Source organism: Agarivorans sp. DSG3-1 (genome assembly GCF_046774965.1).
GTDB lineage: Bacteria > Pseudomonadota > Gammaproteobacteria > Enterobacterales > Celerinatantimonadaceae > Agarivorans.
Genome location: NZ_CP177241.1, coordinates 1 through 115,343 on the forward strand (window position 1 = coordinate 1; position 115,343 = coordinate 115,343).

Annotated in this window: 103 protein-coding genes, 4 tRNA genes and 3 rRNA genes; 42 read left to right on the forward strand and 68 right to left on the reverse strand. The window is 45.4% G+C overall.

Translation table 11 applies throughout. The features are described 5' to 3' along the window. Positions 1 to 302: 302 nt before the first annotated feature. Complete coding sequence (locus ACLD71_RS00005) at positions 303 to 1,457, reverse strand: IS110 family transposase (RefSeq protein ID WP_411991144.1); 1,155 nt, start codon at positions 1,455 to 1,457, stop codon at positions 303 to 305. 125 nt (positions 1,458 to 1,582) lie between these two features. Between ACLD71_RS00005 and ACLD71_RS00010 the strand changes: the two genes are divergently transcribed. Next, on the forward strand, positions 1,583 to 2,011 hold the full coding sequence (locus tag ACLD71_RS00010; RefSeq protein ID WP_411992253.1) for a hypothetical protein: 429 nt from the start codon (positions 1,583 to 1,585) through the stop codon (positions 2,009 to 2,011). 411 nt (positions 2,012 to 2,422) lie between these two features. On the opposite strand, the gene ACLD71_RS00015 is transcribed toward ACLD71_RS00010, so the two are convergent. Together ACLD71_RS00015 and hutX are read right to left on the reverse strand one after the other, a co-directional pair. Next, complete coding sequence (locus tag ACLD71_RS00015) at positions 2,423 to 2,935, reverse strand: pyridoxamine 5'-phosphate oxidase family protein (RefSeq protein ID WP_137671883.1); 513 nt, start codon at positions 2,933 to 2,935, stop codon at positions 2,423 to 2,425. Beyond that, the gene (gene hutX / locus ACLD71_RS00020; RefSeq protein ID WP_411992255.1) at positions 2,935 to 3,450 is read right to left on the reverse strand and encodes a heme utilization cystosolic carrier protein HutX; all 516 of its coding nucleotides are present in this window, start codon (positions 3,448 to 3,450) and stop codon (positions 2,935 to 2,937) included. Before hutX ends, ACLD71_RS00015 begins: the two co-directional genes overlap by 1 nt. Positions 3,451 to 3,633: 183 nt before the next feature. Here hutX and ACLD71_RS00025 point away from each other — a divergent pair, with 183 nt between their 5' ends. From ACLD71_RS00025 to ACLD71_RS00050, 6 genes are all read left to right on the forward strand, one after another. Then, a complete protein-coding gene (locus tag ACLD71_RS00025) occupies positions 3,634 to 4,458 on the forward strand; it encodes a TonB family protein (RefSeq protein ID WP_411992257.1) in 825 nt (274 codons plus the stop codon). A gap of 4 nt (positions 4,459 to 4,462) precedes the next feature. Continuing rightward, positions 4,463 to 5,203 carry a MotA/TolQ/ExbB proton channel family protein gene (locus tag ACLD71_RS00030; protein WP_137671885.1) on the forward strand — a complete coding sequence of 247 codons (741 nt, stop codon included), beginning with the start codon at positions 4,463 to 4,465 and terminating at the stop codon, positions 5,201 to 5,203. Continuing rightward, positions 5,200 to 5,619 (forward strand): ExbD/TolR family protein, encoded by a 420-nt coding sequence (locus ACLD71_RS00035; RefSeq protein ID WP_411992259.1) that lies wholly within the window; start codon positions 5,200 to 5,202, stop codon positions 5,617 to 5,619. The genes ACLD71_RS00030 and ACLD71_RS00035 overlap by 4 nt, the downstream gene beginning before the upstream one ends. Then, positions 5,616 to 6,470, forward strand: coding sequence for a heme/hemin ABC transporter substrate-binding protein (locus ACLD71_RS00040; RefSeq protein ID WP_411992261.1), 855 nt, complete (start codon positions 5,616 to 5,618; stop codon positions 6,468 to 6,470). Before ACLD71_RS00035 ends, ACLD71_RS00040 begins: the two co-directional genes overlap by 4 nt. A gap of 88 nt (positions 6,471 to 6,558) precedes the next feature. Then, positions 6,559 to 7,623 (forward strand): FecCD family ABC transporter permease, encoded by a 1,065-nt coding sequence (locus ACLD71_RS00045; RefSeq protein ID WP_411992263.1) that lies wholly within the window; start codon positions 6,559 to 6,561, stop codon positions 7,621 to 7,623. Positions 7,624 to 7,631: 8 nt separating this feature from the next. Then, entirely contained in the window at positions 7,632 to 8,411 is a 780-nt protein-coding gene (locus ACLD71_RS00050) for a heme ABC transporter ATP-binding protein (protein WP_137671889.1), read from the forward strand. A 6-nt stretch (positions 8,412 to 8,417) separates the two neighbouring features. Here ACLD71_RS00050 and ACLD71_RS00055 read toward each other — a convergent pair whose 3' ends face one another. Next, positions 8,418 to 9,326, reverse strand: coding sequence for a helix-turn-helix transcriptional regulator (locus ACLD71_RS00055; protein ID WP_411992265.1), 909 nt, complete (start codon positions 9,324 to 9,326; stop codon positions 8,418 to 8,420). A gap of 292 nt (positions 9,327 to 9,618) precedes the next feature. On the opposite strand from ACLD71_RS00055, the gene ACLD71_RS00060 reads away from it, so the two are divergent. The 7 genes from ACLD71_RS00060 (at position 9,619) to ACLD71_RS00090 (ending at position 17,871) form a co-directional block, all read left to right on the forward strand. After that, complete coding sequence (locus ACLD71_RS00060; protein ID WP_235836142.1) at positions 9,619 to 10,494, forward strand: virulence protein; 876 nt, start codon at positions 9,619 to 9,621, stop codon at positions 10,492 to 10,494. Then, entirely contained in the window at positions 10,494 to 11,423 is a 930-nt protein-coding gene (locus tag ACLD71_RS00065) for an alpha/beta fold hydrolase (RefSeq protein ID WP_411992267.1), read from the forward strand. The genes ACLD71_RS00060 and ACLD71_RS00065 overlap by 1 nt, the downstream gene beginning before the upstream one ends. Beyond that, a complete protein-coding gene (locus ACLD71_RS00070; protein ID WP_411992268.1) occupies positions 11,423 to 12,724 on the forward strand; it encodes a DUF4056 domain-containing protein in 1,302 nt (433 codons plus the stop codon). The genes ACLD71_RS00065 and ACLD71_RS00070 overlap by 1 nt, the downstream gene beginning before the upstream one ends. After that, positions 12,725 to 13,888 (forward strand): BamA/TamA family outer membrane protein, encoded by a 1,164-nt coding sequence (locus ACLD71_RS00075; RefSeq protein ID WP_411992269.1) that lies wholly within the window; start codon positions 12,725 to 12,727, stop codon positions 13,886 to 13,888. Between the two features lie 109 nt (positions 13,889 to 13,997). After that, a complete protein-coding gene (locus tag ACLD71_RS00080) occupies positions 13,998 to 14,633 on the forward strand; it encodes a GTP cyclohydrolase II (RefSeq protein WP_303510369.1) in 636 nt (211 codons plus the stop codon). Positions 14,634 to 14,765: 132 nt separating this feature from the next. Beyond that, positions 14,766 to 15,674: a DMT family transporter gene (locus ACLD71_RS00085; RefSeq protein ID WP_137671895.1), complete on the forward strand. Its 909-nt coding sequence runs from the start codon at positions 14,766 to 14,768 to the stop codon at positions 15,672 to 15,674. A 148-nt stretch (positions 15,675 to 15,822) separates the two neighbouring features. Beyond that, complete coding sequence (locus ACLD71_RS00090; protein ID WP_411992272.1) at positions 15,823 to 17,871, forward strand: methyl-accepting chemotaxis protein; 2,049 nt, start codon at positions 15,823 to 15,825, stop codon at positions 17,869 to 17,871. A gap of 76 nt (positions 17,872 to 17,947) precedes the next feature. On the opposite strand, the gene ACLD71_RS00095 is transcribed toward ACLD71_RS00090, so the two are convergent. The 5 genes from ACLD71_RS00095 to ACLD71_RS00115 form a co-directional block, all read right to left on the reverse strand. Then, positions 17,948 to 18,220 carry a hypothetical protein gene (locus ACLD71_RS00095; RefSeq protein ID WP_411992273.1) on the reverse strand — a complete coding sequence of 91 codons (273 nt, stop codon included), beginning with the start codon at positions 18,218 to 18,220 and terminating at the stop codon, positions 17,948 to 17,950. Between the two features lie 97 nt (positions 18,221 to 18,317). Beyond that, positions 18,318 to 19,427: a DUF1513 domain-containing protein gene (locus ACLD71_RS00100; RefSeq protein WP_411992275.1), complete on the reverse strand. Its 1,110-nt coding sequence runs from the start codon at positions 19,425 to 19,427 to the stop codon at positions 18,318 to 18,320. After that, positions 19,417 to 20,394, reverse strand: coding sequence for an imelysin family protein (locus ACLD71_RS00105; protein WP_411992276.1), 978 nt, complete (start codon positions 20,392 to 20,394; stop codon positions 19,417 to 19,419). Before ACLD71_RS00105 ends, ACLD71_RS00100 begins: the two co-directional genes overlap by 11 nt. A 9-nt stretch (positions 20,395 to 20,403) precedes the next feature. After that, the gene (locus tag ACLD71_RS00110) at positions 20,404 to 21,801 is read right to left on the reverse strand and encodes a di-heme oxidoredictase family protein (RefSeq protein ID WP_411992278.1); all 1,398 of its coding nucleotides are present in this window, start codon (positions 21,799 to 21,801) and stop codon (positions 20,404 to 20,406) included. 79 nt (positions 21,802 to 21,880) lie between these two features. Beyond that, a complete protein-coding gene (locus ACLD71_RS00115) occupies positions 21,881 to 23,122 on the reverse strand; it encodes an imelysin family protein (protein ID WP_411992280.1) in 1,242 nt (413 codons plus the stop codon). A gap of 295 nt (positions 23,123 to 23,417) precedes the next feature. Here ACLD71_RS00115 and ACLD71_RS00120 point away from each other — a divergent pair, with 295 nt between their 5' ends. Further along, the gene (locus tag ACLD71_RS00120; RefSeq protein ID WP_154675868.1) at positions 23,418 to 23,585 is read left to right on the forward strand and encodes a hypothetical protein; all 168 of its coding nucleotides are present in this window, start codon (positions 23,418 to 23,420) and stop codon (positions 23,583 to 23,585) included. 164 nt (positions 23,586 to 23,749) lie between these two features. Here ACLD71_RS00120 and ACLD71_RS00125 read toward each other — a convergent pair whose 3' ends face one another. The 4 genes from ACLD71_RS00125 to ACLD71_RS00140 form a co-directional block, all read right to left on the reverse strand. Continuing rightward, positions 23,750 to 24,235, reverse strand: coding sequence for a GNAT family N-acetyltransferase (locus ACLD71_RS00125; RefSeq protein ID WP_411992282.1), 486 nt, complete (start codon positions 24,233 to 24,235; stop codon positions 23,750 to 23,752). Between the two features lie 77 nt (positions 24,236 to 24,312). Continuing rightward, positions 24,313 to 24,660, reverse strand: a complete 348-nt coding sequence (locus ACLD71_RS00130; protein ID WP_411992284.1) for a RidA family protein — start codon at positions 24,658 to 24,660, stop codon at positions 24,313 to 24,315. A gap of 59 nt (positions 24,661 to 24,719) precedes the next feature. Beyond that, positions 24,720 to 26,177: an FAD-dependent oxidoreductase gene (locus ACLD71_RS00135; RefSeq protein ID WP_411992286.1), complete on the reverse strand. Its 1,458-nt coding sequence runs from the start codon at positions 26,175 to 26,177 to the stop codon at positions 24,720 to 24,722. Between the two features lie 161 nt (positions 26,178 to 26,338). Next, positions 26,339 to 26,414 (reverse strand) — tRNA-Trp (locus tag ACLD71_RS00140). 271 nt (positions 26,415 to 26,685) lie between these two features. Between ACLD71_RS00140 and ACLD71_RS00145 the strand changes: the two genes are divergently transcribed. Continuing rightward, entirely contained in the window at positions 26,686 to 28,143 is a 1,458-nt protein-coding gene (locus ACLD71_RS00145; RefSeq protein WP_411992288.1) for a methyl-accepting chemotaxis protein, read from the forward strand. A 1-nt stretch (position 28,144) separates the two neighbouring features. Here the strand turns inward: ACLD71_RS00145 and ACLD71_RS00150 are convergent, their stop codons facing one another. The 3 genes from ACLD71_RS00150 to ACLD71_RS00160 form a co-directional block, all read right to left on the reverse strand. Beyond that, entirely contained in the window at positions 28,145 to 28,585 is a 441-nt protein-coding gene (locus ACLD71_RS00150; RefSeq protein WP_303510287.1) for a TerB family tellurite resistance protein, read from the reverse strand. A 135-nt stretch (positions 28,586 to 28,720) separates the two neighbouring features. Continuing rightward, a tRNA-Thr gene (locus ACLD71_RS00155) sits at positions 28,721 to 28,796 on the reverse strand. 124 nt (positions 28,797 to 28,920) lie between these two features. Then, positions 28,921 to 29,742: a UDP-2,3-diacylglucosamine diphosphatase gene (locus ACLD71_RS00160; RefSeq protein WP_137671905.1), complete on the reverse strand. Its 822-nt coding sequence runs from the start codon at positions 29,740 to 29,742 to the stop codon at positions 28,921 to 28,923. 185 nt (positions 29,743 to 29,927) lie between these two features. Here ACLD71_RS00160 and ACLD71_RS00165 point away from each other — a divergent pair, with 185 nt between their 5' ends. Next, positions 29,928 to 30,965: a gluconeogenesis factor YvcK family protein gene (locus ACLD71_RS00165; RefSeq protein ID WP_161985075.1), complete on the forward strand. Its 1,038-nt coding sequence runs from the start codon at positions 29,928 to 29,930 to the stop codon at positions 30,963 to 30,965. Here the strand turns inward: ACLD71_RS00165 and ACLD71_RS00170 are convergent. After that, positions 30,946 to 31,440: a hypothetical protein gene (locus tag ACLD71_RS00170; protein WP_137671907.1), complete on the reverse strand. Its 495-nt coding sequence runs from the start codon at positions 31,438 to 31,440 to the stop codon at positions 30,946 to 30,948. The genes ACLD71_RS00165 and ACLD71_RS00170 overlap by 20 nt on opposite strands. 337 nt (positions 31,441 to 31,777) lie before the next feature. Between ACLD71_RS00170 and ACLD71_RS00175 the strand changes: the two genes are divergently transcribed. Further along, complete coding sequence (locus ACLD71_RS00175; RefSeq protein ID WP_411992291.1) at positions 31,778 to 32,494, forward strand: DUF3581 family protein; 717 nt, start codon at positions 31,778 to 31,780, stop codon at positions 32,492 to 32,494. A gap of 38 nt (positions 32,495 to 32,532) precedes the next feature. Here ACLD71_RS00175 and ACLD71_RS00180 read toward each other — a convergent pair whose 3' ends face one another. Next, positions 32,533 to 33,006, reverse strand: coding sequence for an Lrp/AsnC family transcriptional regulator (locus tag ACLD71_RS00180; protein WP_303510280.1), 474 nt, complete (start codon positions 33,004 to 33,006; stop codon positions 32,533 to 32,535). 430 nt (positions 33,007 to 33,436) lie between these two features. Here ACLD71_RS00180 and ACLD71_RS00185 point away from each other — a divergent pair. The 5 genes from ACLD71_RS00185 (at position 33,437) to ACLD71_RS00205 (ending at position 37,687) form a co-directional block, all read left to right on the forward strand. Next, positions 33,437 to 33,512: transfer RNA gene (locus ACLD71_RS00185), tRNA-Phe, on the forward strand. Positions 33,513 to 33,659: 147 nt separating this feature from the next. Continuing rightward, positions 33,660 to 34,820 (forward strand): glyceraldehyde-3-phosphate dehydrogenase, encoded by a 1,161-nt coding sequence (locus ACLD71_RS00190; RefSeq protein ID WP_411992292.1) that lies wholly within the window; start codon positions 33,660 to 33,662, stop codon positions 34,818 to 34,820. Positions 34,821 to 34,895: 75 nt separating this feature from the next. Further along, complete coding sequence (locus tag ACLD71_RS00195; RefSeq protein WP_137671911.1) at positions 34,896 to 35,372, forward strand: PaaI family thioesterase; 477 nt, start codon at positions 34,896 to 34,898, stop codon at positions 35,370 to 35,372. A gap of 283 nt (positions 35,373 to 35,655) precedes the next feature. Beyond that, positions 35,656 to 36,396, forward strand: coding sequence for a PEP-CTERM sorting domain-containing protein (locus ACLD71_RS00200; protein ID WP_137671912.1), 741 nt, complete (start codon positions 35,656 to 35,658; stop codon positions 36,394 to 36,396). Positions 36,397 to 36,664: 268 nt separating this feature from the next. Continuing rightward, on the forward strand, positions 36,665 to 37,687 hold the full coding sequence (locus ACLD71_RS00205; RefSeq protein WP_411992294.1) for an SMP-30/gluconolactonase/LRE family protein: 1,023 nt from the start codon (positions 36,665 to 36,667) through the stop codon (positions 37,685 to 37,687). A 74-nt stretch (positions 37,688 to 37,761) separates the two neighbouring features. Here the strand turns inward: ACLD71_RS00205 and ACLD71_RS00210 are convergent, their stop codons facing one another. Continuing rightward, complete coding sequence (locus ACLD71_RS00210; RefSeq protein ID WP_137671914.1) at positions 37,762 to 38,238, reverse strand: hypothetical protein; 477 nt, start codon at positions 38,236 to 38,238, stop codon at positions 37,762 to 37,764. A gap of 340 nt (positions 38,239 to 38,578) precedes the next feature. Here ACLD71_RS00210 and ACLD71_RS00215 point away from each other — a divergent pair, with 340 nt between their 5' ends. After that, positions 38,579 to 40,732 carry a TonB-dependent hemoglobin/transferrin/lactoferrin family receptor gene (locus ACLD71_RS00215; protein ID WP_411992296.1) on the forward strand — a complete coding sequence of 718 codons (2,154 nt, stop codon included), beginning with the start codon at positions 38,579 to 38,581 and terminating at the stop codon, positions 40,730 to 40,732. 66 nt (positions 40,733 to 40,798) lie between these two features. On the opposite strand, the gene ACLD71_RS00220 is transcribed toward ACLD71_RS00215, so the two are convergent. Both ACLD71_RS00220 and ACLD71_RS00225 read right to left on the reverse strand, forming a co-directional pair. Continuing rightward, positions 40,799 to 41,641 carry an HDOD domain-containing protein gene (locus tag ACLD71_RS00220; RefSeq protein WP_411992298.1) on the reverse strand — a complete coding sequence of 281 codons (843 nt, stop codon included), beginning with the start codon at positions 41,639 to 41,641 and terminating at the stop codon, positions 40,799 to 40,801. 84 nt (positions 41,642 to 41,725) lie between these two features. Next, on the reverse strand, positions 41,726 to 42,292 hold the full coding sequence (locus tag ACLD71_RS00225) for a DUF1415 domain-containing protein (protein ID WP_137671917.1): 567 nt from the start codon (positions 42,290 to 42,292) through the stop codon (positions 41,726 to 41,728). Between the two features lie 254 nt (positions 42,293 to 42,546). On the opposite strand from ACLD71_RS00225, the gene ACLD71_RS00230 reads away from it, so the two are divergent. Further along, positions 42,547 to 43,329, forward strand: coding sequence for a hypothetical protein (locus tag ACLD71_RS00230; RefSeq protein WP_411992300.1), 783 nt, complete (start codon positions 42,547 to 42,549; stop codon positions 43,327 to 43,329). Positions 43,330 to 43,368: 39 nt separating this feature from the next. Here ACLD71_RS00230 and ACLD71_RS00235 read toward each other — a convergent pair whose 3' ends face one another. Continuing rightward, positions 43,369 to 44,247, reverse strand: coding sequence for a LysR family transcriptional regulator (locus ACLD71_RS00235; RefSeq protein ID WP_137671919.1), 879 nt, complete (start codon positions 44,245 to 44,247; stop codon positions 43,369 to 43,371). 104 nt (positions 44,248 to 44,351) lie between these two features. Between ACLD71_RS00235 and ACLD71_RS00240 the strand changes: the two genes are divergently transcribed. The 3 genes from ACLD71_RS00240 (at position 44,352) to ACLD71_RS00250 (ending at position 48,165) form a co-directional block, all read left to right on the forward strand. Then, positions 44,352 to 45,329 carry an aldo/keto reductase gene (locus ACLD71_RS00240; RefSeq protein ID WP_411992302.1) on the forward strand — a complete coding sequence of 326 codons (978 nt, stop codon included), beginning with the start codon at positions 44,352 to 44,354 and terminating at the stop codon, positions 45,327 to 45,329. A 30-nt stretch (positions 45,330 to 45,359) separates the two neighbouring features. Continuing rightward, positions 45,360 to 46,331, forward strand: a complete 972-nt coding sequence (locus tag ACLD71_RS00245) for an aldo/keto reductase (protein WP_411992304.1) — start codon at positions 45,360 to 45,362, stop codon at positions 46,329 to 46,331. A gap of 103 nt (positions 46,332 to 46,434) precedes the next feature. Further along, positions 46,435 to 48,165, forward strand: a complete 1,731-nt coding sequence (locus ACLD71_RS00250; protein ID WP_411992306.1) for a GGDEF domain-containing protein — start codon at positions 46,435 to 46,437, stop codon at positions 48,163 to 48,165. 247 nt (positions 48,166 to 48,412) lie between these two features. On the opposite strand, the gene rrf is transcribed toward ACLD71_RS00250, so the two are convergent. The 5 genes from rrf to pssA all read right to left on the reverse strand — a co-directional run bounded on the left by rrf (position 48,413) and on the right by pssA (position 54,806). Next, positions 48,413 to 48,528 (reverse strand): 5S ribosomal RNA (rrf, locus tag ACLD71_RS00255). A 117-nt stretch (positions 48,529 to 48,645) separates the two neighbouring features. Next, a 23S ribosomal RNA gene (locus ACLD71_RS00260) occupies positions 48,646 to 51,536 on the reverse strand. Positions 51,537 to 51,778: 242 nt separating this feature from the next. Next, a tRNA-Glu gene (locus tag ACLD71_RS00265) sits at positions 51,779 to 51,854 on the reverse strand. A 107-nt stretch (positions 51,855 to 51,961) separates the two neighbouring features. Continuing rightward, a 16S ribosomal RNA gene (locus ACLD71_RS00270) occupies positions 51,962 to 53,504 on the reverse strand. Together the 16S, 23S and 5S rRNA genes with 1 tRNA gene alongside form the textbook arrangement of a ribosomal RNA operon. 453 nt (positions 53,505 to 53,957) lie before the next feature. Continuing rightward, a complete protein-coding gene (pssA, locus tag ACLD71_RS00275; protein WP_411992308.1) occupies positions 53,958 to 54,806 on the reverse strand; it encodes a CDP-diacylglycerol--serine O-phosphatidyltransferase in 849 nt (282 codons plus the stop codon). A 179-nt stretch (positions 54,807 to 54,985) separates the two neighbouring features. On the opposite strand from pssA, the gene ACLD71_RS00280 reads away from it, so the two are divergent. Beyond that, on the forward strand, positions 54,986 to 55,243 hold the full coding sequence (locus ACLD71_RS00280; protein ID WP_137674925.1) for a hypothetical protein: 258 nt from the start codon (positions 54,986 to 54,988) through the stop codon (positions 55,241 to 55,243). A 38-nt stretch (positions 55,244 to 55,281) separates the two neighbouring features. Here the strand turns inward: ACLD71_RS00280 and clpB are convergent, their stop codons facing one another. The 3 genes from clpB to rluD form a co-directional block, all read right to left on the reverse strand. Beyond that, positions 55,282 to 57,852, reverse strand: coding sequence for an ATP-dependent chaperone ClpB (gene clpB / locus ACLD71_RS00285; RefSeq protein ID WP_411992310.1), 2,571 nt, complete (start codon positions 57,850 to 57,852; stop codon positions 55,282 to 55,284). Positions 57,853 to 57,967: 115 nt separating this feature from the next. Continuing rightward, a complete protein-coding gene (gene pgeF, locus ACLD71_RS00290) occupies positions 57,968 to 58,699 on the reverse strand; it encodes a peptidoglycan editing factor PgeF (RefSeq protein ID WP_411992312.1) in 732 nt (243 codons plus the stop codon). Positions 58,700 to 58,702: 3 nt separating this feature from the next. Further along, positions 58,703 to 59,671, reverse strand: coding sequence for a 23S rRNA pseudouridine(1911/1915/1917) synthase RluD (gene rluD / locus ACLD71_RS00295; protein WP_411992314.1), 969 nt, complete (start codon positions 59,669 to 59,671; stop codon positions 58,703 to 58,705). Positions 59,672 to 59,915: 244 nt separating this feature from the next. On the opposite strand from rluD, the gene ACLD71_RS00300 reads away from it, so the two are divergent. Together ACLD71_RS00300 and ACLD71_RS00305 are read left to right on the forward strand one after the other, a co-directional pair. Next, the gene (locus tag ACLD71_RS00300; RefSeq protein WP_137674921.1) at positions 59,916 to 60,650 is read left to right on the forward strand and encodes an outer membrane protein assembly factor BamD; all 735 of its coding nucleotides are present in this window, start codon (positions 59,916 to 59,918) and stop codon (positions 60,648 to 60,650) included. A 105-nt stretch (positions 60,651 to 60,755) separates the two neighbouring features. Then, positions 60,756 to 61,960 (forward strand): IS3 family transposase gene (locus tag ACLD71_RS00305; RefSeq protein ID WP_411992316.1). Its coding sequence is split into 2 segments (ribosomal slippage): positions 60,756 to 61,143 and positions 61,143 to 61,960, totalling 1,206 coding nucleotides; the frame shifts between segments, so codons are not numbered across the junction. A 41-nt stretch (positions 61,961 to 62,001) separates the two neighbouring features. Here ACLD71_RS00305 and ACLD71_RS00310 read toward each other — a convergent pair. The 3 genes from ACLD71_RS00310 to ACLD71_RS00320 all read right to left on the reverse strand — a co-directional run bounded on the left by ACLD71_RS00310 (position 62,002) and on the right by ACLD71_RS00320 (position 64,656). Continuing rightward, entirely contained in the window at positions 62,002 to 62,340 is a 339-nt protein-coding gene (locus ACLD71_RS00310) for a P-II family nitrogen regulator (RefSeq protein ID WP_137674920.1), read from the reverse strand. Between the two features lie 291 nt (positions 62,341 to 62,631). Next, positions 62,632 to 64,245, reverse strand: a complete 1,614-nt coding sequence (locus ACLD71_RS00315; protein WP_411992318.1) for a methyl-accepting chemotaxis protein — start codon at positions 64,243 to 64,245, stop codon at positions 62,632 to 62,634. A 207-nt stretch (positions 64,246 to 64,452) separates the two neighbouring features. Continuing rightward, positions 64,453 to 64,656, reverse strand: a complete 204-nt coding sequence (locus ACLD71_RS00320; protein WP_411992320.1) for a hypothetical protein — start codon at positions 64,654 to 64,656, stop codon at positions 64,453 to 64,455. Positions 64,657 to 64,891: 235 nt separating this feature from the next. On the opposite strand from ACLD71_RS00320, the gene ACLD71_RS00325 reads away from it, so the two are divergent. Beyond that, positions 64,892 to 65,410 carry a GspH/FimT family pseudopilin gene (locus ACLD71_RS00325; protein WP_137674918.1) on the forward strand — a complete coding sequence of 173 codons (519 nt, stop codon included), beginning with the start codon at positions 64,892 to 64,894 and terminating at the stop codon, positions 65,408 to 65,410. Between the two features lie 13 nt (positions 65,411 to 65,423). Here the strand turns inward: ACLD71_RS00325 and ACLD71_RS00330 are convergent, their stop codons facing one another. The 12 genes from ACLD71_RS00330 to murJ form a co-directional block, all read right to left on the reverse strand. Continuing rightward, positions 65,424 to 65,735 carry a hypothetical protein gene (locus ACLD71_RS00330; protein ID WP_303551980.1) on the reverse strand — a complete coding sequence of 104 codons (312 nt, stop codon included), beginning with the start codon at positions 65,733 to 65,735 and terminating at the stop codon, positions 65,424 to 65,426. Beyond that, positions 65,719 to 66,150 (reverse strand): type IV pilin protein, encoded by a 432-nt coding sequence (locus tag ACLD71_RS00335; RefSeq protein ID WP_411992322.1) that lies wholly within the window; start codon positions 66,148 to 66,150, stop codon positions 65,719 to 65,721. The genes ACLD71_RS00330 and ACLD71_RS00335 overlap by 17 nt, the downstream gene beginning before the upstream one ends. Continuing rightward, positions 66,151 to 69,894, reverse strand: coding sequence for a pilus assembly protein (locus ACLD71_RS00340; protein WP_411992324.1), 3,744 nt, complete (start codon positions 69,892 to 69,894; stop codon positions 66,151 to 66,153). Between the two features lie 51 nt (positions 69,895 to 69,945). Next, the gene (locus ACLD71_RS00345) at positions 69,946 to 70,392 is read right to left on the reverse strand and encodes a hypothetical protein (RefSeq protein ID WP_411992326.1); all 447 of its coding nucleotides are present in this window, start codon (positions 70,390 to 70,392) and stop codon (positions 69,946 to 69,948) included. After that, the gene (locus tag ACLD71_RS00350; RefSeq protein WP_411992328.1) at positions 70,392 to 71,402 is read right to left on the reverse strand and encodes a PilW family protein; all 1,011 of its coding nucleotides are present in this window, start codon (positions 71,400 to 71,402) and stop codon (positions 70,392 to 70,394) included. The genes ACLD71_RS00345 and ACLD71_RS00350 overlap by 1 nt, the downstream gene beginning before the upstream one ends. Continuing rightward, positions 71,399 to 71,962, reverse strand: coding sequence for a type IV pilus modification protein PilV (pilV, locus tag ACLD71_RS00355; RefSeq protein WP_411992330.1), 564 nt, complete (start codon positions 71,960 to 71,962; stop codon positions 71,399 to 71,401). Before pilV ends, ACLD71_RS00350 begins: the two co-directional genes overlap by 4 nt. 132 nt (positions 71,963 to 72,094) lie before the next feature. Then, entirely contained in the window at positions 72,095 to 73,039 is a 945-nt protein-coding gene (ispH, locus tag ACLD71_RS00360) for a 4-hydroxy-3-methylbut-2-enyl diphosphate reductase (protein WP_137674913.1), read from the reverse strand. A 9-nt stretch (positions 73,040 to 73,048) separates the two neighbouring features. Beyond that, the gene (gene fkpB, locus ACLD71_RS00365) at positions 73,049 to 73,474 is read right to left on the reverse strand and encodes an FKBP-type peptidyl-prolyl cis-trans isomerase (protein WP_411992331.1); all 426 of its coding nucleotides are present in this window, start codon (positions 73,472 to 73,474) and stop codon (positions 73,049 to 73,051) included. After that, positions 73,471 to 73,983: a signal peptidase II gene (gene lspA / locus ACLD71_RS00370; protein WP_411992332.1), complete on the reverse strand. Its 513-nt coding sequence runs from the start codon at positions 73,981 to 73,983 to the stop codon at positions 73,471 to 73,473. The genes fkpB and lspA overlap by 4 nt, the downstream gene beginning before the upstream one ends. Continuing rightward, entirely contained in the window at positions 73,976 to 76,807 is a 2,832-nt protein-coding gene (gene ileS / locus ACLD71_RS00375) for an isoleucine--tRNA ligase (RefSeq protein WP_411992334.1), read from the reverse strand. The genes lspA and ileS overlap by 8 nt, the downstream gene beginning before the upstream one ends. A 20-nt stretch (positions 76,808 to 76,827) precedes the next feature. Next, complete coding sequence (ribF, locus tag ACLD71_RS00380) at positions 76,828 to 77,766, reverse strand: bifunctional riboflavin kinase/FAD synthetase (RefSeq protein ID WP_137674909.1); 939 nt, start codon at positions 77,764 to 77,766, stop codon at positions 76,828 to 76,830. Between the two features lie 42 nt (positions 77,767 to 77,808). Continuing rightward, a complete protein-coding gene (gene murJ / locus ACLD71_RS00385; RefSeq protein WP_411992337.1) occupies positions 77,809 to 79,386 on the reverse strand; it encodes a murein biosynthesis integral membrane protein MurJ in 1,578 nt (525 codons plus the stop codon). Positions 79,387 to 79,624: 238 nt separating this feature from the next. Between murJ and rpsT the strand changes: the two genes are divergently transcribed. Further along, positions 79,625 to 79,885 carry a 30S ribosomal protein S20 gene (rpsT, locus tag ACLD71_RS00390; RefSeq protein WP_137674907.1) on the forward strand — a complete coding sequence of 87 codons (261 nt, stop codon included), beginning with the start codon at positions 79,625 to 79,627 and terminating at the stop codon, positions 79,883 to 79,885. Positions 79,886 to 79,944: 59 nt separating this feature from the next. Here the strand turns inward: rpsT and ACLD71_RS00395 are convergent, their stop codons facing one another. The 8 genes from ACLD71_RS00395 to rppH all read right to left on the reverse strand — a co-directional run bounded on the left by ACLD71_RS00395 (position 79,945) and on the right by rppH (position 92,160). Beyond that, positions 79,945 to 80,241, reverse strand: a complete 297-nt coding sequence (locus tag ACLD71_RS00395; RefSeq protein ID WP_137674906.1) for an ArsR/SmtB family transcription factor — start codon at positions 80,239 to 80,241, stop codon at positions 79,945 to 79,947. A gap of 134 nt (positions 80,242 to 80,375) precedes the next feature. After that, positions 80,376 to 84,632: a PKD domain-containing protein gene (locus ACLD71_RS00400; RefSeq protein WP_137674905.1), complete on the reverse strand. Its 4,257-nt coding sequence runs from the start codon at positions 84,630 to 84,632 to the stop codon at positions 80,376 to 80,378. Positions 84,633 to 85,185: 553 nt separating this feature from the next. After that, a complete protein-coding gene (gene nhaR / locus ACLD71_RS00405) occupies positions 85,186 to 86,124 on the reverse strand; it encodes a transcriptional activator NhaR (RefSeq protein ID WP_137674904.1) in 939 nt (312 codons plus the stop codon). 67 nt (positions 86,125 to 86,191) lie between these two features. Next, positions 86,192 to 87,418 (reverse strand): Na+/H+ antiporter NhaA, encoded by a 1,227-nt coding sequence (nhaA, locus tag ACLD71_RS00410; protein ID WP_411992340.1) that lies wholly within the window; start codon positions 87,416 to 87,418, stop codon positions 86,192 to 86,194. A gap of 191 nt (positions 87,419 to 87,609) precedes the next feature. Beyond that, positions 87,610 to 88,461: a thymidylate synthase gene (locus ACLD71_RS00415; protein WP_303512445.1), complete on the reverse strand. Its 852-nt coding sequence runs from the start codon at positions 88,459 to 88,461 to the stop codon at positions 87,610 to 87,612. Next, a complete protein-coding gene (gene lgt, locus ACLD71_RS00420) occupies positions 88,458 to 89,264 on the reverse strand; it encodes a prolipoprotein diacylglyceryl transferase (protein WP_201798775.1) in 807 nt (268 codons plus the stop codon). The genes ACLD71_RS00415 and lgt overlap by 4 nt, the downstream gene beginning before the upstream one ends. Before the next feature lie 85 nt (positions 89,265 to 89,349). Then, a complete protein-coding gene (gene ptsP, locus ACLD71_RS00425) occupies positions 89,350 to 91,617 on the reverse strand; it encodes a phosphoenolpyruvate--protein phosphotransferase (protein WP_137674900.1) in 2,268 nt (755 codons plus the stop codon). A 3-nt stretch (positions 91,618 to 91,620) separates the two neighbouring features. After that, positions 91,621 to 92,160, reverse strand: a complete 540-nt coding sequence (gene rppH, locus ACLD71_RS00430) for an RNA pyrophosphohydrolase (RefSeq protein WP_137674899.1) — start codon at positions 92,158 to 92,160, stop codon at positions 91,621 to 91,623. Positions 92,161 to 92,800: 640 nt separating this feature from the next. Between rppH and mutH the strand changes: the two genes are divergently transcribed. Both mutH and ACLD71_RS00440 read left to right on the forward strand, forming a co-directional pair. Beyond that, positions 92,801 to 93,469 carry a DNA mismatch repair endonuclease MutH gene (gene mutH / locus ACLD71_RS00435; RefSeq protein WP_303512491.1) on the forward strand — a complete coding sequence of 223 codons (669 nt, stop codon included), beginning with the start codon at positions 92,801 to 92,803 and terminating at the stop codon, positions 93,467 to 93,469. Between the two features lie 99 nt (positions 93,470 to 93,568). Further along, positions 93,569 to 93,892: an isoamylase early set domain-containing protein gene (locus ACLD71_RS00440; protein ID WP_137674897.1), complete on the forward strand. Its 324-nt coding sequence runs from the start codon at positions 93,569 to 93,571 to the stop codon at positions 93,890 to 93,892. 61 nt (positions 93,893 to 93,953) lie between these two features. Here the strand turns inward: ACLD71_RS00440 and rplS are convergent, their stop codons facing one another. Genes rplS through rpsP form a run of 4 tightly spaced genes read right to left on the reverse strand, consistent with a single transcriptional unit; the run spans position 93,954 to position 95,918 of the window. Further along, positions 93,954 to 94,307, reverse strand: coding sequence for a 50S ribosomal protein L19 (gene rplS / locus ACLD71_RS00445; protein WP_137674896.1), 354 nt, complete (start codon positions 94,305 to 94,307; stop codon positions 93,954 to 93,956). 28 nt (positions 94,308 to 94,335) lie between these two features. Continuing rightward, positions 94,336 to 95,109, reverse strand: coding sequence for a tRNA (guanosine(37)-N1)-methyltransferase TrmD (gene trmD, locus ACLD71_RS00450; RefSeq protein ID WP_373681418.1), 774 nt, complete (start codon positions 95,107 to 95,109; stop codon positions 94,336 to 94,338). An 8-nt stretch (positions 95,110 to 95,117) separates the two neighbouring features. Next, the gene (gene rimM, locus ACLD71_RS00455; protein ID WP_411992344.1) at positions 95,118 to 95,648 is read right to left on the reverse strand and encodes a ribosome maturation factor RimM; all 531 of its coding nucleotides are present in this window, start codon (positions 95,646 to 95,648) and stop codon (positions 95,118 to 95,120) included. 24 nt (positions 95,649 to 95,672) lie between these two features. After that, the gene (gene rpsP / locus ACLD71_RS00460; protein ID WP_016401327.1) at positions 95,673 to 95,918 is read right to left on the reverse strand and encodes a 30S ribosomal protein S16; all 246 of its coding nucleotides are present in this window, start codon (positions 95,916 to 95,918) and stop codon (positions 95,673 to 95,675) included. Positions 95,919 to 96,219: 301 nt separating this feature from the next. On the opposite strand from rpsP, the gene yjjG reads away from it, so the two are divergent. Continuing rightward, positions 96,220 to 96,897: a pyrimidine 5'-nucleotidase gene (yjjG, locus tag ACLD71_RS00465; RefSeq protein ID WP_411992346.1), complete on the forward strand. Its 678-nt coding sequence runs from the start codon at positions 96,220 to 96,222 to the stop codon at positions 96,895 to 96,897. Here the strand turns inward: yjjG and ACLD71_RS00470 are convergent. The 8 genes from ACLD71_RS00470 to urtA form a co-directional block, all read right to left on the reverse strand. Continuing rightward, a complete protein-coding gene (locus ACLD71_RS00470) occupies positions 96,863 to 97,102 on the reverse strand; it encodes a ribosome alternative rescue factor ArfA (protein WP_411992348.1) in 240 nt (79 codons plus the stop codon). The genes yjjG and ACLD71_RS00470 overlap by 35 nt on opposite strands. Positions 97,103 to 97,291: 189 nt before the next feature. After that, the gene (locus ACLD71_RS00475; protein ID WP_411992349.1) at positions 97,292 to 97,648 is read right to left on the reverse strand and encodes a zinc ribbon domain-containing protein; all 357 of its coding nucleotides are present in this window, start codon (positions 97,646 to 97,648) and stop codon (positions 97,292 to 97,294) included. A gap of 12 nt (positions 97,649 to 97,660) precedes the next feature. Then, a complete protein-coding gene (fmdA, locus tag ACLD71_RS00480) occupies positions 97,661 to 98,896 on the reverse strand; it encodes a formamidase (RefSeq protein ID WP_137674891.1) in 1,236 nt (411 codons plus the stop codon). Between the two features lie 39 nt (positions 98,897 to 98,935). Further along, positions 98,936 to 99,625 carry an urea ABC transporter ATP-binding subunit UrtE gene (gene urtE / locus ACLD71_RS00485; RefSeq protein WP_411992351.1) on the reverse strand — a complete coding sequence of 230 codons (690 nt, stop codon included), beginning with the start codon at positions 99,623 to 99,625 and terminating at the stop codon, positions 98,936 to 98,938. A 10-nt stretch (positions 99,626 to 99,635) separates the two neighbouring features. Then, entirely contained in the window at positions 99,636 to 100,400 is a 765-nt protein-coding gene (gene urtD, locus ACLD71_RS00490) for an urea ABC transporter ATP-binding protein UrtD (RefSeq protein WP_411992353.1), read from the reverse strand. After that, entirely contained in the window at positions 100,387 to 101,610 is a 1,224-nt protein-coding gene (gene urtC, locus ACLD71_RS00495; RefSeq protein ID WP_411992355.1) for an urea ABC transporter permease subunit UrtC, read from the reverse strand. The genes urtD and urtC overlap by 14 nt, the downstream gene beginning before the upstream one ends. 5 nt (positions 101,611 to 101,615) lie before the next feature. Continuing rightward, the gene (gene urtB, locus ACLD71_RS00500; RefSeq protein ID WP_303512410.1) at positions 101,616 to 102,542 is read right to left on the reverse strand and encodes an urea ABC transporter permease subunit UrtB; all 927 of its coding nucleotides are present in this window, start codon (positions 102,540 to 102,542) and stop codon (positions 101,616 to 101,618) included. A gap of 66 nt (positions 102,543 to 102,608) precedes the next feature. Beyond that, positions 102,609 to 103,871 (reverse strand): urea ABC transporter substrate-binding protein, encoded by a 1,263-nt coding sequence (gene urtA / locus ACLD71_RS00505; RefSeq protein WP_137674887.1) that lies wholly within the window; start codon positions 103,869 to 103,871, stop codon positions 102,609 to 102,611. A gap of 309 nt (positions 103,872 to 104,180) precedes the next feature. On the opposite strand from urtA, the gene ACLD71_RS00510 reads away from it, so the two are divergent. The 6 genes from ACLD71_RS00510 to ACLD71_RS00535 all read left to right on the forward strand — a co-directional run bounded on the left by ACLD71_RS00510 (position 104,181) and on the right by ACLD71_RS00535 (position 112,279). After that, the gene (locus tag ACLD71_RS00510; RefSeq protein ID WP_411992358.1) at positions 104,181 to 107,582 is read left to right on the forward strand and encodes an ATP-binding protein; all 3,402 of its coding nucleotides are present in this window, start codon (positions 104,181 to 104,183) and stop codon (positions 107,580 to 107,582) included. Continuing rightward, on the forward strand, positions 107,579 to 108,487 hold the full coding sequence (locus ACLD71_RS00515; protein ID WP_411992359.1) for a response regulator: 909 nt from the start codon (positions 107,579 to 107,581) through the stop codon (positions 108,485 to 108,487). The genes ACLD71_RS00510 and ACLD71_RS00515 overlap by 4 nt, the downstream gene beginning before the upstream one ends. Positions 108,488 to 108,670: 183 nt before the next feature. Continuing rightward, positions 108,671 to 109,810, forward strand: a complete 1,140-nt coding sequence (locus ACLD71_RS00520) for a hypothetical protein (RefSeq protein WP_411992361.1) — start codon at positions 108,671 to 108,673, stop codon at positions 109,808 to 109,810. Between the two features lie 8 nt (positions 109,811 to 109,818). Further along, positions 109,819 to 111,066, forward strand: a complete 1,248-nt coding sequence (locus ACLD71_RS00525) for a hypothetical protein (RefSeq protein ID WP_411992363.1) — start codon at positions 109,819 to 109,821, stop codon at positions 111,064 to 111,066. A gap of 239 nt (positions 111,067 to 111,305) precedes the next feature. After that, entirely contained in the window at positions 111,306 to 111,815 is a 510-nt protein-coding gene (locus ACLD71_RS00530) for a hypothetical protein (protein WP_411992365.1), read from the forward strand. Positions 111,816 to 111,991: 176 nt separating this feature from the next. Beyond that, positions 111,992 to 112,279 (forward strand): hypothetical protein, encoded by a 288-nt coding sequence (locus ACLD71_RS00535; protein ID WP_411992367.1) that lies wholly within the window; start codon positions 111,992 to 111,994, stop codon positions 112,277 to 112,279. Positions 112,280 to 112,421: 142 nt separating this feature from the next. Here the strand turns inward: ACLD71_RS00535 and ACLD71_RS00540 are convergent, their stop codons facing one another. The 3 genes from ACLD71_RS00540 to ACLD71_RS00550 form a co-directional block, all read right to left on the reverse strand. Continuing rightward, positions 112,422 to 114,146: an extracellular solute-binding protein gene (locus ACLD71_RS00540; protein WP_303512389.1), complete on the reverse strand. Its 1,725-nt coding sequence runs from the start codon at positions 114,144 to 114,146 to the stop codon at positions 112,422 to 112,424. Between the two features lie 96 nt (positions 114,147 to 114,242). Continuing rightward, positions 114,243 to 114,515 carry a DUF2160 domain-containing protein gene (locus ACLD71_RS00545; RefSeq protein ID WP_411992369.1) on the reverse strand — a complete coding sequence of 91 codons (273 nt, stop codon included), beginning with the start codon at positions 114,513 to 114,515 and terminating at the stop codon, positions 114,243 to 114,245. 10 nt (positions 114,516 to 114,525) lie between these two features. Further along, a complete protein-coding gene (locus ACLD71_RS00550; RefSeq protein ID WP_303512387.1) occupies positions 114,526 to 115,326 on the reverse strand; it encodes a carbohydrate ABC transporter permease in 801 nt (266 codons plus the stop codon). Positions 115,327 to 115,343 lie beyond the last annotated feature (17 nt).

The following is a 115,343-nucleotide window of genomic DNA, read 5'->3' on the forward strand; positions in this document are numbered from 1 at the left end:
GCGTTGGTATGACTCCCCATGTCAAGTTGAGCGCCTAAACCCCTAGCTCGTGTGAACCATTGCTCTTTGCCTAAAGGGCGAGTTAATGCATGAGCTTGAAGCAAGTAAGTTCGTCGGTTCTCATGCTGATATCCGTAGATTACCCAAACAGCGGGCAGCGCTAACCTTACTTATTCCGTCGTGGCACCTGTCTTCAGTCTATGCTCGTGGGTCAATTACTTTTCGATAACTGCCATCCTAACGCCGTCGGTGGTTGTGCCACAGCCGATGCTTAAGCTCATACATCAACTCTATTTTTGTCATTATGCGGGGACCCTAGCTAAACGATGTTTGGGGTTAACATTAATTAATACCACTTGTTTTGCTATGGCCCAGATATAGGCAATCATTTCACGTGCAATGGCGGTGACCACCACATTGTAATGTTTGCCTTTGTGCATTAAACGCTGATAACGACGGCATAAACGTAGTTGTGCTTGCCACGCCTTATCAACAACTGTTTTGGGTAAGCCCTCCTGCCTTAGCTGTAAATCTGTAGAGATGTTTGCGGGATAACGGTAGCTATGGGCCCCTTCAATAAGTAAACGCCTTGCTCTGCCATTACCACATTTGGTGATGGCGCCTATATGCCGTTTCCCTCCGCTAGAGTGCTCACTGGGCACTAAGCCTAAATAACTCATGAGCTTACGTGGGTGGTCAAAGCGGCGTATATCACCGAGCTCTGCTATCAAGCCAGTAGCCACCAATAATCGAACACCACGCATGGCTTGTACGGCTTTCACTACTGGGTAATAACGCCATGCTTGTACCTGATGCGCTAATTCATTATCAAGACGCTTTAGGCGAGCAATACGTTCATTAATGGTGTGTAAGTATTCTTGTAGCGCAATTTGTTGTGCTGGGTGGGGGAGCACTAACTCGGTGAGCCAGCGTAGGTGCTTAGCCGACCAATTGGCAGTGCCCGCATAGTTAATGTTATTACGTAGTAGCAAGGCTTTTAACTGATACTTGGCATCCTTTAAGTCTTTCATAGCGGTCTCACGCGCACGCGATAAATCCCGTACGGCTTCATCCTCAGGCTCTGGGACGTAAATAGGTGTTAGGTCTTCGGTTTTTAGCAGCTTGGCAAGTTTGAGTGCATCACGCTTATCGGTTTTTATCTTATCGCCTGGCTTTTTAGGGATAAGTGACGGGGCGACCACATAGCAACAATGGCCAAGGCTGGTGAGCAGGCGGTATATCCAGTAACCGCAAGGCCCCGCTTCATAGACAAAGTGTAAGGTGGCTCTTGGGTATTTAGAGTGAAGCTGTTTGGCCAGTTTAACAATGGCGGCTTTAGCGCTAGATATTCTGCCGAAGTGAACCGCTTGCGCCCCGCGTTGGTCTTCAATATAGGCGACTTCAACAAACTCTTTGTGAGTATCTAGGCCAATAAAAAGTATGTTATGTTTATTCATGCTGATCTCCAATCTAGTTTATTATCATTAACTATTATGGCTCTGGCTTTCAGCTAACCCACGAAGTTGGAGATCAGCACCTTCTTGGGGAGTCATTATGTCTATGCATCTAGGTAGATTGTGCAATGGAAGCGAGACCTAATAAATCCGAAGAGTTATTCCTCAGTCTTGGGTACAACCGGTTTTACGACTTGTTCGATGAGATCATGATGGATGATTTCTGGGAAAAAGAGGATTGCTATAGGTTTGGCAAAGTGTCGAGCATCTTTGCAGTTTATGCCGAGCTTTTGGCTTATGAGCCATTCAAGCATGTACTTGAAGCGCTAAAGACGCAGCGTCCTCCGATGGAATCTGAGATTGGAGGCCCTCTGTTTAAGTTCGTGCGTAACGTACTCGCTCATTTTCCCGTATTTGAAACATGGGGTGAGGTGTGGGTGAGTAAAGAACTAGTTAATTGGCAGAGAGAAGGCCTGACGATTGACCGCTTTCTAAAGAAGTATGTAGGTCACGATGAAGTGAAGTATCGCTTCTGGGAAGCAGATAAAAACGCATGACTTATATGAGTATTCGTTTTCCCGAAAAATACGACGACAACAAGATATATCTTAAGGATATGATCGAAGAAAAGGACGGAGTGAAATTTTCACTCATAATGATGCGCCAAATACTTAATACACAAGTAGAGTCAATTGGTGAAAATGCATAACAAACAAAGGCAGCGGACGCCAAAAAGCGGCGCTCGCTGCTTTGGGCGTTACACCATCATGGCTTAAAAATAAGTTAGCCATTAGCCTAGGTAAACCTAGATTCATTAATTTGGCAGTTCTAAAGGCATAAAAAAAGCTGCACCAATACTAGTGCAGCTACAGTCAAATAAGACCCAAGGTTTCAGCTTGCGCTGAGTGTGGAGAGAGTACTTACGTACAAGGGCAGCTAAGCCCCAACGGGTGTAAACCCACGAGCCCTTAAGCTCGCTTTTTATGCCCTTCCTTCAAGTGCACAAAATCGACATCATCAAGACCTTGAATATCAAAGGCTTGACCAAATCCTTTTACATAACGCCCTTTTACTGGCGTTAATGCGAATAATTTAAAATCGGCGAGTTGGCGTAAGTTACCCACTATTTCGCCATGGCGCTGCTCTAGTAAATCCAATACTTGCTCACGTGGTTCGTCTTCGACTTGCTTAGCTATTACGTCGTAACTTAAGCGTTTGCGCGCATAAATTTGCTTAGTATCGGCTTCGTCGGCAATAAGCATTACTGCCGCTTTGTTATGGGCGCGCAGGTAATCAGCATGTTTAGATATATCGCTAATCAATATGTAAAACGCGCCTTGGTAGCTAATAAACGGCGAGTATGAACTGTGTGGAAAACCATCTTCACCCATAGACGCAATTAATATGCTCTGCTGCTTAGCAATAAATTCGGCGATTTCTGGGCCGAGGCGTGATGCCAAGCGTTCTTTTTTATCAATCATTACTGTTGGTTCTCTAGTTCCGTTAGTGCCATGTTCTGTTTCAATAAATCAAAACGCTCTACCTGCTGCGGCAATAAAACGCGTTTGCGATCTCGGCCTAGGTAAATCTTAAATATGGTGGCGCCGTTATCATCAAAAAACTGGAAACAGTAGCTTTCTACACCGCGCAAAGGCTTGCTCACTAATGCAATGTTAGCAATATTTTCAAGCTTTAAGTGGCCATGTAGGTGGCTTTGTTTATCCATTAAATTGTAATAGCCATGACCAGGCTTACCACTTGGAAAATTATCTTTTATTTCAAATACCGAGCCTGCCACTTGAATAATGGTGGTTAATGGCCCCCAACTGGGTAAGTCGTACATTAGCCATTGAAGCTGTTCGTTAGGTAACCAACATGCCCATTCTTGGGGAAGTTGCTCTACCACTTCGGCTTCACTGCATTGCGCTTTTTCTGCCAATTGAGCCACACTCATTTCGCTATGTTGCTCTACTACTTCGGCTAGCGTTAATGCCATTTAACTCTCCTATCTACTGTTACTACTTGCGTCTTCACCCGCGTAAAGCTGAAGAACTAAAGATGAAATTACCTTAACCCACCCTCAAATCAAATGCAAATCATTATCATTTGTATTTACTTATTTTTTGTTTGCCATTATTCTAAGCGCAGTTTTTAAGAATTAACCGTGTAAGGGCAAAAAATGGGGAAGCTTAGTTTGGCCGTGCTTCTTTCGGCGGCTATTCATGGCTACTTTATCTATAAGCAGCCCGAACCTAGAGAAATAAGCTTAAGTGCAGGCGGGCAAAACGCTGCGCCAAGTTTGAGTATTGTGGCTATTAGTACTGCTGTTGCTGCGCCTGCCGCAGAGCCAGAAGAGCTAGTGCCAGAACAGGCACCTATTGAGCCTGCGCCAGCAGTACAACCAGAGCCTACCTTAGCGCCAATGGAAACCGTAAACACCCAACCACTTAAGCCTGCGCCTGTAAAACAACCAATAACGCCTCCTGTTGCCAAGGACAGTAAACGTGAAAGCCAAATTGCCAAATCAAGCCCTAAACCAGAGCCCTCTCCTACCCAACCGACGCAACCGGAACAAGTTGAAAAGACGTTGGCAGAACCCCTTGAGCTCGCAGCAAAGCCAGATGATAAGCTCGAGCCTGTTACTGAAAAGCTAAACCCTGCGCCTGCCGCCGCTAGCCAAGTAAACAGTAAGGTTGAAGTGGATTCTGGTTTGGCTCAGCAGCCTCGCTTAAACAGCCAACCGCGCTTTGCTAAACCGCCCACTGCACCGGTATATCCTCGCCTCGCTAAAAAGCGCGGTTTAGAAGGCACAGTAATGGTTGAAGTATGGCTTGACCCTAAAGGCCAACAAACCAAACGAGAAATTAACGCCAGCTCTGGGGTGAAAAGCTTAGATAAAGCCGCCCTTAAAGCAGTAAAAAAGTGGCGCTTTAAAGCGCTAATGGTAGACGGCCAAGCACAGGCCTCTCGCGCCCTTATTCCTATTCGATTTAAGTTGAGTTAACCCTATGCAAAACCTCTCTAACGATCAGCTAAGCGCTGTTAGCAATATTATTACTGCCGAGCAGTTAGGCGATTTACGCTGGCCGATTGTATTTTGTTCGGTGCTGGCCTGCGCCATTATTATTGAGCGAATCGTAAGCCTTGCTTATACCCACATAAGTAACCACAAACGAGACTGGTTAAAACAAGCGACACACTTGTTAACTAGCGAGAAAGGCAGCTGCAAAAAAGACAACAAACAATGCTTCTCTAGCTCTAATAGCTTAGCCCGCAAGGCTATTTGCTTATTGCTAGTGCACAAAAATCAAAACAAAGCCCTGCGCGAAGAAATAGCCGCCGTATGGTTACGCCAACAGCAACAAAAGCTAGCACGAGGCTTAAAAGCCTTACACATTTTGGCCTTAATTAGCCCACTACTTGGTCTACTAGGTACCGTGCTGGGTTTAATAGAAATGTTTGATGCCTTGGCGACTAGCGAGCAAGCAGTTAACCCCGCCACGCTGTCGCAAGGTTTGGGAACAGCGATGTATACCACCGCTGCCGGTTTATTAGTGACCGTGCCAGCACTAGCCTTTGCCCACGGCTTAAGTTTGTGGAAAGAACGCATTATTCATGAGCTAGAAACCATTATTAACCAAGCAAACCTGATGATTGAAGGGGTGAATACCCTAGCCGATGATGCACGTACTTTATCAGCGTTTCACCCTACAGCGGCTGAACCTAAGCTAGAGCAAGCACCTGCATGATCCGCGTAGAAGAACAGCACAACAGCTTTAGCATGGTGCCCGACTTAACCGCCTTGCTAGATATTATTTTTATTGTATTGGTGTTTTTGTTGCTCACCGCCAACTCACGGGTTTACCAAATGGATATGGATTTACCTGCTACCGAGCAAGGCCAAACAAGCCTAGCCACCGAGCCAGCAAGCATTCAGTTAAGTTTGTTTCAAAGCAATCCTATTTGGGGATTAGGCGAGCAACGTTATCAACACTTTAAAGAGTTTGAATCTGCCCTGCTGCTGCAAACTAATGACCAAGATAAACCCACTGTTAGCTTGGCCAGCGAGCGCCAAGTGCCAGTAGAACACTTATTAAAAATGCTGGAGCTATTACAGCAACAGAACATTGAGACCACTCAAATTTTAATGGATAAAGAATCATGATTAAGCGCCACGCCTCGTTTTTAGCTTCTGCCCTTGTTGGCCTTAATTTGCTTATCAGCCCTAGCGTGCAAGCAGAGCCGCTGCAGCGAGTGGTAAGTGCTGGTGCCAATATTACTGAGATTATTGTGGCCTTAAACGCCCAGCAGCAGCTAATTGCAGTAGATTCTACCAGTGAATTACCAGGCGATATGGCGCTGCCGGTAGTGGGCTATCACCGCCGATTAAGCGCCGAAGGGCTATTAGCGCTATCACCAGACAGCATTATTGGTAGTGACGAAATGGGCCCAGATAGCAGTATTGCTCAGTTGCAACAAGCCGGTATTGCGGTGCATAAGCTCAATAGTCAATCTACCATTGAGAGCCTACAACTGCGCATTAAACAACTAGCGGATTTAATGGGACACCCACAACAAGGTGAGGAGTTACAAGCTCAGCTCAACAGCCAGTTAAACCAGCTAGAACAGCAAGCTCAAACAGCTAAAGCCGCCAATACCTTATTCTTTTTAAGCCATGACGCCAAAAAGCTAGTTGCGGCAGGCAGCGACACCACCGCCAATAGCATTATGGAACTGGCCGGTGCGGTAAACTTAGCCAAGCCGCATATCAACAGCTATAAACCCTTGTCTGATGAGGCGATTTTATCGATGCAGCCAGAGCTACTGTTATTTAGCCAACGAAGCTTAGAGATGCTAGGTGGCGTAGATGGTGTGTTAAGCAGCTTCCCCGTTTTAGCCGCAACGCCTGCCGGAAAAAACAAAGCGATTTTTGCTATTGATGGACATGCTTTGGTGGGTGGCTTAGGCTTGGCAAGCATAGATGAAGCGGTGCGACTCACTCAGCGCTTACAATAATTAGATTTCTCGTTTAAGCGCTAGCTTGAATTAAAAGTGATTTTAACCAGCAGCTTAACCGCTACAGGTGCTTTAATAGGTTTTATTAATGTCTTTGTTTTCTCCACAATCAGCCAATGGCTCGGTGTTTTCCGGTTGGCTAATGCCTGCGGCTTTATTACTGTTACTCGCCACAGCTTTACTATCGGTTACCCAAGGGCCAATGAGCATTCCTGTGAGCGATGCCTTAGTGGCGCTATTACCTTTTGAGTTTGCTAGCGACGCTCCTGCGCATTACCAGTTAGTGGTGACCGGTATTCGTTTGCCGCGCACATTATTATGCATTGCTGTTGGCGCAATATTGGCCATGTGTGGCGCGGTAATGCAGGGCTTATTTCGCAACCCTTTAGCTGACCCCGGCATTATTGGTGTATCAAGTGGCAGCGCAGCAGGCGCGGCGGTGGCCATTGTGTTAATTGGTTTGATAGATTGGCAATTACCTGAATTTGTTAGCGCCCTAGCCATCCCCCTATTTGCCTTTATCGGCGGCTTTGTGACCACCATTTTAGTTTACCGTTTAGGCACCACGCCTAACGGCACTTCGGTGGTGATGATGTTATTGGCAGGTATTGCCATTGGCGCCTTAAGCGGTGCCGGTATTGGCCTACTCAGCTATTTAGCTAACGACCAAATGCTACGAGATTTAAGCCTATGGCAAATGGGATCGTTAGCCGGCGCAACCTGGAGCAACATTGCGCTGGCTTCTGTCACGCTAGTTATTTTGTGTGTGGTGTTTATGCGCAAAGCCAAGGCCTTGAATGCCTTACTACTGGGTGAAGCCGAAGCAGGCCATTTAGGCATTAAAGTGCAGCAGTTAAAAAGCCAATTGATCTTTTTCACTGCTTTAGGGGTGGGCATAGCCGTTTCTGTTTCGGGTTTAATCGGCTTTGTTGGCTTAGTGGTGCCGCATTTGGTACGCATGTTAATGGGGCCGAACCATCAACGCTTAATTCCTTTTAGCGCCTTATTGGGTGCTGCCTTGCTATTACTGGCGGACCTAATTTCACGCTTAGTGATAAGCCCAGCCGAATTGCCAGTAGGCATTGTTACCGCGCTTGTTGGCGCACCGTTTTTCATCTTCTTGCTATTGCAGCAACGCCAACGGATAGCCTAGGAAACAGTATGAGCAACTCAAACAGCATTCAACTCAGTAATATTCAGTTATCTTTAGGCTCAAAGCAGCTATTTAGTGATTTGTCGGTGAACTTTCATGCCGGCCAACATACGGCGTTGTTAGGCGCAAACGGCGCTGGTAAAAGCTCCCTACTTAAACTGATTTGTGGTGATAGAAAGCAACACGGCGGCGAGATAAATATTCTTGGCCAGCAGCGTGAAGCGTGGGATAAACCCGAACTAAGCCGCCACTTGGCAGTGCTACCGCAAAGCTCTGAACTCAGCTTTGCATTTAGCGTGAGCGAAGTCGTGGCGCTAGGTTTACTGAACAGCAAGCTTAGCTATCAACAGCAGCAAGTGGTGGTTAAGCAGCAATTAGAACTGATGGATATTTGGCATTACCGCGATACGCCCTACCCGCAGCTTTCTGGAGGCGAGAAACAGCGAGTTCACTATGCGCGAGTCACCGCGCAGCTGGCGACTACTCCAGTGGAGCAACAAATATTGCTGCTCGACGAGCCCACCAGTGCCTTAGATTTAAGCCACCAACAAGTGCTTATGGAGCATGCTTCAAAACTGAGTCAACAAGGGGCAACGGTAATTAGTGTGGTGCACGACCTCAACTTAGCGTCGCGCTACTGCCAACGTATTTTGTTGCTAAAACACGGTGAAATGTGTGCCGATGGCGAGCCAGAAAAAGTACTCACCCAAGCAAATATTCATCAAGTATTTGATTACCAAGCACAGATTTTACGCCATCCAGAACAAGACTTTCCGGTCATTATTTAAACCTAGCTACTTTCCAAGTCTGGATAGTCGATATGCCTTTGGACTAAGGCCGGTAAGCTGCTTAAAGCGAGCGCTAAAATGCGCCTGCGAAGAAAACCCTACTTGATAGGCAATCTCAGCCAAACTTAACTCTTCATTTAACAATAAGCGCTTAGCCGTTACTGCTCGGCGTGTACTTAAATATTGATGTGGGCTAAGCCCACTACTGTGTTTAAACATTCGCGCAAAATGGTAGTCACTGAGATCCACTAACTGCGCTAGGTGATTAAGGCTTATGTTTTCGGCTAGGTGGGCTTCTATATAGTCTTTACAGAGCTGTAATTGAAAGGGTGCTAATCCTCCTTTGATGACCAAACTTGGCAGTGCTTTATCAACGTAATGTTTAACAATGTGACCAAGCAGCAATTGGCTCACTTGATCCAAAGCAAGCCGGTCGCCGCTATCTTGCCAATTAAGGTTTAAGGCCCATTGCTGAATTAGGCTGTTTACTGCGGGGTCGTCGATAAAGGTTTTATCTTGCAGCTGTATTTGGCTGGCTCCTTTATCCCACACTTGCTCCACACTGCGGCTTAGATCAAGGTCACTAAAATACAGATGAACAAAGCCCAGCTCGCCGTCAACTTGCCAGTGAGACTCGTGCCCTGCAGGCATTAAGCACAGTTTTCCAGGTGCCCCACCACCCAGCTGTTTTTTACCTATCACCCGTTTAGTGCGGTAGCCGCCAGATAAGTAAACACTCAAGGTATGATGCTCAGGCTTTAGGTAAGAGGTACGGTCGTCACAGTTAGACCAACGAGCAAAACCCAGCTGCTCACCTAAATTAACGCTATTGTGCAGCACCGCTCGGGCATTATTTAAACGTTCAAATACGTGACTATGCTGAATAAGTTGATGGTGGGTCTTGTGGTTTGGCATCCCATCTCCTTATGGTTAGCGCCGCCATTTAATGTGATATCCATCATAATCTTTAACGCCAAGAATGCAAAACCAACAATTAGAGTAATTACTTGCAATCGGATTTGAACTTAAATACCATTTGCCGACTTATTTTTAAGCAAAGAACCTGTAAGCCTTTCAGGATCTGTTGTGCGCGAATCTATCAACGCACCACCCTCCAAACAACACGGACGTAAACACTTTGCTCGCAAGGTGACTTTGGCGATCGCTGCTTAGTTTTATTAACGTGTTATTTGAGACTCACTTGTAAATGAAAATGCTCAACGTGTTGCGCAGCCTTATTACTGCGGCCTTGTTATCCCCATTACTCAGCGTTGCGGAAAGCTTGTTAGAACCCACACCTGAAGCCGAGCAATACGATGCTTACTTTCCTATTTGGGCGCAAGAAGCCATCGATTTAGGCCATAAATTGCCAAAGCCTTATGGCTTTAGCATTAATTACATGAGCATGTCGCAGCCACTAATAGTAGATAGCGTAGCGTTTTCTGGTTTAGGTGATGTTATTGATAACTTAGTGGGCGTTGAGGGTAGCCACGCTATTCAAGAATCGGAAACGCTCACCTTGCGTGGTGATGTTTGGGTACTGCCATTTCTCAACGTATATGGGCTATTAGGCCAAACCAAAGGCAGCAGTGTTGCCAACGTACAGGTGAATCTAGCAGGAAATCCTATCGGCCCGGCCTTTGATTTTAACCTTGAATTTAGTGGCATTACCTATGGCGCAGGTACCACTTTGGTAGGCGGTATAGACAATTGGTTTGCCTTACTCGATGTGAACTATACCAATACCGATTTAGACATACTTGACGGTGAGATTAGCACCATAGTGGTAACCCCGCGCTTAGGATACCGCTGGGAAACTGGCGGCCGCGACATCCAGATTTGGGGTGGCGCAATGTATCAAAACGTAGAGCAAACCTTTAGCGGTAACTTAGATGACATAGGCATTAACCTGCCACCGCCACTGCCCTCTGGCGGTAAATTTACCGTAACCCAGCACTTAGAAGAACGTTGGAATGCTCTGATTGGTGGTCAAATGTCACTCACAGAACATGTTGATGCCTTACTCGAAGTCGGTTTTGGCAAGCGCAGTAGCTTTATGCTGGGCTTAGGATACCGTTTCTAGTGACATACTTAGCTCAGCTAAAACCTTGGTTACTCACTGTATTGCTGGCAGTTAGCTTGAGTGGCTGTTCGGCTTTGTCAGTGAAAGAGCAACTTGATCACTCACAGCTTACCAAGGCAGGTTTCACCCAGAGTGAGCTACACCTAGCCGAAGGCGGAGAACTGCGTTACTGGGTAGGTGGTCAGGGTAAACCCTTAGTGATGTTGCATGGTTTTGGCGGCACCGCTACTACCACTTGGCTACCCATGATGCTAGAGCTTAGCCAGCACTACACCATTATTGCTCCCGATTTAGCATGGTTTGGTGACTCATTTAGCCAAGGCACCGCTAACATTACCACCCAGCGCGCAGCAGTAAATCAACTGCTCAGCCAGCTGCGGGTTGAACACTGCAGCTTGGTAGGCATTTCCTACGGCGGCTTAGTGGCTTACGACATGATGGCAAACCAGCAAGGCATAGATAAAGCGGTAATACTTGCCAGCCCTGGCACTTTTATTAGTGACCAAAACTTAGCAGAGTTAAGCCAACGTTTTGACCGCGACCACCCAGCAGACATTTTTGTGCCGGAAAACCGCCAACAAATGCGCCACCTATTCGAAGGCGTATTCACCCGTTTTCCTCCATTGCCACACGCCATTGATGAGCAAATCTATCAACGCTATTTCGCCCAATGGCAAGAGCAAAAGCGCAAGTTGATTGATAGCTTACCCAGCTATCGCGATCAGCTCGCGCCGCAAGTCGATCCCAAATTAATGCCACCCACCCTATTAGTTTGGGGTGAAAATGACCGCGTATTTCCGTTGGAGCAAGGCAAGCAATTATCCCGCTATTTGGATGCACCCATGGTGGTAATTCCTGAAGCGCCTCATAACATTAGCAATGAGCACCCTGCCACAGTTAGCCAAGCTATCGAGTTATTTATTCAATAATGCCAAACTTTATTAATAGGCTTGCCATCGCAGCCCAGCAGCGCCTTACAACACTGATTACTTTGCTCTTGTTGAGTACGCTTAGCGCTTGCTCGTCTAGCGACTGGCAAAGCCGCAACCACCCTAGTGATGATGCCGTAGCTGCAGCCTTAACTGAACAGCCAGATATGGTGGTACTTAGCCAGCAAACGCCTCTGCAATTTAGCTTAGCAAGAATGCCTGAAGACGTGCGCCCCTGCTGCGCATTTGGCAACAACCACAAAGTGAAAGTAGGCAGTATACAAGTGCCTATGTTTCGCTACGCTAATACTTTATCGCTGGATGAAATAGGCCCACATGCTTACGAGGCCGGTACTTGGAGCTTGCAACGTGGCCAGCCTAACGGCCGCAGACACGGTGAAAACAACGGCCAAATCTATACCCTACGCGGCGGTTTTATTGACTTAGCGCACGTGCGAGATACCGCCGACAACACCGTGGCGCTGTTCCAACGCATTTACCCGCAGCTTGGCCAAGCTTTTAGTATTGAGCTGCCGCCTGAAATTGGCCCTCGTGAGTTACGTTTCCAGGCTTTTTCAATCGACCAACTAAGTCCACAGCAACGCCTAGAGCTAGCCGCACAGCTGGCGGCTCGTATGGCTTACTCAATGGCAGAAGCTCATGAGATTGCTCAATGGCATGGCTATCGCAGCTGGAAGCCTTGGTCTGAAACCGTGTCGGCCTACTCACCCGAAGATCTTTATTCGAATATGCTTGGCGCTAAAATAGGTTTGGCCTTGATAATGAACAACCTAGTCATGAGTCGCGAGCTATACAACCAGCACATGACACAATGGCTATCGGCCTCTATTACCCAGTTACACCCGGTTTCTAAAGCGCAAACCAATGCCTTTTTTGATGCTATAGATGGACATTGGTGGGACTCAAACATCGCCCTACCCAGTAAATTTATGCTGTTAAAACGTCACTACCAATTGGGCAAGCAACAAGCGCCTTACATCGTGCCACAGGCCTTAGCCCAAGCGGATGAAAGCTGGCCACTATTAGCGCCTCTTTACGCTAAGCGCTTAAGCCCCTTACCTCTTTCACTGCCAGCCACGGTTTATGGTATTGATTTAGCCGGGGTTGCTCAGCAGTGGCTAACAGTGGCGCCCAAATTCCAAGGTAGCTTTAGCCATATTCCTAAACACCTTTGGCAAAGTGGCTTTAGTAACCGTAAATTTTTAGCGATTAGTCATTTTAATCAGCTACAGGATGAAATAGAGCTACAAGCTCACTTCGACCAAGGAACCGTCAACTAAATGAAGCCATTGCGTAATCTAACGCTAAGTGTCTTATTCGGCTTTACTGGTATGGTAAGCGCTTCAGAGATGCAGGAACCCAGCGAACAAGACAATAGCGAACCTAGCTGGGTAGACAATATATTGGATAAACTTGGCGCAGATGGCGGTTATGACGACACTAAACCCATCGACTTTAGCGTGTTGCCAGGTCCCTTTTACAACCCAGAAATGTCTTTGGGTGTGGGGATATCGGCAATTGGTTTATATCAAGTCGATAAAGATGATCAGGTTAGCCAAACCTCGTCATTGGTGATTAACGGCTTTGCCTCAATAAACGGTTCTATGGGCGTGGTGATTGATAATCGCAGCTTCTTAAAAGAAGACCAATGGCGGCTCTATGTAGATGCTGAAATCGCCGACGCTCCCGACGTGTTTTATGGTGTGGGTTATCAAGAAAATCACCAAAGTGATAACAAGGTCGACTTCAATCATCGTCAGTTTTCATTGCGCCCCACTTTGTTAAAACGGGTGGCGGATTCGTCATTTATTGGTGGTGGCTTTGATTTTAGTTACGCCAAGGCAAATAACATTGAGACAAACGATAGCTTGGTTGATAGCTCGATACTTGATGAAAGTTCCACTGCGGTGGGGTTAACCTTTAAAGGCAACTACGATACGCGCGACGTGGTGAGGAATCCTTACAACGGGCGTTTGATAGAACTAGATGCTGGCTTTTACCACCCTTCTTTTGGCAGTAGTGAAAATTTTCGCACCTTAAACCTTAACTACAGCGAATACCTGCAGATGGGCCCAAGGGATAGCGTATTTGCTTGGCAATTTAAAAGCCGCTTCACCAACGGTGACGTGCCTTGGCATATGCTGTCTACTGTGGGTGGAGGTTCAGCCTTACGTGGCTATGCCACTGGCCGCTATCGCGACAAACAAATGCTAATGAGCCAAGCCGAATACCGTTGGGACCTGCCCGGTCGACATGGCATGGTATTTTGGCTCGGTGCAGGCGCTGTCGCGCCAGAGGTTGATCAATTCAGCTCTCAAGAAATCTTACCAAACGCAGGTTTTGGTTATCGCTTTGAAGTAAAAAGCCGCGTTAACTTGCGCTTAGATATGGGCTTTGGCGACGGTGAAAGAGGCTTCTATTTCAACGTAGACGAGGCATTTTAAATCAACTTAAATTAGGGCGAGGAGTTTTCCACTTAGGAATGCTTTGCATTTGGTATAATGAATTTATACACTTCGCCCTCGCCATAGGCAGTTGTAATGGAGCGCATAAATGAAGCAATCAGAAAACCCTAGCAGTATTCGCACTCGAGTCCCCTTTCAGGTGGGCCGACGTAGTGATATTCCTGCAGAAATGCTGTCATTTACCGCACTTAATAGCGACAAAGAACACGTAGCCTTGGTATTCAAAAATGCCGATAGCCAACAAACCACACCTTTAGTACGCATTCATTCAGAGTGTTTAACTGGTGATGTATTTGGTTCATCACGGTGTGATTGTGGTGAACAGCTCAATGAAGCCATTGAGAAAATGGCTGAACAAGGCGGCATTATTTTATATATGCGCCAAGAAGGCCGCGGCATTGGTTTATACAACAAGCTAGATGCTTATCAATTACAGATCAAAGGCATAGACACCTACTCAGCCAATAACCAACTGGGTTTTGACGACGACTTACGTGACTTTAGCGAAGCCGCACAAATGCTTAAAGCAATGGGCGTGTCACAGCTTAAGTTGTTGAGTAACAATCCGCGTAAACAAACCGCGCTTGAAGAAAATGGCATTAAGGTTACCGAACTAGAAAGCACTGGTGTTTACCGTAAAGTAGACAACCACTACTACCTAGAAACCAAAGCTAGCCGTGGCAAACACCGCTTAAAGCTAACCAAAGACATCTTGTCTTCTTAACGTTTCTAAGTAAACCGCAAGAATCTATAAAAAGCGCCATTCATAGCAAGCGTTTGTAATACTTCTCAGCCTAATCTTGAGACACTACACTTTTAGTCATTCTCGTTTAACGAGTGAACAAGGAGTGTTGGCATGATTGCGTTTATCTACATCGCCACAGTGTTTATTTGGGGCACCACTTGGTTAGCCATTGCCTATCAAATTGGCGATGTTCCCATCGCAAACTCCATTATGTACCGTTTTGCCATTGCCGCGTTGGTATTAATGGTGTTTCTAGTATTAAGCCGCCGCTTACAATCACTTAACCTTAAACAGCACCTAAGCTGTTTACTGTTGGGTTTATGCTTGTTTAGCTGTAACTTCATGTTGTTTTACCACGCAGCTCAATACATTCCTAGCGGGCTCATCTCAATTATTTTCTCTATTGCGACCATTATGAACATGGCCAATAGCTGGCTATTTCATGGCCAAAAGCCCAGCTTACGTTTAATCAGTGGCGGGATACTAGGCATTAGCGGCATTGTATTGCTGTTCTACCCAGATATGCGCCAAAGTGATACCGCCAGCCAACAGCTCATGGGCTTATTAATGGCGCTAGCGGGCACTTACTGTTTCTCCTTAGGCAATATGCTGTCGGCTAAGCAACAAAAACAAGGCTTGTCGGTATTGTCGGTGAATGGTTATGGCATGGCTTACGGTGCAATGTTGTTGCTGTTATGGGGTTTAATCAGTGGTGAAGATTTTGCTTTTAGCAACGAGCCCTTGTACCTAGGTAGTTTGCTATATCTAGCCATTGTAGGTTCGGTACTTGGTTTTAGCTTTTACTTAGTGCTAGTGGGCCGCCTAGGGCCACAAAAAGCCGCCTATGCTACGGTTTTGTTTCCAGTGGTTGCTTTGGGTTTATCCACCCTATTTGAAGGCTACCAATGGACACCCGTTGCACTAATGGGCGTGGCGACTGTGCTGCTGGGTAACTTGTTGGTCTTTACTAAAGGTAATCCCTTGCACCTGTTACGATCCAAGCAAGCAAAAGCGAGCTAACCGACGAACCAGCACCCTTTGCATGGCGTTAAACTGAGCTGTTGCCAAGCAGCGCAGTGAGTAAGGTCATGCTATCCGATAGTATTATTAATATTAAGAATAAGATGCACTATAATGACTAAGTTATTAATTTGCAGGGATAGCAACTATGCTTAGCTCGATCTCGATTCGCAAGAAATTATTTGTATTGCCAGTGCTACTCGCTGCAGCCATGTTAGGTGAAGTGATTCTAGTGACCAGTTCACTGAAACAAAATCACGCAGACGCCTTAATAGTAAATGTTGCTGGTCGCCAGCGAATGCTAACCAAAAAATTCTCTGCTGAAGAGTTGTTTAGAAGCACTCAAAAAGACCAACAGTTACCCGGTTTATTGGCAGCTGACAAAACCGTGGCCCTTTATCAGCAATCACTTAAAGCCCTGCTACAAGGTGGCCGAACCTTCTCCGATATAGGCATGACAAGCGCGATAGAGCTGCCTCGGCCTAATCACCAGCCGTTTATTGACCAGCTACGCCAAGTAGATTCTTTATGGAAAACGCAGCTAAGTGCTGCCGCCAGCTTGCAACAAAATCCCTCAACGCAAAATGCCGAAGCATTTCTTGCAGCCAACCATAAAAGCATGGCGGCGATGAACAAAGCCGTGTTGATCTACGCCGATCACGCTGAACACAAACTCAATAGCCTAGTGAACAACAGTATTGGTCTGGCGCTAGTCATGGTGTTATTGAGTTCAATAGTGGCGTGGGTTGTGATTAGAGATACCACCATTCCAGTAAATTCCTTAGTTGCTATTAGTCGAAAAATTAGCCGCGGCGATTTAAAATCGGATCCTGAGCTAAACAGTATCATCAGCAAAAATGAGCTTGGAATGTTAGCCCATCACATTGAGTTGATGCGCCAATCACTACAAGAAGCACTAGGTGAAATTCAACAAGCTTCTAGCAGTATTAATTTGTCGTCTAACCAAGTATCAGAGCTATCAACCCAAATAAGCCAAGCGAATAGGAACGAACAGCAGCGCTTTAGTAACATGTATGAAAATTCGCAAACGCTTGAGGAATCAACATCACGCCTCAGTGAAATTGCCGCCGAAACCCTAACCATGGTCACCCAGTGTAATCAGCTGTCCACTAACGCCTCTGCACTCGTGGGTCAAAACATCTCGATGATGACCACCACTTCTGAAGAAACCACGCGAGCCAGTAGTTTTATTCAAGAACTAAGTGGCACCGCCGAAGAAGTGTACGGCATTGTAGATTCTATTCGAGGCATTGCAGACCAAACTAACTTACTGGCTTTAAATGCTGCTATTGAGGCCGCGCGTGCTGGCGAACAAGGCCGAGGCTTTGCGGTTGTGGCTGACGAAGTACGTAATTTAGCGGCGCGAACAGGCAGCTCTACCAACGAAATTTCTAAGCTTATTACCCAGCTTACAGAGGGTGTTAAGCAAGTGGTTAATAGCATGGGTGAAGTGACCAGCAAAGTGGAACAGAGCCGCGAAACCTCTCAACAAACCGAGCAAGGCATTATTGAGGTAACAGAGAAGATTCAATTGGTGGCCGAGGCGCAGCAAAACATTGATGAACAAGTTGAGAACCAAAACCAACAATTAGCTATTCTTAAGCAGACTCAAAGTGATCTGCAAGAAATCATCGAAGAAAGCCACAACAAGTCAGAAACCTCTGCCTTAGTGGCTGGTCAACTCGCTAAAGTGGCGAATAATGTTACCGATTTACTGCAACGCTTCTCGTTAGATAGCAATCTAAAAGCAGAAACCAAACAGAAAGATGAGAAACGCAGCCACCCTCGAGTGCCTACAGGCTTACATTTTACAATGACTCAAGGCCGCGAGCGGGCGCAAGGCTTAACTCAAGACATCAGCTTGGGCGGCGTAAGCGTTATTGTACCAAGTAACTTGCCAATACAAAGCAATCAACCCTTGGTGTTAAACCTGTCGTATCTGCACAAAGGCCGCAATAAACAGTTTGATATTGCCGGTCAAATTATCGAGAAGAAAACCACAAAAGGGCAGCAGAAGTTACAACTGCATATACGATTTGAGCAAACCAATGCCCAACAGAAACTCGCCTTAGAAGAAATATTTGAAGAGCACGGCCGTAAGAGTAACTTTGAATTGTCTGCAGCTAAAGACAGCTATGTAGACCCACATACCAACGCAGTGCAATACAGCTCATAATCTATTTATTGCCCATATAGAAACGACAAAACCCGCTAGTAAGCGGGTTTTGTTTGTAAACGAGCCAACACCTAAACTAGCAGCATGAAGAAGAACTAAAGTGCACTTCAACTCTTCGCCCATTAGTTGTAGCGTGATTTAAATAGTACCAACCATATTGCTTCATCAAGCGCTCGGTTAGCTCTAAGCCCAGCCCAAAACCCAAATCATCATTATGCGTATCATCAGACAAGTTGTGGTTGATGATCACCAGCTTTTCTTGCTGCTGTTCAATCTTAACTTCTCCTGAATAAGTATGTTGAAATGCATTACGATTAAGGTTGCTAATGACAATTCTACATAAGCCCATTGGCTAACATGTTGATTGCTCGATAATTTTTCCCACAGGGACTCAGACAAGGTAACCAGAAGCGCCTCCCCCCGCAGCAAACGACATTGTTAAACTTTTATAAGGTAGCCACTATGCTAAGGTGATTATCCCATTGCAGCGCCGTGTGTTGACGTTTTAACTTATTCGATGTTTGGAGCAGCTGCCCTTGGCCGGTTGAGGCCACCCAACCTTTCTCATGCACCGCTAAACCACATACATCATCAACTTGTATTAGCTGTTGAAGCTCTCTGTCAGCTTCAGACCAGGCCGCTAGTTTAGCGCCTCGCGGGGAGCTCGCTAACACAGTGCCATTACTGCACACCACACTGCCAATATAGTGTTCAAACAAAGACCAATAATCCGCATCGGGATCTAAGGCTTGGCAGGCTTGCTCGCCTTTGTGGGAGTAGATTAGCGAGCGAACTGTTTGTTTAGGGTTTTGCCCTTGGCATGCCAGCCACACAGTATCTGTTTGCGGCGAATAACTAAGATGACGAATACTTAACTGTGAATTATCTAGGCTACGGCTAAGCAATTGCTCACCCGATTCACTGTTTAAATACACTAACGCAGGCTGCATATCATCAAGATTAAGTTTGTCTCTACCTTGAGTATGAATACCGCCTACAGCCACCACCAAACGTTTGCTCGGCAGGAGTAATAATTGGTGGGGGCCTAAACCAGCGAGTGGCCATGTTTGGCTTAGTTGCCACGTATTATCCTGTTGTAAATATACCAATATAGCCCCTTGGCTATTAGCGGTATAACCTGCGGTAACGTAAAGCTTGTTTGCATCTTCAGAGAACACCGCATGCCCGTAAAAATGCATTTTAGCTGGCGGTTCAAGCACTTGAGTTTGCTGGCCAGTTTTTGGTTCAAACATTGCGATGTAGTGACCGGGACGACGCGCGATACACGCGGCAACGGGCTGAGGAGTATTCGCTACCGCTACATAATGACCACGGGCAGGCAAATCTAGCTGATAACGCAAATCGCCATTGCTAGCCATTGCGCTGAGTTGGTGTTTACCGTGTTGCTTGGTGCAGCCTAACAATAGGTATTCTTCGGCCTGCGCGCCCTCACGCGTTAAAGCATAAGCAATGCCTGCAGGACTGAATAAACTGGCTCCCGCAGCTAAGCTCAACATCTGTTGCAACAAGCTACGGCGGCTAAGTTTAGTCGCCATCGTTATTATTAAACCCTAACTCTATCTCTAAAGCCTGCGGGATTTGATTAGCAAACAAGCTATCTAACTTGGCGAGCTTAGGCTCGGCCAATTGCCACGCCTCTAGCGATGCATTATCACCGCTGGGTTCTTGGCTTGGCATTAACGGGAGTAAGTCGTTAAATTGCCCACTCACTTGTTTAGCCAACTTTGCGTCAACACTGCTTAAGTACAGCGCTAAGTCTTGCTCGTATCTGTTATGCAGCAATACTAATTGCTCGGCCAATAATTGAGCACTAATGTCGGCGCGCCACGCTTCGCCTTGATAAGGGCGCAGACGCTGGTGTTTGGCCGAGTACATGGCGCGATACTTACGTAACATCACGCTAGTTTGTAGCCGGTAACTATTGAGTACATCGCTGCGCAGTTGAGCTATTTCTAAGGCTGCTAATTCGCTACTTTGCAGGCCACCGTGCACCTGCTCTATCGCACTAACATAGCGGCTTATTGTGCCCGGTAATAACGAGCAACGTTGATGATCGCTAATTGCTTCAAACAACAAATACTCATGAACTCTAAGGTTACTATGCGTATCGCTTAGCGGCGCTGGCGCATTAGACAAAGCCGCTTTTACTTTGCGCCCTGTAGTATCTTTTTTGTCTGGCCAGTAACTGATTGCCCAGTTTAACTTTAAGTCGACCAACGGGCCTAACGCGCTTGATTGTAACGGCAAGTACGCTAAATAATTTTGCTTCCACATTTGCTGGGTATTTAGCAAACCTTGCACGCTTGGCTCGGCGCAGTAACGTTCAACTTGTTGTTGATAGCTGTGCGCTTGCTGAAGCAAGTTAGCACTGGCTTTAGCAATACTTATTTGCTCCTGCTGCAACCATTCTGTTTGTGATGTTTTAGCATACGCGCTGGCACAACTAAGCCCCAGAACCCCTAATACGCCTAGGGTAAGGCCGCGTAAAAACTGCTTATTCATGGTCAATCCTTAGAGTGAATTAACAAACGCCACTAGCGCCTCGCGCTGGGTTTTGTCTAATTTGGCAAAGGCTTGCTTGGCCGGTTCTGCTTCTCCGCCATGCCAAACAATCGCTTCGGTAACATTGCGAGCACGCCCGTCATGCAGTAATTGGCTGTGACCATTTACCGTTTCGGTAAGCCCCACGCCCCATAAAGGAGGGGTGCGCCACTGCTGCCCGTTGGCAAGGTACTCGCCACGGCCGTCGGCTAACTCTGGTCCCATATCATGCAACAACATATCGGTATAGGGGTAGATAATTTGCTCGCTTAATGCAGGTAAGTTATCACGCTTGGCGGTAGTAAAACTGCGTTTATGACAACTATCACAACTGACTTGGCTAAATAAGGAATCACCCAACGCCACTTGCTCGGCATCTTCAATACGGCGTTTAGGCACGGCTAAATGCCGAGTATAAAACTCAACAAACCCCAGTAGCTTGTTGCTCACCTCTGAGCCATCGGGATCTACGCCCGAGGTCGCCTTCAAACAATCGGTTTGAGCAGCAGTACAATGATCTTTGCTGAACAACAAACTCGTAATGCCTATGTCACCATTAAATGCCGCGGCGTTTTGCTGCATCAAGTTCGGTTGGCCGGCCTTCCAACCAAAACGACCAAGGGTGAATTGTTGCTGCTGCGCATCCCACACTCGGTTGGCAAGGCCTCGAATGCCATCGTTGTTGCTGTCATCTGGATCGGCATTGGCCAGTATGTCTTGCTCGCGAATACTTTCTAGCAAACCCAAACCAATCATTGGGGAGGCAATACGTGGCGAGAACATGGTATCGGGGTGCATCTCACCATAACCCAGCTGATCTACTATCAACTCAGGGTCACGTAAGGTAATGCTACTGCCATCGGCAAAGCTAAACGGTTTGTCGGTATAGGCAAAACGTACTCGTGCTTCTGGCTTAATGCCAGGGTTGGCTTGGTCTTGAATTTGGCCGCCATAAGTTGGCTCTGGCACCACTCCGTTTTGTGCCTCTGTGGCTATTTGTTCGTCGCTTACTGCGGGAATGCTAATGCGCACTAACATCGACACCGCGTTAGTAGCACCAACCGGAGCTGGGTGACCGCGGCCGTCTTTAAGGTGACAGTTCTGGCAACCATTAGTATTAAACAGCGGGCCTAAGCCATCACGCGCAATGGTAGTGGCAGGCGCGACTACCCAAGGGTTACGGAAGAAGCTGTTACCAGTACTAAAGTTAAGCCTACCTTCAAAGTCTAAGTTGGCGGCGGGCAAGGAGAAGGCATTTTCGTCGATGCGAGTAGTAGTGGTATCACCACCAGGCTTTTTAGGATTGGCAATGCTGCTAAAGCTGGTTGCTAGCAACACTAAGCCAGTTGTTAATAGAATATTTTTCACGCTCACTCTCTCCCAAGAATGGTGGAACAAAAACCACGAAAGGGAGCTTATGCTCCCTAATATTATTGAATGCTATTTTTTAGAATTCGTGGTCTGCGGTATCAGGATTCAGGTTCTCAATACCTAATACTTTTGCACTGGCTTCAATGGCGCGTGTTTGCTCCACTAACGCTAAGATGGTGCCATTAATTAAGGCATGACCATCAGTATTGCTGGCGGCGATCAACTGATCAAAGTAGACACCGCTTTGTTCGGCGCTAGCCACTAACTTGGCAGTTTCTGCCATAGACTGATTAAACATTTTGGTATTGCTGGCTGCAACAGCCGAGTCTTTTTGTTTTACCAAATCGTTCAAACTTGGGCCACTTAAGGTAGAGCCGTCTAAACGTTTGAACTGACCAAAGTAAACATTACTAATACCTTGGTTATTGTAGTAGTGCGAGTTGTGAGTATTGTCGCTAAAGCAATCGTGCTCATCTTCGGTTGAGTTGGCTTCTAGTGCAACTTTCATGCGCTCGCCCGCTAGCTCGCCCAAAGACAAACTGCCCATACCAAACATCATACGGCGTAGCGCTTGCTCGCTGGGCTCAGCTATCAATTTAGTTTGGTAATCGCCGCCTTTTTGCCACTGCTTGCTCATCCAGCTTAAGTCATCAATTAGCAGTTGAGTCACTGCCGCTAAGTAAGCCGCACGGCGTTCACAATGGCCATTGGTACAGGTGTCGCCTTTAGCGTAATCGGTGTAAGCACGCTCGCCCGCTCCTGCTTTAGTGCCATGTAAATCTTGGCCCCAAAGTAAAAACTCAACCGCATGGTAACCAGTGGCTACGTTTGCTTCAGACCCAGCCAACTCGTTTAGAGAGGCTAATAGATCTGGAGTAATATTCGTTAAATCAACGGTGTCTTCGCCCACTTGCAAGCTAGTGTTTGCCACAATGTTGGCGGTGGCGCCAGGGTTGCCCAACTCATATTGGTAGTCTGTTGCTACATAGTCGATTAAACCTTCGTCTAGCGGCCATGCATTAAGTTGTCCTTCCCATTCGTCAACCATTGGGTTACCAAAACGAAATACTTCGCTTTGTTGGTAAAAACGACGAGCATCTAACCAAGCTTGCTTAGCAGCATTTAAAGACTGTTCTGACGGGGCGTTAATTAGCTGCTGAGTAGCTGTTTGCAGTGTTACTGCGCTGCTGAGTGAATCGCTGTATACCGCGTGGGCTAACTCAGCATAGTGCTCAACAACATCATTTTGTTTTACCTCAGCGTAAGCGATATTTGCTAGCAATACTGAAGAACCGAGTACAAGTTTAAATAGACGCATTGTCTTCCTTTTCAAAATGCATATGAGAATCGTTATCATTATGTTTACCATTAAATGAAAGTAAACAAAAAAATGCATATTTGTGAAAATTAGTTAAACACTGATCCAGATAACATGCCGCAAAAACACCATAATGATGTAATTAAATTGTCATATAATTCTCGTTAAATACCCGCGCACAGTTAATTTGCTAGCAGTAAACGAGCGAAAAACACTAAGGCCAGTGAACATTTTTGCCTTAACGCCCGTTCTTATTAGTCAGTTCAACAACTTACTTGAGGGTAATTGAGATAGTATGAGCACGCTTAATGGAAAGCAGTTTTGGAAAGCATTACGCAAAAAAGGCATACCACCTTCTGTTTTTGCGATGAAAGCCAATTGTTCGTTAAACAGTGTATATAACTTGAAAGAGCGCAGTCATATTCCAGAAAAATTTGCGCTAGTGTTAGAACGATTTGCTTAGGTTTCACCTAGTGTTGTTGATAACGCGTAGAGCCTTAGACTAAGCGCAGAACAACATGCAAAAAGTACATGTAAACGCCTTAAGATACGGGTTTATAACATTGCTAGGCAATGTTATAAACCAACTAAAGTCCTGTTAAATAAGTACTATGCCAGCCTTAAAAACTATAAGTTCAAACACATAAATTTGCTATTAGGATCTTCGCTGTAATCAGCAAACGGCCCACAAAACTCAAAGCCATGTTTCAAGTACAAACCATGGGCTGGTACAAAATAGTCCATAGAACCGGTTTCAAGACTGAGTCGCTTAACGCCGCTGGTTTTTGCTTGTTCAATAAGGTGCAGTAGCACTGTAGACGCCACTCCTTGGTTCTTATAAGCGGCAGATGTTCGCATAGACTTAATCTCAGCATGCTGTTCATCAAGCTGTTTAGTGCCCCCGCAACCAGCCAGTTTGTCACCGTCCCATATTGTCCAAAACTGCACACTTGGGTGTTTTAAGCCGGATAAATCTAGGGCATGCACACTCTCTGGTGGCGAGGTAGCGTGCATATCATTAAGGTGCTCTTGCAGCAGCGCAATAATTTGTGCACCAGATAAATCATCAAGTTTAAGAGTAAAGATAAACGCTTCCTTGTGCTTGAGTGACAACAAGCCTTAATTTACAAAACCATTATTAATAAGCCAAGTCATTCAGCCCATTAAGCCAATGGGCCACTGAATGAAGGCTATACCGCTGCGGTTACCGACATCTCTACCAATATTTCTTCGCGGGCCATATGGGCTTGCACACAGGCGCGTGCTGGCGGGGTAACGTCGGCGACCCATGCATCCCATACTTTGTTCATTTCGGCAAAATCGTCCATGGTTCGCACGTAAATAGTTACGCTAAGCAATTTAGATTTGTCGGAACCCACTTTGGCTAGCAGCTCTTCCACTTTTTCTATGGTGGTTCGCGTTTGTTCGGCAATGCCATGGCTGGTGTCTTTAGCCACTTGGCCACACAAATAAACGGTGTTGTTGTGCACTACCGCTCGGCTCATGCGGGCTTTACTCTCAAAATGTTGAATAGACATGGTTAGCTCCTTATTAAAAAGGCTAGCAGTGCTAGCCTTTGTTTATCTTGTTCACTGCCTTAGCGAGCTAAAGACAACGGGTAATTGCGTTGCGCTGCCAATTGCTCGGCTAGCGATAAAACTTGGCTATAGGCCAAGCCTTGGGTGCTGTTTAATTCATTTAAGGCTGAATGCGCAAGTTTATCACCAAGCAATCCCAAATCACGGATGTTGTCGATAATTTGCTCGGCGGCGCTTAGGGCTGAAGAAAACTTAACAATCTCGGTACGCGCATAGTGGGTTTTATCAAAAGATACACTAGCTGCACGCAGGCTTGGATCACTACCCGGTATTTGTTGTGCGCCAAATAGTGGCCGCCCAGCCACACTTGCATCACTAAAACTCGGCAAGTAACGCGACATATGTTTTACCGCCTCGGCGGTACGCTGTTCTACTTCTTCAGTTTGCCAGCCTTGGGTTAACTTACGCGTAAGCATTGGGCTTAACTCTGGCTGAGCACTACTCTCGCTAGACTTTACCAAACCACCTTTAAATAAGGTGATGGTGTCGGTCATACCATGTAGCTGAAATAGACCATCTGGGTAAGGTGTTAGCTGTGCCATGCCGTTAGGTGTGCCACGCTCGCCGTGCACAATTAGCTCTGGCCAACGGCCTTGTTGGCTGGGCCAATTAGCTAAATAAGCGGCCTTAAATTCGACCATGCGACTGCGGCTAAGTTTGGCCATATCGTCGATGCTGCCACTGCGGTAACCACAGGCATTAATCAGGTAATCTACTTCTATACTGTGGTTGCCCTGCTCGCTTTGGTAATCCACTCGCCAGCGTGGTTTATCTCCTTTGAGCTGTTCGATGTGCGTTACTTTTGATTGGGTATAAACCTGGCAATTGGGCAGTTGCTCAGTCGCCAGTTTTACCATGGCTGCTACGCGCAGCAAACTTAAACCGTATTCCTGCACTTGTACAAAAGGAAACTTAAATGCCGATAAATCGAGATGTTTAGCCACTGGGATCATCCACTCATCCATTGACTGTGGCTGCTGCGGCGTTTCTCGTGTGGCTAGCTCTTCAAGCTGCTGTTTATTGTATAAACGGTAGTAATCTTCAGCAGGGCCAAGCTTTTGGTTTTGTGGATCGCTTTTAATAAGCTGCGCATAGTGAGCTTGCACCTTACGCAAACGTGGCAATAGCGCCTCTGGCTCACCAGGGTCGTTGCTCGGCACACTAATCACGGTGGGGCGCAGATTGACCGCATGCGGAAACACCCGCAAGGTATTAATTGATTGCTCAAGCAGCTTAAGGCATTGCTCGTCGGAGATTTCTCGGTACAGGTTACCGCCGGCATGTAAATGGCAAGCCGGAGGCCCATTCACTAAGCTGGGACCCGCTTCAAACAGACTAACATTGGCGCCCAACTCAGCCAGCTTAAGCGCTGCTGCTGAACCGGCGATTCCACCACCTACTACGGCGACTTGAGGCGAAGTTGAATTATTCGCCGTCACAGGGTGAGCTTGTATCACTAAATTTCATCCGCAAGTGAAAAAAACTATAACGTGATTATTCTAACTGCCGATCAGTGACATTGAAATACAATTAGCACATTTGGTTTGGGCTAAACGTTAGAAAACATAAGAGAAAGCAGATATGAAAAAGGCCAGCTAATAAGCTGGCCTTTAAAATTTGGCAGGGGCGGAGAGATTCGAACTCCCAACATTCGGATTTGGAATCCGACGTTCTGCCATTGGAACTACGCCCCTGCAACGGAAACGAATTATACATAAGCCAGTTTAAAGGTAAAGGGCTTATCTCGTGCTTTTGTTTAAGTGGACAAAGAAGCAACACTTTCTGTTCAAAATCAGTGAAAATGCTGAAAATTCAGTCAAAAAAATTCAAACAGCAGGTTAGCTGTATATTTTTTAACTCACGCACATTTCACCTCTATGCATGTTGCGTTTTTGTTAATGCACTTTCAGTATCGCTAAGTGGACAGACCTGTTTTACCTCACTCACTACACTAAGAGCCCAATTATGCTAAACCCAGTTGAGATATACGGACATATCTTTAAACCGCGCAGCGCTATTGCCGAGGATCAACAGCAAGCGATTAAGACTCTGTTGTTTTACTTATTTTTTGGTTTATTGGTCGGTATTTACAGCGCCTTTAAATGGCAGAAATATGAGCACCAAGCGCTGATATTTAGCTCTTTGGCGTTGATTGTTATCGCCCTTGTGGCAAGTGGTTTATTGCGCGCAGGCTGGCACTATTTGCTGGTAGGCAATTTGGCCTTAAGTGGGATGGTATTGCATGCCATGAATATCATCTATCAATCGGGTGGCTTGCTTGACTCTCCCCACTTGTATTGGCTACCCACCCTCTCTCTACTGAGCTACCTTGCCACAAACCGCTTATGGGGCAATGTATGGACAGCCATATTATTCTGTTTAGGTTTGGCGATGTTGCTTGCTCATTTTAACGGGGCGAGCTTTCCGCAGATGCAATTGCCTGAAAAGGCGATGACCATTGAGTTATTCTCAGGCTTTCTATTACCGCTGTTATTACTGTGGATAGGCCAAAACTATGCATTACGCTTGCGCGATCAGGCCTATCAACAAGCCAAACAAGCACAGCTGACCAACCAGAATATCGCCCAAGCCTCTGAACATTCTAAGCACCAATTACAACAAGTGGTGGAACACGCCAGCGATAGCTCGACCCAGTTAGTAAGTTCGGCTACGGATATGTCGAGCACAGTGCAGGAAATGAACAATAAAGCCGCTCAAATTGCCCAAAGTTCAGCTGATCAACATCAATCTATTAGCCAGATAAACCAAAACCTGTCTCAAATGGAAAAAGTATTAGCGCAAGCTAACCAAGCTACCGAGCAGTTATTAGGGCTTTCTCAGCAAGCATCAGGGAACGCTGAGGAAAGCGCTCAAGCGATTAGCCAAACCGAGCATTCAATGCAAAAAATCCTCAGTAGTAATCAACAAATAAACAGCGTGACCGACATTATTAGCGACATTGCCAATCAAACCAACCTATTGGCGTTAAACGCTGCGATAGAAGCAGCCCGAGCTGGCGAGCAAGGGCGTGGGTTTTCGGTGGTAGCCGACCAAGTAAGAGAGCTAAGCCAGCGCAGTAGCCAGTCAACTCAGCAAATCCGCAGTTTATTAGAAACCTGTTCCGCTGATGTGCAACAAGGTCACCAAGTAGTGGAACAAAGCGGCCAAATTCTGCATAACATTATTACCCTGGTAAAAGATATTTCAGAAGGCGTAGGTCAAATGGCTCAAGTGATGCAGCAGCAAGCGGTAACAGTGGCAGAAATTATTAATGTGAGTTCGCAGGTATCTGATTTTAGTCAGCACAACTCAAAAAGCAGCTCTGCGCTGCTGGACAATACCGAACAGCTCACTGACATAGCCAACCAATTACAGGATATGGCCAGCCAACTACACCAAACTGTAGCCAGCCACCAGCGCTAAATTAAGAGGGCTGAGCCGACATTTTAGCTTTGAGATAGTCACTGTGGCTTAAGTAGATTAAATCTGACACTTGGCGGATGAGCGCTTCTTCTTGAGGGTCAATCACCCCATCGGCGTATGCGACTTTCCACAGTGCTTCGGTAAACAAATAGCGCTGTTGGTAATCGAGCTCTTTAACGTGGCGGGTAAAGTCGAATACCGAAATGGCTTGAGTAGCTTGGGTCTGCGCTTGAATAAACAAGTTCTCTGCTTCTTTGTCTGTTAACTCAAACAAGCGCTTTATCTTGCGCATAATCACCGCAGATTCACTATTGCTTTGTTGATTATCACTTTGGCTTAGTTGCACCAACAAAATGGTAGCAGCTAACTCTACATTGGGGGCATTTTCGTCTGCAGAGCCATCAATTGTGGCTTGCAGCAATTCTTTAAGCGCCTTTAGCATCGGGCTTCCTATTAACCATCATCAAGTCTTGCGAGCATAAACCACCGCTTAACAAATGCCAAATGACTAAGTGAAGATCAAAACTAAAACGCCAGAAACGAAAAAGCCTCGTCATAAGACGAGGCTTTAAATGGATGGTGCCGATTGCCGGAGTCGAACTGGCGACCTACTGATTACAAGTCAGTTGCTCTACCAACTGAGCTAAATCGGCACACTGTTGGTACTGCTGATACGCTGTATCGAGCGAGCGCTATTAAACGGATTTTCATGGTGCTTGTCAACGCTCAAAGCAAAAAAAATTGCACAAAGCGCTCAACTGCCAATTAAATAATCAATTAAGCCACTTTTTCAGCACTTAAGGCTTGTGCTTGCGGCTCAGCTAAGGCAACAGCCACCAACTCCACAGTGGTTTTTAATCGGTCGTCCCAACGGCGTAACTGTAACTGACCATCCATGGTTTCACATAACAGGGTACAGTTTTCTATCCAATCGCCGTCGTTGGCGTATACCACACCCTTTTGAAGGCTTAACTCAGGGTGATGTATATGGCCGCAAATTACCACATCTACGCCTTGCTTAACGGCCTCATTCACCACGGCATCGCGGTAACGAGCGATAGCTTCAGTGGCTTTAGCAATTTTGCTTTTGATGTAACCGGCTAACGACCAGTAGGGATACCCCATGGCGTGACGAATTTTGCTCGAAGAGCGATTAAGGAACAATAAGAAATCGTAGAGGTTATCGCCTAACTTAGCGTAAAAGCGACCGAAGCATACTTCTTCATCAAATTGGTCACCGTGCACCATCAATATCTGCTTACCCGTAATGCTGGTGTACAAATACTGCTTGCTCACTGTCACGTCGGCGAGATCCATACCGTCGTATGCCTTAAATAATTGATCATGATTACCGGGGATATACACCACTTCACACGCGCTTTTGGCTAAATTCATTAAGTGCTGCAACACTTGATTGTGAGATTCGGGCCAATAAACTCTGCGCTTAAGCGCCCAAACATCCACAATATCTCCCACTAAGAAGATACGTTTCGCTTTAGTTTGTTGTAACAGTTGCAGCAGCATTTCGGCTTTGCAGTCTTTACAACCAAGGTGAATATCTGAAAGCCATAAGCTTTGATAGATCTGTTTAGTAGCCATACGATTCGCCAAACTATCCTTGTTAAGGTTAATCTAAGAGGGATAGTTGACCAAAAAGTGACGCTTTGATTGCAAGACTATGACAGAAATATCATTGCCAAGTTAAACGCCTTTGTTTAGTGTACTAAACTCAATTAGGCTACCTAGTAGCAAATTGGATTGCGACCAAGATCTCGGAGTAGATAGTGACACCTAATTTTCCACATCGCCCTTTGTCCATTGCCACTATTGGCGGCGGCAGTGGCCACTTTGTACTGCTGTCGGCACTGAGAGATGCCGATCACCTAGCGATTAGCGCCATAGTATCAATGACCGATAGCGGTGGCAGCACAGGGCGCTTACGCGATGAGCTAGGCATACTTCCTCCAGGCGATATTCTTAAGTGCGTATTAGCACTTTCTCCTTACCGAGAGCTCGCCCGTAAACTCCTTTTAAAACGCTTTACCAAAGGTAAACGCTTATCAGGCCACAGTGCTGGCAATATGTTGTTAACCATGTTGTCTCAATACAGTGGTTCGTTTTCTGAAGGCATTCAAGGTTTAGCCCAAATGCTAGATGTTGAAGGCGAGATTCTGCCCGTTACCATTGATAAATCCACATTGGTCGCAGAGCTAACGAGCGGCGAGCGTATTTTTGGTGAAAGCGCTATCGATTTACCCCGCGGTGACCAGCGCGAAAAAATCGCCAATGTATTTTTAGTGCCCCATCACGCAGAACAAGTACGCGTATATCCTCCGGTTATTGAGCGCATCAATACGGTTGAAGCAATTGTATTAGGCCCTGGCGACCTATTTACCAGCATTATCCCTAATTTATTAGTACCCGGAGTAAAACAAGCCATTGTAAACAGCAAAGCAAAGCTGGTGTACGTGAGTAATATCATGACTAAGTTTGGCGAAACCGATGGCTATAATTTAGAGCACTTTATCTCTGACTTAGAGCATTACCTTGGCCGCTCACTTGACGCTATCGTAGTAAACAATCACATTCCCAGCGATGAGATGATCGCTAGCTACAATTTAGAGCGCGCCCAAGTAGTAGACGTTGAAGATTTGAGTACTCTTCAGCAAAAGTACCAAGTGATTTACGCAGATTTAATTGATGAAGACAGTGACATAGTGCGCCACGATTCTGCCAAGCTGGCCTGTGCTTTATTACCGTATTTAAATGGCTTGAAAGACAATACCTTATCCTTAGTTAAAGCTAGCGGAACTGAGGGCTAAGGCTAGTACCTCCCGCAAAAGCTGAATCAGGCATTCGCTGTATTAAACCATCTAGCTCGTTGAATACTGGGCGTAAAGCAGGCTCATACTTACCTTGCCAGCGCCACATCCACACATCTTGCCCTTGAGTCCATTGAATCAGCTTTTCGTTGCCCTGCTCACCCCAATTAGGCGAAGCAATTTGCTTGGGAACTTGAGTTAATAGCGCATAAATGTCTGAACAGACCAACATAGAAAGCTGCTGTACTGATTCACTGGTAGCAATTTGGTCGTTAAAGGTTTGGCGTAGCGAATAACGGAGGTTCTCGCAATCAACATTAAGCGTAGTGCTGCCATCAGGGCGATGAAACACGAAACTTAATTGGAAAGCGGGCGCATTTTTATCAAATAGCGCCACCCAGGTAGTAGCCCCACTGACCAATACAATAACTGCACCCAATACTAGCGTTCCCCAATAGCGTGACTTCTTTGCCATACCTTGCTCGCTCTCTTCCCTGATAGTTTGAAATTATCATCGAGGTAAAAACGCCCCCCCGAACACCACCCTTTTAATGTGGTTACTGTGTAAAGGTAGGGCAGAAAGAGGGTCTTGAAAAGCCTTTTTTTGACAAAAGACTCAATTTATAATTTTATCTCCTTGTGGATAAATTTAATTAAATGAATGAAAAGAACTGCTTACTAAAAGTGCTAAAAGTTGGTGCAGAATATTCAGCGATGAAAAAAATAAAAAAAAACTTTTATACTGATATGACCACCCTATGAGTAAATTTTGCTAAAATCGCCGGTCGCCGAGTTAAGCAAGTGAATCGAATATGAATTTAAGCCAATATTTTAGCCGTGAAGATCAACAGTTTGTTTTTAGTCGACAACAAGCCTGTGACTTCGCCAAAGGAGTCGCGAACGACTTCAACGCCATTCACGATGCAGACTCGTCACGCTTTTGTGTGCCGGGCGACTTATTGTTTTCAGTTATGCTAAGTGAACTAGGTCTTAACCAAGATATGCAGTTTACCTTTGCAGGGATGGTGACAGATGGTGTCCCACTAAGCATCAAGCAACAACAAGATGCTTGTCAGCTCGTCGACCAGAACGACAAAGAATACCTACAGCTCACCCGCAGCGGTGACAACTTAAAAGACCAAGCCATTATTGGTGACTTAATTAAAGATTACGTGCGCTTTTCTGGCCAAAATTTCCCGCATATTCTGGTGCCTCTACTGGAAGAACAAGGCCTAATGCTCAACCGTAAACGCCCTTTAGTCATATACGAGAACATGAGTTTACATTTTGAACGCTTACCCACTTGTTCCCCTCAGCTTGAATTTGCTGGCGGTGAGTTTATCCCTAATGGTAAACGCGGTGTTGCCATACTTAAGTTTGTGATTAGTGAAGCGGGCGAAACCATTGGCACCGGTCAAAAACGCATGGTAATAGGCAGCTTACTGCCTTATGAAAAAGCTGAAAGCGATATTCTCATCGCCAACTATGATGGCTGCCGCCAAGCCTTTCTAAAACGCCAACAAGGCTAAGCTAAACAAGTAAAAATATAAAAGCGCTTCTGGCGCTTTTATTTTATGTGCGATAAAGGCAATGCGGTATTGTTTAAGACTTGCTGTAATACAAAGCTTGAACGCACACCTGTTACTCCGTCTATACGAGTCAGTTTACCCAGTAAAAAGGCTTGGTAATGATCCATATCCGGTACCACAACTTTTAGCTGATAATCTGCATCGGTACCGGTAACCAATACACACTCCATCACTTCTTCGTAAGCGCTGATGATCTTTTGAAAGTTTTCGAAGCGCTCTGGTGTATGCCTATCCATAGAGATATGAATATAGGCGGTAAGGTTTAAATTAAGTTTCTTTTCATTGAGCAGAGTAACGTGCTTGGCTATAAGCCCAGCATCTTCAAGGGCTTTTACTCGCCTTGAACAAGGCGAAGGCGATAAACCTATTTGCTCCGCCAACTCAAGATTACTAATCCGACCGTTTTTTTGCATCAGGTCCAAAATCTTTTTGTCGGTGCGATCTAAGCGCATTTATCACCTCATCATTAACGTCCATTAAACTTGAGGTTTATTTCACCTCATTATCGGAAAATAAACAACAGTTGTTGCTCAATAAGCTTATATACCAACAATCTTAGCAAACACTCGCCCCCTATATTTAATTACACTAATCACAGTGAAAAATACAAGGGAACAACAACAAGCTTACCCGTTTGCTTGTGACTAACACGCTCACTCAGCATGTTAAGCCCACTCTAAAAGGCATTTACCCAATGTCCGCTAAGAGAGCAGTGATTACCCATCACCTACGTATCCAAACTAAACAAAGGCGGCCTAGGCCGCCTTTTTGTTTAATCTTTTAGCAGTTGTTGTACGGCATTTAGCCGATGCCCAATTATTTCATTTTTTTTACCATTTTCGGTTGACTTAAACCGGTAAAATTCGTTTAATAGCGCCCGTCGCCCGGATAGCTCAGTCGGTAGAGCAGAGGATTGAAAATCCTCGTGTCGGTGGTTCGATTCCGCCTCCGGGCACCACCTTTAAAAAGCCTGCATTTATGCAGGCTTTTTTCGTTTCAGGCCTGCAAACTCTGGCGTTAATTTACGCTATCGCTTTAGCTTTCATCTCGCTACACTCTACCTAACTGTTTTCAGTGAAACGCTCACTATTTCAAGGAATGAAATATGCGCCTACCCGCAATACTTAGCTCAATACCCTTGTTGTTCTCAATGGGCAACGCTCACGCCGATTTTTTCGAGCAGTTTGTTGATCCCACCGACGGAAGAATGGATGCCAGCCAATGGCTAATGGACAATGCTGTGGGCTTTTTACCGGTGCCTATCATTATTACCGACCCCGCGGTGGGTTACGGTGGCGGCCTGGTTTTGGCATTTTTCCATGAGAATGAAGAGCGCCAAAACAATCTCGTTGAAGATGAAGATCCCAATGCCCCCCTCAAACTAACTCCCAGCGTTTCAGGTTTACTTGGCTTAGCCACAGAGAACGGTACACGCGGCGCTGGCGCTTTTCACATGGGTATATGGAAACAAGACACTATTCGTTACATTGGCGCTATCGCTGGGGTAGATGCCAATATCGACAGCTTTCGCTTACCGAGTGATGGGATTATTGGCGATATACCGATTAGAGTGAACCTTAAAGGCACTTATTTACTTCAACAAATCCGTTTTCGTTTAGGTGATAGCCCTTGGTTTGCAGGCGCAAAATACTCGTATTTAGACAGTGATAGTGAATTCTCTATCGGTGAATTACCTGATTACTTAAAACCACAGTTAAGCATGAAAGATGGCGGCTTAGCCCTATTGCTTAACTACGATACACGCGACAACTCTTTTAGCCCCAACCAAGGTTTATATGGCAACGTAAGTTACGCCAAGCATGCCGAGTACTTTGGCGGAGATAAAGACTACGCGATTGCCTCTGGCGAGTTTTCAGGCTTTAGCTATTTAGGTGGCAAATTTCAAGGTTCAGCGAGGCTTTCGGCATCGAGTGCCCATGGTGATACACCATATTATGCCCTGCCCTTTATTGATATGCGCGGTATTCCAGCCATGCGCTATCAAGGAGAGCGCATGGCAACCTTACAGGGAGAACTGCGCTACGACTTTGATGCGCGCTGGTCAGGGGTAGTATTTGGCGGTCTAGGCCAAGCATTTAATGCAGAGCAACACTTAGGAGATACCCCCAACCGCTATGCCAAAGGCATTGGCTTTCGTTACTTAATGGCAAGGCGTTTTAACTTACGCACGGGTATTGATGTCGCTCGCGGCCCAGAAGACACTACCGTTCACTTTATAGTTGGTGCAGGTTGGTCTGATTTTTAAACTAAAAAGCACCAAATGTTGACTTTTTGTTAACAACAAGCTCTACTGGTAAGACCTCTTAACTAAGGAATAGTTATGCTTCCCAGTATTCGCAAGGCCAACCTAATGCTCAGCTTGTTTGGCATGTTTAAGGTTCCGTTAATTTGGTACTGCCGCCCCAAGATTTTGGCCATGGACGAACAAAAAGTAGTGGTAAAAATCCCACTTAAACGCCGTACTAAAAATCACTTAAACAGCATGTACTTTGGCACCTTAGCTGTGGGAGCGGATGTAGCCGGTGGCTTTTTAGCCATTGCAAAAGCTGAACAACATGGCAAAAAGGTGTCTTTGGCTTTTAAAGCAGTAGAGGGGAAATTTTTAAAACGCCCTGAAGCCGATGTGATTTTTACCTGCACCGACGGTTTACTGATTGATCAAATGCTTGAGAAAACTATGGCCAGTGGCGAACGTGTAAACCAAGCTGTTACTATCGATGCCACATGCCCAAGCATTAGTGGTGACGACATTGTAGCGACCTTCTCACTCACCTTGTCACTTAAAGCGGTTCAATAAATTCATCGCGATACTTACCGGTTAAGTGTCGCATTCATAACTTTTTCGAACTTGGCTTAACAATCGACGCTGTTCATTCTACCTCCCAGCTCCCTCTTTTAAAAACGCCCCTTTAATAACGCCCTTTTGCAAAGTGCAAGTACTGCTGATGCCTCCGCTTAGAAAGCTCATGTATACCTTCTAACACACTGAATAATTTAGAGATAAAAAACATGGCACGAAATTGGATATGACTTACTCAACAAGGCCTGTTTAGGCCACTAGTAAGTTACCGAGGTACACCATGAAATCAGCAAAAAGTCGCAAACTAAACCAGTTAACTATCGGTTTTGTTGTTATTGCCGCAGTGCTTAGCTTCTCCAGCCACGCAGGTATTATTTATACGATTGAAGCACCAGGGATTCAGAGCTCGCAGGTGGGCGGGACCTTAAAAACTGAAACCTTTGACAGCTTAGCTAAAAGTGGCCTGAACAACGGTTATCAAACCGATTTTGGCGATTACTCCGTCGATAAAGGTACTGCAAAAGTGGTGAATTTCGGTGTTTATGGTGGCGCTTATGGTGAAGGTAAGTACTTATTTATTCCTAATAAAAGTTCAGTGAACTTAGATTTTAACCAAGCCATGGGATACTTTGGATTTTGGTGGAGCGCAGGAGATAGCGGGAATCAACTCAGCATTACTACTCAATCTGAAAGCTTAAGCTTTGTTACTAACCAAATTTTAGATGCGGCAGTATTAGAACCCGAACATTACGGTAGCCCAACCAGCGTAAGCGGAAACAAACGCGAACCATACGGCTATGTGAACCTATTTGCAGAAAGCGAAGCCGACAAAATTACGTCTATTCAATTTTTTGGCCGTAATTTCGAAACCGACAATCACAGCGCAAGCTTGCAGCTGCAAACCATCACTGGACGTTCGTTATCGCCAGCTACTGTGCCAGAACCAAAAACATGGTGGCTAGTCAGCTTAGGATTGGTATTGTTAATGTTCAGTCGAGTAAAGCGAAACAGAAAAGCTTAACTTAACGATAACTGACACTGCTCTAAGCAACTACTTAGCTCGCTTAGAGCATCCGCTTAACCAAGCCTACTCCCATCTTCAGCACGTTTAACGCTATCTCGTTAAAAATTGTTCAACCAAATAAAGTCAATTATCGCCTCATTAATAAAAGTAAAATAACATTACAGCTTGATATATTTAACTCACGGCGACAAAATGGATAACCAATTTAATTAATTGGATAACCTGTAGAAAAATAACTATATTCACTGTGATTAAAGGACTAAACATGCGAACTGCGTTTATTCTCGCCGCTACTCTCACCGTCAGCGCTTGCGCTACAACTCAGCAAAATACTCAACTAGAAGATGCATTAGAAACAACCGGCTCGATAGAGATCATCAACCAACAAGCGCTTAGTTACCTCGCTGAAGATGCCAAAATTAGTATTCGAGGAAAAGGGTATCGCTGGACAGAAGGCCCTGTTTGGATTGCCGAACAAAACTATTTACTGTTTTCAGATATCCCCAACAACACGGTAATAAAATACCAGCCGAATCAGGGGACTTCTGTTTATTTGGCGCAGTCTGGTGCGAGCGGTTTATATGAGGGTGATTATGGTCAGGGCGCTAATGGTTTATTGCTTAATGATGAAGGCCAACTCGTCCTCCTGCAGCAGGGAGATCGCCGAGTAGCGATAATGGATGCTCCTCTTACATCACCAAAAAGCAAATTTATTACTTTGGCCAGTCACTATCAAGAAAAGCGCCTAAATAGCCCTAATGACGCGGTCTACCATAGTGACGGTAGTTTGTATTTTACCGATCCACCTTACGGCTTAAATGCCGGTATGGATGATCAACGTAAGGAGATTGATTACCAAGGTATTTACCGCTTAAGCAGCGATGGTGAAGTAAGCCTATTGGATGAGAGCGTGAATTTTCCAAACGGTATTGCATTGTCCTTAGACGAAACGACCTTATATGTTGCGGTGTCTGATGATGCCCACCCTCGCTGGTTAGCCTACGATCTTAACGCTGATGGAAGCATTGAAAATAAGCGTATGTTCTATAACGCTAAAGCGCTGATTGGTGTAGAAGGAGAGCAAGGCCTACCGGATGGTATGGTTGTGCATTCAAGTGGTAATATATTTGCGTCTGGCCCTGGTGGCGTGTGGTTGTTTAGCCCTAAAGGAGAGGTACTAGCAAAAATTCGTACCGGTAGGTTAACCGCCAATTGCACCCTTTCAGCGGATGAAAAAACACTGTTTATCACCGCTCACGATACCTTATTGTCTGTGCCACTGTTATAAGCTGAGTCTACATTAGCGGAGCAATCTCGAAGGTATATTGCTCCGTTGAATGCTGATATTAGCGGTCCCGCTATTTACTCAGTAGAATTACTTAGCAGCCACTTATTACCTTTTAAATCTAAAAAATCTCGGCCTATTTTCAACACCATAATTTTACGCTCGGCCTCACTGTCCAGATAGGCGCCCGCAGCAACCGTAGCTTGCGGACTTTTAGCTAACATTAGCCCTCCCGCCATGCGTTTCCCCGCCACTACATTGCCGCCTTCTAATACGCCCATTTCAATCACTGACGGGGCATGGAAATACCAGTAATCATCGTCTTCCGCTTCCAGCGCATACTCACCTTGTAAAAAACGTACCCCGCGCTTTCCTTGTTGAGCATTGTCTAACCACACAACTGCATCAGTAAAACTTAGGCTACGAGTTGGCATTTCTATCACACTCACTAAGCGCTCTTCAAAGCCAGAGCCCACTCCAACTGATTTACAGCCACTCAGCAGTAAAACCACTAAGCCAATCATTAGTATGCTTAGACTATTTTTATTGTTCACCACTTTACTTCCTTATTTGGGTTTGAACGCCACAATGCGCCGCCAAGCAACAAATAAACACTCCTTAACGTCACTTGCGACTCAATACTACTCAGATTTAAAGTAGCACAATTGCTATCAATGCGATTGACGAGTTAACCCATCACCTTTAAACGCATTTAATAAAACCATTTATTGCCCAATCGGCCGCTAAACCACTATTACACTGTGGTTTTATGTAAATAGCCAAAGTTCCTATTCATAAAACTATAATTAAATGCAAATGATTTTAATTCTCATTCGTATTATGTATAGTGCGCTTTAATTACACTTTACAGGATAAGGACAAAGCCTGGTTTTTATGAAAACACTCAATCGCACACTCATTGCCAACGCAATAATACTCAGCTTAAGCCCAGTAGCCATGGCTAATTCCAACAGCACCATGTTTGATGAAGTGGTAGTGTCGGCAACCCGTACTGAGCAAAACCTTAAAGATGTTTCATCTAGCGTAAGTTCTGTTAGCTCAGAGCAACTAGAGAAGCAAATGGCTAACGATTTAAACGACGTAGTACGTTATGAGCCAGGCGTTACCACAACAGGCCAAGGTAGATACGGCACTAGCGGGTTTAACATTCGGGGCCTTGATGGTAGCCGTATCAAACTGATGGTTGACGGTATTGAGCAACCAACAGCCTACAACCCAGGCGGCGACGTAATGAACAAGGGACCAAACTCCTATGAGATTGATACCTTAAGTGCTGTAGAAATTAACAAAGGCCCGGCCTCTAGTTTGTATGGTAGTGACGCCTTAGGTGGTGCGGTACTACTACGCACTAAAAATCCTGAAGATGTGTTAGACGAAGGCGATGCTAATCACGTAGCGATAAAGGCTGGCTATAACAGCTCGAACGAAGCTTACAAAACAACCCTAGAACTGGCCAAGCGTTACCAAAACTGGGAAGGCTTAGCTATTTATACGTATCGTGATGGCAGCGAAACCCAAGCCCACTCTTCTGGTGCGGACATCAATGGCCGAGATCGTGGTCAAGCCGATCCTTATGACTTTGACTCGCATAACTTGCTATTAAAAGCCAATTACCAGCTAAATGAAGCGCATACATTTGGTGTAGTTGCCGAGTTGTTCCAGCGCCAATCTAAAGGGCAAATACTGAGCAATGAAGGCTACACCATTGCACCTGGCTTTACCTATACCAATGCTAACAGTGAAGACGAAGATAGCCGCAGCCGCGTAGGATTAAATCATACCTGGACAGCCAATAATCTCGCCTTTGATGACGTGTTTTGGCAGCTAAGTCATCAACAAAGCAAGTCTGAGCACAATAACTACGACACCACCGGTTTTTACGGCAGCCGCAACCGCGAGCGTAATGGCGAAGACAGCAGTCTGCAGTTTGATGCACAATTTAATAAATTACTCGAATTTGCTCACGGTAGCCATGAGCTAAGCTATGGTTTAAGTGCCATTAATAGTGACTTTGAGCTAGATTACCGCACCCACTACTTTGATACCGGAACGGTTGATCCAGGAGCCCCAGAGGTGCCAGCAGCAGATTCCGAAAAGCGCGGCATATTTATTCAAGATCATATGTACTTACTAGATGAGCGCTTAGTAGTAACCGCAGGTCTGCGTTATGACGACTACCAAGCTACTCCAGATGCAAGCAGCGGCTTTGAGCAACATAACAGTGATGCACTTACAAAACGTTTAGGCGCGGTTTACCATTGGAACCAGCAGTTCAGTACCTTTGCGCAATACAGTGAAGGTTTTAGAGCCCCTACCCTACAAGAGCTTTATTACGCATTTGATAACAGCGGTCATGGTTACGCCACGTTATCTAACCCCAACCTTAAGCCAGAAGAGAGCCAAAGTTACGAGTTAGGTTTACGGGCAAATACCGATGCGTCTAGTATGGAACTGGTGGGTTTCTTTAACGACTACACTAACTTTATTCAATCGGTAACCGATTACAGCGATCCAAGCTACCCGGCTGGTATCACCATCAACGAAAATATTGGCGAAGCTGAGATTTACGGAGTGGAGTTTAAAGGTCACTACTGGTTAGACGATGCCTTTGGCGCGCCTAAAGGCACCTATAGCCGCTTAAGCGTGGCTTACGCACAAGGTAAAAACAAAGAAGACGGCAGCTCGCTTGATTCAGTCGCACCGCTCACTGCGGTATGGGGATTAGGTTACGATCACAGTGACGATCTTTGGGGAAGCACCTTAAACCTTACCATGGTAGCCGCCAAAAAAGACGGTGATTGGGCGGCAGAAGATAATGCCCACGCACCTGGTTACGCGTTACTTGATTTAACGGCTTATTATCAGCCAGTAAATGACTTAGTGCTGCGCGCGGGTTTGTTTAACGCTCTCGACCAAAAGTACTGGAGTTACACCGATTTAGATGGCAAAGACTCTGACTATCAAGGTTTAGACCGTTACACCCAACCCGGCAGAAACTGGGGAGTAGATGTAGCCTACAAGTTCTAGGCAACACAAACTAAAAAAGGCCAGCCGCTAGGCTAGCCTTTTTGTTTAGCTTTTAGCTTTTAGCGCTTAAGCTTGGGTATCAACCACTGCATTCAACACATCTTCTAACTGCTGATCTTCCATATTCAAAAAAGCTAATAAACCGTCATAACTCTCTTGCCAGGCTTCTTCTTCACTGTTCACACCTAACTTACGGTAAGCCACAATACGGGCAATTTTTAGAATTGCTAACATCAATAAAGACGATTTAGTCAGCTCTTGAGAACCAAATAAACCATCACTATCATGCTGATAATAAATCGCCTCTATCATTACCTTAGGTAAGCTCCATTGCTGGGCAATTAGAGCAGCAACAGTGGCATGGGTAGTCCCATATCTAATTCGCTCTTGTTCCGCCAGTTTCCCCCACCCCATCTCATTAGCTTCCGCTAGCATTCTTTCGTATTCAGGAAAAGACTGAAGCAATGCGGGCACGCCCGCTTGATGGAACAACCCTAACATGTAGGCGTTATCTTTGGCTGATTCAAACCCCAGTTCTTCTGCTGTAGCAGCTGCGCAACTGGCTAACAGATTGGCCTCTAACCAAAATGCATCCAACACCTTAGATGCCGGCATCGCTCCCTTTAAGGCCACAGCCTTAACAATAGGAAACACACGATTAATCCCTAAGGTCATCACCGCTTGGTGAATCGATTTAATCTCGTTTAGGCGACGAAAAGCCGCAGAGTTAACAATTTGTAATACTGCACCAGAGATCCCTACATCACTGGCAATGGCTTCGGCAATTACCGATACATCTGGCTCAGCTTTTTTGGTCTCTTGAGTGATAGTTAATAACACTTGAGGGCGCGGTGGAATGGTTAAATCCGCCAAAATTGCTTTTTCGGCCGCCGTTATAGTTAAGGACATATCACCTCCTGTAAAATTATTCGGCACAGAATAGATAATTTACCCAGCAATATCAAAAAGATATACAAGAGTTTTTATTCTAAATCAGTTTTTACAGCTCGCTAACAGCTGTTTAAGCGCTGCACTCCCCAAATCCTCGGTGACTTGAATATTTCGATCAGGAATCCCTTCAGGGTCTGGATGAAGTTTAGTTAACCTACTGATAGTTTTCTCACGAATTAGGTGCAAAGTGGCATACGGCGAGCGGTTAGTATAGTTACTGGGCTCATTTGCTGGTTCACCTGCAAAGCAATAATCAGGATGAAAACTTGCTAGTTGATATACCCCATCATAACCCTGCTTGCTAACGAGCTGTTCTGCCCAGTTGAGCATATCCAAATAGTCATGAAAGTCTTGCAGCGCTGGTACAATAAACATGGTGGTTTCAATGTCTGCTTGCTCATCAAGCAGTTGGCATTCTGCAATCAATTGCTGCAGCAGGTTTTCAACATCATCACTGCCATTAACTGCATACCGGATACTTCCCCGCTCTAATTCACGCTTAGCAAAAGGGCAAATGTTGTACTCAACCACAAAACTTTTGACCCACTGTTTAGTATGCTGCTGATAGTGCTCGTCGCTTAACTGAGCGGTGCTGGGTGAGTCTGTCATCTAGTTTCCTGTAGAATCATTGAGTCTTGCAATATCAAAGTATTGACGATCTTAATCTGTGACGGCTGCAGCTGTAAACCTATCTGGCAACTAAATAGTTTTCAGCCCATCACTAATGGCTATCGCCTCCCTGTAAAAGTTTAATATTTCAATCAAGTTACATAAATCATAATTGTATTATAAAACTGTATTTGCGTTAGCCATTTATGAGGCGCAGATTGATTTCACATTAATTTTACAGAGGGGGTTAGATAATGCAGTTTTCTAAACTCTGTGTTTCTTCTGCGTTAATTGCCATGTTAAGTAGCTGTGGAGGAGGCAGTGATTCACGTTCACAAGTCGTTCAATTAGACTCATTTCAAATATCCAGCTACGACTTCGTAAAAAGTGATTCAGATCTGTCTTCGATAGAAATAAAAGCCCAATACGATAGCGCAGTAGAAGGCGTGGTGAACAAAACCATTTACGATGGCCCCTTATTTGGCGGGTCGTCGCTGTCCCCCATCAATGTTATAGCTAATCCAAATAGTAGCTATACGGTAGATATGAGCTTAATCGATAGCAATAGCCAAATGGTGCTAGCCTCCGACACTATCGTTGCTTCAGACGCTGCAAAAAAACTAGTGTTTGCCTTTGGCGATACCAGCAAAAACCTTTACCAATTTTCTGCAGAAAACGCTCCAGAAAAAGACTACACAACAGAAAAAGTACCGGTGTACGTCGTTAATGCGCGAGATATGGAGCAGATGGAAAGCTACAACATCTTAGTTGATGGCTCACTTGAGGCCGACAATGTACCATTACGCAAACTATCCGCAAAACTTCTGTTATCGCCTTCGCAGCAATCAATCATGCTGAGCTTAACACGCAACGGCATTGAGCTTGATCGCTGCGAGCTAGGTACAGATTCGGATGGCGACGGCACCACAAACTGGGCAGACACCGAGTGGCTAGTAACGTTTTTACCTGAGGGGAAATGCCAACTCAATAACTTAGACATATTGAACCAAGAAACCAAGAACAACCAGGGTAATTAAGCTTAGCTAGCAGGGAGTTTTCTCGACCGCTAACGCTCGCTAAATAGGGTGAGCAACTGCGTAAGCCACTAACCAGTCGGCGAGCATACTCACTCGTTTGGAACGAAAGCGAGCAGGAGGAAACACCATCCACAATGGCTGGCTAAGCTCTTGCCAATCCTGCAGCACCGCTTCTAAACTCCCCTCAGCTAAGGCCTCACGCAAATACATCTCGTGAGTACGAATAAGGCCTAAACCTTGTAAAGCCGCTTGTTTAAGCACGTGACCATTAGGGCATGAAAAAGGCCCGCTCACCGTAGTCACTAGCTTTTGTTCCCCTTGCACAAAGGGCCACTGAGAAACCGTACCACACACGCACTGATGCTGCTTGAGTTCATCTGGATGCTTGGGCTTGCCATAACGCTCAAAATAGCTTGGACTGGCCACCACATAGGTATTCAGCTGGCTTAGTATTCGCACCTGTAAATTGGAATCCGGCAGCACCCCCATTCTAAACACGATATCAAAAGGGGAAGACAGCAAATCTTCCCGTTGTGAAGACAAGTCCAGCTCTATATCCATGTTCGGGTGTTCTTGGCGAAACGCCATTAAAGCAGGCGCCAACCACTGCTCGGCAAATATTCCCCCTAAAGAATTAATCACAACTTTACCTTGCAAGTGATGCTGTAACTGCTGAGCAGCTAACGCGCCATCCTCTAACAACTCTAAACCTTGCCGACAGCTTTGATAGTAGCGTTCACCCGCTTCGGTTAAACGTAGTTTACGGGTAGAGCGATATAAGAGCTGTACACCTAAGCGTGTTTCTAAATCACTCACTCGCTGACTAATACTAGCCTTAGAGCTGACTAATTTTTCAGCCGCAGCGGTAAAGCTTCCCTCTTCCACTACCGTGACAAAATCGAGTACGCCGCTAAACATATTAATCCAATTTTCTGAACAATTAATTTCAATAATAGTGAATTATCAAACTAAATAAAATACGTACACTATTCCAATGCTCTTTATTCAAATGGAATACCACTATGCAAAACAGACTATTAGGCAAAAGCGACTTAGCGCTCACCGAGATAGGATTAGGGTGTTGGCAGTTAGGCGGCGATTTTGGCCCGATTAGCGAGGCAGACTCGTTGGCGATTCTAGACCAAGCCTACCAAAGTGGTGTGCGCTTTTACGATACCGCCGATGTATATGGTGCTGGCTTAAGTGAGCAAGTACTTGGGAAGTTCTACCAACAGCATAACGATATTTGCATTGCGACCAAGGTAGGCCGCGATGCCAGTTTATTTCCAGACAAATATACTAAGCAAGGATTACAACAGGGCATAGAATCAAGCTTACAACGGCTAGGTGGCGATTCAATTGACTTGATTCAACTACACTGTATTCCTTACCCAGTAATGCAAGATGGTGAAGTATTTACTTGGCTACAAGATTTTAAACAACAAGGCTTAATCCAACATTACGGTGCCAGTGTCGAGTCGATGGATGAAGCGAAGCTGTGCTTGAACGATCCTCAGCTTACCAGCTTGCAACTGATCATTAATATCTTTAGGCAAGATGCACTAAGCGAAGTGCTTAATCTAGCCGAACAGAAGAATGTCGGAGTTATTGCGCGTTTACCTTATGCCAGCGGCTTGTTAAGCGGTGCGGTTACCGCACAACGAACTTTTGCCGACAGTGACCACCGTAATTACAACCAAAATGGTGCTGCCTTTCATGTAGGTGAAACCTTTGCAGGCCTACCGCTTGAAAAAGCCCTCGGCTTGCTAGAACAGCTTACTGCTCTGTTGCCAGACAACCGCTCTATGGCCGAGTGCGCCATTCGCTGGTTGCTCGACCAACCTCAAATTACCAGTGTTATAACTGGGGCCAGTAAACCACAACAGATTAATCAAAATGTTACATACGCTCAGCAAGCACCGCTAAGTAACGAGCTACACACACGTTTAGCTAATTTTTACCAACAGCACGTTAGCCCTTGGGTGCGTGGTAATCGATAACATTAGTTCACTGAGTAAAAGGAAGCGACGATGGAAATGCGACAGTTAGGACCACGGCAAGTCAGCCCAATGGGCTTAGGATGCTGGGCAATTGGCGGGCCGTTTTATGATCTCGACAACAAACCCTGCGGCTGGGGCGAAGTAGACGACAAAGTATCAATAAAAGCTATTCATGCAGGTATTGATGCGGGAATAAACTTTTTTGATACCGCTGCCGTTTACGGTGCAGGACATAGCGAGCAGGTATTAGGCCAAGCCTTAGAAGGTAAGCGCGAAAAGATAGTGTTAGCCACAAAATTCGGCGTTGACTTTGACAGCGCAAGCAAGTCAATCACTGGCAGTTTTCATGATCAACCAAGCATTATCAAGCACTGTGAAGCCAGCTTAAAACGGCTCAATACTGACTACATCGATGTCTATCAATTACACCTCAATGATTTGCCTTTAAACCATGTAGATGAGGTGCTACTTAGCCTAGAAAAACTGGTAGAAACGGGGAAGATTCGTCGCTATGGCTGGAGCACTGATCACCTAGACCGTGCTGAAGCGTTTAGCCAAGGTAAGCACTGCGCCGCCATACAGTTCCAAAACAACGTACTAGACCAAAACACGAGGCTTACTCACTTCTGTTTTGAGCATAAATTGGCGGCAATTAACCGTGGTCCCTTAGCTATGGGTCTTTTATCTGGAAAATATCATAGGCAAGCTATCTTAGATCCTAAGGATATTCGTAACATCAATCCGGAATGGCTTAAGTACTTCAACAATGGCAAAGCTTCTCCCGCGCTTTTAAGCAAACTTGAGGGCATACAATCTATTCTCACAAGCAATGGAAGAACGCTTATTCAAGGCGCGCTCGCATGGATATGGGGTTCTTCAAGTAACACTCTCCCCATACCTGGATTTAGAACAGTCGAACAAGTTGTTAGCAACGCAGAAGCGATTGAACATGGAGCTCTAAGCACCGCTCAAATGCGGGAAATTAAGCAACTACTCAACTAAAATAGAGCTAAACACCTAAATTTTAAGAAAAAATTAATATTCATCTATCGGTCATATTTCTGTAAATAACTACTGCTAAACAATGAATATAGGAAGCGACAGGATGCGAGCCCAGTTACAGTTGGAGTTTAACGATCTAATTAGACAACAAAGCATTAATACCGCTTTCCAAACAATTTGGGATCATAACAACAACCAAGCCTTAGGTTATGAAGCCCTGTCGCGCGGGCCAACAAATAGCTACTTTCACTCGCCTTTAGCGCTCTTTGAGTTTGCTCGTCAATCGAGTCAACAACATGAATTGGAACTTCTCTGCGCTCAACTCGCTAGCCAACGCTTCGATAAGCAGAATATACAGGGTCACTTATTCATAAACTTTTCGCCCGATACTTTACTGTATATTTACCAGCAGAAAGGCGCTCTCTATTTTAAGCAACTCATCCCAGCCAATGGTCAGTTAGTCATTGAGCTCACCGAGCACCTTCCCATTTGTGTAGATGAAGCTCTTCTGGAATGCGTATCAGATTTACGTAAACTGACGATTTCATTTGCTTTAGACGATTTTGGCGCAGGTTACGCAGGCATAAAGACTTGGTTACAACTCAGCCCCGAATATCTAAAGCTCGATTGTTTTTTTTGCGAACAGTTGCTTGAGAATGGCAAAGTCGGTACAGCGATTACAGCGATGGTTAACCTAGCCGAACAAATTGGCAGCCAAGTCATTGTAGAGTGCATTGAAAATGCCGAACAATACCAGCAGTTAATAAACTTAGATATCCCCTACTTACAAGGCTTTCATATTGCCCGCCCTACCTCTAAGCCAAAGCAACGTGAAACAGCACCTGCCACCCCGATTAACAGCGAACCCTATACAGCACTTTCCTTAGCAACTATAGCTAGCACTGTTGTGCCAGAACTGTCCTCAAAAGAACTGCTAAAAACAATGCTAGAAGACAAGTCTATTCACTCACTGCCGGTGGTAAATAAGCATCAACAAGTCTTAGGTTTACTTAAGCGTGAAGAGCTACTGTCTAGGTATTCAGGGCCTTACGGACACTCACTCAATCAGCGGAAGACCGTGGCCGATCTTATGGATACCAAACCTCTTATTGTTGATGTTAATACTAATTTGAGCGAGATCGGTCGTAAACTTAGTCAGCATACTGTTAGCGGTTTAGATGCCTCTTTCATTGTGACCCAAGATAATCACTATTACGGTATAGGTTTAGCCGTAGATGTGATGCGCAAGTTATCAGACTACAAACTACAACTTGCACGCTATGCAAACCCACTGACAGCTTTACCCGGTAATGTCCCCTTACAACGTAGTCTAAATAACTTAATCGCCGCTAATCAAAGCTTTGATCTTGCCTACTTTGACCTCAATAACTTCAAACCATTTAATGATATTTGTGGTTATGAACGAGGCGATCGCATGATCAAACTTGTCGCTGAGTTATTAAGATTACACCTATGCCGGCATGCACATTTTATTGGGCACCTCGGTGGCGATGACTTTATTGTGATTTTTACCCGACAAGGCTGGCAACCATCGGTACTGCAATTGCTCAATCAGTTTGATTCTCGGCGAGAACCGCTTTATCGCCAAAAAGACTTAGACGCTGGCGGAATTGTCGCTAAAGACCGCGATGGCCAGCAGCGTTTTTTTCACTTAACCGGTTTAGCTGTAGGAGTCACCCGCTGGACAAGCGCAACTCAACTCAGTATCCAAGAGTTAAGTGAACGCGCCAGCCTTGCTAAGAAGCAAGCCAAAAAAAACCATTGGTCTACCTTGTATGTTCAAGAGAGTGATGAGCGGGAAAGGGTAGAATAAAGCTCTTTTAAAAACACAGAGTAAATTGCCTCGAGCGATAAATCGCAGACAATAAAAAAGCCCGCTCATTGAGCGGGCTTAGTAATAAGAGCCTGGCGGTGGAACAGGGGCGCAGCATAGCTGCTTCCGCTTCGGCCTAAAAAAGCACGCTTTTTCCTGGCGGCCTTCGCCCTACTTGAAAGTAGCCCACTTTTTTTGTCCAATAAAAAACCCCACTGTCTTGCGACAATGGGGTCATCTAATAAGAGCCTGGCAGTGACCTACTTTCACATGGGGAAACCCCACACTATCATCGGCGCAGTTGCGTTTCACTTCTGAGTTCGGCATGGGTTCAGGTGGGTCCACAACGCTATTGCCACCAGGCAAAAACTTGTTGTCTTTAACATTCGAAAAAGCTGAAACATCCCACGAGTCTAACAAGCACTCTTGGTTTCTAAATAAGATAATCTTCATCAAACATACACACCACTTAGGTGTTGTATGGTTAAGCCTCACGGGTAATTAGTACAAGTTAGCTCAATGCCTCACAGCACTTACACACCTTGCCTATCAACGTTGTAGTCTCCAACGGCCCTTCAGGGGACTTAAAGTCCCAGTGAGAATTAATCTCAAGGCCTGCTTCCCGCTTAGATGCTTTCAGCGGTTATCAGTTCCGAACGTAGCTACTGGGCAATGCTATTGGCATAACAACCCAAACACCAGCGGTTCGTCCACTCCGGTCCTCTCGTACTAGGAGCAGCTCCCTTCAATTCTCAAACGCCCACGGCAGATAGGGACCGAACTGTCTCACGACGTTCTAAACCCAGCTCGCGTACCACTTTAAATGGCGAACAGCCATACCCTTGGGACCGACTTCAGCCCCAGGATGTGATGAGCCGACATCGAGGTGCCAAACACCGCCGTCGATATGAACTCTTGGGCGGTATCAGCCTGTTATCCCCGGAGTACCTTTTATCCGTTGAGCGATGGCCCTTCCATACAGAACCACCGGATCACTATGACCTACTTTCGTACCTGCTCGACGTGTCTGTCTCGCAGTTAAGCTGGCTTATGCCATTGCACTAACCGTACGATGTCCGACCGTACTTAGCCAACCTTCGTGCTCCTCCGTTACTCTTTGGGAGGAGACCGCCCCAGTCAAACTACCCACCAGACACTGTCCGCAATCCCGATAAGGGACCAACGTTAGAACATCAACACTACAAGGGTGGTATTTCAAGGTCGGCTCCACATCATCTAGCGACAACGCTTCAAAGCCTCCCACCTATCCTACACATGTAGGGTCAATGTTCAGTGTCAAGCTGTAGTAAAGGTTCACGGGGTCTTTCCGTCTAGCCGCGGGTACACCGCATCTTCACGGCAATTTCAATTTCACTGAGTCTCGGGTGGAGACAGCTTGGCCATCATTACGCCATTCGTGCAGGTCGGAACTTACCCGACAAGGAATTTCGCTACCTTAGGACCGTTATAGTTACGGCCGCCGTTTACCGGGGCTTCGATCAATAGCTTCGTCCAAAGACTAACCACATCAATTAACCTTCCGGCACCGGGCAGGCGTCACACCGTATACGTCATCTTTCGATTTAGCACAGTGCTGTGTTTTTAATAAACAGTTGCAGCCAACTGGTATCTGCGACTCTCAGCAGCTTAGGGAGTAAATCCCATCACCATCAAGAGCGTACCTTCTCCCGAAGTTACGGTACCATTTTGCCTAGTTCCTTCACCCGAGTTCTCTCAAGCGCCTTGGTATTCTCTACCCAACCACCTGTGTCGGTTTGGGGTACGGTTTCGTATAATCTGAAGCTTAGAGACTTTTCCTGGAAGCAGGGCATCAACCACTTCATGTCCGTAGACACTCGTCATCAATTCTCAGCCTTAGACACCCGGATTTTCCTAAGTGTCCAGCCTACAACCTTAAACATGGATAACCATCACCATGCTGGCCTAGCCTTCTCCGTCCTCCCATCGCAATTATACGAAGTACAGGAATATTAACCTGTTTCCCATCGACTACACTTTTCAGTCTCGCCTTAGGGGCCGACTCACCCTGCTCTGATTAACATTGAACAGGAAACCTTGGTCTTTCGGCGAGGGGGCTTTTCACCCCCTTTATCGTTACTCATGTCAACATTCGCACTTCTGATACCTCCAGCAAGCCTTACGACTCACCTTCAACGGCTTACAGAACGCTCCTCTACCATGCTTGAACAAGTCAAGCATCCGTAGCTTCGGTGCATAGCTTAGCCCCGTTACATCTTCCGCGCAGGCCGACTCGACCAGTGAGCTATTACGCTTTCTTTAAATGATGGCTGCTTCTAAGCCAACATCCTGGCTGTCTAAGCCTTCCCACATCGTTTCCCACTTAGCTATGACTTTGGGACCTTAGCTGACGGTCTGGGTTGTTTCCCTTTCCACGACGGACGTTAGCACCCGCCGTGTGTCTCCCGGATAGTACTTAGTGGTATTCGGAGTTTGCAAAGGGTTGGTAAGTCGGGATGACCCCCTAGCCTTAACAGTGCTCTACCCCCACTAGTATTCGTCCGAGGCGCTACCTAAATAGCTTTCGAGGAGAACCAGCTATCTCCCGGTTTGATTGGCCTTTCACCCCCAGCCACAAGTCATCCGCTAATTTTTCAACATTAGTCGGTTCGGTCCTCCAATTGGTGTTACCCAATCTTCAACCTGCCCATGGCTAGATCACCGGGTTTCGGGTCTAATCCCAGCAACTATGCGCGCAGTTAACACTCGGTTTCCCTACGGCTCCGCTATTCGCTTAACCTTGCTACTGAAATTAAGTCGTTGACCCATTATACAAAAGGTACGCAGTCACCCCACGAAGGGGCTCCCACTGCTTGTACGTATACGGTTTCAGGTTCTATTTCACTCCCCTCACAGGGGTTCTTTTCGCCTTTCCCTCACGGTACTGGTTCACTATCGGTCAGTCAGGAGTATTTAGCCTTGGAGGATGGTCCCCCCATATTCAGACAACATATCACGTGTGCCGTCCTACTCGATTTCACTTAAAGTAGATTTTCATGTACGGGGCTATCACCCTGTATCGCTGTCCTTTCCAGAACATTCCACTAATCACATAAAAGCTTAAGGGCTAATCCGGGTTCGCTCGCCGCTACTACCAGAATCTCGGTTGATTTCTTTTCCTCCGGGTACTTAGATGTTTCAGTTCCCCGGGTTCGCCTCGCAACGCTATGTATTCACGTTGCGATACTGCATAAAATGCAGTGGGTTTCCCCATTCGGAAATCCATGTCTATAACGTCTTTTATCGACTTAACATGGCTTATCGCAGATTAACACGTCCTTCATCGCCTCTGACTGCCAAGGCATCCACCGTATACGCTTAGTCACTTAACCATACAACACCTAAATGTTGTCGCTTAACTAACTTGAATGGTCAGGCTGTATAAGTCCTGCCATTCGAGTACGATCACCTTATTTTTTTGAATACCAAAAACACTTGTTATTTAACTCGTATTTTTGAGATATTTTTTATCAGCTTTTCCAAATTGTTAAAGAGCAATTGGTTTCTTAGAAACCAAAGCTAAGCACTGTATAAACAAATGCTTAGCTTTGTATTCTCAAACCAAAGAGAGAAATGGTATCCCGTACGAGATTTGAACTCGTGTTACCGCCGTGAAAGGGCGGTGTCCTAGGCCTCTAGACGAACGGGACACTGTAAAGCTGTTCTCGTTGGTCCTAAACCGCACTAGAACTTATCTCTCTTTATCTTTTCATCAAGCAATCTGTGTGAACACGTCACAGGAACATCAGCATCATAATAAGGAGGTGATCCAGCCCCAGGTTCCCCTAGGGCTACCTTGTTACGACTTCACCCCAGTCATGAACCACAAAGTGGTGAGCGTCCTCCCGAAGGTTAAACTACCCACTTCTTTTGCAGCCCACTCCCATGGTGTGACGGGCGGTGTGTACAAGGCCCGGGAACGTATTCACCGTAGCATTCTGATCTACGATTACTAGCGATTCCGACTTCACGGAGTCGAGTTGCAGACTCCGATCCGGACTACGACATGCTTTTTGGGGTCCGCTTACTCTCGCGAGTTCGCATCCCTCTGTACATGCCATTGTAGCACGTGTGTAGCCCTGCCCGTAAGGGCCATGATGACTTGACGTCGTCCCCACCTTCCTCCGGTTTATCACCGGCAGTCTCCCTAGAGTTCCCACCATTACGTGCTGGCAAATAAGGATAGGGGTTGCGCTCGTTGCGGGACTTAACCCAACATCTCACGACACGAGCTGACGACAGCCATGCAGCACCTGTATCTAAGTTCCCGAAGGCACCAAACTATCTCTAGTAAGTTCTTAGTATGTCAAGGGCAGGTAAGGTTCTTCGCGTTGCATCGAATTAAACCACATGCTCCACCGCTTGTGCGGGCCCCCGTCAATTCATTTGAGTTTTAACCTTGCGGCCGTACTCCCCAGGCGGTCTACTTAATGCGTTAGCTGCGTTACCCACGAGTTAAACTCACAGACAACTAGTAGACATCGTTTACGGCGTGGACTACCAGGGTATCTAATCCTGTTTGCTCCCCACGCTTTCGTACATGAGCGTCAGTTTTTGTCCAGGTGGCCGCCTTCGCCACTGGTATTCCTTCAGATCTCTACGCATTTCACCGCTACACCTGAAATTCTACCACCCTCTACAAAACTCTAGCTTCCCAGTTCCAAATGCCATTCCCAGGTTGAGCCCGGGGATTTCACATCTGGCTTAAAAAGCCGCCTGCGTACGCTTTACGCCCAGTAATTCCGATTAACGCTCGGACCCTCCGTATTACCGCGGCTGCTGGCACGGAGTTAGCCGGTCCTTCTTCTGTCGCTAACGTCAAAGATAGCAAGTATTAATTACTACCCCTTCCTCACGACTGAAAGTGCTTTACAACCCGAAGGCCTTCTTCACACACGCGGCATGGCTGCATCAGGCTTTCGCCCATTGTGCAATATTCCCCACTGCTGCCTCCCGTAGGAGTCTGGGCCGTGTCTCAGTCCCAGTGTGGCTGATCATCCTCTCAAACCAGCTAGGGATCGTCGCCTTGGTAAGCCATTACCTTACCAACTAGCTAATCCCACTTGGGCTAATCTCTACGCGAAAGGTGCCGAAGCATCCCCTCCTTTGGTCCGAAGACATTATGCGGTATTAGCAGTCGTTTCCAACTGTTGTCCCCCACGTAAAGGCATATTCCCAAGCATTACTCACCCGTCCGCCGCTCGTCATCTTCTAGCAAGCTAGAAATGTTACCGCTCGACTTGCATGTGTTAAGCCTGCCGCCAGCGTTCAATCTGAGCCATGATCAAACTCTTCAATCAAAGTTTTTTCGCTCAAAGTAAAAACTGAAAATTATTACTGTTAAAACAGTGCAAGCATCCAGTTCACTTAAGCTAATTTTTTCGCTTAATGCCCTGTGAGTGCTCACACAGATTGCTTGATAAATTGTTAAAGAGCGTTGCTTCGTTGCCGAAGCGAGGTGCGCATTCTACGCTTTCCTCTGTGGCTGTCAACCGCTTTTTAATATTAATTAAGAAGAAGTTTTTGCGCCGTTAATAAAGCCTCAGGCCTTACCAACCCTGACATCGTTTCTACATCGCTTTGCAGCGCCGCTTGCCGTGTCAGTGGAGTCGCATTATAGGGATGCCCTTTAGGAAAGCAACCGTTATTTTGAATTTTTAACGTTTATCCAAACAAAAGTCTGAATTTGATTATTTATAAAGCAAAAAGGCGCAAATAAGTGCGCCTTTTTCAATAATTACACTATATGAGGCTTAGCTTTTGTCTTGCTCTTGTTCCGAACTGACTGAGTCTGCTTTTTTCTCAGTAGGTTTTGGTGTCGCTTCTGGAGCATTACACTCTAGATCTTCTTCGTCACCCACCACATGCTCAAATCTAAAGTCCTTTACCGTGCGAATAGTATAAACCGGACCAGACACTGCATAAGCAGCAAACAAGGTAAACAAGATAACCGCTGGCTTTACAGCCACCACAATAAACACTAATACAATAAGCAGTACGGCAAAAAACGGGACTCGGCCTTTTAGGTCAATACCTTTAAAGCTGTGGTACTTAAAATTACTCACCATTAGCAAGCCACTTATTACGGTAATTAAACAGGCAATAACGCCTGATTTATTTCCCGGGAATTCCATGTCTTGGGCAAACCACACCATACCAGCAATAAGCGCCGCAGCAGCAGGACTCGCCAAACCTTGGAAGAAGCGTTTATCAGCGATACCTACCTGAGTATTAAAGCGCGCTAAACGCAGCGCTGCACCAACTGTATATACAAAGGCAGCTAACCAACCAATTTTTCCTAAATCGTGTAAGGCCCAGTTATAAACAACTAATGCGGGTGCAATGCCAAAAGACACCATATCGGCCATTGAATCGTATTCAGCACCAAAGGCACTTTCGGTATTAGTTAAACGCGCGACTCTTCCGTCGACACCGTCAAATATCATGGCCACAAAAATGGCAATGGCTGCGGCCTCAAACTGCCCATTCATGGATGCAACTACGGCGTAAAACCCTGAAAAAAGACCTGCGGTGGTAAACAAGTTGGGAAGCAAGAAGATGCCCTTTTGCCTAGCACCGTCGCTAATTTTTTGCTCTGTCATTTAGCTACTCTGTGAAACTGCCTAAAAAACTAGGGCTAAAAATAGCATATGCCCCTAGTTGTTAATAGTGATTCAAAGACAAATTGGAGTAGATGAACTATATCTTAATCAAGTGTCATCAATTTCAGAGATAGACAAACTCATAAGTTGAAAAGTTTTCGCAAATTGGTAGTAGCAAGATGAATATAGACAGATTGATCGAACATTTAAGCCTGAGTTCGGAGCAGATAAGTCAGTTTACCGAGCTAGAACAACAATACAGCCAACTCATGGACAATATGTTTGGCTTTGAAGGCGACCGCAAGCAAATGTGGAAAGCTATGCGGGACCTAGTGAAAGAAAAAGACTTAGAAATAATTAAACTGCTCGACAAGAGCCAACTCGAAACCTATCTCACCCTTAAACAAATTCAAAAACAACAACGCAGGCAAAGCTAATGTAACCCAAGGCTCATTAGCTTGCTGCGCGAGCACTGCTAGTTAAAGCTGAGCTGTCCGTCTGTTAATTCTATGCGAATTGTTTTACCGGGTTCTATTTGCCCAGACAAAATGGCATTGGCTAATGGGTTTTCCAATTGCTGTTGGATCGCTCGCTTAAGTGGGCGAGCACCATAAACAGGATCGAACCCTGCCTGCCCTAACTTATCTAACACCGCATCACTAAACTCTAGCTTATAACCTTTTTCTTCTAGGCGGGGCACTAAGCGCTGTACCTGTATCGCCGCTATTTCACGAATTTGTTCATGCGCCAGAGGATGAAAGACTACCGACTCATCGATACGGTTAATAAACTCAGGTCGGAATTGTTGAGCCAATACGTCCATTAATGCGGTTTTAATTTCTTGGTGAGTCATTTCTCCGTGGCGCTCTTGGATAATGTCGGAGCCTAAGTTGGAGGTCATAATGACCACTGCATTGCGAAAATCTACCGTACGGCCTTGGCCATCAGTTAAGCGGCCATCATCCAATACCTGCAATAAAATATTGAATACATCTGGATGGGCTTTTTCTACCTCATCCAACAATATCACTGAATAAGGACGACGCCTGACTGCCTCGGTGAGATAGCCGCCCTCCTCATAGCCCACATAACCCGGTGGGGCACCAACGAGTCGAGCGACTGAATGTTTTTCCATGAACTCTGACATGTCGATTCGAACCATCGAGTCTTCGGTATCAAACATAAACTCGGCTAACGCTTTACACAGCTCAGTTTTACCTACTCCCGTTGGACCTAAAAACAAAAAGGAACCAATTGGGCGGTTGGGATCAGATATCCCAGCACGACTACGACGAATAGCATTGGAGACAGCTTCTACTGCTTCACTTTGGCCAATCACTCGGCCGTGCAGCTGTTGCTCCATGCGCATAAGTTTATCGCGCTCACCTTCGAGCATCCGATTCACCGGAATACCCGTCCAGCGGGAGAGTACATCGGCAATTTCAGCGTCAGTAACTTTATTGCGCAGCAAGCTCATGTCTTGCATTTCGGCCTGAGAGGCTAAATCTAACTGGCGCTCTAATTCTGGTATCCGACCATATTGCAGTTCAGACATTCGATTTAAGTCACCAGCACGCCTGGCAATATCCATGTCTAAGCGGGCTTGCTCTAAATCAGCCTTAATATGTTGAGTTCCAGATAATGCCGCTTTTTCAGCTTTCCATACTTCATCTAACTCGCGAAATTTGTGCTCTTTATCTACTAACTCACTGTCGAGTAGCTCTAGTCGCTTAACACTGGCGCTATCAGACTCTTTCTGCAGCGCTTGACGCTCCAGCTTGAGTTGAATGATTTTTCGCTCAAGTTTGTCCAAGGCTTCTGGTTTGGAATCGATTTGTAAGCGAATGCTTGAAGCCGCTTCATCAATCAAGTCAATCGCTTTATCGGGTAACTGACGATCGGAGATATAACGATGTGACAAACTTGCAGCTGCCACAATCGCTGGGTCGGTAATTTCTACAGAATGATGCAGCTCATAACGCTCTTTCAAGCCACGTAAAATGGCAATGGTGTCTTCCACATTAGGCTCTTCCACCAGCACTTTTTGGAAACGACGTTCTAGGGCTGCATCTTTTTCTATGTATTGGCGATATTCATTTAAGGTCGTCGCGCCCACACAGTGAAGCTCCCCTCGCGCTAATGCTGGTTTAAGCATATTACCCGCATCCATTGCTCCATCGCCTTTACCTGCCCCCACCATAGTGTGCAGTTCATCGATGAACAAAATCACTTGGCCTTCTTCTTGAGAAAGCTCATTAAGAACCGCTTTTAAACGTTCCTCAAACTCACCACGATATTTAGCCCCCGCTACTAACGAGCCCATGTCTAAAGACAAAACACGTTTATTTTTTAAGCCTTCTGGTACTTCGTGATTAATGATGCGCTGCGCTAAACCTTCGGCTATGGCGGTTTTACCCACTCCAGGTTCACCAATAAGCACTGGGTTATTTTTAGTACGGCGTTGCAATACTTGAACGGTACGACGAATTTCATCGTCACGGCCAATCACCGGATCCAGCTTGCCTTGTTCGGCGCGCTCAGTGAGGTCGATGGTATATTTTTCGAGTGCTTGGCGCTGATCTTCGGCATTCGGGTCGTCGACCTTTTGGCCACCGCGCAATTTTTCGATGGCTTTGTTAATGTTTTCTTTATTCGCGCCCAACTCGCGCATGATGTCGCCAAGCTTACCTTTGTCTTCGGTTACCGCTAAGAAGAAAATTTCTGACGAAATGAACTTGTCTTTACGTTTTTGCGCCAACTTGTCACAAAGATTAAGCAGCACCACCAACTGATTGGATAGCTGAACCTCTCCACCAGTGCCTTCTACACGAGGCAGTTGCTCTAGGGCTTGAGATAGTTGTGAGCGTAAGGCACTACCTTCAATGCCAGCTTCTACCAACAGGGGTCGCAAAGATGCTGCGTCTTGATTCAACATGGCCGACATTAAGTGTACCGGCTCAATAAATTGGTGATCTCGCCCAAGCGCAAGCGATTGAGCATCAGAAATGGCTAATTGAAATTTGCTTGTGAATCTATCTAGGCGCATGTGGCACCTCCACTTGGATAAGCTATTAATGATTATGTGGGATTGAAAGCAAAAAAAATCAAGATATCAGGCGCTAAATATTAACGTTCAACACCAAATCTGTGAACTTTACGGTTTATTCAGATAACCAAATGGCGGCAGCCATACGACCGGTTTGTCCTTCCCGTCGATAAGAAAAGTAATGCTGTGGATGGCTATAAGTACAGATACGCTCAGAATAAATAGCGCCTATTCCTAAAGCCTGTAACCGTTGCTCGGCGAGAGTGAAAATATCGGCGTAATATTTATCGGCTTGAGAAGCTTGAGTAAACGCGCTGGCGGCCCTAGCGTTGTGTTGCACAAAACGCTGTTTTACCTCTGCACCCACTTCAAAAGCCTGAGGGCCAATAGCGGGTCCCATCCAAGCCATAAGCTGCTGCGGTTCTACTTGCATTTTTGCGACGGTTTTTTCCAACACTCCATCTACCAAGCCTCGCCAACCGGCATGTGCTGCTGCTACTACAGTTCCTTGCAGGTCGCAAAACAATACCGGCAAACAATCGGCGGTCATCACTACACATGCAGCACCTGAACTGGCAGCAATACTGGCATCGGCTTCGCTAAGTACATTGGCTTGGTCACTAGCATCCACGACTCGAGTACTGTGTACTTGCTTGAGCCAGCATACCTGCTCGGGCATAGACATTTGAAAATTCGCACGATTGCTATTTACCGCAGCAAGCTCATCGCCAACATGGTCACCCAAGTTATACGAATCAAAGGGCACTTGGCTCACTCCCGCTACACGATCGCTATAGACAGCAACCACGTTTGCGGGGCAAGGCCAATTCACCGAGTGCTTAGCCAAGCTCTAACCCAAGTCAGGATTGAGTTTATGATCCGCTCGCAAGGCGTCGGCAATATCTAACATATCTTGCGGAACCGGCGCGTGCCATTCCATCATTTCGCCAGTAATTGGGTGCTCTAAACGCAACATAACAGCGTGCAGAGCCTGACGCTGAAAACCGCGCATAGCGACAATCAGTTCTTCACTTGAACCTTTAGGCAAACGCAAACGGCCGTAGGTTTGGTCACCCAATAGCGAATGGCCAATATGGGCCATATGCACGCGAATTTGGTGAGTACGACCGGTTTCTAAGCGCAAGCGAATACGGGTATGCTGGCGAAATTTCTCGGCAACACGGTAATGCGTAACCGCAGGTTTACCTGAGGTGACAACTGCCATGTGGGTGCGTTTAGTAGGGTGACGGCCAATAGGCTCTTCCACCAAACCGCCGGCTGTCATAGTACCAGTAGCAATGGCTTCGTACTCACGAGTCACTAAGCGTTTTTGCAAAGCATCCACTAAGTGAGTTTGAGCGGGTACGGTTTTAGCCACCACCATCAAGCCAGAAGTGTCTTTATCTAAGCGGTGCACAATACCGGCACGTGCTACCTCAGCAATAGATGGGTATAAATGCAACAAGGCATTAAGTACCGTACCGCTGTTATTGCCAGCTCCTGGGTGAACAACCATGTTAATGGGTTTGTTAATCACTAGAATATCGTCATCTTCATAAACAATATCTAGTTTGATGTCTTCAGCTTTCGCTTCAACAACATCTTCTAACACAGTATTTAAGACGATTTCTTCACCGCCCACTACCTTTTCCCTAGGTTTTACCTTAAGTTCGCCATCCAAACGAACACACTCCCCTAATATCCATTCTTTAATTCGAGAACGAGAGTAATCAGGGAACAACGTCGCTAATGCTTGGTCTAGGCGGGCGCCTGCAAGCTCTTCGTCGACGATTGCACGCAACTCTAATTGTTGACTCATCTTAGGTTTTACCTCTGACAGGAAGGCCAAAACGGGCTATTGTAATCATTCTAAAGCTAAAGCATAGAAGAAAATGGTTTGTTAGACGCTGCTCTCACTATATATATCACTCGGCGATTGACGGTTTAGGTGGCATAGAGGATACTGTTTGCCCATTATTTACGGTGAATGGCGTAATACTTTTAGCAAGTGCGGAGTATTGTTATCGGGCCATCACATAAACGATTAAGACGATTTTTAGCTCATGATGCGCGTTTACAAGCAAACAATTTCAGTAATACTTCTCGGCCTTGCGCTGAGCGCCTGTTCTTCGTCGAAAGAAAAGCCGAAGATCCCAGACAAGCCCGCTTCAGAGCTTTACGCCGAAGCACAAACTGCAATTAACAACGGTGCGTTTACCGATGCTGCAGATAACTTAGAAGCATTAGATACTCGTTACCCATTTGGCCCTTATTCAAGCCAAGTACAACTTGATCTTATCTACGTTTATTACAAGCGCAGTGATACTGCGATGGCACTTGCGAGCAGCGAGCGTTTTATTCGTAACAACCCCACGCATAGCGCCTTAGACTACGTGTATTACATGCGCGGTTTAACCAATATGTCAGCAGATTACAATTTGTTCCAAAGTGTCGTAGGTATTGATAGGTATGACCGCGACCCGAGTTTTTCTCGTCAAGCCTTTAACGACTTTAGCACGCTAATTAACCGCTATCCGCGCAGTGATTATGCCCCAGATGCTAAGCAACGTATGGTTTACTTAAAAGACAATTTAGCTCGTCACGAAGTGGCTGTGGCACGTTATTACATCAAACGCGAAGCATTTATCGGTGCGGTAAACCGCGCACGTTACGTGATTGAGAATTTCCCAGATACGCCTTCAGCACGAGATGCTCTAGAAGTCATGGAGCAAGGTTACAAGGCTTTAGGTGTGACAGACAAAGTGGAACAAACTGCGCTAATACGCAGCGCTAACTAAATAACTTTCAGAAATAAAAAAGGCGAGCTTAGCTCGCCTTTTTTATTGGCTATGTACCGTCCTAAATAAGGTTGACACATATCCAACATGAAATTGGAGAGTGTCATGAAAACAACCAGTAAACGTACCCAACGAAATTATTCTCTTGCCTTTAAATTGGCAGTGGTAGACCAAGTTGAAAAAGGCGAAATGTCTTATCGACAAGCTCAGGACCGTTATGGGATCCAAGGTCGCTCTACCGTTTTAGTTTGGCTTCGCAAACATGGTCGACTAGATTGGTCTAAAGGAATAGAGCATACGAGAATGGTAGGTACTGCTATGTCAAATTCTTCTTCGCCTCAAACCCCAGAGCAACGCATTAAAGAGCTAGAGAAGCAGCTAGAAGACTCTCAGATGAAAGCTGATTTCTTTGAAGCGGTGGTAAAAGTCATGGATAGAGACTTCGGAGTTCGGCTCTCAAAGAAGCGCAAGGCCGAGTTATTAAGGAAAAAGCGGTCCGAAAGTTAACTGTAACGAAAGCCTGTCACTTCATGGGTATTACACGGCAAGCTTTTTACAAGCGCGGTATTGCCCAGGCTCACCAAATACAAAAAGATGAGTCAGTGCTCAACTTTGTGAAAGTACAAAGAATGATGCACCCTCGTATCGGGGCTCGTAAGCTCAAGTACCTACTTGCCCAGAATGCTATCGATATTGGCCGAGACCGCTTATTTTCTTTACTAAGAATGAATCGATTATTAGTTCATAATCGAAGGGCTTACCATCGAACCACACATAGCAATCATCGTTTTTACTGCCATCCTAACCGCATAAAAGAAGGCCTAATACCAGAGAGACCAGAACAGCTATGGGTGGCTGACATCACCTACTTGGCAACGCTAAGCGGTGAAGCCTATCTCAGTCTCGTGACGGATGCTTACTCAAGAAAAATAGTGGGATATCACCTAGGTAAGGATATGAAAGCTTACACGGTCAAACAAGCATTCTTAAATGCGTTGAAGGAACGAAGGTCTATAGGGGAGCTTGTTCATCATTCGGACCGAGGTGTTCAGTATTGCTCCAGTGAATATCAAGCGATACACCGTCAGCAGAATGTATCTTGTTCGATGACAGACGGTTATGACTGTTATCAGAACGCCCTTGCGGAGAGAATAAATGGAACACTAAAGATGGAGTACTTGCTGAATAAACCTACAGACTTAAATGAGGCACGAAAAATGGTCGATGAATCGGTTAAGCTCTACAATGAATATAGGCCTCACGAGGCACTAAAATACAAAACGCCCGATGAAGTGCATCGAGCGTTTTAGTTAATCAAGTGTCAACCCATATCAGGACGGGTCACTATAAATTAAATAGCATCTTCGTTTTCTTCACCGGTACGAATACGAATAACACGGTCTACATCGCGAACAAAGATTTTACCATCACCGATTTTACCGGTTTGCGCAGTTTGTACGATAGTTTCAATACAGCGCTCTAGATCATCTTGCTGAACAACAAGTTCTAGTTTCATTTTAGGTAAGAAATCTACTTTGTATTCAGCGCCGCGGTAAAGCTCGGTATGTCCTTTTTGACGACCAAAGCCTTTTACTTCTGTAACCGTCATACCAGTAATACCAATTTCAGCTAAGGCTTCGCGAACATCATCCATCTTAAATGGCTTGATAATTGCCGTTACTTGCTTCATTTGTACTTCCTTATTTTTATCATTTTGTTGAGTCTGTATGTTGTTTACTTTAAGCCAAGCGCAAGCAAGTAACAACGGCGTAAAGCAAGCTTGGTCGGCAAAACTGCACAAAAAGTGTCAATTATTGGAATTAGAGTGATACTTAATAGGCTGTTTGTTAACGTTTTTATGCTTTGCTTGCGTTAAATACGTTTTTCCTCACTTAATCTAGGTGAAACGCGCTAACGCTGAAAAATCGAACAACTTTGACTCTTTGCTAGCTTAATGCTCAAATTTCCCAACAGCATACCTTTATACTTTGAATGCCGCTAAGCTCTGGCCTTGCTCATTCGCAATGGCCGCAACTTGGTCAGACTGTACCGATAACTCGTCGATTTGTGACTGACGCAATTGGCTTTGTTTTACCAAATCATCCACCGCTTGATTAACATGATGACTCGCTTGATTTTGCTCAGCAGTAGAGCGGGAAATATTAACAGTTTGCTGTCGCACAGTAGCGACGGCTTGCTCAATATCATTCATTGCGATAGATAAATGCTCACTCAATTGCTGAGTTGATTGCATCTCGTTCTGACAAGAGGCCATCGACTCCCGCGCTTTATTGGTCGCATTATGCAGTGTATTGATCATTTCACTAATTGAATCGGTTTGTTCACGGGTTTGCCCCGCCAGTTTACGCACCTCATCCGCAACCACCGCAAAGCCGCGCCCATGTTGCCCTGCTCTAGCCGCTTCTATGGCTGCATTTAACGCCAGTAAGTTAGTGCGTTCTGCAATACTGTTAATCACTTGCACTACTTCACCCACTTGGTCTACTTGCTGATCTAACTCACTCATTCGTTGCGAGTTACGTTGCATTTTGTCGGCCAAACCTTGTAGATGCGTACTAGTACTCTCTAGGGTTTGCTTACCTTGTTCTGCAAGTTCAGCCGACCGCTGGCTATCTTGCTCTGCGTCATTTCCTGCACTGGCAATATCCCCCATAGTCGTATCCATTTGCACCACCGATGAGGCGATTAAGGCAATCCTATTTTCTTGCTCGGCGAGTTGCTGTTGTTGGCGGTGAGTAATATTAGCGCTTGCCTCTGCGGCTTGCTTAAGTTCGATGCCTCGGGCGCGTAGTTGAGCAATATTACTACGGTTATGCTCGCTGGCTTGGTTAAGCCAACTTGCTAACTGCCTAAACTCTCGTGGACTAGACACTGGGCAACTATGAGTAAAATCACCTTGTGAGAGCTTATGAATAGCTTCGCCTATTTGTTTAACACGGCTACGCACCAAACGAACAATGGCGATACACAAACCAACAAAAACCATAATACCTACCGCACTCAAGGCCAATAACAAACGCTGACTATGCAACATAGTTAACTGCGTATTCTGGGTGGCATTTTCGATAATAGTTACACCTTCTGCTAGTAGCTTTTCTAAATGCAATTGCAGATTATCGAGCGGTTCAGACAAGCTGGATATATCTTGTTGAATAGCGAAATTTAGCTGTACTTGCTTTGCTTGTAAGCCAAATAATCCAGCCTCGATGACAGCACCTTCAAGTATATCAATGGCCATAGACACACTGGGGAAGTCAGCTAACTCAGGGTTGTCTTTAAGTAAAATATTGTAGTTAAAACGCAACCTTGAAATGTAACTTTGCATCTGCTTTAGCTGGGTTTGCGCATTATTTGGATCTTGAGTGGTAACCAGTTGCAACTGAGCGTTCATTAAACTGGCCGCATCAGCAATAAATGCGTCATAGGCCATTTTAGATTCCGCGATATCGGCAAACAATATCGGCACTAATCGAGACATTTCATCGCGAGCAGAACCCATAGCATAAAGCACCAAACCTTGACTAGATACAACCTCACTCTGTACCTCTAAACGTTGCTCGACACGAGTAAGCAAACTTTACATGTCTTGGTCTAGCTCCGCCACGCTCTCTGCTATGCGCGTTTGATCATCATCGAGTAAATCTAAGGCTTGGCTAAAGTGAGTAAATACACTTAGCGCCGTCACTAAGGTGTTTAACTCAGAATCAAACAGCGCTCGCTGTTCGGCAAAGGTCTCTGGATTTTGGCTACTAATGGTATTTCTTAACTGACGGTCGAGCTGCTATGCCGCTCTGTCAATTTGCGCAGCCAGCTCTGCAACGGGTAAGGCTTGTTCATCAAGCTGCTTAAAAGAGTGGCTTAGCTGATTCATCCCCCACAATGCAATCATCACAATACCTAAGGCAATGGCAAACTGCAGAGCCATTGATAAGGCAAGTTGATGTACCAAAGTGAGTTGATTCTTGAAGGGCTGTTTTAAAAACATATTTAGTTACCGCTGGAGATCCGCGGCCATTTATAGGGGAGCTTTATGACATTTTTATTAACCCCACTAAGACATGATATTAATCGTACAAAGGCTTGATTAAAATTTGCCAAAGGTGGCAAATAGGCAATAAAAATCATCTCAACGTGAACAGGCTCATGCACAAAAAAAGCAGTCAGCCTGTGAGGGTATACACTTATAGAATCAATACTCTTTAAAGCAACCGAGCGTTTGAATGAAACAAGCTGGTTTTACTCTTTTGGAACTCATGATAACCATTGCCATCGCGGTTATTTTACTTGGAGTAGGTGTGCCCAGCATGAATGCGCTCTTTCAATCAATGGCGGCCGATGCCTCTACCAACCGTATGATGCGAGAGGTTCGTTTTGCTCGCAGCCAAGCCATCAATCTAAACCAGCGGGTAGTTGTATGTGCTTTGCAAACCAACAATAGCGACTGCGGTGGAAATATGAACGCAGGATTAACGGTATTCGCCGACGACAACAGTAATGGAAAATTAGATGCAGGCGAAAAAGTATTGTTAGCTGCCGAGCCATTTTCCGATGCGGGAAATACCAGCTTTAAAGGCTCTGTCACCTCACTGTCTTTTGCCAGTGATGGGCTTATTGCAGGTAACTCTGGTAGCTTATATTTTTGCTCTAATGACAATCAATATATAGACGGCGTTGTGGTATCAAAAGGCGGTAACATTCGCTTTGTTGTTGATAGCGAAAAAAACAGCTGCCCAATTTAAAACCCAAAGGCTGTTAATACTGCAGTTCAGCAAAGCGTGTATTGGCAATATCAGAGCTAAAGCTATCATTAAACCCAACACATTCAAATTCAACAATACCGCCAAGCTTTTGAACCGTGGGCTGGTGCTCGGTATATCGGCTTTTAAGTTCCTCGCTAATCGCATCGAGATTACTCAAACCTTTAGGACTAGCAATAATGACTTGGTCTATACCATTGCTCCCCGCCATATAACATTTAACCGTTTTGCCCCAACTGCTTGTTGCAGACAGTGTAAGCACCAAAAATATAAGTAATTTATTCATATCATCACCAACAATCAGCATTCGCATTTCCCTGGGCATCAAGCGCAGTTTTTGCCCCTTCGTCATCCATAGAAAAACTTCGGCAATCTTTATCTGCAGTACTTTGAGAACCCTGAGCAGTTGCTTTTACCGTAAAAGTGCTGCTCGCTGACGAAGCCGTTAACGTAATAGAGTAGTAGGCATTTTCGGTGTTGTAGCTGGTTGCGCCGGAAGCGGCCATCCCCAAAGCAGCCAGGGTAGAAGAGTACTCTGCATTATCGGCATAATATTGTTCTTGAAGTACCGCCAAAGTAGCCAGTTCTTTCATTGCTTCAGTGCGGCGAGATTCAGCAACAAAAGAAGTATATGCGGGATACCCCACCGCCGCTAAAATAGCCACAATGGCCACTGCAATCATTAACTCAATCAAGGTAACGCCGAGTATTGAACGTTTCATTTAGCCCTCATCAAAGTAAAAATAGATTTGTTTGGGACTCATATCCATATTGGCTTCACGTGAGCCTTCTCGACACGAACCAGTTTGCTCACAGGTATGCTGCTGGTCTTCGTCTTCATCATCAAACTGTAGGTCTTCGCCAGGGTCGCCCCCAAATACACGAATCACCGACTCGCCAGATTCGTCTTCTCCTGAGTGAATAATCAGATCATCCGGTACCTTGTTATCTACATCGTAGTAACGGCTATGATTGATACTGGTGCCAATATGCATACTGACACCGTAAGTGCGCCCAGTACCAATCGTAGGAATGGTACAGGTGGTTGAGTTGGTGGTTTCTGGAATAAAGGAGGTGAAATACAAGTCGCCGCCTAGTACTAGGGCTGCCCCCAAAGATTTCTCACCATCTTCAACAAGGTTATGTACCCAGCCTTTAGACGCCCCTAGTGCAATAAGCTGAGTCTCTATTGCGGTTTCATCAGTTAAGCTACCGATAGGGTCACTGGTTATGTTGTACAAATCACTACTCGTAATTGCAATCGGCTGCTCGTTGTCATCCAAGGCCGTGAAATTTGTCGATTGCACGTTATAGTCTCTAAACATATAGAAGCGATTGTTTACCCCGTCGGGGTCTTTGTCACTGACCGGTTTAGTTCGGTCTCCTGTGCCAATTAATACCGCATCATAAGGGATCTGCTGGGAATCGGTGATAGTGACTTGGTCACTACCTTGACCAGTGGTCACCCGAGTAAGCTTTTTGAGATAGGTTCTTACAATTACCGGTTCAGTGAAAAACTTCCTCTTATCGGTAAGCACAGAGTCATCGCTAATCTTGGCCAAGGCCGTCATCTTCCAGTTGTCTTCATCGGTAGAATGTAAATCTACTCGCCAAAGCTGACCGCCCATATCACCAAAATACAAACGATCAATGTTGCCATCACCGTCGCTGTCTAAGCTGGCAACTTTTGCTGGGACGCTATGTGTTAGCCGATCATCTTCGCTATTGGTTAGGCTCCACACTAAGCTGCCATCTAAGGCATCTACAATAAAAACGCCTCGCCCTTTGTCATCTATAGCTGGATTGCTTAAGTCTTGGTTTACGTCATAACCAGCACCAAATATCACTACCGGATTAGTGTGCCCCGGAACATAACCAACAGTAGGTTGCGACCAGCTTTGACCCAGCTCCGACATTCCAGTGCTTGAACTGTCAATCTTCCAAAGCATTTTGGGTAAATCGGGGTTAGTAAGGTCCATGGCATAATATGCATCTCCCCCTCTGCGCAAGCCAGTAAATACCAGCACCTTATCGCCGCTAGTGCTGTACTTACCATCATTATCGGTATCTTTTAAGAACACTGTAGGTGTTCCATCCACCCCGTAAACATGTTGCGAACTGGCAATATTATTTCGCAGGGTTAACTGCCGGCCTAAAAGCTCATAAGGAAAGAAAGCCCAACTTTCTGTAACGCTAGACCCCGAATCCTTAAACATATGCATTGCACCACCATTGGTCCCCACCAATATACGAATATCCATGTCATCAGGGTCGGTACTACTCGCACTGGCCCCACTACGCAGGCCATAATTAATCACTAATGGTCGAGAGTGCAGGGGGTCGCCCATCAAATCACTGCGAATAGTTGTTAAGCTATCGCCATCATCATTGTCAATGTCACTGCCTCGTATCCAATTAATGTGATCAGATAAAGCGGTTTCCACCACCCCAAGATGATTAGCTAAATTGGCACTAGTGCTTGCTCTGGAGACAAGGTTAGTTGAGTTAAGATTGGCGAAATTGCCACTATTGCTTTGATTAAAATAAACCATGCGAGCATCGTTACTGGCTAAGCTATCGGCCACCCCACCCAGCTCAACATTGTTTCCGTCTTTTACTGAGGACCAAAAAGTTTTCGCTTCATCAATAATCGAACCGTCAGCACCGATTGCTGGATTACCATTTTGGTCCACCATGTAGCCTTCAGCAGAGAGTTCGAGTTTCTTCAGGTTTCCTCGCCATCGTGGGGTTAGCGAAGGTTTAAACATCGCATAATAAACCCTATCTAGCGTTCGAGTACGGTCGAAGTTATTGCTAGTCACCGCAGGAGAAACCAGCGATGAGTTTTCTTCGTAGATACCAATGAGTGCTTGGCGCAAGGCCGACTCCAACTCCACCCCGCCCTCTGCAGGGTAAAAACGACCCTCGGCATTTTCGGCCGTGGCAATCAACATCGCAGAGCCACCTTCGATAACATCTTCACCAAAACCAATAGTAGAAATTTTAGCGTACTGGCGCCCATCTACATCGCCATTGATGTCATTAGTATTCATCCATTTGGCCAGTACGGGCAAATATGAACTGGCGCGGTTGTCGGTTTCTCCAGCGTCTGGTTCTTCACCATATTTTACTGGGGAGCTCCAAGTACAAGCACTAACAGTAGCCGCACCGTCACACCCTGCCGCACCGTTAGTATTAATTGGCAAGCTGCCTACATTGTCATTTTCTTCTGCATCAACGGTTGGCGTCCCGTCAGTGATATAAATAATGCTAATTGAGCTATCACAGCCAACTTCGTAAGGTGTTATGTAACTGCCCGAAGATTCGATAGAGGTATCGCGATTATTAGCCCCATTTGGCCCCTCCAGGCCGTACACTACAGTTTCTCCGGCAAAGTAACGCTTGGCTTCCATAAGCGTCTCAACGAGAGGCGTGCCGCCATCGGCATCAAGCTCAACCACGTCAGTAATCAAACCATCGTTATTATCCGCGGCTTGAATCCTTCTAATCACTCGGCCGCCGTGGTTAGATGTGTTAAATACCATCAAACCAAAGCTCACGCCGTTGATAGTGTCGAGCGCATTAGCCAGTGCTTCTTGAGCAATCTCAATTCGTGGCCGTGTAGTTGTGGCGTCTGCATGATGATACCAACGAAGATAATTGGCGCTATATAAGGTAATTAAGTAGCCATCATCAAAGCTATCTTTGGTGGTTTGTTCTGCATCGGTTTTATTCAGTGTATAAAAATCTTCGGTATTATTAGAAGCGCCGTTGATGGGGTAACCTTGAGGTGCATCAACATAGGAATTGTTGCTTTCTCGATATTGGCCAGGATTAATGGTGGATACCACTTTATCAACAAAACTGCCGTCTGATTCTTGAAGTTTAACGGTAAATGCTCGTGGGTCACCGCTCTCATCCAATAAACGACCATCACTAGCATCACTGACTAACTCATAGTCATCCATACAATCAAGCACGGTGTAATTAGCACCGTTGTTCAACCGAACATTATCCCAAGATCCAGTGCCACCTTGTACCCGATGCTCACGAAAATAGCCGGTAAAAATGCCATTTTTAGCAAGCGCTTCGTATGAGGCAGCACAGTTGTTAATGTCCCAAATAAATCGGCGGTCGTCGTTCGCACCCGTAGGGATATATGAGCCATCTACGCCATTAACCGTAAAGTAAATAAAATCGTTATCTAAGCTATTTTGCGAGCTCACCGCAACGGGGTAATCTTGGTAACTCAGGTCGCCACTGCTGTCGCGATTGTAGCCTTGGCGGGTAGTAATATTCCATGCCATACTGCCAGAGGTATCAAAGATAATCAGTACTTTAGGATCAGCAGAACTCAAGCTATTAAAGTCGAATAGAAACAATTCAGTGTCGTCTGCCCATACAGGGCAAGTTACCGACATTGTGCACAAACAGGCAAGCAGCCCCGACCTTAAATGACCATTCATCTGCTCTCTCCTTTTATGTATTGATTTGGCTTATCAAGTGCAGTTTATGATTCACAATATTGGCTGCTCTATGCCCGCGGCGATGGATGTGGATGCTCGATTAGCCTTTCCATAATTTTTGGTTGCATCAACTCGAATATAGCGACACTGGGTAATAGCGTTGTTGCTGCTAGCACTAAAGCTACGGGCGCATACGCTATCTACGGTATGGATTAAGGTGCCGTTCGCCCCAGTAACCATTGTAGATACCGCCATCGACGCCGATGGCGCCATCGAACCAATAACGCCTTGTAAGTTTGGCTCCCATATCAACTGATTCATTTCCCCCTCTAGGGAGTGCTCTGCACCTAAGCGATCCCCCATTGCCGACACGACTTTTAAGCCCTGGTTAGCGGCGCTTAATAACACTCCCCCTAAAAAGCTTAAAATAAGTAAGAACAACATGGCGACAAACAATGCTGCGCCTTGTTGGCGAAAGTAGCGAAGGCCGTGATTCATTAATACACCATATTCCTAAGTGACACGACTGACTCAAACAGGGCCCGACGATAATGATCGTTAGCGGCTGCTACCGATACGTCACCCAGCTCATAGCTGTTTTCATTAGTATAGTTTTGATCTTCGGTTAGAGAACGCACTAGTAAAAATACCTTCGCACCAATGACTCGTCCTTCACTCCACTGCTGGGGAGAAACGTTGCTAGCAGCCACAAAATCGTTAATTACTCCGTCTTTACTGGTGTCTGTATCCACGCCAAGCAATACCCGCATCCGCTCGATTCCCTCCACCAATGGGCCTGAGCCGAGTATTTGCATACCGCTATTGTTATCTAGGTACAACTGGCGTAACACTGGCAAGCCTGATTGCGCACTAACGTCTAAGTAATAAACAATGTGTTGATACTCCCAAACCTGTCGCCCCGGCATGGCAAGCTCAGTAGGCCAAGTATCATCTTTGGTGAAGATTTGTGAACTGGCTGTGTTTGCAGCAAAGTAATAGCGGTCCTCGTCTAAATCCGCGGCACTTTGTATCGGAGAGCCAATGACTCGCTTTATACCAATAACATCAGAATCGGTAATCAAATCACTGCGCGAGCTTACGCAAGTGTATTGCCCATCCAGTGAGTTAGCGGCATTCACTTGACCAACAAATAAAGCACTAAAACGGCCATCGGTAGACGGAAACGAGCCTTCGGGGGTGGCGCCAACCCAGTCAATGACGCAATCGTTGGCGGCGCTTATATCGGTAGCAAGGAGTGTAACGCCGGAGCCACGCACCATAGGGTTACCGGTATACTCGCCAAAAAATCCCACCATGCGTAAATCTCGAGTGATTAGATGCATAGCAATACGACCACTCTCCATCATTTGTTCGCTGTGATAGGTAGATTCGGTGGTACGTTGCGAGGCAACTAAAAAGCTGCCAATGCCTGCGGTAAGAAATAAGCCAATCACAATCGCAATCAACCATTCAATGAGCGTGAAGCCGCGCTGGTTAAATAGCTTCATGAATTGACCCTAGTATTTAACGCCATTTTCCGACGTTTATCCGACTGAGCGCCACAGTTAGCAGTGACCGAGTTAGCGCTGGTAATCCCGCTAAGAGATTGCCGAGATAACCAAGTGACAACTACCGTTAAGTCACCGTTAGCCGCTAACAATACGCAACCATTGGGTTTCACTAGCCCGCCTTTTGTGCCCGCAGATTTAGCCAGCAATCCATACTCCCAATGGTAAAGATCGTAATTAACTACATCAGCTAAACTGCAGTCGGCCATTAAACCGCTATTTTCCGCGCAGGTAGGCTTGGTTCGTGTAGTTTGACCTTCACCAACAGTGACGGTAGCGGGGTTGTTAGCTTGCCAAGCAATATGATTTAAGCGCACGCGTTCGACCATGTCTTCGGCTAAAAGCATCGCCATAGTACGTTGATGGGTTTCAAAACTTGAGCGCTTAGCAACAGCTTGCATAGCAACCACTGCCAGCAGTCCAATAGCCAAGATAAAAGAAGTGATAACCACTTCAATGAGGGTAAAACCGCTTTGGTGAGGTTTTGAGTAGATGTGCATCGCTATCTACCTATTCTTAACACTTAAAAAATGTTCGATAGGGGTAACCTAAAGAGTTGACCAAGTCTTTAGGGTATAGCGCAAAAAAGAAGGCTATGCCTTCTTTTCTAGATTAAATGAGAGATAACTCAATTAGTTAGTTTGAGTGACTCGTAACTCAGCAGGAACTTCAAAAATGGTGTTTTCTTCACGCCCCGGATTTTCTACAACAGTCACACCGCCCATGGCTTTTAAACCTGATACTACTTCTTGAACCAGTATCTCTGGGGCAGATGCTCCAGCGGTAACACCAACCTTAGTATCATCATTAAACCACTGGCAGTTAATATCGCTAACGCCGTCAATCAAGTAGGCTGCCGCACCCGATTTCTCAGCTTTTTCTCGCAGGCGATTTGAATTAGACGAGTTTTTAGAACCCACCACTAATACCACATCAGATTTCTCGGCTAAATCTTTTACCGCGTCTTGGCGGTTTTGGGTCGCGTAGCAAATATCATCTTTACGTGGACCTTGAATATGCGGGAAGGTTTCTCGCAAGGCATCAATGATGGCAGAGGTATCATCAACTGATAAGGTGGTTTGCGTACAGTAAAAAAGTTGCTCTGGCTTTTTAACACTTAAGCTGGCGACATCGTCTACTGTTTCTACTAGGTAAATCCCACCATCAGCGTTGTCGTATTGGCCCATAGTGCCATTTACTTCTGGATGACCATGATGACCAATCAATACACATTCGATGCCTTTGCGGCTAGCGCGAGTAACTTCCATATGCACTTTAGTCACTAGCGGACACGTTGCATCAAAAATCTTTAAGCCACGCTGTTTAGCTTCAGCACGCACCGCTTGGGATACGCCATGAGCACTAAAAATACAAATACTGCCTTCTGGTACGTCGCTAAGTTCATCAACAAACTCGGCGCCGCGTTTACGCAGACCGTCCACCACATAGCGGTTGTGTACCACTTCATGGCGAACATAAATAGGCGCGCCGAACATTTCCAAAGCACGTTCTACAATAGAGATAGCGCGGTCAACACCAGCACAAAAACCACGAGGATTAGCTAACAGTATTTCCACTATCGATCCTTAATTAACCGCTAAAATTTCTACTTCAAAAATAACCGTTTGCCCAGCCAGTGGATGATTAAAGTCCACTGTCACTGAATCACCGGTCACTTCACGCACAATACCAGGAATTTCGCTACCGTCAGGTTGAGCAAAGGCAATAATACTGCCTTCTTCTGCGGGGGCTTCTTCGCCAAATTTACTGCGCTCGAAATACTTAATGTTATCTGGATTACTTGGGCCAAAGGCCTGTTCTGCACAGAGTTCAAATTGGCTTTTATCGCCAGATTTTAAGCCCTCTAAACACCTTTCAAAACCTTCGGTTAAGCTTCCATCGCCCACTACCAGCTGAGCTGGCTTAGGGTAATTGTAAGTACTTTCGGCAATCGATCCATCGCTTAACTTCAATACAAAATGAAGTTCTACTTTGCTTCCTTGCTGAATCATTTAGAGTCCTTTGGCTGGGGCGAGAAAATGCTGTCGAGCACCAATAACACAGCGCCTACACAAATAGCAGAGTCAGCTACGTTAAAAGACGGCCAATGATAGCTGCCTACATAAAAATCTAAAAAGTCGATCACGTAACCAAACACCACACGGTCAACTACATTACCAATGGCCCCCCCCAGCACCAAGGCGTAAGCAATGGCTTGCCACTTTTGATTGGCAGGGGTTTTCTTCATCCACCACAGCAATAAGCCACTAACAAAAATAGCAATAGCAGTAAAAAACCAACGTTGCCAGCCACCAGCATCACTTAAAAAGCTAAAGGCTGCACCGTAATTGCGTACCGATACTAAGTTAAAAAATGGAGTTACTTCTACGCGCTCGTATAAATCAAAGGTTTTAGCTATTGTCAGTTTAGTGATTTGGTCGAGAGCAAATACCACGACACTCAACCACAACCAACGTAAACCAGTACTGCTCGTTTTATTCGCTACTGCTTCATTATGCATAGTGACGAGACTCACCTTCACCTGCCACGTTGGTAACACAACGGCTACACAAGCTAGGATGCTCTGCATTTTGACCAACATCTTCGCGGTGATGCCAACAACGGTCACATTTCTCACCGCTGGCAACTTCAACAGCCACTTTAAGGTTGGCCAGTTCGGTAACGGCCGCGTCAGCAGTTGCTTGTTCTAGCGGCTGTAAGCTCACACCAGAGGTAAGCAATACAAAGCGAAGTTCATCACCTAACTGCGTAAGTACTTGTTCTAGCTCGCTATCGACATACAGCGTTACCTTCGCTTCTAAGGTGCCACCAATTTTCTTATCACGGCGCGCTTGCTCTAGGTTCTTGTTCACCTCATCACGAATAGTGATTAATTGTGCCCAGAATGCATCATTCATGCTGTTGTCTTGGGCTAACGGTGTTAAACCTTCATACCACGTTTCAGTGAATACAAATTCGTTACGCTCACCAGGAAGAGCTTGCCAAATTTCGTCGGCAGTAAAGCTTAGAATTGGCGCAATCCAGCGGGTTAATGCTTCAGCAATGTGGAACAGTGCCGTTTGGCAAGAACGACGCGCTAGGCCATCTGTTTTAGCCGTGTACTGACGATCTTTAATAATGTCTAAATAGAAGCTACCTAGCTCGATAGAACAGAAGTGCATTAACTTCTGGTATACCACATGGAATTGGTATTGCTCGTAAGCTTCTACAATCTCTTGTTGAACCGCAGCCGCGCGGCTAACGACCCAACGGTCAAGCTCAACCATATCTTCAGCAGCCACTAAGTGCTGCTCAGGCTCAAAACCAGCCAAGTTAGCTAATAAGAAGCGAGAAGTATTACGAATACGACGGTATGCGTCAGCACTGCGCTTGAATACTTCATCAGACACGCTCATTTCAGCGGTGTAGTTAGTAGACGCAATCCACAAACGTAAAATGTCTGAACCCAATTTGTTCCAGATATCTTGCGGCGCAATACCGTTGCCTAAAGATTTAGAAAACTTATGGCCGTTAGCATCAACCGTAAAGCCATGAGTCAATACTTGTTGGTATGGTGCTTTGCCGTGCATCGCTGTTGAGATCATCAATGATGATTGGAACCAGCCACGGTGTTGGTCTGAGCCTTCTAGGTACATATCGGCAGCTTGGCCATTAAACTCATCACGTGCATCCACTACGCTCGAGTGAGTTGAACCTGAGTCAAACCATACGTCTAAGGTATCTTCTACCTTGCGGTATTGCTCGGCTTCAGCACCTAGCAGTTCAGTGACATCTAAATCCCACCATGCTTGAATACCGGTTTTTTCTACTCGTTTCGCGACTTCTTCCATCAGCTCTACTGCACGAGGGTGAAGCTCATTAGTTTCACGATGCACAAATAAAGCAATTGGCACGCCCCACGTACGTTGACGAGAGATACACCAATCTGGGCGGTTCTCTACCATACTTTCGATACGGCTTTGGCCCCAATCAGGGATCCACTGGGTCTTCTCGATTTCTTGCATCGCCTGCTTACGCAAACCATTTTGATCCATGCTAATAAACCACTGCGGCGTAGCACGGAAGATAATCGGTGTTTTGTGACGCCAGCAATGTGGGTAACTGTGGCGGTATGCATGGTGATGTAATAAAGCGCCAGTTTCTTTTAGCTTCTCAACCACATTGTCGTTGGCTTTAAATACGTGTTGGCCAGCAAAAAACTCAGTGTCAGATAAATAAACACCGTTGTCGCCCACTGGATTCGCGACTTCTAGATCGTATTTTTGACCAACAGCGAAATCTTCTTGGCCGTGGCCAGGTGCGGTATGCACACAACCAGTACCTGATTCAGTAGTAACGTGGTCACCTAAAATAACCGGTACTTCAAAATCGTAGAACGGGTGCTTAACCTTAATCAGCTCAAGGGCTTCGCCTTGACAGTAACCTAGTGCATTAAAGTGAGTCGCGCCAAAACGCTCTACACATTGCTCCATTAAGTCACGCGCTAATATTAAACGCTCTTTGCCAGCTTCGGTTTCAATTTGCACTAGTACATATTCTAAATGCGCGTTCACTGCTACTGCACGGTTAGCCGGTAAGGTCCACGGAGTGGTGGTCCAAATCACTGTAGAGATCGGGCCTTCGCCAGTAACACCTTCTGGGTGATCGAATTTGGCGAGAACTGCCGCGTCGTCTACTGCAGTGAAACGTACATCAATAGCAGGAGAGGTTTTGTCTTCATACTCAACTTCGGCTTCGGCTAAAGCACTGCCACAATCGGTACACCAATGCACCGGCTTAGAGCCTTGCAATAGGTGGCCGTTATCGATGATTTTAGCCAAAGAGCGAATGATGTTAGCTTCAGTATCAAAGTTCATGGTTAGGTAAGGATTTTGCCAATCACCTAATATACCCATGCGGATAAAGTCTTTACGCTGGCCGTCAATTTGCTTAGCAGCATAATCACGACACTTTTGACGAAACTCAGCAGCAGTTACCTTTTTACCAGGCTTGCCAACTTTCTTCTCTACTTGCAACTCGATAGGCAAACCATGACAGTCCCAACCCGGCACATATGGCGAGTCAAAGTCTGACAAGGTCTTCGATTTAATAATGATGTCTTTAAGCACCTTGTTAACCGAATGGCCAAGGTGAATATTGCCGTTGGCGTAAGGAGGGCCATCGTGCAAAATAAAGCTCTTTTTACCTTTTTTGGCCTGTCTAATCTGGCCGTACAAATCCTTTTCGTCCCAACGCTTAAGCATTGCAGGTTCGCGGTTGGCTAAATTACCACGCATCGGAAATTCAGTATCAGGTAAATTAAGAGTATCTTTATAGTCGCTCATCGAATCACTTTTCCAGTCAATTACTCAGCAAGGCCATAGTAGGCTTTTGCTCGCTTAATATCGAGATTCACCTGAGCTTTCAGCGCATCAAGTGAATCAAATTTTTGTTCATCTCGTATTTTTAACTGCGGTTCAACCACTAAGCGTTGGCCATACAGATTGGCATCAAACTCAAACAAATGCGCTTCCACCAATAAATCTTTTCCTGCGGCGGTAGGTCGCCAGCCTATATTGGCAATTCCAGAGAATCGATGCTCTGGTTGCCCGTGTACATACACTTTTACCGCAAATACACCATGAATCGGGCAAACATGACGAGCCACCTTTAGGTTTGCCGTAGCAAATCCCAGTTGGCGCCCTAGTTTTTGCCCGTGGATCACTTTGCCACTAAAGCTAAATTTTCGCCCTAATAACTGACCCACAGTATTAAAATCAGAGTCAGCTAAATGCTGGCGCAATAAGGTGCTGCTAACTCGCTGTTGATTCATACAAAATGAATCGGTTGAGGTTAGCTCAAAACCATATTGCTGTTTAGCGGCTTGCAAACTAGCAAAGTTACCTTCTCGGCCTTTACCAAAATGAAAGTCATCGCCCACTGCTAGATACTTAATACCTAACAACTCTACCAATAATTGACGCACAAAATAGTCGGCACTTTGCTGAGCAAAGGCTTGGTTAAAACGCACCACTAGCAAACGGTCAACACCCAAACTTTTGAGCTGTTGGTATTTATCGCGAAAGCGGCTAATTCGAGCGGGCGCTTTATCTTTAGCGAATATCTCTAAAGGTTGCGGCTCAAAAATCATTACCGCAGCAGGTAAGCCCCGCTGGCGAGCCTGTTCAACTAATCGTTTTATTACTTGCTGATGGCCTAAATGCACACCATCAAAATTACCGATGCTTAAGGCACAGCCATAATGGCGCGCTTTAATGTTGCGTATACCGCGAATTAACTCCATTCCCGCGCCTATTTCGTCAAAAACCGACGGATTATAGCTTGTTTAGTCCGCAGTTACAGCCCCGAAACCGCTTTTCAAGTGCGCTAATCTTATCCCTAAGCAAAATAGTAAAACTAAGTAGCTGGCAATGGCCGCCGCAACGCAAATGATCAACTGAATAACGCTGTTGTACCAGTTAAGGGCAAACCATTGCTCAGCCACCGGAGAAAGCCAGTAAATAAGGCCTCCCATGGCAACGGAAGCGAGCACTATGCGCACAATGCACCCGCTAGTGGCTCGGCTCACTTTGTATACTCCTTGCTTGTGCAAGCCCCGATACAATAAAGAAGCGTTAAGCAGAGCCGACAACGCTGTGGCAATCGCCAACCCTACGTAGCCATAAGGAATAGCGAAAATAAGGTTAAAACCCATATTACTCACCATGGCAATGATGCCAATTTTAACCGGGGTTTTAGTATCTTGCCGCGAGTAATAACCGGGCGCTAATACTTTCACTAACATAAAGAATAACAAGCCACCGCTATACGCCATTAAGCTGTATGAGGCATTAAGTACATCTTGTTGGTCAAAAGCACCGCGCATAAATAATACTTGAAGAATAGGGTGACCTAACAACGCTAAACCTATGGTGGCTGGAATACCTAGAAAGCACACCATACGCACTGCCCAATCCATGGTTTGTTGGAACTGTTTAGGATTAGCGTCTACATGACGTTGCGACAAACTAGGTAAGATCACCGTGGCGATAGCAATGCCAAATAACCCTAATGGAAACTCCAACAAACGGTCTGAATAATACAGCCAAGAAATAGAACCAGTGACCAGAAAGCTGGCAATAAGAGTATCGAGCAACAAGTTAATTTGACTGACCGAGACCCCAAATAATGCGGGAATCATTAAAGTGCGAATTTTTACCACACCCGGGTGCTTCCAGCCCCAACTTGGCTTGCGTAGTAACTTAAGCCTAAATAGAAAAGGCAGTTGAAACAGAAACTGAACCAAACCACCAAAAAACACGCCCATAGCTAACCCTACCTCGGGTTGCTCTAACTGCGGTGACACTAGCATGGCGAAACCAATAATCACTACATTCAGTAACACTGGAGTAAAGGCAGCCACCGCAAAACGACCATAAGCGTTAAGAATGGCCCCCGATAAACCGGTAAAAGTAACAAACCACAAATAGGGAAAGGTAATTTTTAATAAAAAGGCCGACAGTTCAAACTTTGCAGCATCAGGCCCATCATTTAACCATGAGATAAACCAGCCCGTGCCAAATAGGGCAGCAATCAGTGGCGAGCCAATAATGCCAAATAAGGTCACAATGGTCACCGCCAAGCCAAGCGTACCGCTCACCTTGGCAACCAGTTCTCTTACTTCATCTTCGGCACTTTTTTGTTTGTACTCGGTAAGCACCGGCACAAAAGCTTGGGCAAACGCGCCTTCGGCAAATAAACGGCGTAAGAAATTGGGAATTTTGTTGGCAAAGAAGAATACATCGGCGGCTACGCCCGCCCCCATCAAGTTTGCTATTACGACGTCTCGAACTAAACCCAATACGCGAGAAATCAAGGTCATACCGCTAACAATAGCGCCCGATTTTAACAAGGTTTTACTCAATGCACTGTCCTGTTGCCAATTTATACAAATTCCTCTGCCCTAACATAGAAAATGCTGGTAGAATCGCGCCACAGTTTACCCGCCTATACAGATCTATGCTACGGCCGTAACGTTTACTTGGCCTTTACGCACTTGGATATTTATAGTTGGTTAAAAATTGTTTGACATAAACATGAAAAACGGGCATATTCCACGGCCTTAAAATTCATAATTCCAAGACAAAGTTCAGGAGTTACACTTGGCTAATATTAAGTCAGCTAAAAAACGCGCTGTCCAAGCTGAAAAGCGTCGTCAACATAACGCTAGCCGTCGCTCTATGATGCGCACTAATTTGAAAAAAGTTATTGCAGCTATCGAAGCAGGCGATAAAGAAGCAGCTACAGCAGCATACCAAGCCGCTCAACCAGTTTTAGACCGTTACGCGTCTAAAGGTTTGATCAGCAAAAACAAAGCAGCTCGTCATAAGAGCCGCATTGTTGCTAAAATCAACGCACTTTAATTTAAAGCGCTTGATAAAAAAAACCGGCCTTGGCCGGTTTTTTTATATCTGAAATTCAGCTAATCAGCACAGTACAGCGCGTGCAGCTGGCCTAACACCGCTTTGGCTTCATCACTAGCCAAAGAATAGAAGATGGTTTGAGACTCTTTACGGGTGCTTACCAGCTTATCTTTGCGTAGCCATGCTAAGTGTTGTGATAAAGCAGACTGGCTAAGCTGAACCCGTTGGTTTAACTCCCCTACCGTTAACTCACCTTCGACTAAGTGGCACAAAATCATTAAACGGCTTTCGTTAGCTAGGGCTTTAAGGAGCTTTAATGCAGGCTCTGCATTTTTTTGCATGTCTTCTATATTCATCTTTCTACCTAGTGAAGCAATTAAGGCAAACTATACGTGAAATCACTGGAACTCGCTAGCCAGCCGCCTAAGCGCCAATGCGAAGCAAAGAAAACAGCCGCTATGTAGCGGCTTTTACTTAGGGTGAGATACGTTTATTGAGCGATGATTTTATATTGCATAGTGGCATCATTCACTTCCACTATGTAATTGCCTACTACGTTGGTGAAGATATCTCCACCCGTTTGCTCTAGTACGCCATCGTTATTATTGTCGCCGTAATTATTTGACCAATCACCACTAACATCAAACTTAAAACGTTGCTCATTCTGGCCGTCAAAGCTTACCGTAGTTTGCCAAGTATTATTTGCCACTAAGCTCATTGCCCCAGTTTGCCAGTTGTTAGCCGTTCCTCTAAAGAACAGCTGTTGGAAGTTAGCAGTAAAGTTAGCATTTGGGTCAATCACCTCTACAACAACAGACGCTTTTGCCGTTTTACCGCCGTCATCGGTTACGGTAAGGCTCATACCATAAGAACCTGCAGTAGCGTAATTTACAGTAGTGGTTTCTGTGGTCGCATCATTGCTCCATAGGTAGCTAGCAATGGTGCCGTCACTATCACTAGATCCGGCCGCACTGTAAGTAATGCTTTGGCCAATATCTATTTGAGTAGCCGAGGCACCAATAATGGCCGTGGGAGCTTGGTTAGCATTAAGCTCAGTGATGCTGTAAGCCAGCGTCTGATCATTAACTTCGATTAAATAAGAACCCGTTAGCGTAGTGAAAATATCTCCACCTGATTGCTCTAGCACTCCGTCAGCATTGTTATCGCCGTAGTTCTGCCCCCAATCACCGTTTACATCAAACTTAAAGCGCTGATCAGCTTGGCCATCAAGTTCAACTACTAGTTGCCATGTATTATCAGCAACCAGGTCCATCGCAGTAGTTACCCAGCCGTTTGCTGTTCCGCGGAAATAAAGCTGATTAAAGTTTTTCGCTTTTTCATCGCTTTCCACGCTTAACACAGCGTTAGCAGTTGCTGTAGCACCTTCATTATCAGTGACAGTTACGCTGATGGTTTTGCTTACATCTACCACTACATCAATGCTGCTAGTTGTTTCGCCTGTGCTCCACAAGTAACTCGTAATAGAGCCATCTTCATCACTTGAACCAGCTGCACTCAAGGTAACAGTAGTCCCAGTGGCAACGGTTTGATTCGCCGGAGAAATGTTGGCGATAGGTGCTTTATTTGGCACTACCGTCAGTGTTACCGAGGTACTGGCAGTTTTACCTTTGTCGTCGCTAACCGTAAGGCTAATGGTTTGAGTTTCATTCACCGTGACCGAAATAGACTCAGTGCTTGCACCAGTACTCCAGCTGTAACTGGCAATTGACCCGTCACTATCACTTGAACCTGCACCACTTAAGGTCACCACAGAGCCTTTCGCTACTGTTTGGCTGCTAGGGCTAATAGCAGCTACGGGTGCCGCGTTACCATCTAAACCATCTGGTATACCTGCTGCGATGGCTCCCGAGACAACATTCCAACTGCCATCATCTACTTTGTAGTTTTGACCGCCATTATTATCCCATGTACCGCTACAGTTGTTAGCGACAAACTCTAGTTGAGTACCATCCACTAGGTCTACGGTTAAGCTGTACCAGTTACCACCAACACTTTGCATAGCTTCGCCAGGTGCCACTGTCCAAGTTACCGCACCATCAACGGTGTAATGCAAACATACTTGCCCCCAACCGCTGTTGTCTTGATAGTACACCGTTGAAGTAAGAGACTGACCAATAATACGATAAGTCACACTGGTAGAGGCTTTTTGACCCACGCTATCGGTCACAGTCACCGACACAGTAGTACGTTCATTTAGCGTAACTGTAATTGAAGGGGTAGTTTCACCAGTGCTCCATAAGTAACTAGCAATTGGACCTTCTTCATCTGAAGAGCCTGCAGCACTTAAGGTAACAACGGTACCCAATGCCACTTCTCCACCAGTAGCATCTATATTGGCAACAGGGCGTTTATCTCCCACTACCACGCCATCAGTAAAGAACATGGCTTCGCCAGCAATTGCGCCATTAACATCTTCAACTGTTTTACCGCCCACCGAACTAAACTGGCCAGCACCTACGTAAACTTGTTGAATCTCAGAACGAGTCACATTGCCTTTGCTATCTGTTGCTTCAATGTAGTAATCAAGCAATTGCTCCTGGTATTGGTCAATGTAGCTGAAGTACAAGTTACCAATTTCTTGGGCAGGTACTACATCAAACATTTCTTTACCAGAAGGCTGCCAAGTCACACCATTGATATCGCCACTTAAGTCGCGTTCATTCATGTCAAAGCTTTGCCATTCACCTACACGCGATGGGTCAACATTTGGATCGCTGCTGTGAGCACTTGGATCGTACAACTTAAAGGTTTTATCGGTTGCGGTCGCCCACTTATCTTTGTGAACACGTACCTTAACTTTAATATCTTGAATGCCATTTACGTCATAACCATAGGTGTAAATAGCAAACTTAGTATCAGCGTAAACCGTCGCCCACCCTTCAGCCTTACTTGAGTTGGCACTACCAGGATTGTAAGGGTAGCGCTGAGGCCACCAAACAGACGGGCCGGTTTTATCTTGGCTCAAGTTGGCATCTACATAAGGTGTAGTGAAGTGCAAAGACTGATTAAACGAAATGGTAGGTTTTACCCCGTCATCAACGTTTTCGTCATAATAACCAAAACCTGAATCAATAGATGCTAGCAAGAAATACCAACCTAATTCAGCTGGGTTTGCACCACCGGCGTAGTTGTTTCCGGCATCACCTTTAACAGGGTAAGACATCATCCACGGGTTTAACTGGTTACCTGGGTAGGTCACTTCGTTATCACGCGCGGTGCTTGGGCTCCAATGGTTAGGGTTATTGTCTAACCAGATTTGCTCAGCTGTTTTTGCGTAGTTTTCTGCCGCTTGCAGTAAGGCAAAGTTACGCTCTAGATAATGATAACCTAGCTCTAGCGATACCATATGCTCGCGAGTGGCGACAAAATCAGTGCCATTGGCAGTATTAAAATCAGCCATTTGGCCACGCCACACACCCACTGGAATATGCCAGTGATACCACGTTGGATCAGCAGATGAATCTCGAGTATCAATCCAAGAGCCATCTTGTACGTGAACAATGTCATCCGCAGGAATTGGGTAAGCTTTTAGATATTCATCCACCCCCATACCGCGAACCGAACTGTCTGCATAGGTTACGTTACCTGAGTTGGCCCAAGTACCGCCGTCGCCAGCACGTCCAGATGAGTTATCGCCATCGTGAGCAATAGTGAAATACTGAGTTCTACCAAGCGATGCTGCGTCACCTTCAAATGCTTTAAGCACATCAGCAGTTACAGAGCCTTGGTAGCCCTCTTCCCAAGAACTCGCTTGCTCTACCGGAATACCCGCCACCTTATGCTGCTCGCCGGTATTAGGATCTACGTATTGCACCCAGTGCGGAATAGAAGCAAAAGGGAATTTATTGTAGGTAACCTGCTGCTCATTAAACATGTGCAGTTCAGTCCAAGCACCAATATCACTAACGTTTTGTAAGTCGGCACGGTTAGGTGGTGAGATTAAGGTGTCTTTACCCGGGTCGTTTAGGTAAGGGTAATCACGTAAGGTACGCGAGTAATGCACGTTACCTAATACTGACCACTCAATGCCTAACTTGGTCAATACCGGAATAATTCGCTCAGAAAAGCCTAGCTCTGTTGGGAAGAAGCCTTTAGATGATTTAAATGAATCACCTAAGAAATAATCTTGAGCCAAAGTAACGTTTTGATAAATCAAATCTTTTAAGAAATAGTCATTACCCACCAAAGGCCCCATGGTGTGGTGACCAGAGAAGTGGATAGTGTCTAGAGCATTAAAACCACCGCTGGTCTTAGTACTGTTTTGGGTATCACGCCAATAAGCACCCCAGCCCAAATTGTAACCGTCCAAATTACCTAACTCGCCAAAACTCTGCACGTTGTTAATCACTGATGCTGACATGGTGACATGCGTTTGGCTTTGAGGATGATTGCCGTTGTTGCCTTTGGCCGTATCCATTGGCCAACTTAAGTAGGCACCTTTTTTAGCATGATGCTGATAATAAGAGACTAAATCGTCGTGCGGCATTGGGGCACCGCTACCGGGAATATAAAACGTGTAGTTAGCTGGAGGACTATTCTTGAGGTTAATGACTTGGCCGTCGTAGGCATAACGAACGGGGTCGCCTACCGACAAACCTTCATATTGACTTACATCGTAGTACGGCCAAAAATTTGGCATATGATTATGATAAATATGAGTCGCTGCAATTTCCGCCTGCGCAGATATCGACGCTGCCACCATACTTATGGCAAACACCTTTTTCATGATTTGCTTCCTTTCCCGCACTCGTGGCTTAAGGCCACTCATACGCTTACTCGCTGTTAAAAATACAGAAGCCAAACATGGGAACGTTTAGTGTTAACCGATTTATATAACCCTACTACTGTTTGTTTCTGCGCTCAGATACCTTACGGCATCACCCACTAAATCAGGTTGAGATATACCTATAATTTAGCGAGGCCTCTGTACTACAGCTCAGTGCCATGGCAAAAAAACCTTCCATAACAGGGAGTTACCAGAAACATTTTGTGTTGGTCGTTATTGCCAACAATTATTATTCTATTGAGCGCAATAGCAGCTATTGCTTAGCCTATTTTGCTAAAGGCCCAAATATTGTTCTGTATTTTATAAATAGCAGAGTAGCGCTTGGAAGGTGAATAATTAAGCAAGATAAGCGCTAAACATGCGCGGCTTCAAATAATGCTCAAGGTCAAACCAAAATATTTGATATTACTCACAATAAGAAAAGTGTTTTAAAACGGTATATTGTTTCGCTTATTCAATAAATAATATTAAATAATTTTTATACCAGCTGCAGCTAGTCACAACTGATGTTTAGAATCTCATCCACATTTTGTAATTGCTGCTCACCTGAGAACAAGGTTGAAAAGTCACTATTACAAAGCTGTTTTACCGAAGGGTGTTGAATCATTCGCTCCGCAAACAGCACGTGATATTCCTCCGTTAACTCATTAGTGATGCCTAATAAGCGTGTATTAGGGTTAGCCAAAATTTCTTCCGTATATATGGCTGGAGCAACAAAAATACCGTCGGTATATGCACCAAACGCTTTCATTAACGCGGCATCATCAAATTCTCCTAATACCGATACTTTTAAACCTAGCTCATCAAACCAAGTCCACAGTTTTCGGCCTAAAGAGCTACGTCTGCCTGGCAGCAATAGACTACGTTGTTCTAAACAAGCAGGAAATGGCAAGAGAGGAAGTGGTTCGTTAGCAAAAAACGCAATGCCGCTTTCCCCCAGTTTCTTGCTCAGCACGCCGTCTTGCTGAGCGTTGTCCAAACCACAGTCTGACAAAATCATATCTAACTTGTGCTCTGCTAACTGAGATAAAAGCAATTCGTGGGTAGACTCAACACAACGTAGGCGAATATTACCGTCGGGTGGCACAGCAGAAAGCAAAATACGGCTAGCTAAACGTTTCGATAAAGCGTCAGCGACACCCACCTCAAACAATAATTTATCTTGTTGTGAATAGTTAACGATATCGAGCATTTCATAACTGAGACTGAACATTCGATCGGCATATTTATAGACCAGCTGGCCCAGTTCGGTAGGGGTTATTTTAGGGCCTCGGCGAATAAACAACTCACCCGCTAAACGCTGTTCCAGTTGCTTAATTTGGCCCGTTACGGTTTGTGGAGTTAAAAACAACGCCTCAGCGGCAGCAGTTACCGATCCTCGCTTGTAGGTCATCCAAAAGTAGTAAAGATGGTTGTAGTTTAAATGTGACATGCCTTACCTAACAGCAAACCCCGAAAACGGGGTTTGCATCATTGTTATTGTTCGGCCTTCAATTTAACTACATGGAAGACGTACTTAATGTTTTGCTGGATTGACCGAGCTCTAGCTCTGCTAGCTTAGCGGCTTCTTCACGGGTAGACCTGTGCAATAAACCGTAACCCAACAATGCTGCAGTCACCGAGCCTGCCAATATAGCTAAACGCGACAGTCCTATCAAATCAGTTTGACCCGCAAAGGCTAACGACGAGATAAAGATAGACATAGTGAAACCAATACCACACAGCATAGACGTTGCAAGTAACTGCATGTTGTTAGCACCTTCTGGCAACTTAGCCCAGCCAGCACGAATCGCTAAGCGGCTACAGGTATAAATACCTAAAGGTTTACCCACTAACAAGCCAAGAATAACACCCAAAGCTAACGGACTTTGGAAGCTTTCTAAGCTAATTCCGGCCAGAGGAACACCCGCATTAGCAAAGGCAAAAATAGGCACAATGAAAAAGCTCGATGCAGGGTGTAAGGCGTGCTCTAGCTTCTTCAGCGGAGAGCCGCCTGAGTTAGCTTTAATTGGGATCATAAAGCCAACTATTACGCCCGCTAAGGTGGCGTGTACGCCCGACTTAAGCACCGCTACCCAAAGCACTAAACCAAGCAACATGTATGCGCTTAAGCCACCATGTCCGCGCCGATTAAGCATCCATAAACCAAGGGTTGCTGCCACCGACCACACCAACGGCATAATCGCGACTTCACTGGTGTAAAACAAGGCAATAACAACAATTACGCCCAAATCGTCGGCGATTGCTAGCGCCAGTAAAAATACCTTTAAGCTTGCTGGAACGCGCTTACCTAGCAGCGCCATAACACCCAATGCAAAAGCAATATCAGTTGCCGCAGGAATCGCCCAGCCTTTAGCCAGCTCTGTATCACCAATGTTGAATATTAAGTATACGGCTGCGGGTACTACCATACCGCCAATCGCAGCGACTACAGGTAATAAGGCACGTTCTTTAGATGACAGCGCTCCTTCAACCATTTCGCGCTTAACTTCTAAGCCAATAACCAAGAAGAACACAGCCATTAACCCATCGTTGATCCACAACAATAAGGGCTTGTTAATATCGAGTTCGGCAATACGCACTTGAAATGGGGTATCAAGAAATGCGAAATATGCAGGAGATAACCAAGCACTGTTTGCCATAAACAGTGCTACCACGGCAGCTAGCATCAACAAAATACCACCGGCAGCTTCCATTCTTAAAAAACGATCAAGAAATGATTTCATAACAGCTCACAGAGAAAAATGAAGACATTATTTTACTCAGCGGTGTGTTAAAACATATTCACTTGTAATTACGCTTATCATCGGATATTCCGATGATAAAAACTACAAGCAACGGCTTAACCATTTATTAATACAAATTGAAAATAAAACCTGACAAGACTTAAACGATTTATCAGGTTTTATTTGATGCTTTAAACCGAAAACGGATAAGCAATAGGGTCGTGGAACTGGTAATCACTGACTTCAAAATCATCCAGCGTTACCCAGGTTTCTAAATCTTCTAGAGATTTAATTTTAGGGTTGATATGTAACTTAGGTGCAGCATAGGGCTCACGTTTAAGCTGCACGTCTTTCATCAGTGCAAGCTGATCTTCGTAGATGTGAGCATTAACAATTTTATGATAAGCCTTACCCGCCTTGTGGCCGGTAATTTGTGCCATCAACGCTAAGAAAGTAAACACCTGAATTTGGTTGAAGTTTTGCCCTAACGGCACATCACAAGAACGCTGTGAGGAAGTAAGATACAAAGTATCGCCTAACAACGAAAAGGTATGGGTGTGCATACATGGTCTCAAACACCCCAAGTGAAATTCACCAGGATTATAAAAGGACAAAATTTCACCGCGGTCATCAATACCATTAGTTAAGTCATCAACGATTTTTTTGAGTTGATCTACCGAGCCACCTTCAGGCTTGCGCCATGAACGTCCTTGAACCCCGTAAACACGCCCCATATCGTTGTCGCCTTTACGTGCAGGGTTATTTAGCCAAGCTTGGTTTTCATTCGCGTTAGCTAACCAAGTTGGGGTGCCTAATGCCTTAAACTCAGCGGCATTATCTAAGCCGCGAATATAACCTAGCAACTCTGCAATCGCCGCCTTCCAGTAGCTTTTGCGAGTAGTCACTAAGGGAAACTCATTGTTAGCGACATCGTATTCAAGATCAGCATTAATAACCGTTAGGCATCGTTTACCGGTGCGTTCATTTTCAATCCATGTACCCTCGTTAACAATCCGTTGGCAAAGATCTAAATACTGTTTCATGCGTTACTCTCTTTGGTATTACGGCGGTAAGCCCAAGCGATAAACAAAGCGCCAAATATAATCATTGGCAGAGACAAGATTTGTCCCATGCTCATGCCCAAACTCAGCAAACCTAAATGGCTATCGGGTTCGCGGAAAAATTCGATAATAAAGCGGAAGCTACCATAGCCAAGCAAGAAGGCACCTGATATCGCTCCCATTGGCGGTTTGCGCTTAGCGTAAATTAACAACAACACTAACAGTACAATTCCTTCTAAAGCGACTTCATAAAGTTGAGAAGGGTGTCTTGCCACCATACCACCACTAGGGAACACCATCCCCCAAGGCATGTCTGTTGCTCGCCCCCACAACTCGCCATTCATAAAGTTTCCTAAACGCCCGGTTGCCAAGCCAAATGGAATCAACGGCGCAATAAAATCAGCCACCGTAAAGAAGTGTCTTTTAGTGTGGCGAGCAAACCACATCATTGCGCCAATCACGCCTAACAAGCCACCATGGAATGACATGCCGCCCGTCCAGATTTTAAATAGATACAAAGGGTCGTCTAAAAACTGCGGGAATTGGTAAAACATGACGTAGCCCATACGGCCACCAATAATCACCCCAACAAAACCGTAGAATAACAAGTCGCTGACTTCAGCACGTGTCCAACCGCTTCCGGGCTTATCAGCCATGCGGTTGCCTAACCACATCGCAAATAAAAAGCCGAATAAATACATTAAACCGTACCAGCGCACGTCTAATGGACCGATGCTTATGGCAATCGGGTCAATCTCAGGGAATTGCAAAGGTGTAGACACGATAAATAGCTCTATTTAGGGAGTAAAAAGAAAGGGCATTTTGCAGTGAAAAAGGCCACGAGACAAGCTTTGACTGGTGGCATAATTATTAATGTTTACTCACGCGCACTAACTGAGACAGCTGCAGCTGTTCAAGATAGTCATATAACAAGCTGTAAATAGCAGAGCCACTTTGGCTAAGTAAAATTTGTTCACGTAACTTAGTGAGATCAGCCATATTAACGTGGCGAATAATGTACTTGATTTTGGCGAGATTGAAACTGCTCATACTTAAGCGGCGATAACCTAAAGCCAACACTAACAAGGCTCCCACCGGCTCACCCGCCAACTCACCACAAAAGCTCACAGGAGTATTGGTTAAATTGGCCTGCTCAATAATCTGATTAAGGGCTCGCACCACCGCTGGGTGGAAAGTATCAAATAGCTCAGCAACTCGAGTATTGTTGCGATCCACTGCTAATAAATATTGGGTTAAATCATTGCTGCCCACCGACCAAAAATCAACTCGCTGAGCCAGCTCTGGCAGTAAGAACAACACCGACGGCACCTCAAGCATCACCCCATGTTTGGGTCGCTCTGGAGGCTCACGTAAATCTAACTCATCAACCACTTCAGCCCACGCTTGCTCCAATAAACGCGATGCTTCATCTACTTCATTTAGGCAGCTAATCATCGGTAACATAATGCACAAATTGCCGCACTCTATCGCCGAGCGATACATAGCACGCGCTTGCACTAAAAAGATCTCTGGGTGATCAAGGGTTAAGCGTATTCCACGCCAGCCCAAAAATGGATTTTCTTCCACAATAGGAAAATACGGAAGCTGTTTATCTCCACCTACATCTAAGGTGCGCATGCATACTTCTTTACCACTGTAGCTCTTCAATATATCTCGATAGCGAATATATTGTTCGTCTTCAGAAGGGAAGCGGTCTTGCATCAAAAATGGAACTTCGGTGCGGTAAAGTCCTACACCGTCGGCGCCAGCATTAACGGCAATGTCACTATCGGCACTTAAACCGGCATTGATCAGCATTTCTACTGCTACCCCATCGGTACTTAGCGCCGGCTTATCTAAGTCATGCTGAACTAAACTATTAATCTCGCTCTCTTGAGCGAGCAAAGCCAAATACTCATCACGAATAATTTTATCTGGCTCTACAAATAACTCGCCTGAATAACCATCTAGAATCAGCTCGCAACCACGGAGTTTATTAACATTGAAACTTAAGCCCATTAGCGCAGGAATGCCCATGGCTCGCGCTAAAATCGCTGCGTGGGAGTTGGCCGCTCCGCGCTGTGAAACAACGCCGGCAAGAAATTGACGAGGAATTTGCGCAAACATAGTCGCGGTCACTTCTTCTGCAACCACTATTACTGGTTCAGTAGGTAGCAAATCAGCATTAGGGCCCAGCTCTAGCGCATGTAATAAGCGCAAACCAACGTCTTTAACGTCAACTGCACGCTCCTTCAAGTAAGGGTCATTCATTTCTTGAAACTGCTTAACGTAGTGCTCTATCACTAAACGTAAAGCCCCTTCAACCTGGTATCCTTCTTCAATTTTACGGCGAATATCTCCGGCCAAACTGGCATCAGCCAACATGTGCTGATACACCTCAAAGATAGAGGCCACATCTTTTGGAAGTTGTTCAGAGAGCTTAATGGCAAGGCTATGAAATTCATCGCGGGTAATGTCTAACGCGCCATTAAACCGTGCCAATTGATGTGAAACATCGCTGGCTTTTTGAATTTGTTGTAACTCCAAAGCGCCAGAGGAGCGGTTAATCCAAGCCCGAGCAATTGCAATTCCGCTAGAGCTTGAGCCTGCTTTAATTGCCTCACTCCATTTCTGCTTAGAAGGCTCATTCAATACTGCTTGAAAATCAGTATTCGCTAATACACCCGCCAAGTGTGCAGCCAAGGTAACAAGAAAAGATTCTTCACTTTGATCAAAACTGCGCGTTTCAGATTGCTGTACGACCAATACCCCTAACACTTTGCGTTGGTGGGTAATAGGCGTGCCTAAAAAGGAAAAGAAACCGTCTTCGGCGGTTTCAGGAAGATACTTAAAGTGAGGATTAAGCCGGGCGTCGGCTAAGTTAATGGGCTCTTCACGCATGGCCACTTGGCCAACAACCCCTTCGCCAAGCGGCATAAAGGCTTTACCAACGGCTTCGCTAGCGAGGCCGTCGGTTGCACGTAACACTAAATGTTGCTGTTGCGAGTCCGTCACATATACCGAGCAGCAGTCGGTAAGCATAGTGTGACGGATTTGTTTAACTAAAATAGCAAGCGCACTGTCGAGAGTATCGGCATTGCTTACCTGTTCAACAATGGCGCGTAACTCTCCTAACACTTGCTATGCTCCCTTGCGCTTTTTGAAGCGTCGTCGCTTATCTTTACTTTGGCTTTTGTCCGAACGGTTAAAGGGTAAAGCCGCAGTAACAAACTCTTTTAAAGCACGACGATAAACCTCCCGCTTAAAAGACACCACCTGTCTTACGGGATACCAAAAACTCACCCAGCGCCAATCATCAAACTCTGGATGACCACAACGGTCAAATTTAATATTCGATTCTTTGCCCACTAAACGCAGCAAAAACCACTTTTGTTTTTGTCCGATACAAACCGGCGGACTATCCCAACGAATTAAGCGTTTTGGTAATTTATAACGCAGCCAATGTCTGGTTGTTGCTAAAATTTTTACGTCTTGCGGCAACAAGCCGACTTCTTCATGTAACTCACGATACATCGCTTGTTCAGCAGACTCTCCCTCGTCAACGCCTCCTTGAGGAAACTGCCATGAATGTTGACCATATCTACGCGCCCATAAAACTTGACCACGTTGATTACAAATAACGATGCCTACGTTGGGACGATAACCATCCCCATCAATCACTGAAACAACCTTCAGCTAAAAACTATAGATAATCTGATTCTTTCACAGAAACACAAGCGCGGCAAATATGCCTATCACAAAGGGAGTAAATTGTACTAACAACGGCTAAGCCATAGTTATTCGATTTATCTGTGCGAAAGGCTGTGCATAACTTGCTTCAAACCGATAAAAGGCTAGCCAAACTTATTTAAATGTACTTACAATTAAGTAAAGAAAATAATATTAATACAATTAAAACATACACTTAAAACAAAACCTAGTTAGCAAAAGTTAAGTTATTAGCCCCCCACTCTGTTTATAACTTCAAGCGCTCAAAATTCACACAATCACCGTATAACTACTATTTATTAATCCCAATCAGCCGCTGTTCTATACATTTTGAGTTAAACGACGTGGTTCTGTGCATAAAATCCAAGTTAATAACAATTGAGGATAGTTATCCATATTTTTTGTGGATAAGGTTGTTCGTAACTCGCTATTTGTTATGAATAACGGCTCTTAGTTGAGTGCAACACTCAACTAGAAACGATAAAAACCAATATAATCATATAGTTAAGAGTGACACGTCACCCTCATCTCAGCTGCTGCATTTACTGAGCAGCTTCTATACAATAGAGCTTTAATAGCAAACGAACTCAACATGATCAGCACACCAAAAACCGAACAAGAATTGTTTGAGAGAGCCCAATCGTTGGCAGGCCTAAGCCTTGGTGAGCTTGCTCAACGAGAAGGCCTTGCAATCCCCAAAGACCTGAAGCGCGAAAAAGGCTGGGGTGGACAACTTATAGAATGGTGCTTAGGCGCGACAGCTGGCAGCAAACCTATTCAAGACTTTCCTGAACTGGGTATTGAACTCAAAACCATTCCTATCGATAACACTGGGAAGCCCTTAGAAAGCACTTATGTGTGCATCACTCCGCTCACCAATATTGCAGGTGCAACTTGGCACACCAGCAACGTGTATAACAAGCTATCGCGGGTATTATGGATCCCTATTTTGGCCGAGCGACAGATCCCTGTTGATCAGAGAATTGTAGCGAATCCTATCCTTTGGAGCCCAACAGCCGAGCAAGAGCAACTGCTCCGATCAGATTGGGAAGAGTTAGTAGAAATGATCAGCTTCGGCCAAATTGATCAAATAACTGCGCGCCACGGTCAAGTATTGCAATTACGGCCTAAAGCCGCTAATAACAAGGCTCGCACGGCTGCTATTGGGCCAAACGGGCAGCCAATTCAAACCCTTCCTCGTGGTTATTATCTTCGAACCCGCTTCACTTCAGCACTGCTCCGCGACTACTTTCAATTGTAAAAAAAATAATCAACTATTGACCGAGCTCTCACTTATTTGAAAGAATCAAGCTTGGTCACATTGTATACGGATTTATATTATCTCTCGGAGGAGAAAACCATGCCGTTGAAAAAGCAATATCTAAAGTCCAAGCCAGAAGTAAAAGTTACCTTTGAAATTGAGAAGGAAGCAACTCAAGATGCCGAGCAAATATTTTTGCTGGCAGAGTTTAATGAGTGGCAACCTTTAGAGCTAAGTAAACTTAAGAATGGCAAATTTAAGGTAGTAGTGAATGTACCTACTGACCAACAAGCCAGTTACCAATTTAAATACAAGCTATGTTTAGCTGATGGCGTAGAAGCATACGACAATGATTGGGAAGCTGATGCCTACCAAGCCAATGGTGTAGACGGCGATAACTCTGTATTACAGTTAGCCCAATAACTCATTTTCAGATATAAAAAAAGCCCGCAATTGCGGGCTTTTTGTTCTCGAAGAAGTAGACTTACTTAGTCGCCAACTTTTCTTTAATACGTGCTTTCTTACCAGAAAGTTCACGTAAGTAGTAAAGCTTAGCACGACGAACGTCACCACGACGCTTAACAGTAACACTCTCAACTAGCGGGCTATGAGTTTGAAATGCACGCTCAACGCCTTCACCGTTTGAAATTTTACGTACAGTAAATGCAGAGTGTAAACCACGGTTACGCTTAGCAATTACCACACCTTCAAACGCCTGTAGACGCTCACGGTCACCTTCTTTTACTTTTACCTGAACTACAACTGTATCACCAGGTGCGAACGCAGGTACGTCTTGCTTCAATTGCTCATCTTCGAGCTGTTTAATAATATTGCTCATTACTATTTTCCTAGAATTAACTGAAACTTTATTTATTATCCAAGGGCTTCTGCTCTTGGATGAACTCAGCAAGAATCTTTTCTTGCTTGTCAGTCAGAGCTAGATTCTCCAATAACTCCGGTCGCCTCAAGTAGGTTCGCCCAAGTGCCTGTTTGTGCCGCCACTCTTCGATTTTTTTATGGTTACCACTTAGCAATACCTCGGGTACTGCCTGCCCATCCAAAACTTCTGGACGAGTATAATGTGGACAATCCAACAATCCATCAGAGAATGAATCCTGCTCAGCTGAAGCTTTATCCCCCAGTACTCCCGGAATTAACCGCGAGACGGCGTCTATCATATTCATTGCTGGCAGCTCACCACCACTTAACACATAATCACCAATCGACCATTCTTCATCAACTTCGGCTTGAATCAAGCGTTCGTCAATGCCTTCATAGCGACCAGCAACTATTATCAGCTTTTGCTGTTGAGCTAACTCTATTACTCCGTCTTGCTTCAAGGTACGCCCTTGCGGTGACATATAAATCACCTTTACCCCATCACCAGCAGCCTGTTTAGCAGCATGAATTGCATCCCGTAAGGGTTGCACCATCATTAACATACCAGGGCCACCGCCGTAAGGTCGGTCGTCCACCGTACGATGACGATCGTGGGTGAAATCACGAGGATTCCAACACTCAATCTTAATCAGGCCGCGTTTAACCGCACGCCCAGTTACACCATACTCGCTTATAGCAGAAAACATTTCCGGGAATAGACTTACTATTCCCACCCACAATTGTGGTGTTTGCTCAGCCATAATGGAACCTAGAAACTAGGATCCCAATCAACAGTAATAGTTTGAGACTCGCGATCGACGTTATCAATTATCTGAGACTCTACAAACGGAATTAACCGTTCTTTTTTGCCAAAGGCATCTTTCAAATTGGCTTTCACAACCAAGACATCATTCGAGCCAGTTTCCATTAAATCGGTTACCTGCCCTAAGTTATAGCCACCGCGATTAACCACTTGCATGCCTATAAGGTCACGCCAGTAATATTCATCTTCAGCTAGCTCTGGTAGGTCTTGTGGCAAAGCCGCAATATCCATTCCAGTTAAACTCTGTGCTTGTTCTCTTACATCAAAGCCCGCGAGCTTAACGATGAAAGATTTGCTGTGTCGCCGCCATTCTGTCACTTCAATTGAAGTATATTCGCCAGAACGACCTATCAACCAAGGTTGATAGTTAAATACAGCTTCTGAATCATCGGTGAATGAGTTAACTTTAAGCCAACCTTTAATACCGTAAACGGCACCTAAGCGACCTACCACGATGGGCTGTTCTGTATTGCTCATCTTAACTCCACCAAAAAAACTGAATTATGCTGCTTTAGAGTCTTTGATTAGCTTAGCTACACGGTTAGAAACCGCAGCGCCTTGGCCAACCCAGTGATCAATGCGGTCTTGTTCCAAGCGAATACGCTCTTCTTGACCTTTGGCGATCGGATTGAAAAAACCTAATTTCTCAATAAAGCGACCGTCACGTGAATTACGGCTATCAGTAACAACTACTTGATAGAATGGACGCTTTTTTGCGCCGCCACGTTGCAAACGAATGGTAACCATATCGTCCTCATACTAGTTAAAAAATTTAAGGTCCCGAAATGGGATCCCCGCTAATTGAAGCCGCGGAATTGTACTCCTTTTTAGCTTAATTGCAAGCCATACCCCGCTTTAGCGGCAATCTAAATACACCGCTTCTTGCCGACTTTAATAAGTGTGGTAATTCCATCGTGATTCAGCACTAAAAAAGCCGAAGCACATCAAGCCACTAGCTAGATGCAGACAACAACTCAGCGGGCTTTGACTTAAACTAAGACTTGCACCAACATAAGCGTCTTTTTGCAGATATGTAGGCGATAAGTTTATGCAGTACCAGTGGATATTGTTTGATGCCGATGAGACGTTGTTTCATTTTGATGCCTTTGCTGGCTTACAATTAATGTTCTCGCGTTACGGTGTGAGTTTTGAACAGCAAGATTACCAACACTATCAAGCCCGTAACCTGCCACTTTGGGATGCCTACCAAGCAGGCCAAGTAAACGCTGAGCAGCTGCAACAGCAGCGCTTTGAATACTGGGCTAATAAACTAGAGCAACACCCTCAGCAGCTTAATGACGCCTTTCTAGAGGCTATGGCGGATATTTGTAGCTTATTGCCTGGTGCTAAAAACTTGCTTGATGCCTTAAAGGGCAAGGTGAAGATGGGCATTATTACCAACGGGTTTACCTCTTTGCAAAATATTCGCTTAGAGCGCACCGGCTTAACTGGGTATTTTTCACCGCTGGTTATATCTGAACAGGTAGGTGTAGCCAAGCCACATAAAGACATTTTTGAACATGCATTTGAACAAATGCAGTATCCAGAGAAACATAAGGTATTGATGGTTGGGGACAACCCGCATTCAGATGTACAAGGTGGCTTAAACGCTGGTATTCATACCTGTTGGTTAAATAGACATGGGAAAGACAGACCGGCAGGAATAGAACCTCATCATGAAGTGAGCTCGCTTAAGCAGCTGCAAACCCTGTTAGAGGCGGCCTAACTTTACGCACGCTTAAAAAGTCAAAAGGGGCATAGCCCTTCAGCTTTTGCCCCTTTCGGTTGTATGACCCTTTGCCTTTCTTAGGTCTTTCTACTTTTGCTTTAAATAATGGACTGGTTACCAGTGCCTTTATCGCATTGTCATTTATTTGCCCTCGGCCATGCTCATGAGCAAGCACCGGCTTGGCGGCATTTTTATTAGCCATAATATCCTCATTTAACGGTGTAATTAAGTGCCTAATTGGTCACTTGCTGCGCAGTATATCGTAAACCGGCATAAACCCAAATCATCTTCACTTCCTCAAATCTGTTTTTACCCTTAAGTACTCGGATTAAACCTACCCACTAAAAAAGTAGGCCGAAGCCTACTTGAAAACAACTCTAACTAGCCAAGATTAGTGACTAATCATCCAGGGCCGCATAGACGGGAACATCTTCTCCCCACTGGCGGTATAAAACAGCTTTGAGCCTCCGCGTTTAGTATGGGTACAACCACAACCTTTTTTCACTTTCTCGGCATTTTCAGCTCTTGTATCTGCCGTTGAATGTTGCGGTTCGTGCCGCGCTTGCTCGTTTCTCTGTATGGCTTGTTTGGTTTCTGCCGCCATATCGAGTACCGAGGGTGGCAACATAATCACCCTTGCAGACAAGGCGTCACACTTCGGACACTTAGCTGGCTTAGCACTATCGTCCATTGCGGCTAATTCATAAAACAAACCATGTTCAGCACATTTATAGTCATAAACTGGCATAGTTCACCTCGCTTACTTATCTAGGTCAGGCGCTAAAGGCATATCAACGCTACCATCTAGGTACTTGGTTGGGCCGTCGGCATTAGGCTTAATATCAAACTCAAAGATGTCAGTTGGCAACCACAAGGTGGCACACGAGTTTGGTACGTCAACGACTCCACTTAAGTGGCCTTGTACAGGTGCGGTTCCCAACAGCGAGTATGCTTGCGCCCCGCTATACCCAAACTTCTTCAGATACTCAATGGCGTTCAAGCAAGCTTGACGGTAGGCCACGTTGGCATCGAGATAATGCTGCTTGCCGTTTTCGTCAACCGAGATACCTTCAAAAATCAGGTAATCATCGTAACGAGGCGCAATTGGGCTTGGCTTGAAGATAGGGTTTTTAATCGCGTACTTAGACATGCCGTCTTTAATTAAGTTAACCCGTAAGTGGATCCAACCGGCCATTTCAATCGCACCACAAAAAGTGATTTCGCCATCGCCTTGGCTAAAGTGCAAATCACCCACTGACAAACCAGCGCCTTTTACATAGACTGGAAAATAGATTTTTGAACCGCGAGATAAATCTTTAATATCACAGTTACCGCCATGTTCGCGCGGTGGTACTGTTCTTGCGCCTTCTTCAGCGGCGACTTTGGCTTCTTCTGGCTTCATGTTACCCATATGCGCGGTAGGCGCATAAGGCAATGCGGCTAACATAGGTACTCTGTCTGGATTGGTATCAAACAGTTCTTTTTCACGGCGGTTCCACTCGTCTAACATCTTCTTGTCAGGTAAGCAGCCAATTAAACCAGGGTGAATTAAACCCGCAAACTCAACACCCGGAATGTGCCGAGATTTGGTGAACATACCATTGAAGTCCCAAATCGATTTTTGTGCTTCTGGAAAGTGTTCATCCAAAAAGCCGCCACCGTTTTGCTTTGAAAAGAAGCCGTTAAAGCCCCACTGCGAATCGTCAAAGGTACCAATGTCTAGAATATCGACTTCGAGCAAATCACCGGGTTCCGCGCCTTCTACGCCTACTGGACCAGATAAAAAATGCACCTGAGATAAATCAACATCACGCACATCGGAAGCGTCGTCGTCATTTTTGATTTGCCCGCCAGTCCAATCTACACACTCTAGAATAAAGTCGTCACCGGGCTTCACCGTTGCGGCCATTGGAATATCTGGATGCCAACGGTTATGTAGCTTTTCGTTGTCGTATGCTGATTGTTTTAGGTCAATTTTAATGATTGTTTCTGCCATGGTCTTTCTCCTTGAATGTAAACTTCACACACTGGCCGTTTAAACCGACAAATATGCGGCAACTTGTTGTTCATCAACCTCGTCACGCTGAACGTCGTGAACGATTTGTCCTTTCTCTATCACCAATATTCGGTCTGCCACATCAAGGGCAAAACTTAATACTTGTTCCGATACCACTATCGACAAACCACGTTGGTCGCGGATTTGCTTTAGTGTTTTGGCCATGTCTTTAATGATGGAAGGCTGAATACCCTCGGTTGGTTCGTCTAACAGCAACACGCTGGGGTTGCTGGCTAGCGCTCTGGCAATCGCTAACTGTTGCTGCTGCCCGCCCGACAAATTGCCGCCTCGGCGATGGCGCATCTCCCATAACACCGGAAAAATACTGTATAAGTCGTCGGGGATTTTGCTGGAGCCAATACTGGTTAAGCCTGTTTCTATGTTCTCTTGCACCGTCATGGTGGAAAAAATCATTCGCCCTTGCGGCACAAAGCCAAGGCCAGAAGCCACTCGTTGATGACTTTTTTGCTCACTTAGCGATATTCCCTCTAGCTTTACTTCACCAGAACGGCTTGGAATCATGCCAATCAAAGACTTCATCAAAGTGGTTTTACCCATGCCATTTCGGCCAAGAATTGCCACAATTTCGTTCTTCTTCAGGCTAAAGTTCATTCCTGATATCACTTCACTTTGACCATAAGCCACGTGGTAATCTGTTAGTTCCAACATCGCCTTCTCCTTAATGACCTAAGTAAACTTCAATAACTTTGGGATCGTTCTTCACCCGCTGCATCGAGCCTTCAGATAGCACCTTTCCCTGGTGCAACACGGTCACCCGATCTGCAATGTCTTCGACAAATTGCATGTCATGCTCAATCACCAGCACCGAACGCTGCTTAGTGATGCTTTGTAGCAACTCCGCAGTTAGCTTACGCTCGGCCACTGACATGCCCGCTACTGGCTCATCAAGCATCAATAACTCAGGGTCTTGAATCAGCAACATGCCTATTTCTAACCATTGTTTTTGGCCATGACTGAGTAAGTCGGCTTGGTCGTGAAGCTTGTCTGTGAGAAACACCATTTCTGCAATTTCTAGAATCTTGTCTTGTACTTCCTGGTCACGTTTAAAGGTTAAAGCGCCCCAAACGTTACGGCCCCGAGGGTAAGATATTTCTAGGTTTTCAAATACGCTTAGGTCTTCGTATATCGATGGTGTTTGAAATTTTCGCCCAACCCCTGCGTGCACAATTTGGTGCTCTTTAAGCCTGGTTAGCTCCTTTTTCTTAAATTTAACAGAGCCCTCAGTGGCTTTAGTTCGGCCACAAATAAGGTCTAACACCGTAGTTTTACCCGCGCCATTGGGACCAATAATGACTCTGATTTCTTGCTCTTCTACATATAAAGACAAATCATCTACCGCTTTAAATCCGTCAAAGGACACCGTTAAGCCCTCAACACTTAGTACAAAGTCTTTGTCGCTAGTTTTTTGATTAAGCTGGGACATTGCGGCTCTCCTCAAGTGATGATGACAGGCTAGACGTCACTGGTTCTTTAGCTGGAGTGGTGGTTTGTTCTAAGGTTGGCGCTGGCGGTGTTAGCCCCACTTTTTCACGATTAATAAAGTGCTTAAACCAAGGTTGAATGTAGGTTTGATACAAGCCGGCTAAGCCGTCTGGAAACGCTAATACCACGCCAATAAACAGCGCCCCCATGGCAAATAACCACAGCTCAGGAAAAGACTCTGAGAAGCTGGTTTTGGCTAAGTTAACCAATAAAGTGCCGTATACTGCGCCCAACAGCGACAAACGTCCGCCTACCGCACAAAAGATCACCATTTCAATCGACGGAACGATGCCTACAAACGAAGGCGACATAAAGCCCACCTGCAGAGTAAACATTGCGCCACCAATAGCCGCAAATGCTGCACCTATACAAAAAACAAAGATTTTGAAGCTTGCGACGTTGTAGCCAGAAAAGCGCACTCGGTCTTCTTTCTCGCGCATCGCCACCAGCAGACGACCCAACTTACAGCGTTTGATATACAAGGCTACGAACAAGCACGCAAATAGCAAAGCAACGTTTACGAAGTAAAGAAGATACTGAGCAGATTCGGTACGAATGTCCCAGCCTACAAAGGTGCGTAAATCGGTAATGCCGTTTACCCCGCCGGTATACCCTTGCTGGCCAATAATCAAGATGGTGAGAATAGCGGCAATGGCTTGGGTAATAATGGCGAAGTACACGCCACCGACCCGTCGTGTGAACATCGCAACACCAATGATAAAAGCAAATAACACCGGTACCGCAATCACGGCCAATAAGGTAAAGCTTAAGCTATGGAAGGGTTGCCAAAACCATGGCAACTCGGTGAGCTGATTCCAATCCATAAAATCGGGAATACCAGGGGTAGACTGAATGGCAGTGGCTTCTGGGTTTGAGGCTTCCAGCTTCAAAAACATCGCCATGCAATACCCACCTAAACCAAAAAATACCCCTTGGCCTAGGCTTAAAATGCCACCGCATCCCCAACACAACACCAAGCCAATCGCGACAAAAGCGTAGGTAAGGTATTTACCGATTAAATTCAGCCGAAAAATATCTAATGCCAAAGGTAAAACAACCAATAAAATTACAGCCAATAACAGGTACTTCCACCAATCTATTGGGCTACTATTCTGCGCAGGCGCAGCACTAATTTGTGATGACATCATCATTCTCCCTAACGACGAACCTTGAGCGAAAACAAACCTTGTGGGCGCAGCATTAAAATGCCGACCACGGTCAATAAGGTGAGAACTTTAGCCATTGAACCACTAAGGAAAAATTCCATGGTGGATTGAGCTTGTGAGATGGTAAAGGCAGAGGCTACTGTGCCAAGTAAGCTAGAAGCGCCACCAAATACCACCACTAAAAAGGTATCTACAATGTACAATTGTCCGGCGGTAGGTCCGGTAGAGCCCACCATGGTAAAGGCCGAGCCAGCGACGCCTGCAATACCGCAACCTAAAGCAAAGGTATAGCGGTCCACCTTCTCGGTATTAATGCCCACAGCGCCAGCCATAGCGCGGTTTTGTACTACTGCGCGGGTTTGTTTACCCAAGCGTGATTTTTGCATCAACAAGTAAACGCCAATAGTGATAAAGATGGTAAGCACCATGACAAATATGCCGTTAATGGGCACTTCAATAATGTCGGTGATGGCGTAAGATCCCATTAACCAATCAGGTAAACTCACCCCTACCTCTCTGGCACCAAATACGGTGCGGTAAAGTTGCTGCAAAATTAGGCTTAAGCCCCACGTTGCTAATAAGGTATCTAAAGGGCGCTTGTACAAATGGCGAATCATTGCCCACTCTACAAAAGCGCCTAAGGCTCCGGTGACCACAAAAGCCAGCAACATGGCAATAAAGAAGTAGCCGTCAAATAAGCTAGGTAAATAGGCGCTAAATAGCTGAGAGGTAAGGTAAGTGATGTAAGCACCGAGAATCATAAATTCGCCGTGCGCCATATTAATCACACCCATTTGGCCGAATATAATGGCCAAACCTAAAGCCATAAGAACAAATACAGAAAATAAAATTAGACCGGCAAATCCCTGCATGGCGAAAATGGCGGTAAGCTCTGAGCTGGTATAATCGGCAAACATCTTGTGTTCCTCATTAAAGCTATAGAAAAGGAAGGTGACCTAGCTAACTAGGTCACGAACACGTGGTTACTGATAACCTTTAGGGAATGGGTTTGGCTCAATCAGGTCTTCTGTTTCATAAACCACTTCATACTGGCCATTTGGCAAGGCATGACCGATACGTGTTTTAGACCATAAGTGATGGTTTTCATGTACCTTCACGTAACCTTCTGGTGCAGTGGTAAGTTCAAGATTTGGTGACGCAGCGCGTACTTTATCAATATCAAACGAGCCGGCTTTTTCTACTGCGGCTTTCCATAACCATGGGCCTAAGTAAGCCGCCTGAGTTACGTCGCCAATCACAATATCGTCACCCCAGCGCTTCTTAAAGGCAGCAACAAACTCTTGGTTATTTGTGTTAGTCAGGCTTTGGAAGTACTTCATTGCCGCGTAAGCACCCTGCATGTTTTCGCCACCTATACCCAAAATTTCATCTTCGGTTACTGAGATAGTCAGAACCAATGGTTTCTCTTTGGTCATATCAATGCCAGCCGCTTTAAGTTGCTTGTAAAAAGCCACGTTAGAGCCACCCACCACAATCGCGTAGATAACATCAGGTTTTTTCAGTTTGATTTTGTTGATAACAGAGTTAAATGAGGTGTGACCTAGCGGGTAGTACTCTTCGCCAACGACCTTAAGGCCTAATTTATCAATGTGCTTACGAGCAATTTTATTAGAGGTACGCGGCCAAATATAATCCGAACCTAACAAGAAAAAGCTTTTAGCATCTTTGGTTTTGGTTACCCAATCGATACCAGCAATAATCTGCTGAGTGGCTTCTTGACCCGTGTAAATAACATTCGGCGACTGCTCCAAACCCTCATAAAATGTAGGGTAATAAAGCATGCCATTGTATTGTTCAAACACTGGCAGTACCGCTTTGCGCGATGCCGATGTCCAACAACCAAATACCGCAGCGGCCTTATCTTTTACTAATAGTTTTTTAGATTTTTCAGCAAAGGTTGGCCAGTCGCTGGCGCCATCTTCTTGCACATATTCAATTTGACGACCCAATACGCCACCCATAGCGTTAATCTGCTCAATCGCCAACATCTCTGCTTGTACCGAACCCGTCTCACTAATGGCCATGGTGCCAGTGATGGAATGTAAGATACCTACCTTCACGGTATCGTCTGTCACCGCTAAACCGGTGGTATTCACATCGGCGGTGCTCATGGCTGCGGCTAAACTTAGCTGTGACACCAACATCGCTGCTGGCAATGCCATCATTCCTTTTAAAATGTTCCGGCGTAGCACATTGCTTAAGCCTGATTTATTAAGTTTTTGCATAGTGATAGTCCCTGCTGAGTGTGTAAGACAATGTGTCCATACTTGCTGACTACCATTTTGCAAAAATCAGCTAAACAGCAAAATGAGCTAATTGCTCTAGCCCACTACGTCATTTGACGCATAGCCACAATGCAACGATTGATTTAGCGTCAAGACTCATTAGCGCATGCTGATAACAAGCCATTCCCATATTCTCAACCTATCAATAACATACTGATTCTATTGATATTTATGACATTATCGTGGAGATAATTCGGCGTGATTAATGCTTGCTTCTGGCTAAGCCAATAAAAGGAAGGCGCGTAAACCATGAAGGATCAGCACGTATTTAAGGCAAGGCGAAACTACAACCGCTGGGTCGCCAATCAAACCTTGGAAGATTATGCGCTGAGGTTTACCTCTAAAAGCGCGAGGCAATGGTCGGTTGCTCGCGTCTCTAATACCGCCTTAGGCGCTATCTCTTTTCTTGCCTTAGAAGCAATAGGCGGAGCGTTAATGCTCAGCTATGGCTTTAGCAACTCAATCGCCGCAATCTTAGTCGTTTCAGCGATTATCTTTTTTTGCGGTATGCCTATTTCTTACTACGCGGCACGTTACGGCGTAGACATCGATTTACTCACCCGGGGTGCGGGCTTTGGCTACATTGGTTCTACCATTACCTCGCTAATCTACGCCTCTTTTACCTTTATCTTTTTTGCCATTGAAGCGGCGATAATGGCCTCAGCCTTAGAACTATTATTTAATATCCCTCTAAGCATTGGTTACTTAATTAGCGCGGTTGTTGTTATTCCTTTAGTTACCCACGGCATTACGTTTATTAGCCGCTTTCAACTTTGGAGCCAACCCCTGTGGCTAATATTACAAATCACCCCTTTCGTATTTATCCTGTGGCACGAATCGAATGCCATAGACAACTGGTTACAATACCAAGGCGCTCAGGAAAGCGATGCAACCGGCCAATTTAACCTGCATCTATTTGGTGCAGCATCGGGAATACTGTTCTCTTTAATGGCGCAAATTGGCGAACAGGTCGACTTTTTACGCTTTATGCCAGAGGCCAACAAAAAACATCGAGCATGTTGGTGGTTAGCATTACTCTCGGCCGGTCCCGGTTGGATAATTGTCGGCGCGGTGAAAATATTACTGGGATCATTTTTAGTGGTGTTAGCGATTAACGCAGGAGTGAGCGAAGACGTGGCCGGTGACCCGATTCAAATGTACCAAGTTGCCTTTTCATATATGACGCAGTCTCCGCTGGTTGCCCTATCGCTTGCCGGTATTTTCGTACTAGTTTGTCAGCTAAAAATTAACGTGACCAATGCTTATGCTGGCTCTATTGCTTGGTCTAACTTTTTTTCGCGCTTAACCCATAGCCACCCAGGGCGAGTGGTTTGGCTGGTGTTTAATGTCATCATCGCGCTGCTTATTATGGAGCTGGGTATCTACTCGGCCATCGAAGATATTCTAGGTATCTATTCTAATGTGGCCGTGGCTTGGGTAGGTGCGCTGGTTGCCGATTTGATCATCAACAAACCTTTAGGGTTAAGCCCCAAACATATTGAATTTAAGCGCGCTCACCTCTACGACATTAATCCGGTTGGAGTAGGCGCCATGGTATTTGCCTCGTTTGCCGGAATATATTGTTATACCGGCAACCTCGGCGATACCGCCCAAGCACTAGCGCCATTTATAGGTTTGGGCTGTGCATTTGTTTGCTCGCCCATTATTGCGGTGCTCACCCAAGGGCGCTATTACCTAGCTAGGGAATCCACACTGCCTAACACACTCCAAGGTGAGTGTACGGTTTGCCAAAATAGCTTTGAGATTGAGGATTTAGCCAGTTGCCCAGCCTACGGTGGAGCAATTTGTTCTTTGTGTTGCACCTTAGATGCACGCTGCCACGATCAGTGCAAAACCAACGCCCGATTTGGCCAGCAATTAAGTCAGTTTGTCGCCTTAATTCTCCCTAAATCTGTCTCGTCGTTAATGAATACCCGCTTGTTGCACTTTTCTGGTTTAATGGCGCTAATCGCCATGCTTATCGCGAGTTTGTTTTATCTGGTGTACGCGCGAATACCGGGAAGCGAAGTAGCCACCAAAGCAGCTATTTCTGCCACCTTAAGTCATATATTCTTTCTATTAATGATCATTATGGGGGTGTTGGTATGGCTGTTTGTATTGGCCAACGACAGCCGCCAATTTGCGCTAGATGAATCACAGCGCCAAACCCAATTACTCAGCCAAGAAATCTCTGCCCACGAAGCCACTGACCAAGCCTTACAGCAAGCTAAAGAAACCGCAGAATCGGCTAACCATGCCAAAAGCCGCTATCTCACCGGCATTAGTCACGAGTTAAGAACACCGCTAAACTCAGTACTGGGTTATGCCCAGTTATTAGAAAAAGCCCCCACCTTGGCTAACGAACATGTGGCTAAAGTTTCATTAATCAAACGCAGTGGCGAGCACTTGGCCGACATTATCGAAGGCTTGTTGGACATATCAAGAATTGAAGCAGGTAAGCTTGAACTGCAGCGAGACCAAGTGGAAATAGGTGCCTTACTCAACGACTTGGTCGATATGTTTAGCTTACAAGCCAAGAATAAAGGCATTAGTTTTAGCTACCAACCGAGTCCTTATCTACCTCATTGGGTGGTGGCAGATGAAACCCACTTACGGCAAATTTTAATCAACCTACTATCCAACGCGGTAAAATTTACCCAGCAAGGTGAAGTCTCGCTAAAAGTGCACTATCGCAATCAAGTGGCCGAATTTACCATTAGTGATACCGGTGTTGGCATAAGTGAACAAGACCAAGAACGGGTTTTCAAACCCTTTGAGCGAGTACGTAGCAGTGGTTCAGTACAAGCTCAAGGAACTGGCCTTGGTTTAACCATAACTCAATTGCTCACTGAAATAATGGGTGGCAATATCAGCCTCACTAGCGAGCCTGGAAAAGGCAGCGTATTTAAATTAAGTCTGATGCTATCAAGCATTGAAAAAGCCCCCAGCCAAGCGCCAGCCTTAGGCAAAATAGAATCCATAAATGGGCCAAGTAAAACCGTTATGGTAGTAGACGATGACCCCAACCATAGAAGTCTAGTGCTACAAATTCTCCAGCCTTTGGGCTTTAGCGTGTTAGAAGCCAGCGATGCTATTGACTGTTTAAGTGCTCTAGAACACAACAAGGTTGATTTGTTTCTATTAGACATCTCCATGCCCGTGATGAGTGGTTGGCAATTACTGGCTGAGTTGCGTAAACAAGCGGTAGAATCACCCATAATTATGGTGTCGGCGAATGCTAATGAACCCTCGTTTTTAGACGCTGGGATCCGCCATGTTGAACAAGCTCTTCACAATGACTATTTAGCCAAGCCAATACGTTACAACGCACTACTTGAGAAAATAGCCAAAGCCTTAGCCATTACTTGGCGATTTAGCCCAATAACGCCGCCAACACCACCTCAACCCTCTTCGCTAGTGACAAATACAGCGCCAACGATCAATCAACATCAGCGAGAACAGCTAAACGAGATTAACCAGATGGCGCAACTGGGTTTTGTACAAGGCATTGAGCAAGGTTTGCAGCACTTAGAATGTGACCCAAAGCTTTTAGTCATTACCCAGCAGTTCAGACAAGACTTAAGTCAATTTCAGTTTTCTAAAATAAGCATGGCTTGCGAACAGCTCATGAAAAAGGAGGATTTATCATGAACACGGCAAGCTCGAAAGGCGTTATTTTAGTGGTCGACGACGCGGCCGAATCTTTAGCCATGTTAAACACCGCCCTCAACGAACAAGGTTATACGGTACTCATTGCCATGGATGGACAGCAGGCCCTAGATATTAGCCTACGGATTAATCCAGATTTAGTACTCATGGATGCCTTAATGCCCAACATGGACGGTTTTGAAGCCTGCCAACTGCTTAAACAAGATAGCGATTTTAGCGATATTCCAGTGATATTTATGACCGGTTTGAGCGACAGCGAATCAATGATTAAGGGCTTAGAGTCAGGCGGTGTCGACTATATCCATAAACCCATAAAGCTCGATGAGTTATTCGCGCGAATAAAAGTTCACCTTAGCAACGCGCGCCTCACTCGCAGCGCTCACGGCGCTTTAGATGAGTTAGGCCAAGCCACCTTCACCATTAACAATAAAGCAGCTGTTATTTGGCGCAGTGCTAAAGCGGCCACGCTTTTAAGCTCAATAAGCATAGAGCTAAATCAAAACCTTGAATTACTCACCCAACAACTAAAAACGTGGCTTATGCATAAGCCGGAGAAACATTCGGTATTGTCGTTAGCTAAACTAGATAAGCCGCTGCAGATCCGCTATCTGGGGCAATCATCCCCCGGAGAACACTTACTGCGATTAGTCGACAACGACGAGCACAGCATGCGCGATTCACTGCGCCAACGCTTTGCCTTAACTGAACGTGAGTCCGAAGTACTATTTTGGTTAGCGAGAGGAAAAACCAATCGTGAAATAGCCCAAATATTGGATATGAGTCCGCGTACTGTCAATAAACACCTTGAAGCCATATTTCAAAAGTTAGCCGTAGAGAACCGAACCAGTGCAACGGCAGTTTGCTTGGCCTATTTAAATGAAATTTAAGCTAATGAATTAACGCATTTTTAAATAATGATTGTACCTGAACCGAACAAGTTGGCTCGGGCAAGTGTAAACAATAGCTAACTGCAAATAAGGCTTTTCTGACGAATCCACGCCTTAGTCCTTCCGCTTAATTGTATAAAAAAGCTTATTGCCACTAGGATTAACAGCTAGCGAGGAGGCTTTATGAAGATTTCTCAAATCCGCATAGAACACACTGCAGGACAGGCTATTTTACGTGCCGACTGCGCGGGGTTTGACTTGTGGTATAAGTTTCCAGAGCAGTACCCTCCGGTCTTAAGTGCTGATCCCTTTATTGCAGCCTGCTTGCTAATAAGCATGGCCAAGAATCAAGATTTACAATTAGAAGATAGCGCCAACTACTCACCCACTTTGCTGAATAACCTAGAGCAACTGCAACATATTTTTAGCTACTGGCAGCCCTACCTTAAGCATCAACTGAATACGATTAAAGTAAACGGCGGTGTCGCCAAAGAGCCGGCTAACGCTAACAACGACACGGTGTCTTTTTTTTCTGGTGGTATAGATGGGTGTTACACCTTTAACCAAAAACAGCAGCAGATAGACTACCTATTGTTTGCTAAAGGCATTGATATGCAGCTTTCCAGCGATAACTTGTATCAACAAGCCTTTAACTGCAACAAGCAATATTTGGCCAGTAAAGGCAAGCAGCTGGTCCCCTGCGAAACCAATGTGCGTTTTTTAGGTTATCACCACCAGCTAAATTGGGGAGTGTGTTTTGGCGGCGGTTTATCGAGCATTGCTTTAGCCTTGGGCGTGAAAAAATGCTTTATCGCGTCTGGGCTAACCTATGAAAACAATATTCCAGAGGGCTCTAATTACATCACCGATCATTTATGGAGTAATCACCATACTCAAATAGAACACCATGGTGCAGCTTGTAAAAGAATCGACAAACTAAAGGTGCTAAGCCAAGACCCTGACTACCTAAACATACTCCGAGTATGCTGGCACGATCATGGTTATAACTGCGGTGAATGCGAAAAATGCCTACGTACCATGAGCAGCTTGCGAGCACTCGGCATAGAGTGCAACACCTTTCCTAAACTTAGCGACCAAAAAATCAAGCAACTCCTCCGCCCACTAAAATTGTATAACGTGCATGATGTGCAGTTTCTTGAAGAAAACATAGAGCAGGCAAAGCAAGCTCACGACAAGGTATTAACCGAAGCCCTTGAGCATATAAAACGAAACTTTCAACTACGAGAACTGGCCAATCAATTTGATGACTTAGTGCTTCACGGCTACGCCCACAAACTAAAACAACTCGTTAAAAAGCACTAGTCCGCCTTATGCGAATTCATCAACTTAACCTAGAAAAACACCGCCGTTACAATAAACTCTCAGCCATGCTTGGTCCTTTTCCCTTATGGTTTAAGAGCAGCCCCGATTTGGTTTTAGCGGGGAACGATGCCAGCCCATTTATTTGTTCAGCCTTAGCCCCGGCGATGTTTTTGGGTGAAGATATCGTGGTTGATAGGCAGTATTACGTATCCGCAACCTTGCTAGAAAACTTGCAGAAAATCCAAACCATCATGCATGCTTGGAACCCCATTTTTAAGATAATCAATATTCAAGCCACCACTCAAAGCTTTAAACCGTCAAATAAACAGTTGGGTCATAGTGTATTTTTTTCTGGCGGCGTAGACGGCACCTATTCGTTGATTCAGCATCTAAACCAGCTAGAGAATCTTATTCTGATAAACGGCTTTGATTTCAGCATGGACAAAACCACCTGGCGCAATATGGTGGCGCGTTGTCAGAAAACGGCTCACATCTTCGACAAGCGATTGATATGTGTTGAAAGCAATTTGAAGGAGTTTACCGGCTGGACCCGTTTAGCGCGTTTCGCTAATTTTGGCGCCTCGCTTGCCAGCGTGGCACTGCTGCTTAACCCTAAAAGTGCTTTGTGCAGCGCAGCGGTTACTTATGATGCAGTGCACCCATCAAACGGCCACCCTTTGATAGACCCACTCTGGTCATCGGAGTCCTGTGAGTTATCACATGTGGGTTTAGAAGCGGATCGAGCAAAGAAAATCGCCGCCATCAAACACTACCCCGATGCCTTGCACAACTTATGGGTATGCTGGAAAGATCCAAACTGCAATTGCGGGCGCTGTGCCAAATGTTATCGAACTCATATGGCGATGCAGCTCAACGATATTACTAATTTTAAATTCTCTGAACCAATTACTACAGCAGACTTAAAACAGCTATCACCTAAAAGTGAAGAAGACTTATCGTTTTATGAGTATCTTTACCAGCTGGCTATGACTAAGCAAAACAAATTTCTCAGCCGCATATTAAAGCAAATAATATGGCGTTACCGCAGCAAGCAATTCCTTCGTGAAACCGACCGTTTGTTACTTAACGCTAGGTGGGCTAAATGGCGACGAAGCAGGCTTTCTATCAACCAACTTGCTGATGTGAGCGTATTTCCTAAATACAGTGATTCAATCCAACTAGACTTACTACAGCAACGGCTAAAGAAGCATCCTAAGTTTATATCTAGCGCCAACATCGGCAGCATTTACGACTAAACGTATGCAACTTCGGCGGCACTAAGCAGCAACCCTACTCCTGCTTACTCTTTGCTTTAGTAAGTTCGAACCAACAAAGCACAGTGATTTTACACAAGTAAATTGTGATTCCTTCTTTCCCAAGTGTATCCCACCTTTCTTGTTGATATTTTTGTTATTTTTAGAGCTAGATGGCTGATGTAATTTAGGAAAGGTGGTAATCTTGGATTTATCAAATGCGTGAAAAGAGGAAAATTCCCATGTTTAAACAAGGAACTTTTCCTCTTAAAAAGTTGTTAGGCGAAATAGGTAACACCACACAGATGCGTATAAAGCGGAGGTTATTCATTCCCGTACTTGCTTTTCTAATCTTACTAGCATTGGTTATGGCTTTTGATAAAAAATTCCTTTCACTTTCAGAGATGAGAAGCAATTTCGCATTTGCTATCTATATTTATTTTCCAACCCTAATTTTTGCATTCGTTGGTACATTACAATTTCTTCGAGGGCGAAATTGGCCAATCGTAGCTTTCACGGCGGGCTTGTTTGGAACCGCCATATTCCATCAATGTGTCGTTGGTTTTTCCTACGGAAATCCTGGATATATGGTGCCAGGAGGCCACATAGTTGCTCCACTAGTGAGTATTATCGCCTACTTATTCACTTTTCTTATAGCCTGGGGGATCACCAGAGTATTACAGAGAAAGCGCAGGAGCAATTCTCAAATTGATGAAAAGGAATATCGCGAAAATGATGAAAACCTTGTGTAAATACAGTCGCAACATTTCGCCTAACATACGCATGCAGTCGGACTGTGTAGTTGTTCCGATTCGTGAAGCGTTAAATTTCAGGAGGTAATATTGAAGATTCACAATGTGTCTAGTTTTAGTACTAGGGATCAAACAGTTAGTTTCCTCTAAGGGAGATTTCATGAAGAGTATATGGTATGAATAACGTAAATAGAAAAGAAAAGAAAAATTTTGCTTTCAGTATTTCTCTCATTATATCTATCTTTCAAGCGACAGTTTTATTGGAATTGGCAAATGTTGACGGTTGGGGAGCTATAGGTGCAGCTGGTGTAGGAGCTATATTAAGCATAGCCAGTATACTTATAACACTCTTTTTATTTGGCCTTAGAAGGCGCGAAAAATATATTACCTTAGGCTTAATTTCAGTCGTAGTTTCTTCGATATCGGCATTTAGCTTTTTAAAACACATATCTCCTAACTTTTAATAAAAATCCATTTAGCTTATGACGAGGCTGAGTCGCTTCGTTATCTAAGCCCTTCTTTCCACAAACTTGCTGCCTACAGTTTGAACTTAACTGCTAACAAAAAGACCCAACCAAGGCCGGGTCTTTTAACTTACACGCTTGCTTATTGGGCGATTAAATCTTTATAAGCAATAGTTTTACCTTGCGGCTTCTCGTTGGCTAACTTGGCTTTAGGTGAGCCAGGTTGGTTTAACCAGTAAGAAGCGTCTTGCTTAGGATTAAGCTTAGGTCCACATTCTCCTTGCGCGCCACTACGCTCTAAGCGAGTTAACACTTTGTCTTGAGCAGCAGCTAATCCGTCCATAGCTTCTTGAGGTGTTTTCTCACCGCTGGCCGCTTCTGCTACGTATTGCCACCATAGTTGAGCCAGTTTTGGATAGTCTGGTACGTTAGTTCCTGTTGGCGTCCACTGAACTCGTGCATCACTGCGATAGAACTCTACTAAGCCACCGAGTTTAGGTGCCGCATCAGTCATTGCTTGCGAGTTAATATCAGACTCACGTATAGGCGTTAAACCCACCAAGGTTTTCTTAAGCGATACTGATTTAGACACTACAAACTGAGCGTACAACCAAGCGGCTTGGCGTCTGTCTAGCGGAGTTGAATTTAAGAACGTCCACGAGCCAGTATCTTGATAACCCAACTTCATGCCCTCTTCCCAGTATGGGCCGCGCGGCGAAGGTGCCATGCGCCATTTTGGCGTGCCATCTTCATTAACGACCGGTAAACCAGGTTTGGTCATATCCGCGGTAAAGGCGGTGTACCAGAAGATTTGCTGAGCTACGCTACCTTGAGCGGGTACTGGGCCAGCTTCGCCAAAGGTCATGCCGGGGGCTTCTGGTGGCGCGTATTTTTTAAGCCATTCTACATATTTAGCTGTGGCATAAACTGCCGCAGGGCCATTGGTGGCACCACCACGTTCTACGCTTGAGCCTACAGGGTTACAGCCTTCTACCCGAATGCCCCATTCATCAACCGGCACACCGTTAGGAATGCCTTTGTCGCCCGCACCCGCCATAGATAACCAAGCATCGGTAAAGCGCCAACCGAGTGAAGGATCTTTTTTACCATAATCCATGTGGCCATAAACACGCTCGCCATCAATGGTTTTTACTTTTTCTGAGAAGAATTCAGCAATGTCTTCATAGGCAGACCAGTTAAGCGGTACTCCTAACTCGTAGCCGTATTCCGCTTTAAACTTCTCTTTTAAGTCGGTGCGCTCAAACCAATCGGCACGGAACCAGTAGAGGTTGGCAAACTGTTGATCTGGCAGTTGATAGATTTTGCCATCTGGGCCGGTGGTAAAACTCAGACCGATAAAGTCTTCTAAATCTAGAGTTGGGAGGGTGACATCTTTACCCTCACCTTTAATAAAGTCACTAATAGGCACCACTTTACCGTAACGGAAGTGAGTGCCAATTAAATCTGAATCGTTTACGTAGGCATCATAAATATTACGACCCGACTGCATTTGCGTTTGCAGTTTTTCTACTACGTCACCTTCTTGAATCAAGTCATGATTAACCTTGATCCCAGTAATCTCGAAAAACGCCTTGGCTAAGGTCTTACTTTCATATTCATGGGTGGTAATGGTTTCTGAAGCAACATTAATTTCCATACCGCGAAATGGTTTTGCCGCTTCTGTAAACCATGCCATCTCATCCATTTGCTGCTGCTGACTTAGCGTAGAAGGTGTAAATTCATCACCTACCCACTGTTTGGCGGCATCACTGTATTGATCTGCTAAGGCTACGCTACTGCAGCCGGCAATAACCATTGCCACGCTAAGGCGAGCTAGCTTAAACATTGATTTTTTATTGTAGGGCATTTCTTCATTCCTTTTGTTTTTAAAGTGCATGTTGTTTTTTCTACGGCACCTATTGATGCCTTCGCACATCCTTTTTGCTCTCAAATTGTGTGCAGGTCACCCCCATTTCATCACAATAAACAGCCACACCAGCGCTACCGAAAACGGTAACCAAATGCTCAGTTCAGTCATCCCAATAAAACCAAGATGAATAAACGCACTGCTTAATAAACCAATAAACAATCGGTCACCACGGGTGGTAGTGATCGGTAAAAACCCTTTACGTGCCACACAAGGGCTCTTTAGTTCCCAGCACGTCATGGCAAACAAAATGCAGCCAATGCCGGTAAAAAATAATGCTGATGGAGTCGTCCAAGCCATCCAATTCATGTTGTTTCTCCTATACCCGTCCGAGGGCAAAACCTTTCGCCACATGGTTTCTCACAAACCAGATAACCAATACGCCAGGTAAAATTGTTAATACCCCTGCTGCCGCGAGCACGCCCCAATCAATACCCGAGGCGCTGACGGTGCGAGTCATTACTGCTGCAATGGGCTTGGCGTCTACCGAGGTGAGTGTTCTCGCCAGCAACAGTTCCACCCAACTAAACATGAAACAAAAGAAGGCGGTGACCCCAATGCCAGAGCGAATAAGCGGAATAAAAATTTTGGCGAAGAAGCGTGGAAAGCTGTAACCGTCGATGTAGGCGGTTTCGTCTATCTCGCGTGGCACGCCCGACATAAAACCTTCGAGGATCCACACGGCGAGCGGCACGTTAAACAAACAATGCGCAAGAGCCACAGCGATGTGGGTATCAAACAAGCCTACCGATGAGTAAAGCTGGAAAAACGGCAGCAAAAATACCGCTGGCGGCGCCATTCGGTTAGTCAACAGCCAAAAAAATAGGTGCTTGTCGCCGATAAAACGAAACCGCGAGAAGGCGTAAGCCGCAGGTAATGCCACCGCTAAGGTAATCACCATGTTTAGCGACACGTAGTAAATTGAGTTGACGTAGCCCATGTACCAACTGGCATCACTGAAAATGGTGATGTAATTAGCCAGCGTGAAATGCTCAGGCCAAAAACTTAAACCGCCCAAAATTTCCTGGTTACTCTTAAACGACATAATCAATAACCAATAAATCGGTAACAATAGGAACAAGATGTAAGTGCCCATTCCTAGTGTTTTTTTAATGTTCATAGTTGCATCCTTTCGCT

Excerpts from the sequence above, each read along its gene's own strand:
- ACLD71_RS00005 (WP_411991144.1), bottom strand. The coding sequence starts at position 1,457 with ATGAATAAACATAACATACTTTTTATTGGCCTAGATACTCACAAAGAG.
- ACLD71_RS00010 (WP_411992253.1), top strand. The coding sequence starts at position 1,583 with ATGGAAGCGAGACCTAATAAATCCGAAGAGTTATTCCTCAGTCTTGGG.
- ACLD71_RS00015 (WP_137671883.1), bottom strand. The coding sequence starts at position 2,935 with ATGATTGATAAAAAAGAACGCTTGGCATCACGCCTCGGCCCAGAAATC.
- hutX (WP_411992255.1), bottom strand. The coding sequence starts at position 3,450 with ATGGCATTAACGCTAGCCGAAGTAGTAGAGCAACATAGCGAAATGAGT.
- ACLD71_RS00025 (WP_411992257.1), top strand. The coding sequence starts at position 3,634 with ATGGGGAAGCTTAGTTTGGCCGTGCTTCTTTCGGCGGCTATTCATGGC.
- ACLD71_RS00030 (WP_137671885.1), top strand. The coding sequence starts at position 4,463 with ATGCAAAACCTCTCTAACGATCAGCTAAGCGCTGTTAGCAATATTATT.
- ACLD71_RS00035 (WP_411992259.1), top strand. The coding sequence starts at position 5,200 with ATGATCCGCGTAGAAGAACAGCACAACAGCTTTAGCATGGTGCCCGAC.
- ACLD71_RS00040 (WP_411992261.1), top strand. The coding sequence starts at position 5,616 with ATGATTAAGCGCCACGCCTCGTTTTTAGCTTCTGCCCTTGTTGGCCTT.
- ACLD71_RS00045 (WP_411992263.1), top strand. The coding sequence starts at position 6,559 with ATGTCTTTGTTTTCTCCACAATCAGCCAATGGCTCGGTGTTTTCCGGT.
- ACLD71_RS00050 (WP_137671889.1), top strand. The coding sequence starts at position 7,632 with ATGAGCAACTCAAACAGCATTCAACTCAGTAATATTCAGTTATCTTTA.
- ACLD71_RS00055 (WP_411992265.1), bottom strand. The coding sequence starts at position 9,326 with ATGCCAAACCACAAGACCCACCATCAACTTATTCAGCATAGTCACGTA.
- ACLD71_RS00060 (WP_235836142.1), top strand. The coding sequence starts at position 9,619 with ATGAAAATGCTCAACGTGTTGCGCAGCCTTATTACTGCGGCCTTGTTA.
- ACLD71_RS00070 (WP_411992268.1), top strand. The coding sequence starts at position 11,423 with ATGCCAAACTTTATTAATAGGCTTGCCATCGCAGCCCAGCAGCGCCTT.
- ACLD71_RS00075 (WP_411992269.1), top strand. The coding sequence starts at position 12,725 with ATGAAGCCATTGCGTAATCTAACGCTAAGTGTCTTATTCGGCTTTACT.
- ACLD71_RS00080 (WP_303510369.1), top strand. The coding sequence starts at position 13,998 with ATGAAGCAATCAGAAAACCCTAGCAGTATTCGCACTCGAGTCCCCTTT.
- ACLD71_RS00085 (WP_137671895.1), top strand. The coding sequence starts at position 14,766 with ATGATTGCGTTTATCTACATCGCCACAGTGTTTATTTGGGGCACCACT.
- ACLD71_RS00090 (WP_411992272.1), top strand. The coding sequence starts at position 15,823 with ATGCTTAGCTCGATCTCGATTCGCAAGAAATTATTTGTATTGCCAGTG.
- ACLD71_RS00095 (WP_411992273.1), bottom strand. The coding sequence starts at position 18,220 with ATGGGCTTATGTAGAATTGTCATTAGCAACCTTAATCGTAATGCATTT.
- ACLD71_RS00100 (WP_411992275.1), bottom strand. The coding sequence starts at position 19,427 with ATGGCGACTAAACTTAGCCGCCGTAGCTTGTTGCAACAGATGTTGAGC.
- ACLD71_RS00105 (WP_411992276.1), bottom strand. The coding sequence starts at position 20,394 with ATGAATAAGCAGTTTTTACGCGGCCTTACCCTAGGCGTATTAGGGGTT.
- ACLD71_RS00115 (WP_411992280.1), bottom strand. The coding sequence starts at position 23,122 with ATGCGTCTATTTAAACTTGTACTCGGTTCTTCAGTATTGCTAGCAAAT.
- ACLD71_RS00120 (WP_154675868.1), top strand. The coding sequence starts at position 23,418 with ATGAGCACGCTTAATGGAAAGCAGTTTTGGAAAGCATTACGCAAAAAA.
- ACLD71_RS00130 (WP_411992284.1), bottom strand. The coding sequence starts at position 24,660 with ATGTCTATTCAACATTTTGAGAGTAAAGCCCGCATGAGCCGAGCGGTA.
- ACLD71_RS00145 (WP_411992288.1), top strand. The coding sequence starts at position 26,686 with ATGCTAAACCCAGTTGAGATATACGGACATATCTTTAAACCGCGCAGC.
- ACLD71_RS00150 (WP_303510287.1), bottom strand. The coding sequence starts at position 28,585 with ATGCTAAAGGCGCTTAAAGAATTGCTGCAAGCCACAATTGATGGCTCT.
- ACLD71_RS00160 (WP_137671905.1), bottom strand. The coding sequence starts at position 29,742 with ATGGCTACTAAACAGATCTATCAAAGCTTATGGCTTTCAGATATTCAC.
- ACLD71_RS00170 (WP_137671907.1), bottom strand. The coding sequence starts at position 31,440 with ATGGCAAAGAAGTCACGCTATTGGGGAACGCTAGTATTGGGTGCAGTT.
- ACLD71_RS00175 (WP_411992291.1), top strand. The coding sequence starts at position 31,778 with ATGAATTTAAGCCAATATTTTAGCCGTGAAGATCAACAGTTTGTTTTT.
- ACLD71_RS00180 (WP_303510280.1), bottom strand. The coding sequence starts at position 33,006 with ATGCGCTTAGATCGCACCGACAAAAAGATTTTGGACCTGATGCAAAAA.
- ACLD71_RS00190 (WP_411992292.1), top strand. The coding sequence starts at position 33,660 with ATGCGCCTACCCGCAATACTTAGCTCAATACCCTTGTTGTTCTCAATG.
- ACLD71_RS00195 (WP_137671911.1), top strand. The coding sequence starts at position 34,896 with ATGCTTCCCAGTATTCGCAAGGCCAACCTAATGCTCAGCTTGTTTGGC.
- ACLD71_RS00200 (WP_137671912.1), top strand. The coding sequence starts at position 35,656 with ATGAAATCAGCAAAAAGTCGCAAACTAAACCAGTTAACTATCGGTTTT.
- ACLD71_RS00205 (WP_411992294.1), top strand. The coding sequence starts at position 36,665 with ATGCGAACTGCGTTTATTCTCGCCGCTACTCTCACCGTCAGCGCTTGC.
- ACLD71_RS00215 (WP_411992296.1), top strand. The coding sequence starts at position 38,579 with ATGAAAACACTCAATCGCACACTCATTGCCAACGCAATAATACTCAGC.
- ACLD71_RS00220 (WP_411992298.1), bottom strand. The coding sequence starts at position 41,641 with ATGTCCTTAACTATAACGGCGGCCGAAAAAGCAATTTTGGCGGATTTA.
- ACLD71_RS00225 (WP_137671917.1), bottom strand. The coding sequence starts at position 42,292 with ATGACAGACTCACCCAGCACCGCTCAGTTAAGCGACGAGCACTATCAG.
- ACLD71_RS00230 (WP_411992300.1), top strand. The coding sequence starts at position 42,547 with ATGCAGTTTTCTAAACTCTGTGTTTCTTCTGCGTTAATTGCCATGTTA.
- ACLD71_RS00235 (WP_137671919.1), bottom strand. The coding sequence starts at position 44,247 with ATGTTTAGCGGCGTACTCGATTTTGTCACGGTAGTGGAAGAGGGAAGC.
- ACLD71_RS00240 (WP_411992302.1), top strand. The coding sequence starts at position 44,352 with ATGCAAAACAGACTATTAGGCAAAAGCGACTTAGCGCTCACCGAGATA.
- ACLD71_RS00245 (WP_411992304.1), top strand. The coding sequence starts at position 45,360 with ATGGAAATGCGACAGTTAGGACCACGGCAAGTCAGCCCAATGGGCTTA.
- ACLD71_RS00250 (WP_411992306.1), top strand. The coding sequence starts at position 46,435 with ATGCGAGCCCAGTTACAGTTGGAGTTTAACGATCTAATTAGACAACAA.
- pssA (WP_411992308.1), bottom strand. The coding sequence starts at position 54,806 with ATGACAGAGCAAAAAATTAGCGACGGTGCTAGGCAAAAGGGCATCTTC.
- ACLD71_RS00280 (WP_137674925.1), top strand. The coding sequence starts at position 54,986 with ATGAATATAGACAGATTGATCGAACATTTAAGCCTGAGTTCGGAGCAG.
- clpB (WP_411992310.1), bottom strand. The coding sequence starts at position 57,852 with ATGCGCCTAGATAGATTCACAAGCAAATTTCAATTAGCCATTTCTGAT.
- rluD (WP_411992314.1), bottom strand. The coding sequence starts at position 59,671 with ATGAGTCAACAATTAGAGTTGCGTGCAATCGTCGACGAAGAGCTTGCA.
- ACLD71_RS00300 (WP_137674921.1), top strand. The coding sequence starts at position 59,916 with ATGATGCGCGTTTACAAGCAAACAATTTCAGTAATACTTCTCGGCCTT.
- ACLD71_RS00310 (WP_137674920.1), bottom strand. The coding sequence starts at position 62,340 with ATGAAGCAAGTAACGGCAATTATCAAGCCATTTAAGATGGATGATGTT.
- ACLD71_RS00320 (WP_411992320.1), bottom strand. The coding sequence starts at position 64,656 with ATGTTTTTAAAACAGCCCTTCAAGAATCAACTCACTTTGGTACATCAA.
- ACLD71_RS00325 (WP_137674918.1), top strand. The coding sequence starts at position 64,892 with ATGAAACAAGCTGGTTTTACTCTTTTGGAACTCATGATAACCATTGCC.
- ACLD71_RS00330 (WP_303551980.1), bottom strand. The coding sequence starts at position 65,735 with ATGCTGATTGTTGGTGATGATATGAATAAATTACTTATATTTTTGGTG.
- ACLD71_RS00335 (WP_411992322.1), bottom strand. The coding sequence starts at position 66,150 with ATGAAACGTTCAATACTCGGCGTTACCTTGATTGAGTTAATGATTGCA.
- ACLD71_RS00340 (WP_411992324.1), bottom strand. The coding sequence starts at position 69,894 with ATGAATGGTCATTTAAGGTCGGGGCTGCTTGCCTGTTTGTGCACAATG.
- ACLD71_RS00345 (WP_411992326.1), bottom strand. The coding sequence starts at position 70,392 with ATGAATCACGGCCTTCGCTACTTTCGCCAACAAGGCGCAGCATTGTTT.
- ACLD71_RS00350 (WP_411992328.1), bottom strand. The coding sequence starts at position 71,402 with ATGAAGCTATTTAACCAGCGCGGCTTCACGCTCATTGAATGGTTGATT.
- pilV (WP_411992330.1), bottom strand. The coding sequence starts at position 71,962 with ATGCACATCTACTCAAAACCTCACCAAAGCGGTTTTACCCTCATTGAA.
- fkpB (WP_411992331.1), bottom strand. The coding sequence starts at position 73,474 with ATGATTCAGCAAGGAAGCAAAGTAGAACTTCATTTTGTATTGAAGTTA.
- lspA (WP_411992332.1), bottom strand. The coding sequence starts at position 73,983 with ATGCATAATGAAGCAGTAGCGAATAAAACGAGCAGTACTGGTTTACGT.
- ileS (WP_411992334.1), bottom strand. The coding sequence starts at position 76,807 with ATGAGCGACTATAAAGATACTCTTAATTTACCTGATACTGAATTTCCG.
- ribF (WP_137674909.1), bottom strand. The coding sequence starts at position 77,766 with ATGGAGTTAATTCGCGGTATACGCAACATTAAAGCGCGCCATTATGGC.
- ACLD71_RS00395 (WP_137674906.1), bottom strand. The coding sequence starts at position 80,241 with ATGAATATAGAAGACATGCAAAAAAATGCAGAGCCTGCATTAAAGCTC.
- ACLD71_RS00400 (WP_137674905.1), bottom strand. The coding sequence starts at position 84,632 with ATGAAAAAGGTGTTTGCCATAAGTATGGTGGCAGCGTCGATATCTGCG.
- nhaR (WP_137674904.1), bottom strand. The coding sequence starts at position 86,124 with ATGTCACATTTAAACTACAACCATCTTTACTACTTTTGGATGACCTAC.
- nhaA (WP_411992340.1), bottom strand. The coding sequence starts at position 87,418 with ATGAAATCATTTCTTGATCGTTTTTTAAGAATGGAAGCTGCCGGTGGT.
- ACLD71_RS00415 (WP_303512445.1), bottom strand. The coding sequence starts at position 88,461 with ATGAAACAGTATTTAGATCTTTGCCAACGGATTGTTAACGAGGGTACA.
- mutH (WP_303512491.1), top strand. The coding sequence starts at position 92,801 with ATGATCAGCACACCAAAAACCGAACAAGAATTGTTTGAGAGAGCCCAA.
- ACLD71_RS00440 (WP_137674897.1), top strand. The coding sequence starts at position 93,569 with ATGCCGTTGAAAAAGCAATATCTAAAGTCCAAGCCAGAAGTAAAAGTT.
- rplS (WP_137674896.1), bottom strand. The coding sequence starts at position 94,307 with ATGAGCAATATTATTAAACAGCTCGAAGATGAGCAATTGAAGCAAGAC.
- trmD (WP_373681418.1), bottom strand. The coding sequence starts at position 95,109 with ATGGCTGAGCAAACACCACAATTGTGGGTGGGAATAGTAAGTCTATTC.
- rimM (WP_411992344.1), bottom strand. The coding sequence starts at position 95,648 with ATGAGCAATACAGAACAGCCCATCGTGGTAGGTCGCTTAGGTGCCGTT.
- rpsP (WP_016401327.1), bottom strand. The coding sequence starts at position 95,918 with ATGGTTACCATTCGTTTGCAACGTGGCGGCGCAAAAAAGCGTCCATTC.
- yjjG (WP_411992346.1), top strand. The coding sequence starts at position 96,220 with ATGCAGTACCAGTGGATATTGTTTGATGCCGATGAGACGTTGTTTCAT.
- ACLD71_RS00470 (WP_411992348.1), bottom strand. The coding sequence starts at position 97,102 with ATGGCTAATAAAAATGCCGCCAAGCCGGTGCTTGCTCATGAGCATGGC.
- ACLD71_RS00475 (WP_411992349.1), bottom strand. The coding sequence starts at position 97,648 with ATGCCAGTTTATGACTATAAATGTGCTGAACATGGTTTGTTTTATGAA.
- fmdA (WP_137674891.1), bottom strand. The coding sequence starts at position 98,896 with ATGGCAGAAACAATCATTAAAATTGACCTAAAACAATCAGCATACGAC.
- urtE (WP_411992351.1), bottom strand. The coding sequence starts at position 99,625 with ATGTTGGAACTAACAGATTACCACGTGGCTTATGGTCAAAGTGAAGTG.
- urtD (WP_411992353.1), bottom strand. The coding sequence starts at position 100,400 with ATGTCCCAGCTTAATCAAAAAACTAGCGACAAAGACTTTGTACTAAGT.
- urtC (WP_411992355.1), bottom strand. The coding sequence starts at position 101,610 with ATGATGATGTCATCACAAATTAGTGCTGCGCCTGCGCAGAATAGTAGC.
- urtB (WP_303512410.1), bottom strand. The coding sequence starts at position 102,542 with ATGTTTGCCGATTATACCAGCTCAGAGCTTACCGCCATTTTCGCCATG.
- urtA (WP_137674887.1), bottom strand. The coding sequence starts at position 103,871 with ATGCAAAAACTTAATAAATCAGGCTTAAGCAATGTGCTACGCCGGAAC.
- ACLD71_RS00510 (WP_411992358.1), top strand. The coding sequence starts at position 104,181 with ATGAAGGATCAGCACGTATTTAAGGCAAGGCGAAACTACAACCGCTGG.
- ACLD71_RS00515 (WP_411992359.1), top strand. The coding sequence starts at position 107,579 with ATGAACACGGCAAGCTCGAAAGGCGTTATTTTAGTGGTCGACGACGCG.
- ACLD71_RS00520 (WP_411992361.1), top strand. The coding sequence starts at position 108,671 with ATGAAGATTTCTCAAATCCGCATAGAACACACTGCAGGACAGGCTATT.
- ACLD71_RS00525 (WP_411992363.1), top strand. The coding sequence starts at position 109,819 with ATGCGAATTCATCAACTTAACCTAGAAAAACACCGCCGTTACAATAAA.
- ACLD71_RS00530 (WP_411992365.1), top strand. The coding sequence starts at position 111,306 with ATGTTTAAACAAGGAACTTTTCCTCTTAAAAAGTTGTTAGGCGAAATA.
- ACLD71_RS00535 (WP_411992367.1), top strand. The coding sequence starts at position 111,992 with ATGAATAACGTAAATAGAAAAGAAAAGAAAAATTTTGCTTTCAGTATT.
- ACLD71_RS00540 (WP_303512389.1), bottom strand. The coding sequence starts at position 114,146 with ATGCCCTACAATAAAAAATCAATGTTTAAGCTAGCTCGCCTTAGCGTG.
- ACLD71_RS00545 (WP_411992369.1), bottom strand. The coding sequence starts at position 114,515 with ATGAATTGGATGGCTTGGACGACTCCATCAGCATTATTTTTTACCGGC.
- ACLD71_RS00550 (WP_303512387.1), bottom strand. The coding sequence starts at position 115,326 with ATGAACATTAAAAAAACACTAGGAATGGGCACTTACATCTTGTTCCTA.